Consider the following 115,343-nt stretch of genomic DNA (forward strand, 5'->3'; position numbering starts at 1 on the left):
TATTGAATAGACCTTAGATTTAAGGTCTTCCAATTGCTGTATTTTATTAGCTTGAGCTAAAGTTTTAGAGGCATAGGCATCATTGGGATTGGTTATCAAGAATTCATTTAGATCTTTAATAGCTTGTTGACGTGTTTTTGAGTTTTCAAGATCACCAGGTTTTATTGAATAGACCTTAGATTTAAGGTCTTCTAAGTGGTGTATTCTATTGTCTTCTTTTTCTTTATTTAATTGAAAAATGTCTTTTTTGTAAGGATATTTTGGTATATCAATTAAATTTGGCTCAATGTCTTTTTTTATTAAGGTTAATAGTAAATTGGAGGCTTCTTTAGTTTTTAAGCTTTCAATCAACTCATTCACTTTTTGAAATTTATTGCTTAAACCCTTTTTAATTAATTCTTTTAATCTGTTTTTTCCAAGTGTGACTCTACCAGTATTAATATCGTCTAATATTTCGTAAAGCTCTTTTTTTATTAAGTAACTATATGGCCTATGAATTTTTCCTATTATTGTTTGGCTGGGTGGAGAAAGGTCACTTTCTTCTTTAGAATTTGAAGGCATCTCTTTTAAAGATATAGCATTATTATTGTTTAAATATTTATTGTTGTCTAAGGTTTTTAAAATATGTTCTGAATTTTTTTCTTTGGGTAAATTTGTGTTTTGCGTATTATTTTCTATTTTTTGGGGGTTGTTTAAAATATTTTCATTGTTTGAGTTTTCACTTAATTTTTTTTTTAATTTTTCCAAAGAAAATAAATTTTTTTGATCATTAACATTTAATTTGGGATTTGGATGTTGTATTGTTTGATCTTCTTTTTTTGGTTGTGTATTTTGATTTATTTTTTCTGGGATTTTGCTTTTTTTAAATTCAGATATGTCTTCATCTTCAATACCAACGTCATCGTTTCTGTCAGAGTAGTTTTCTGTTATTGTGCTGTCTTTAATGTATCTATTATTAAATGCGATATCAAAATTTTCGTTTACATTTGTTTTTACATTGCCTTGACCTTTGATCTTATCTAAGATTTGATTTGCAGAATCTCTTTGTAAGTCGTTTGATTCAAAAGGGCTACTGTTGGCGATTTCTGCTAATGTATTTGTAAGCATTGCAATGTCTTCATTTTGCGGGTATTTATCTTGCAGAAGTTTTGCAACAGAATATGCTTTTTTATAGTTTCGATCTATTACACTGTTTTTAACTTCGTTTAGCATTATTTCTCGATTTTTGTCATTTAATTTGCTTTGATATATATAGTATCCAAAGCCTCCAAATGATAAGATAAGTAAGAAAATTAAAAGCAATAATACCGAAAAATTTGTACGTTTTTTATTCATCTATGTATAACTCCTCTTGCCAATTAAGTTTTTCTAGCTCAATTAAAGAATTCGTTTCTAGATTGTCTTTAAAACTATCTTTAAGTATTTGATTTTTATCTTCTTTTGCGTATACAATATGTTCGGTCCGTCCCTTTAAACTTTTGTCAAGTTTTTCAAGATTAATTTTTTCATTTCTTAAATAGCTTATTATAAGCAAAATACTGTCTTTTTTTTCTGTTTTTGATCTAAGAGTAATAAATTGTGAGTAGTCGTGAATAGCCATAGTATATGAGTCCCAAGCCTTTTGGTATTCTTTTTCTTTAGATGTTATTTTGCCCTGTTGTACATAGGCATTAGCTCTGTTTAGCAGTGCGCTGTCATAATTGGGCTTGTTTTTAATAGAATTGGAATAATATTTTATTGCTAGAGGATAGTAACCTTCTCCTCTGTTAAACATTATGTTTCCTAATTCATAATATAGTATGTAATCTATCTCACCTCCTACTGCAATTCCATCGAGCAAGGCTCCTTCTGCTTCTGTTAGTTGGTTATTTTCTCTGTATGCTATTGATAAAAAGTAATAACCGTGTTGTACTTTTGGATATTTTTTAATAGCATCGCTTAGTGTTTCGATTGCTTGAATATAATTTTTATTTTTCATTTCTTCTTTGCCGATTCTAATTAGTCTTTGAGAATATGCTAATTTTGAATTAAATATTAAAATTAAAAATAAAATAAAAATTTTACAATTTTTATTTAATAATAAATAAATCTTCATTTTTTTCCCATTATAATTAATTTAGATTAAATGCCTTTAGACTTCATAAGCTCTTTTTATAAAATTTATTTTTTGCTTCAATTTTGCTTTGAAAAAAGAAATAAATTCTAATAAACCACTTTTTTCATTAGATTTTATCTTTTTATTGTTTTTTAATTCTACCAAATTCTCACAATATATTAAATAGTATAATGCAGGTAATAATTTTTTATCATTTTCATCTTCTAGTTTTTCAATAAGATTAAATCTTATATTTTTGAGAATAATTTTTAAAATTCTTGATCTTGTTTTTAGTGATTTTATTAAAAGATATGATCTTTGATAATCTAGTTGGTTGGGACTTATTTTTTGCATTTTTATTATTTTTTTAGGTATTGTAATTTTATTTTCGTCAAGGTAAAGCAGTATATCTGATATAAACTTGAAATGTTTATTTTCAATATTGGGATAAAAAGATAGAAAATATACAAATATTTGATTTTGTATTTCAAAGGGTTTTTTTTTAAAAAATTCTTTTATGTATTGACAATAAATTTTTTTATCCTTATTGTCAGCATAAATATAGAATGCAATCCATCCATAAGTTTCTATATTCTGAGAATTTTTTTCTACATAGCTCATAATACTTTGTATAAATACATTTTTAATGTATTTATCTTTAAATAAGATTGAGCTTTCGTAAGGGTTAAAATTTGTTTTGTCAAAAGATGTAAAAAAATCTTCTGTTTGGAATTTTGCGGTTATAATTTCTTTGATTTTTTCTTTTATGTTGATTAATTTGTGTTTTTCAATGTATTCAAGTGCATATAGGAAAGATTCCCAATTATTCGATACTTTGTCTTTGAAAAACCAAGTTAAATATTTTTTTGTTATTGTTTTTTCAACTATAAATAAATAACACTTTAATGTGTCTTGAAAATCCTTTGGGGTGTATTGTGTAAAATCGCTGAAAAAATAATTAAAGTTAATATTTTTACTCGAACCTTTGTAAAAAATTTCATTAAGACTTAAAGTTTTTATTGCGCGTAAATAGTTTAAAATTTCATTGTATTTTAGCGCTAAAATTTCTTCTTCCAAGTATTTGTAATGTTTTATTAAAATTTTTATAAAAATATTTTTACTTAAACATCCAACTGGCCAATATATAAGTATTAGGATTCTTTTTAATTTTATTAGTCTACTTTCTTTATTAATTAAGCTTGATTTAAAAACTTTTTGGTTTTCTTTTTGATTTTTTAAGTTGTTATTTAAAATATTTAATATTTTAAATTTATTTTTGTTTCTTACAGCTACTAGAATATCTATTGTTTGTTCTAAGTTGTCAATGTTAATATTGCTAGAAAAATTCAATATAATTTGTTTGTAAATGTCTTTTTTTTCTTGAGAATAATAAGGGTTATTTTGTATTTCAATTAGTTTTAAAAAATTGTTAGATTTTAGTTTATATGTTATTCCTAGTTTTTTGGTGTTAAAGTTGGCTTCTTTGCTTATTTGAGTGAAGTTTTTATTTCTTACTATTTCTAATATCCATTTTTTAATTATTTCATTTTGAGTTTTTTTGTAGTAGTATTCTTCAAGCGAAGAATTTGATACATTTTTTTCCTTTTCATAATCATTGCTAATTTTTATAAGTTCAATTATTTCAGGTTTTTTTAATTTGTAAAGTTGGGAAGAAATGCTATACTTTAAAACCTTTTCTTCTATATATTTGATTATGTATTTTTTTAATGTAGCAAGGGAATTATAAAATTCTGGATCTTTTTTAATCGTTTTCATTTATTCCTTTTTTTATAATTTCCATTAAATTTTTATCTTTTTTTGCAAAATTTATTATTGCCTCTAAATAGCCCTCAAAAGTTCCTATATCAATTCTTTTTCCCTTAATATTTTTATATAATACTTTTTTTTGATCCATCAGCTTTTTTAAAGCATAAATGTGATAATATTCACCTTTTTGATGTAGTTTAAATCCTTCTTCTAAATGTTCAAAAAATTCATAGTTGTACAAAAATCTTCCAATAGATGCTTTATTGCTAGGCTCACTTCCAATTTTTGGTTTTTCAACAATGTTTTTTACATGGATTTCGTCTTTGTAGAGTTCTATTACTCCATATCTGTTTATATTTTCTGGATTTTCAATGATAGATATTATACTCTTTCCAGTTTTTTCATGAAGTTTTATCAATTGTAAGCTTAATGGTGGATTTCCGATATGCAGATCGTCAGGGTAGGCCACAATTACAGGTTCTCTATTTATCCAGGGCTTTGCATAAAGTAGTGCATTTCCCGTTCCCATCATTTCTTTTTGCCTTATGAAGCTTATGTTAATTTTTTTGTCTTTAATCTTTTCTAATTCATTTTCTTTATTTTCTTTTAAGAAAATGTTTTCAAGTTCAATTTCTCTGTCAAAATAATCTTCAAGAACTTTTTTCCGTCTTGAGCTTATTAATAAAATGTCTTTTATTCCTGAATCTATAAATTCTTGGATAATATAATCTATGGCTGGTTTGTTTAAAATTGGTAACATTTCTTTTGGAATTGTTTTTGTTATTGGTAAAAATCTTGTTCCATACCCAGCTGCCAGAATAATACCTTTCATACTTTTCTCTCTTAAAATAAGATTATAGCAAAAATTTAATTTTATATATTCAATGTTTTTTAAAATTGTTTTAAAATCTTTACTTATGTATGTAAGTTCGGGTAAATATAAAGGTAGAAAAATTTTATTTCCCAAGACCGGTGCTATTCGTCCCGTGATGTCTCTTGTCAGAGAAGCCTTTTTTTCTATTATTTTTAAAGATATTATTAACTCAAAATTTTTGGATGTTTTTGCGGGGACTGGAATAATGTCTATTGAGGCTCTTAGCAGGGGAGCAAGTCTTGCCCATCTTGTTGAATGTAATAAAAAAACCAAAAGTACATTAGTGAAAAATTTTAGCTTTGTTGAGGAATTTTATAAGTTTTTTTTTCAAAGAGCAGAGGATTTTTTGAGTAAAAAAGATCTTTTTTATGATTTTATTTATCTTGATCCTCCTTTTAATTATAAAGATAAGATTAATTTGCTTGAGATTATTTTAAAAGGTAAAATTTTAAATGATAAAGTTAATATCATTATGCATTGTCCTTTCGGTGAAGATTTAGACATAAATACATCAAAATTTTCAGTTTATAATTTTAAAAGGTATGGGGGATCAAAACTTATTTTTTTGAAAATATTGTAGGATTTCATTTTCTTTCATGATTAAAGAGAATGAGTTGAATTTCGTTTTTATTTAATTCTGGAATGTTGTTTTGTATTGCGAAATCGTCCACATTTTTTAATGGATTTTTTTTGTAATTCCCATTTGTATCTTTTATTAAAATTTCCTTCTTTTCAAGATCCATTATTATTTCTTCTATTTTGTAAGTCTGGTTTTTTTTGTTTATTATGGATAAATTTGGCATGATGCTCATTTTGTATTCAATAACAGCAGCTTGAAAAAGATTTTCATTATTATTTTTTTTGTTTATGCTTACTATTTGCCCATAATCAAAAGGTGCAAGTATTGTTAAAAAATTTTCTAACATCTTAATGTCAAATTTTTTGTTTTTTGTTTGCTCGTTTGACTCTTTTCTGCTCCAATAGTATTTCCCACTATTTTCTGTTAGGAACTTAACAGTCTCTAATGGATTGGCGCTTTCTTTTATTATTATTGGGTTTACCAATTCATCGTAAGTATCTATTATGCAGAAAATTCTAACAAGTTCATGAATAAATTTGTTGTTTTTTAGTTGTGGATATCCAGTAGCATCAAGGTAATCTTTTTGTCCATTGATTATCATTTTTGTAATAGCCGAAATATCTTCTCTTATTCTAAATAAATTCTTAGCAATGTTAATACTTTTTTCTAAGTGTTCTATTTTTAATTTGTGATGTTCTTTTAAATTTTTATCTTTAAGGCTTATTTTGTTTCCTATATTTTCTAATATTGTTATATGCATTAATCCTATTGAGTGCAATAATGATCCAAGTGCAGCTTGTAGTATCATATCTTCTGCATAAAAAAATTCTGTAAATTCGGTATATTCAGTTTTATCAAGAAAAAATTTCATAGTTGAGCGAGGCGCATTTTGTAAAGATCTTATTTTGTTCAAATTTGCAATTGTAATTAGAAAATAAATTGTTGTGTCTACTGAGTGTAGCAGTATTGAATCGCCTTCTGTTTTAATTTTTCCTTTAAAAAATTCATAATCTCTTCTAGCAGAATATAAATATAATTTTTTTAAAGTTTTTTTATCTTTAAGGTTTTCTTTTGTTCTAAGCTTTTGAGTATCAAAATAGTGATATATTTCTAATAAAATTTTTTGCAAAGATATTATCTTGTGTCTTGGAAGTATTTTAAAGCTTCCTTCCAATATTTCCTTCCAATAAATTTGATTGGGCTCAACCTCCATTAATGTATTTATTTTCATGGTCGGTTTTTTCCCTTTGGTAATAAATATTGGGTCGTCTTCTCTAAAGGGTTTGTATACGTCTTTTAGATTATCTATTAGTTTTTCTCTTAAATAGTTGAGATCATCATTAAAAATTTCTTCATTTATTTTTTTTATTAGGTCTTCATATGATACATTTTCTTCTTTTTTAAGTACAGGAATGTACGGTGTATTACCTTTATCAAGTATTTTAATAATTTTTTCATTTACTCTTGTACCAAGTTTTGATAAATTTCCTATTCTTGCAAAAATTACGTCTTGTTCATTTAGATCTTTTATTTGTTTTATTTCTTTAAGTATCACTTTGAGATCCTTTTAATCTTTAAATAAATGTCGCCGAGGAGAATCGAACTCCTGACACAAGGATTTTCAGTCCTATGCTCTACCAACTGAGCTACAGCGACAATTGCAATTTAATGAACATGCTGCCGAGGAGAATCGAACTCCTGACACAAGGATTTTCAGTCCTATGCTCTACCAACTGAGCTACAGCAGCGTTTTGATTCTAATACCTTAATTTTTTCATAAGTATATATGTTTGTCAACTCTTTTTAAATTTTAGCTTTTGAATGTAGTGCTAAAAAAATGATTTATAGCTAGATTTTGGCTTTAAAATAAGCAATTTAGAAAATTTAATTAACCTTTTAAAGGTTGTAGTAATATATTATTGCTAAATAAAGGCTTCAATTACTATTTATAATAACAGTACTTTAGGATTTCTATTTTATAGATTTTAAAGAAAAAAAACTATAAAATAGATTTTCAATCTCTTTTGTGAAGATATTTAAAGAAATCCATATCTGTTGAGAAAATTTTTCTTTTATCTTTTAATACTGCTTTATAGCTTTCTAATGCCTGCCAAAATTTGTAAAATTCAATATTTTTGCTATATGTATTTGAATAAATTCTTGCGGCTTCTTGGTCCCCTTCAGCTTTTATTTTTGCAGCAGTTGCTTTTGCTTCACTTAATAGGCTTAACTTTTCTTTTTCTATGCTTCCAAGAATTTCTGTTTTTTCAGCCAATCCTATGCTTCTTTGTTCTTCTGCGATTTGTTGTCTTTCTGAAATCATTCTATTGTTTACAGATTCAATAAGGCTTGGATCATAAGTAACTTTTCTTATTAGTACATCTACAATTTCAATTCCAATATCTTTGGTATTGTTGTTTGCTATATTAATTATTTCTTTTTCGATTATTTTTCGCCCTTTTGTTATTTTGTAAATACCATTAATTTTTGTTTCTTGCGGGGTGAGTACTCCATTAGACAAACGTTGAATTGGATCGTTTGAGCTTCTTATAATTTCAAGCAAAGGATATTTTGCGATAACTCCTCTAACAGCGGGTTCAATTGCCGCATCAATTCTAACGTAAGCTCTATTCATTGTTTTTATTGTTGTATAAAATTTATTTATGTCTGCAATTTTCCATCTAGCTGTTGTATCAATCCATATTAATTGCTTTTCTTCTCCCCCTGTTGGGATTCTTTGAGGCTCTCCATCCCATCTGAGAATAATTTTGGGAAATATTTGTACATTTTCAATTAATGGAATTTTATATTTAAGCCCAGCTAAGCTTTCGGTTCTTTGTATCTTTCCAAGTCTAGTGGTTATTGAAATTTCATTTTCTTTTAAAATATAAATTGGTTGAAAAATAGACAAAATGGTTAAGCAAACTATTATTGTAAAGGTTATGATTTTTATAGTAGATAATAAAAGATTTATTATAAATTTCATTTATTTTACCTCTTTAAATGGTAGAAAATTTTTTAAGTTTTTGTCAATTAATTCAATATTATCTTTGTTTTCAAGTATTTCTTTCATAGTTTCATTGTAAAGTCTTTCTTTTGTAATGTCGGGATTTTTTAAGTAAGCATCTAGTATGGCATTAAAAATTTCTGTGTCTGCTAATGCATTGTTTATTCTGCTTTCTTTGTATCCTCTGGCTTCTTCAATAACTTTTAATGCTTCCCCTTTAATTTTAGGAACTATTTGATTAAATTCTTTTCTCCCTTCGTTTATGTATTTATTTTTGTCTTGAATGGCAATGTTTACATCTTCAAAAGCTTCGTAAACTTTTCCTTTTGGGGGCAAGGCATTTCTAATTTGTACTTGAACCACATCAATGCCTAGATTATAATTATCTATTATTTCATTCATAGAAGATTTCACGCCTTCTGTAACTCCTACTCGGTTGTCATTTATTATTTCAAAAATGGTATTGTCTCCAATTAATCTATTCATTGATGACTTTGCAATATCTTTAATTGTTGTCTCAGGGTCTTCTACTTTGAATTTAAATGAGTAAGGATCTCTTATTTTATATTGTACTAACCATTCAATATTTATGATATTTAAATCTCCAGTGATAATCATGCTTTCATCGCTTGTATTGTTATTTTCTCTAATATCGTTTGGAGATATTATAAATCCAAATTTAATTTCCTGGACTATTTTTACAGGTACAATAAATTTTTCCTCAATTAATGGAATCTTCAAATGTATTCCTGAATCAAGAGTCCTGTTAAGCTTGCCAAGACGAAGCACAATTGCTTCTTCTGATGGCCCGACTATGAATACATTTGCAATAACTATTATTAATATTAGTATTAAAGTAATAATAATTATTAAATATTCGTAAGTTTTATTAAAAATTTGTTTTATGTTAAACATTTGATTCTCCCAATGTTTTTAATTATTTTTATTTTGTAATCCAATTTTATTGTTACTTTTTAGCCTTGATAAAAGTTATTGTTTCGATTTTATTATTCTGAATTTCCTTAATAAAATATTCTCCATCAGTTGTTTTTACGGTTTCGTCTTTTTTGGGTATTTTATCAAGTAAATCTATTAAGTATCCTCCAATTGTATTTGTATACTCTTTATGTTTGATAGATATTCCAACTATCTCTTCAATCTCGTCAAAAGTAGTTTCTCCAAGTATTGAGTAAGTATTGTCGTTGATTTGTGTAATCAGAGGCTTTTCCTCTTTAATGTCGTACTCGTCAGATATTGCTCCAAAAATTTTTTCTACTATGTCTTCTATTGTAAGTATTCCTGAAAAACCACCATACTCGTCAATTACGATTGCCATTATTTTTTGCTTTTTCCTCATAATATCTAATATGTCTTTTATTCTTTTGTTTTGTTGTACAAATACAGCCGGTTTAATAAATTGAGAAATGTTTTTATTCATATCCTTTTTATTTATCTCTATAAGGTCTTTAGCTATTAAAATTCCAATTATCTGTTCCCTGCTTTGCCTTTTGTATATAGGAATTCTAGAGTATCCTTCTTCTTTGATCAATTTGATTACATCTTTTAGCTTTGATGAGCTTGAGAGTGAAAAAACCTCTGTTCTGTGAGTCATAATCTCAGAAGCTCTTACTTGATCTATGTCTAACATTTTTTGCATAAATATTCTAGAGTCGTTTTTTAAAATTCCTAAATTTCCTGCTAAAGAAAGCATATTTTTTATGCTTTCTTTAGTCATTTTATGACTTGTTTTAATTTTAAAGATTGTTAATATTTTTTTTATTATCTTGTTTATTATGTATATTAGTGGAGTAAATATAAAAATTAATGGCTTTAAAAAAAATGAAGTAGATAAAGCAATGATTTCATTATTTAGAATTGCAATTTGTTTTGGAAGTATTTCTGCAAAAATTAGAACTATTATTGTTATTAGGCCTGTTGATATTGCAAGAGCGTTATTTCCATATTTTTCAAGTACAAATTTTGTTGTAAGTGTACTTGCTACAATATTTGATATATTGTTGCCGATAAGAATAGTAGTGATTAATTTTGAAGGAGATTGAACCAAGTTATACACCGATATTCCTGATTTTCCTTTTTTTCTTATATCTTGTATCTGAATCATGCTTAAAGAAGTGTAAGCTGTCTCAGATGCCGAGAAAATAGCAGATAATATTATAAATAGTAATATCAAGATTAATTCTAACATATATCTATTATTTTAATTTATCTTTAATAAAAATGCTTTAAATTATACTCTTAAACAATAAAAATATTTTTGATTTGACTTTAGAAGGCGCTGACCGGAATCGAACCGGCGAATCAAAGTTTTGCAGACTTCTCCCTTAGCCACTTGGGTACAGCGCCTTGTAACATTGCTTAGTTTATTAAAAAAATAGAAAATTGTAAATATATTTTCTATTGAAGCATTATTTTGAATTTCTTAGCTATTTTTATTAGTTTTATGTAAAATTTTAATGTATGAATAAAAAACTTAATGACGTTTTATTAAAATTGGATCAAGATTTAATAAAATATGTAAAAGGTTCTCTTGATTTAGAAATATCAGGAGTTACTTATAGTTCTAAATTAGTTTTGCCTGGTTTTGTGTTTTTTGCTCTCCCAGGAATTCGTTTTGATGGACATGATTTTATTGAAATGGCAATTCAAAATGGCAGCAATGTTATTGTGCATTCACGAGATATGGATTTTTACAGCCCCAATGTTACTTATATTAAAGTAGATGACTTTAGCATAAGAAAATTTATGTCTAATTTTTCAAATGTATTTTATGATGAGCCTTCAAAAAAATTAAAAGTTATTGGAGTCACTGGCACTGATGGTAAAAGTTCTGTTTGCTATTATATATACCTGCTTTTAAAAAAAAAGGGTGTTAAAGTAGGTTTTATATCGACGGTATTTTTTGATGATGGGAGTGGGAGCTTGATTAAAAATCCTTACAGACAATCAACCCCCGAGTCAACAGAAATACATGCATTTTTAAGCAATATGGTTAAAAATGGGGTTCAATATGCAATTCTTGAATCTACTTCCCATGGACTTGATCTTAAAACGGCAAGACTTATTGATGTTAATTATTTTGCAGCTGTTTTTACTAATATTGGGCATGAGCATCTTGAATTTCATGGTACAATTCAAAATTATTTGAATGTAAAGTTAGGCCTTTTCCGATCTGTTAGTGATGATGCTGGTTTTGGTGTTATTAATCTTGACGACTTTTATTCTTCTGAGTTTAAAAATGCTGTTAAAAAATCTTTTACTTATAGCTTAAAAAGTAGTCAAGCGGATTTTTTTGTCAGTTTTATTGATGAGAAAATAGATTCTACCAGGTTTGAATTTTATTACAAAGGGGTTAAATATTTTGCTAATGTTAATCTGCTGGGAAGCTTTAATGTTGAGAATGTAATGGCCGCTCTTATTTTGGTTTCTCAAATTTTAAATAGCGATATTCAAGACATTGTTGACAAGCTTGTTTGCATTAAAAGTCTTGATGGGCGTATGGATAGCATTAATTTAGGGCAAAATTTTTCTGTAATAATTGATTATGCCCATACCCCCGGTGCTTTTTCTAAACTTTTTCCCATTTTTAAAAGATTTGCCACAAATAGATTAATTTCTGTTTTTGGCTCTGCAGGAGAAAGAGATGTTGCAAAAAGATTTTTGCAAGGACAAATTTCAGATATTTATTCTGATTTAATATTACTTTGCGATGAAGATCCAAGAGGCGAGAATAGTATGTGTATAATTAAAGATATTGCAAAAGGGATTGTGAATAAAGTTGTAAATCAGGATTTATTTTTTATTCCCGATAGAAAGCAGGCTATTGAAAAAGCAATAAGCCTTGCAAGGGCAGGAGATTTGGTTGTAGTTTTAGGCAAAGGTCATGAAAGCTCAATAATTTATAAAAATAGAGAAGTTTTTTGGAATGAACAAGAGGTAGTTAAAAATGCTATTTTAAGTTTAGAAAAGGAGAAGTGATGTGAAAAAAAATCTTATGTTAATATTTGGCGGTGTTTCTTTTGAACATGAAATTTCTTGCAAATCTGCTTATAGCGTTTATTTAGCCCTTTTAGATTTAAATAAATACAATATTTATTCTGCTTATATTGATAAGTGTACAGGTATTTGGTATTTGTTAGATTCTGTTTCTGATCCCCCAAAGCCTATTGATACAGATGTTTTACCTATTGTCAGTTTATTACCAGGTTTTGGAATTTTTTCAAATAACAAAAATCTTGAGATTGATGTTGTTTTTCCTGTTGTTCATGGTAGAACCGGTGAAGATGGTGCTATTCAAGGAGTTTTAAAAGTCATGGACATTCCATGTGTTGGTGCTGGTATTATAGGGAGTGCTATTTCTAGTAATAAGTATTTTTGTAAACTTTTGCTTAAAAGTTTTAATATCCCCATAGTACCTTTTATTGGGTTTAGGCAATATGATTATTCTTTAGATAAAGAGGAAATAAAAAGAAATGTAAAGGAGGTTTTAGGCTATCCTGTTATTGTTAAGCCTGCAGTATTAGGGTCTTCGATTGGAATAAATGTAGCTTATAGTGAAAATCAGATTGAATCTTGTATTGAGGAGGCTTTAAAGTATGACCTTACTATTGTAATAGAGAAATTTATTGAGGCTAGAGAGATCGAATGTTCTATTATTGGTAATGAAAAGATGAAAATATTTTCTCCTGGGGAAGTTGTTGTACAGGATTTTATATTTTATGATTATGATGCTAAATATTCTGTTATTCCTGGAAATTCTATTATCTTTAATATCCCTGCACATCTTGAGACAAATCAGTTGTTAAGCATTAAGGAATATGCTTTTCTTGTTTATAAGAATTTAGAACTCAGGGGTATGGCAAGAGTTGATTTTTTTGTTGAAAAAAAATCAGGAACAATTTATCTTAATGAAATAAATACTATTCCAGGATTTACTGATATATCTATGTTTTCTAAAATGTGTAGCCATGATGGTCTTCAGTTTAAGGACTTGATAGATAATTTAATTGATTATGCTTTTCAAAGTTATATTAATAGGAAAAAAAGGATTAATTTTAAAGATTAATTTAGTTTTAAAGTTTTTAGATTTTCAATATCTTTATCATTTTTTAGCTTGAAGTATTCAAGATTTTTATATTTTTCTGCTTTAGGCAATATTCCTAAATATTTTATTTTGTAAGAGTAATTTATTTTTATATTTTTTTCTTCTGTATTATTGGTTTTATTGTAAATTTTAACTTGATTTTTTTTAATATGAAGATTTGCAAATGCTTCATATACTATGTCCTCTTGAGATTTAAGAGTAAATGCAATTGTTGTTTTTTTAGAGTTAATGTTTTTAAGTGAAAAGATAATTTTATTAGCCAATATTTTATAAGGAGTATTGCTTTGATAAATTATTAGTTTAGATGCGTTTTTAAAATGTAGCTCGATTTGATTTGCAATTTTTTGAGTGACCAAATCGATGCTATAAACAGCTCTTTCTGCTATATCTATTTTTTTAAAATCAATATTCATTAGCTCGTCATCGGCTTTAATGCTAGTTTTTAATGTTTTTTCGTTTGCTTGTAAAGTTAAGTTAAAGTCGTTTGAAATTATTTGGATAGGATTTTTATTGTTTTTTAGGTATTCAATTTTTATTTTGTTTATTTTTTCTGGAAAGCTAACCGTTTGTTCTATTTGTATTACATGCTCTTCTTTATCAATATTACTAGATATTATGATTGTGATTATTAAAAAAAAAGTTACAAGACCAAGTTTTTTAGCTTTTTTTAAATTTTGTTTAATTTTTGGGAGTTTAGATTTTAAATGCTCTGAGATATTAATAAATATGGTAGAAAAAAGACAAATTGAGATTAGATAGCTTAGTGTAAGTGTATTTTTAATTGATGTAGTATTTTGTATTAATGTTATTAATACAAAATTAATTATCCAAATAATTGTTACTATTATTTTTTGAATAATAGTATTTTTATTTGGTTTTATTAATAGTAGGATGTTTTTTATGATAATTATTAAGATAAATTCTATTTTAATAAACATTAATATTATTAGTTCAACAATAGAGGTTGATATTGCCAAGTATTTAAGTTGTCTGTAGTTTAAATATATTGTGAAATTATATGTAAAAAGAGATAAAAGATTATATATTAGTAAAGTTGCAAAAAAAGTTATTAAATATTTGGGATTTGTTATGCTGTAAGCCGTTGCATTTTCATAGCTTACAAATATTTTATTTGTAATTAATAAGGATAGGTACGTGCTTAAAAATAAGGTAAAAAACAATCTTACTAATTTGTAGTAATTATTTTTTACTTTTTTCATGACCAACCCAGCTTCTTTGAATTTTCTAATAAATACAATTATAATTAAGTTATAACAAATGTAAATTAATGCTATTAAAGCAATTTCATTGATTATTATTTTTTTAAAGGGTGTATCAATTACAATATAGTGTATTTCATCAGTATTTTTACTTTTATATTGGTTAGTTAATACTTCTTCGATTGATTTGTAAATTTCAAAAATAGTATTTTTATTTTGAGTTAATATAGGATTTAAATTGTTATTTATTATTAAAAAGGGTATAGATTCATCCCAATATAGATTGTATAAACTGTTTAATTTTTTTTCAGTTATTTTTGATGTATTAAAATCAAGTTTATTCTTTTCAAAGGGTTTTATAATAGCTTTTAAAAATTCCAAATTTGTTTTTGAATTTGTTATTAAAGATTCATTTTCTAAGTAAATTTTATTTTTTATTCTATTTTCGTTTAGCATTAAGTAAATCGTATTTGTATTTTTCCTCAAATACTTATTGCTAAGTAAAATTCTGCTGCTAATTATTGTATTTTGCTCAAGAGAATCATCTTCAACAAAAAAAAAATTTACATTGTTTTCAGGGTTAGTATTTTTAAGTTTTCTCAAAAGTTCAATAGCAATACCAATTGCTAAATTATTTTCAAAATTATTTTGTATTTTAATGGGAATGATTATATTGTAGATATTTGCGCTTTTCCCTTTGATTTTGGAATGTATTATTTTTTGAGAATACCCAATAAATCCAATTTCTTGTAAAGAATATTCCATATATTTGATTTCATTTGTATTAAAATATTTTTTTATATAATTAAAGGTGTTTATTATTTTTTCTTGAGGTTTTTTTGGTTGATAAATTTTTTCAATATGCGCTTTTATGTTCTTTTCGGTTTCTATGTTTGCAATTTTATTGCTTGAATTGGATACATTTTTTTCTATTTTATTTGGCACAATAGGGGCGCTTGTTGAGTTAATTAATAATAACAACAATATCTTAATTATCATAATTTTTAATATCTTCTTCTACTTGCATTATTTGCAAGATATTTGGGTTTTCTTTTAAAGCAGAAATAATTTTTGCTATATTTTTAGCATTTGATGAGACTATTATATTTGTTATTCCATGACCATTGCCACAGTCTTCTATTTTTTCGCTAATAAGTCTTACGTCATTTATTGTGAAAATGTTTTCAAGATAACTAAATATTCCTTTTAATTCTTTTAAAAGCAAAATAATGTGATGCACTTTTCTAGTTGGTGTTGCTTCCCACTCAACTTCAATTAATTGATTTTTTTTATAGTATTTGAGCTTTTGACAATTTTCATTATGCACTATTATCTCATCTTTATGTATTATCCCAACAATATCTTCGCCTGTTGTGGGATTGCATTCAGAGTCTATTGTAATTCTTTTTATTTTAGTTTTTGTATAAGCTTTGAATAAGCTGAAAAGTTTTCTTTGTTCTTTGTTTGCTCCAACAAGATACGCAATAATATTATTATCTACAAAAATTGTGTTGTCATTTTTATTAAGCCATGATCTGATTTTTGATCGGGCTTTTTTTGTTCTTACGCTGTTTAGCCATATTACATCTGGTTTTGAGTCTTTTGATGTGAATATTTCAACAATTTGTTCGTTTTTAAGTGGCTTTGTGATTGAACTTATTTTTCCATTTATTTTTGCATAAAGAGCTTGGTCTCCAATATCTGTGTGTATTATATATGCAAAATCAATTGAATTTGAACCGAAAGGAAGCTCTACAACTTCTCCTTCTGGAGTGTAAACATATATGAATGTATTTAACAACTCTTTGTGTATATCATTCATTGAATATTGACTTTTGTTAGCAGATTCTTGTTGCCATTTTTTTATTCGGTTTATAAATGAAAGATCATCAGCTTTGAGTGCGATTTGTTCTTTATATATCCAGTGGGCTGCAACTCCATAATTAGCAATTCTATCCATTTCTTCTGTTCGAATTTGTATTTCAATAAGCTGGTTATCCTCAGGTATTCTTACGGTAGTATGTAGTGATTGATATTTATTTTCTTTTGGGCTTGCAATATAGTCTTTAAGTCTTCCTGGGATTGGTTTCCACACTCTGTGAACAATTTCTAATATTTCATAGCATTCTTTTTGTTTTTTGCAAATTATTCTTATTCCTAAGGTATCAAAAATTTGAGTCAGCTTGTTTGTTCTTGTTTGCATTTTTCTAAATATTGAATAAAAGTGTTTTGATCTTACTGTAATTTCTGCTTCAATTCCGCTTTTTTGAAGTTCTTTTTCTATTGATAATTTGCCTTTGTATAATTTTTTTTCTCTTTCTATTTTTGTTTCAGATAAAAAATTTTTTATCTCTTTATAATCTTTGGGATAAAGATGCTTGAATGAAAGATCTTCAAGATATGTTTTAAGAGATGAGATTCCAAGGCGTTCTGCTATTGGAACGTAAGTTGAAAGGCAATCTTTTGCAATTCTATCTTGTCTGTTTTTAGGCAAATAGGAGAGAGTTGTCATATTATGAAGTTTGTCTGCCAGTTTTATTATTATTATTCTAATGTCGTGTGTCATTGCAAAAAACATTTTTGAAATAGTATTAGCTTCTTTTATGCTTCTTGTTTTATTATGCAAATCATGAATTTTAGTTACACCATCGATTAAGCTTAAAATTTCCTCGTCAAATTCTTTTACTATTTCTTCTTTTTCAATATTTGTATCTTCAAGTACGTCATGGAGTAGTCCGGCAATAGTTGCTTTAAAGTCTAGTTGAAATTTAGCAAGAAATAATGAAACCATTATTGGATGAATAATGTAAGGCTCTCCGCTTTCTCTGTATTGGCCATAGTGGAGCTGTTCTGCTATTTCTAGAGCTTTAAATATGTTTTTCCGTTCAAATTCATCTTTGTAAGTATTCTCAATAGTTTTTTTAAAAATACTTTTAGCTTTTTCAAGATCATTTATTTTTATTAAGTGCGCAATCTCATATGCTTGTATCATGCTCTTTGTCCTAATACCAACGCTCTTGCTCTTTTTTCAAGATCATAAATGGTTTTTAAATGTGAAAACCCTTTTTTGATTGCAAAATCTTTCAAACTTTTTATTTGCCAAGGAGCCGATTCTATTATTATGAGTCCATTTGGGTTAAGTTTTTCTTTTGCTTGGCTTAATATTTTTCTGGAAATATTAAGCCCATCTTTTCCGAATCCTAATAGAGCTTTTGCGGGTTCTTTTTTTATTTTATTTTTGATTTCTAATTCTTCTTTGTTTAAATAAGGAGGATTTGTAATGATTATATCAATCCTTCCTTTTATACATTTTAGCAAATTAGAGTGGATTATTTCTACAAATTTTTCAAGTTTGAGCTTTTTTGTATTTTTTTCAACTATTTGTAAAGCTTTTATTGAAATATCTGAGAGCATTACTTTTTTTTTCATGTAATAGGCAATGGAAATTCCTATGCATCCGCTTCCACAGCATAAGTCCAATATTTTTTTAAAGCCATTTTGTTGGATTTGAATTAATGCTTCTTCTACTAAACATTCTGTATCAAATCTTGGGATTAAGACATGCTTGTTTAGAGTAAATTCAATACCCATAAATTCCTTTTTTTTTAGTATGTAGTGAATAGGAGTTCCTTTTTCTATTTTATCTATGTGATCAAAAAAAAGGTTTTTTTCTTTTTTTGTTAAGCTTTTTTTTATATTTGCAATTATTAACTCTTTTCTGGTTTTTAAAATTAATTCAAGTATTAGAAGCGCTTCTATTGTATCTAAATTTTTACTTTTAGCATAATTTATAACTTCGTTTACATTCATTGCTATATATTGTTGCTTTTTAATGTTTGTTCTTGAAGTTCTATTGTCAAGGGGTCAAGAAGTTGATCAAGTTCTCCTTGCATAAATTCTTCTAATTTATAAAGAGTGATGTTTGCTCTGTGATCTGTTATTCTATTTTGAGGGAAATTATAGGTTCTAATTCTTTCAGATCTATCTCCTGAGCCGACTTGTTGTTTTCTATTGTTTGATCTTTGTTCTTGTTTTTTGGAATCTTCAAATTCATAAAGTCTTGCTCTTAATATTTTCATTGCTTGATCTTTGTTTTTATGTTGACTTCTTTCATTTTGACACTGTACAACAATTCCTGTTGGCAGGTGTGTTATTCTTACTGCAGAATCAGTTGTATTAACGTGTTGTCCACCAGCCCCAGATGATCTGTAAACATCAATTCTTAAATCTTTTTCATTAATATCAATTTCAGTTTCTTCAATATTAGGTAGTACTGCTACAGTAGCAGCTGAGGTTTGAAGTCTTCCGTTAGACTCTGTTATAGGAATTCTTTGCACTCTGTGAACACCACTTTCGTATTTTAATTTTTTAAATACATCTTTTCCTTTAATTTCAAAGATTATTTCTTTAAATCCCCCAAGTTCTGTTTCATTGAAGTTTATGATTTCTGTTTTCCATTTTTTTTTCTCTGAATATTTTATATACATGCTATAAAGATTATTTGCAAAAAGAGCAGCTTCTTCTCCACCTGTTCCAGCTCTAATTTCAATTATTATATTTTTACTATCATTTTCATCTTGAGGTAAAAGTAATATTTTTATTTCATGTTCAAGATTTTCCTTTTTTTTATCTAGATCAATTAGTTCTTGCTTTATTAGCTCTTTCATTTCTTGTTGCTCTTCTTTTTCCAAGATGGTTTTGTTATCATTAATTTGATTTAGTATGTTTTCGTATTCAATCTTTTTAGTATTTATTTTTTCTAAGTATGTATATTCTTTTATTATTTTTGAATATTTTTTTTGATTTTTAATTAGATTTATGTCTTGCAATTTTTCTTCTATCGACTTAATTCTGCTTGTTGCTGAATTTAATTTTTCTAAAAACATTATGATTTCTCCTGAAAGATAGTAATAGTTTATATTAATTTTAGGTTTTTTTGTTAGACTTTTTAGTAAATTTAGTGTTAAAATGCCCGTTTTTATGTTTTATTTTAATATTCTTTTTTAAAAACTGCTTTTCTAAAATAAATAGAATAAGCCTGAATAAAAAAATCAATTATATTTTTTTATGTTTTTTTATATAATGAATGTTATTAAGTTGGATATTAAAGTTAGATTAGGTTTTATTGTATTTATATATAGATTGAGCTTTGCGTATTATTTATGGTTGTGTTCAAAGTAGTTAAAGTTATGTCTTTGATAAACCGATTTAAAAGGGGTATTTATGTTAAATGAAAAAATTTTGGATGCTTTAGAGGATCTCTCAAAGATTTCTGATGATCAACTTCTTGATGTTACTGAAAAATCAAAAAGAGGATATCAGTTGATTAAAGAAGAAAGACTTTCTGAAGCAGAAAGTTTGTTTTCTAACATCCTTGAAAAGGACAATGAGAACAATTATGCTCTTGTTGGGCTTGGGGATATTGAAAGGAAAAAGAATAATTACGATAAAGCAATAGTTTATTATCAAAGATGCCTTATAAAGCATCCAAACAATAATTATGCTCTTTTTGGACTTGGAGATTGTTACAGAAATTTGGATAATTATAAAAAAGCTACAGACATATGGGAAGAGTATTTAAAATATGATCCTGAGAATATAACGGTTTTAACAAGAGTTGCGTCGTCTTACAGGAAATTAAAAAATTTTCAAAAATCCAAGCAAACGTATCTTAAAGTAATGGAATTAATGCCTGAGAATGATTATGCGCTTGTAGGGATTGGCCATTTGTATTACGACTTTAAAGAATATAAAGAGGCTTTAAAGTATTGGCTTAAAATGTATGAATTAAATCAATCCAAGGTTGATGTTAGAGTATTAACTTCAATTGGCAATTGTTATCGTAAGCTAAGGGAATTTACCAGAGGGATTTATTTTTTTAAAAAAGCCTTAGAAATTTCACCCAGCAATTTTTATGCTATTTTTGGACTTGCTGATTGTTATAGGGGAAATAAGGAGTATAAAGAGGCTTTAAAATATTGGCTTGATATTATCGAAAAAGATCCAAAAAATAATTTGGTTCTCACAAGAGTAGGAGATGCTTATCGCTATTTGAATGATTATGAAAATGCTCAAATTTATTATAAAAAGGCCCTTGATGTTGATTTTGATATGTTTGCTATACTTGGACTTGCTCTTATTCAAAAGGAGCAAGGTAAATATGAAGAAGCATTAATAGCGATTAAAAGCTTAATAAAAAACAATCCCAAAAATTCAGCATTATATGTGAGTGCTGCTGAATGTTATGAAGCATTGGGTCAGATTGGAAATGCTGTTGATATTTTATCAAGCTTTTTACATCTTGGCATGAAAAATATTATTGTTATTGACTACCTTACAGCTCTTAGGAAAAAAATGGAATGATGAACTGTGTACTTGAAACTGAAAAATCTATTTTTTTTGATAAATTAATAGATACTCATGTTCATTTTTATGAATTAAAGAAAAGATCTTTAGATGTCAATTATATTATTAATGAATGTTTTAAAAACGGCTTTTCTTATTTTCTTGACGTTGGTTTACATCCCGATGATTTTAATAGTAGAAAAGATCTTTTAAGCTCATATTCTAATGTGTTTTTAACAGCAGGTATTCATCCTTTAAATTTAGGTGATAATTTTAAAGATGATATCAAACAGCTTGAAAAGATTTTAATTAGTGAAAATGTTGTTGCCGTTGGCGAGATAGGTCTTGATTATTTTAAGGCAGATAACAAGAGATTGCAAATCAAAGTTTTTGAAGAGCAATTATATTTGGCTGGTAGATATAAAAAGCCAGTTATTTTACATATAAGAGATGCTTATGATGATGCCTATAATATTGTAAAGTCTTTAAATTTTTTAAATAGGGGTATATTACATTGTTATTCAGGAAGTTATGAGCATGCTAAAAAATTTATTGATTTGGGATTTAAAGTTTCTTTTTCAGGTAATATAACTTTTAAAAATGCAGAACCTTTAAGGATTGTTGTTGGAAAATTAAATGCTAACGATCTTTTAATAGAAACGGATAGTCCTTTTTTAGCCCCAGTGCCGTTAAGAGGTAAAATAAATTCCCCCTTGTTTTTAGGATATGTATGTCTTGAGATTGCAAGGATTAAGAATTGCTCTGCTAATGATATTGCTATTGCCGTATACAATAGCTTTAAAGATCTTTTATTGTTACATTAAATTGCTTATTTATAACTATTTGCGTGCATATTATTGGTTGCAAATTTAATCATTTTTATTGTTTATAAATATTAAATTCATATTGAAAATTTTTTTCAACTTCTTTTACTATTCTCATTAAATCAGATTCTTTAAGGGTGATTAAATATTTTAGCTTAATAATTTTTAAGTCTTTTCTTGTATTGCCAATTAATACAAATTTTATATTTTTGAAAAAAGGCGAATTTGATATCTTTTTTAAAATAATATTATTATCTCTTAAAGAGAACAATATTATTGTTTGTATTTGGGGAGTAATAAATGTTTTTATATAGGATATGTTTGCTTCGTTTATTAGGGTAATATTAATATTTTTTTCTTGGCTTTTTTTTTCCAAGTATTCAAGATCTTCGTTATTTAGAGATTTGTCTCTAAATAGTAATGTTTTTTGCAAGTCTATTGATTTTCCGTTAAGTAAGAGATCAATAGACTTTTTGAGAGAAAATTTTATTTTTGATAGATGAAAAATTTTCTCTTTTAGAATTTCGTTATTTAGTATTTCAGTGGTTGATTTGTGGGTTAATAGTATTTTTTTTGTTGTTTTAAGCTTGTCTTTTGTAATTTCTAAATTTTTATCATTTATAAATAATATTTTGTTTTTTATGAATGGAGTTTTTTGAATTTCAAAAAAATATTCGGTTGCATCCGAGAAAATTATTGCATAATCAAATTGTTTTTCAATAATGGAATATTTTTTGCATCCTTGTGTTAAAATTGCTAAGATCGCAATTACAACGAGTGTTTTTGGGCCAGTCATTTTATTTTCTAACATACTTATTATTAATTGCTATGAGTATTAAAACTAATGCAAATATTGTTAAGGCATAGATGCGCATATTAGTTAGAATTAATGTTTTTAAGGTTGTAATAAATAATCCTAAGAATAGAATAGGAGAAAGAATGATTTTGTATTCTTTTACTGAGTATTTTTGGCATTTTTTAATTTTCTTTTCAAAGATTATTGCTGAAAATATTAACTCTATTGCATTAAGTATTGGTAATTCAATATATTCATAGATTCCAAAAACTTTGCTATTTAGGATTGCTATTTCTAGGTTTTTAGAAAATATTAGTCCGAATGCGAAATATATAAGAATTGTTAAATTTACTCTAAATGAAGAATTTTCATTTAGAGTAAAAAAAAATATAAATATTAATAGTGGGAATATATAGTAGTATAAGTGTTCTTTGATAAATATGGAAATTCCTAGGCCTATTATTGATGTATAATTTAATTCAAATGGTCTGTATAAAATAAATTCTTGAGTTAAATAAAGAAAAGAAAAAAATGTTATTGCAAAAAATATTGCTAAAACATGTGCTTGGGTATTTTTTGCTTTATTTTGTTTTAACTGGATATTCATATAAATTTTTAACATTAGTGGTAGACTTGTTAATAAAAATAAATTCATTGTAAGTACAATTCTACTTTTAAACGTTTTTTAAATCAATCGATTGACTAAAAACTTGTGTGATTTGGATATTTATTTTTTATTAATGTTATTAATTTTATTACTTTTTGCAAACATTATTCTTAGAATTTACTTTTTAGTGAATGTATATTAAAATTAAGTATTAATTGATTTAGGAGTATATATTTTTTAGATGATAAATAGAAATGCCAATAGAGATAGGGATAGGTCCAGATCAAATGACAAGGAATTGAAAATTAATTACAGAATTAAGGCTCGTGAGGTAAGAGTTATTTTTGAAAATGGAACACAAGAGGTTTTGTCGATTGAAGATGCTATTAAAAAAGCAAAAGAAGCTGGGCTTGATTTGGTTGAGGTTTCTCCCAATGTGTCTCCTCCGGTTTGTAAAATTATTGATTATGGAAAATATAAATTCCATCAAGAAAAGCGTCAAAAAGAGCAAAAAAAGAATCAAAAAGTAATTAAGCTTAAGGAAGTCAGAATGCAACCCAAGATAGATACTCATGACCTTGATTTTAAATCAAAAAACATTTTGAGTTTTCTCAAAGACGGCAATAAGGTTAAAGTTACAATAAGATTTAGAGGTCGTGAACTTGCTCATACATATTTAGGATATGGTATTTTAAATAGTATCCTTGAAAAAGTAGGGGATGTGAATTATGTTTTGGAGTCTGCAGCTAAAATGGAAGGGAAGACAATGTTTTTGATTGTAGCGCCTAAGTTTAAAAAATAAGTATTAAATTAAAGGGGATGAAATGGCAAATAAGATGAAAACACGTAAAAGTGCAAAAAAAAGGTATTCTTTTACTGTAAATGGTAAGGTTAAGTATAAAAAACAAAATTTAAGGCATATTTTGACAAAAAAATCTTCTAAGCGTAAGAGAAATTTAAGAAAATCGGGCAATCTTTCTTGTTTTGAAGTTAAAAGAATTAAAACTTTATTACCTTATGATTAAAATAATTTTAGGAGATAGATATGGCTAGAGCTAAAAACGGTACAGTGCACGTTGCAAGGCGTAAGCGAATTTTAAAAAAGACAAAAGGGTTTTGGGGTACAAAAAAGAGCAATTATAAAAAAGCTAAGGATACCTTGAGAAAGGGTATGATGTATGCTACAAGGGATAGAAAAACTAGAAAAAGAGATTTTAGACGCTTATGGATTTCAAGAATTTCAGCTGCTTTAAGTGATACTGGGGTTAGCTATTCAAGATTTATTGAGGGGTTGTTGAAGTCTAATATAAAAATTAATAGGAAAATTTTGTCTAATTTGGCAATTGAAGATATTGAAGCTTTTAAAAAAATTGTTTTAGAAATAAGAAGGTAAAGAATCAAAACTCCTGGGAGGTTTAATTTTAAGAATTAGAGTTATTTTTTTGCGACATCTCATTAAATTTAGGGATTTGAGTATTTTTAGTCGATGACAGCTAAAAGCAATTCAAAGATTAAGGATAAAAATTCCGCCTTGAAAAATAGCGCTAAATAAAAACATTCTTATGTTGGCTTTTTGGGAGTTTAATTTATATTTAAGGATTATTATTGTGCAGCTTATTTCTCTTAATAATATTGAAAAGCAAGAGAGTTTTATTTATTATAGAAATGTATATTTTGCTGATGTTATTTATAAATATAACGATGTCCTAGAGATCAAAAAAGTAAAGTTTGTAATTGAGGTCACGCCCTTAGGAGAAAAGCATGTCACTATTGATTTTATAGATTTTTTAAATTATCCTGTTTTAAAGTTAATGGTTGCAATTAAAAGGCGTATAATTGATTTGGAATTTAAAGGTAAGCTTCCTTGATTTTAGAATTTAAATCAGAAAAAAAAATGATAAATTTTTCCAAATCTTTTTTTTATCCTTTACCAATTGGTAAAATATTTGTTTTAAGCGGTGATATGGGATCTGGGAAAACCAGTTTTTTAAAGGGGCTTGCTCTTAACCTTGGAATTTCTTATTTTACAAGTCCAACTTATAATATTATTAATGTTTATGATTTTATAGATTTCAAGTTTTATCATGTTGATTTATATCGGGTGTTTTCTTTGGAAGAATTTGAGCTTATTGGAGGATTGGAAATGCTTGTGGATCTTGACTCAATTATTGCTATTGAATGGCCACAAATTGCTTTAAGTATTCTTCCAAAAGACAGATTATTTTCTTTGGCTTTTAAAATAGTCGGTTCAGGTAGGGTTATAGAATTTAATGGTTAATGCGCTTGCATTTGAATATTCATATAAAGCATTGATAGTTTATTGTAGAATTAACAATAAGAATTTTTCATTAGTTGAGCTTAAATCAAATTTTAATTTCAGTATTCCAAAAATTTTCAATAATTTTGTAATTAAAAATGACATTGATCTTAATCAAATTAAATTAATTATAAATTCTTGTGGTCCTGGTTCTTTTACTGGTCTTAGAGTTAGTTTGAGTTTTGTAAAAGGCCTTGCTTTAGGTCTTTCTATTCCTTTTGTCAATATTTCTACATTGGATGTTTTTGCAAATTTATTTAAAGATAGTTCTAGTGTAATTGTATTAACTTTTACTGCTGGCAAATATTTTCTTGGGCATTATAAAAATCTCGAATTGGTAGGTAAGATTTTGTGTTTTTCTAAGGAAGATTTGTTTGAATATCTAGGGCAGATTGATTCAAATTCAGTGCTTACTGGTTACAATCTTGAGAATGTTTGTAAGGAATTTAATTATAAATTTAAAATCATTGAAAATTTGAGTTCGTTTGGAAGAATTTTAACAGAACTTGGGATAGCTAAATACTTAAAAAATCGTAAAAGTGATGATATTTTATCGGGACCTCTTTACATAAGACAAAGTGATGCAGAGATTAATTTTCATTCTTAAAATAATGATTGAATAGACTTTTAATTTTGCCTATATTGTGTTTGTCTTTTAGTATTGATTTTTTATTTTCTTCTATAATAAATTCATAAATTTCAGATCTAAATATTTTAATGTTTTCAGGAGCTTTAATTGCGATTTTAACAGTATCTTTTTTTATCTCTAATATTAAAACCTCAATATTAGAGTTTATTTTAATACTTTCATTTACTTTTCTTGACAATACTAGCATCTTTATTCCTTGAAAACTTTATGGCGTAGGGAGTATTTTTCATTTGTGCATATAGCCTGTTTTCCAAGTAATTTTTTTTTGTTTATTATGATTGGTGCTTTTAGGTTAGCTGTAATGTCTTTGTAATCATTGACATGCATATTGATTATGCATAGTATAACTTTTTCATCTTCTGCTTTTGCATCAATGTCTGACCAATCTTTTTCCTCGATATTTGGCAAGTATTCGTTTAAAAAATTAAAAGGAGATGTTACTAAAAAACTGACGTCTTTATTGATGGATTGCATAATAGAAAAAGGCTTATGCTTAGAGTCTTTTATTATAAATGTTTTAATGTTTTCAAATCCAAGTATTCCTTCAGGGAAATCGAATTCTATACCTATGCTGTTTTCATTTGTCATCCTATTTTATAAAATCCAATAAAGTTGTTTGCATTATTTTAGCAGAAATCCCTAAAGATACTTGATAAGCCAAGCTTGCCATATTTAAATTAGTTATTGCTTTTGTTACGTCAAGATCTGTATATTGAACCATATCTTCTTTCATGTCTGCAGTCTCCTTACTTATTCTTTCGTAGCTCCTATCAAGTCTATTTTCTTTTGCGCCAAGATCTGCAACGGATATAAGTAATCTTTTTAAGCTCTCATCAATTTCTGCTAGGCTTCTACTCCCAACAAGCTCTTCTTTATTATTGTAAAGTGCATCTCTGAGCTCAATAAGCGCATCAAAAATAGATCTGCTTCTAACTTCTGTATTGCTAGCAAGGTTGTAAGGAGGTAGTTTGGTATCATTGTTTTTAGTAAGTATCCCAAGTGTTTGTAAAACATTTGATTCTTCTGCTTCTGTTATCCAAATTTGGTGTGGAGTTGTAGTTTTAATAGACAATGAGTTTAAAACGGGATCAATACTTGCTTCAACAGGCGCTGAAGATTCATTTATTTTTGCAACAATGTCAAGAGCAGTATCCCCTGTTGTTAGTCCTATTTCAATATTGTCAATATAAATTTTTGTATTTTCTTTTACGGTAAATCCATTAGTGTTTATTGATGAGATAATATTTTGGTTTTGTGAGAAAAATATTTTATTCCCAGGATAATTATTTGATATATACACTTCATTGTATACTTCTGTTTTTTTTTCGGCTTGGTTGCCGTTATATTCTACTTTGATTATTTGAGGACCTTCACCTTCTTTGCTTATTTTGCTTACTTTATTCTCTCTAGTAACTTTAAATGCCTCGCTATCAATCTTGGTCCCCGAGAATATGCTGTATCCATTAGGCCCTTTAGCGTTTGCTATTGCAACAGTATCTTCGAGTAAAGCATTTACTTCTTTTGATATCATTTTTTTGTCATCTGCTTCGTAAGTTCCGCTTGCTCCTTGAATGGCAATTTCTTTAGCTCGTGTTAAAATATTTGTAAGAGATTGTAAGTACCCTTCTGCATACCGTAGGTTACTTTTAGAAGTGTTAATATTTTTTGTATATACATTTAGCTTAAATATGTCGTTATCTAGCCTTATTGTGTGAGTAACGCCTGTTGGATCGTTTCTTAGTTTTACAATCCTTTTGCCGCCTTTGTATAAGTTTTCTAAAAGTTTTGTAATTTTAGACTCTTGCTCTGCTGCAGAGGTTTTTAAATTTTCATATGTTAATGGATGGCTTACTCTATTTATCATACTTATACTCCCATTTTATTTATTACTGTGTCTATTAGCTCAGCAGAAACAGTGATAAATTTACTTGCTGCAATAAAGGCTTGTTGAAATTCGATCATGTTTGCAAGTTCTTCATCCTTGTTTACTCCAGAAATAGACATTCTTAGATCTGTCAAATCTTTTAATATTTGAGATTGGCTTTCTTTTGTGATTTCTGATATTTGTCCTTTTATCGCGATATTTGATGCTGTATTTGCAAAGTAATCATTTAATGTTAAATTTTTGCCAATCATAATCTGAGAATTTCCAAAAGAGGAGATTCTCAGTGCTGCTTGATTATCCCCAATAGATATTTCATTTGTTAGATTTTTGATTCCCGATGCTATTTTTGAAGGATCTGAGTCTATCGTGTCTGCAACTTTTATCCATGCTGCAGGATTTTTTAAAGGCGAGATTGAATAAGTGGATTTGGGCGTTAATTTGTCTGTTGTGTCAATATTTTTATAATCATAAGCCCCCTCAGGTCCAGATTCATTTAATATTCCTGTATATTTTGTTAGAAATAATCCAGAATCTTCTATATGCTTGATTCTAAATGTTATGTTCTCATTTTCTTGTTCTTTAACTGCTTTGATTTCAAGCTTGCCTTCTGAGTTAATTCTTGCTGTAACTTGTGCATCGGAATTGTTTATTCTATTTATAACATCTTGAACCGTATCTGGAGCATTGTAAGGTATTTCTACAATCTCATTGCTATTTGTAGTCTCAAATTTAAGAGTTCCATAAAATCCCAATTTCTCTTCTGGGAATATTTCGTTTGTGCTATTAATTTTGAAAATATGAACGGAATCAAATTGGCCATTTCCGTTAGTATCATATCGACCGCGATCGTCAGTTAGTTTGAGTTCTTGATAAAAAAAGCTTCTTCCGCTTTTTTTATCCATTCCATGCCCTGTCTCATGTATTTCGTTAACAAGCTCTATAATGTTGGCAGCTAGATTGTTCAGTTCATTGATTTCATTTTTAATCTCTTCATCTCTTATGTTAAGCAAAGCCCCTAGTTTTCCTGTTTTAAGGTGGACTTTGTCATTATTTGCCCATAAAATGTTCCATCTGGTTCTGGTAGGTCCGTTTGTAGCTTCTAGTTTAAATTCATTAGCAATTGAACCTTGTACAAGGTGTCTTCCTTCTGAGTGAATTAAAAATTCATTGGGATTCTGTTTGTTTTCAATTGATAGGCTTATTAAATTGCCCAATTTTTCAACCATTAAATCTCTTGCATCCATTAAGTCATTTGGATTGTCTTTCATTGCTTGAGATTTTGAAATTTGTTTATTAAGATTTGCAATGTTTCTAATGTAATTGTTTGCCTCATCTGTTGTAATTTTTATTTCATCGTTTGCCATTATGTAAATTCTTTCAAGCGAATGGAATCTGCTTCTTATTCCCTCGCAAAAAGATTTGCCTCTTTCTAAGATTATCTTTCTTTCTGCCAAACCTTGTGGTTGATTTGCTAGATCATGCCAACTTTCCCAAAAATCATTTAATCTTTTTCTTATTGACTGATCTTCAGGTTCGTTATAAACATCTTCTAACATTGATGTAAATTTGTCTTGCGAAGTCCAGTATCCTAGTCGGTGTGATTCTTCAATGATCCTTGTGTTAAGTAGTTCGTCTTTTACTCTGTCTATAGATTGAACTACGATTCCCTGACCCAATTGTCCTTGTTTTTTAGCTCTGTTTAGTTGTGGAGCATAAAGAGGAATTGCGGTTTTTATTGTTACTCTTTGCCTTGAATATCCAGGTTTTGTAGCATTGGATAAGTTGTGACCAACTGTATTCATAGCATCTTTATGTGCAAATAAACTTCTTTTGCCAATTTCTATTCCTGAGAATGTTGAATCCACTCTAAACTCCTTTAAAGTTTTTTATTTATTAAAACGGAAGCTTCATTTGAGCGTCCAATTTTTGGCCCATAAGGGTTTTTGTAAGTTACATTTTCTACACTTTCTTGGATGTCTTGAAATATTATTGCCAACATATCAAGGGATGTGTTTACATAGTTTTGTATTATACAGTTTAAACTTTTGATATTCAGTATTCCAATTTTCAATTTGTGTAGATAGTCGTATATTTCTTTTTTGTAAATTGTAGTCAACTTTTCTACAGCTTCGTAAGTTGACTTAAAGTTTTCATTTTGGGTAAATTTTTTCCAAATTTCATCTCTTTTAATTTCAATTTCTTTAAAATTTTCAAGTGATATTTTTGTTTTGTTTGCAATCTCTTTAAGCCCAATTTCATTTTTATTGTCTATATTTTCTTTTATTTTTAAGTATGATTTATATATCTCGTTTACCAAGAGAAGTTCTTTTTTTAAAACGTCTCTTAGTTCAATTTCAAGTTTTGCTTTCATTTTTATAAGACTAATTATAAGCTATTATAAATATATTTACAAATCAACTTTGTCTTTTTATTATGTTATAATACATTAAAGTATGAGTAAGCTTTTTGAGAGAGATGATGATATTGTAGCTCTTGCAACCCCTTTTTTAAGTAGCGCTTTATGTGTGATTCGTAGCAGTGGTGCTTCTTCTATTTCTAAATTTTCTAAAATCTTTTCAAATCATTCAGCTCTTAATTCAGCGGCTGGAAATACGATTCATTATGGTTATATATTAGATAATGAGAATAATTGCAAGGTAGATGAAGTTGTTGTGTGTTTGTATCGAGCACCAAAAAGCTTTACAGGGCAAGATGCTGTTGAGGTTATAGCTCATGGTTCTGTGATTGGGATTAAAAAGATTATAGATTTATTTTTAAAAAGTGGGTTTAGGATGGCTGAGCCTGGTGAATTTACTTTTCGTTCATTTCTTGCTAAAAAAATTGACCTTACAAAGGCAGAAGCAATTAATGAGATTATTTTTGCTAAGACCAACAAAGCTTATTCTCTTGCAGTTAATAAGCTTTCTGGAGCTTTATTTGTTAAAATAGATACAATAAAAAAATGTATTTTAAATTTTCTCTCAGCTGTTAGCGTTTATCTTGATTATGAGGTTGATGACCGTGAGATTGACATTCCTTTTGACTTGATTTTAAATAGCAAAGTTGAACTTAAAAAATTAATTAATTCTTATAAAGTTTATGAAAAAATCGATCATGGTATTACTTTGGTTTTAGCAGGCTCTGTTAATGCTGGAAAGTCTTCTTTATTTAATTTGTTTCTCAAAAAAGATAGATCAATTGTCTCTTCATATCCTGGTACTACAAGAGATTATATTGAAGCAAGTTTTGAGCTTGATGGTATTTTGTTTAATCTTTTTGATACAGCAGGTCTTAGAGATGCTGACAATTTTGTTGAGAGATTGGGTATTGAGAAAAGTAATTCTTTAATAAAGGAAGCTTCTTTAGTAATTTATGTGATTGATATTAGTTCAAATTTAACAAGAGATGATTTATTATTTATTGATTCGAATAAATCCAATAGTAAGATATTATTTGTTTTAAATAAGATAGATTTAAAGATAAATAAATCTACCGAAGAATTTGTTCGTTCGAGTGTTTTAAATTCTTCAAATTTAATAATGATTAGCATTAAAAATTTAGAAGGAATAGATATTCTTTATGACAAAATAAGGACTTTAATCTCTTATGAGAGGGTAGAGATTGGACTTGATGATATAATAATATCGTCAAGTCGTCAAATACAACTTTTAGAGAAAGCTTATGCTTTGATTTTAGATTTATTGAGTAAAATCGATCGTCAAGTAAGTTATGATATGTTAGCATTTGATGCTTATGAGATTATCAACTGTTTGGGTGAAATAACAGGAGAAGTTAGTAGTGAAGATGTTCTTGACAATATGTTTAAGAATTTTTGTTTGGGGAAATAAATATGGATTTTGACGCAATTGTTATTGGAGGAGGGCATGCAGGGATTGAAGCTGCGCTTGCTATTTCAAGGCTAAATTTTAAAACTTTAATGATTACTCAAAATTTAGATACAATCGGCAAGCTTTCTTGCAATCCTGCTATTGGTGGACTTGCTAAGGGCAATATGGTTAGGGAAATTGATGCTCTTGGCGGTGAAATGGGTCGCATTATTGACTTTAGCATGATTCAGTTTAGAGTTTTAAACAAAAGTCGTGGGCCTGCGGTCCAAGCTCCACGTGCTCAAGCTGATAAATTAATGTACCAAACCAAGGCGAAAGAAACTTTAGAGCGTCAAGATAATCTTGATCTTTTTCAAGATACAGTTGTTGATTTTCTTCTTAATTCTATGAGAAATGAAATTGAGGGTGTTGTTACAGAGCGAGGTAATAAGTTTAGATCAAGTGTTGTAGTACTTACAACAGGGACATTTCTTCGAGGCAAAATATTTATTGGTGAATATAGAGCTAATATGGGTAGACTTGCTGAATTTTCTGCTTATGGACTTGATAAAACTTTACTTGGTCTTGGATTTGAAATGGGTAGGCTTAAAACGGGCACTCCGGCAAGAATTCATAGAAAAAGTGTGGATTTTTCAAAGACTGAGGTTCAATTTGGAGATTCAGACATCATTCCCTTTTCTTTTTCAAATGGCAAGTTAGATAAATCTCAGCTTTCATGTTATGTGACCTACACTAATAAAAGAACTCACGAAATAATTAGTGAAAATATGCACTTGTCACCCCTTTATTCTGGTGAGATTGTGGGCAATGGTCCAAGATATTGTCCTTCTATTGAGGATAAAATAGTAAAATTTAAAGATAAAGACAGGCATCAAATTTTTATTGAGCCTGAAGGGTTTAATACGGAAGAAATGTATCTTAATGGTCTTAGCTCTTCTTTGCCTGAAAATGTTCAGCAAAAATTGATTAATAGTATTGAAGGTCTTGAGCATGCTGTTATTACAAGGCCTGGTTATGCCGTTGAGTATGATTATATAAATCCAATTGAACTTTATCCAAGTCTTGAGAGCAAAAGAGTTAAAGGGCTTTTTATAGCAGGTCAGACCAATGGCTCTTCAGGATATGAGGAGGCAGCAGCTCAAGGGCTAATGGCAGGAATTAATGCTGCTCTTAGACTTCAAAATAAAAAGCCAATGATTCTAACAAGAACTAGTTCTTATATTGGAGTTCTTATTGATGATCTTGTTACTAAAGGTACTAAAGAGCCTTACAGAATGTTTACTTCTAGGGCTGAACATAGACTTAATTTAAGGCACGATACTAGTGATAAGCGTTTGATTAAGATTGGATATGATCTTGGACTTGTTGATGAGGAGAGATATTCAAAATATCTTTTTAAGAAAAGAAGAGTTGAAGAGATAAAGGAGCTTTTAAAGCAAAGGCGTCTTAGTTTAAAAGATATTGCTGATGAACAATTTAAAAAACATGTTAACAAAGATTTTTATCATATCTTAAAAGATCCTTCTATTAGTTTAGATAATTTAATAAAGATTGATCCAAGTTTGAGCGATTCAAAAGTAATTTTAGAACAAGTTGAGTTAGATATTAAATATGAAGGCTATATTAATAGACAAAAAGATTTGATTAAAAAACTTCATAATCTAGAACTTGTCAAGCTTCCATTTGATTTTAATTATGGAATTATTGAAGGTCTCTCAAGAGAAGCTAGAGAGAAATTTTCTAAGGTTCAACCAGCTACTCTTGCTCAAGCAAGTCGAATTCCTGGAATAAGAAATACGGATATTACTGTTTTGTTTATATATTTTTCAAATCCTAAAAATAAGGTAGTTTTAAATTTTTCTGTATGATAAGTGACATTGAATTTGCTTTGGCAGAATGTAATTTTCAGTTTGCTTACAAAGATCTTCAGAAAATAAATTTATATATAAAAAGAATTTTACTTTTAAATACCAGATTTAATTTGATTTCAAATAGCAATAGCAACTTCAATTCCATTCTTAATCTACACGTTATAGATTCTCTTTTAGGATTGCCTACTATTAAAGAGGCCAATCCTTCTGAAATTCTTGATGTTGGAAGTGGTGCTGGATTTCCAGGTATTATTTTGGCTATTTTTGATTCTTCTAGAAAATATTATCTTTTAGAGAGAAGTAAAAAAAAATCTACTTTTTTGAAAATGATAAAATTAGAACTTGATTTAGAAAATGTAAAAATTTTAGAATATGAGATTGAAAGAGAAAAGAAGAAGTATGAATTTATTACAATTCGAGCCTTTAGAAGTATGAATGAATATGCGTTAGTTTTAAAGAATCTTTTAAAGAATGGGGGTTTGATTATGGCATATAAGGGTAAATTTGATAGAATTAACCTTGAAGTCAATCAAATTAAAGATTTGTTTAGTAAAATAGAAGTAAAGTCTTTAAATTCAAAATTAAGCGCAGAGAGAAATTTAGTTTTGCTTTACAAATAATATTATTATCGTTTGGGTTTAATTTATATTTTAGAGTGATTTTGACTAGGAGTATTATGAAGAGTAGTTTTCAGATAGATTCAGAAGTAGAGAATGCATTACATTTGATAAATAAATTTAGAAGAGAAGTTGCAAGCAGGGTTCTTGGTCAAAAAGAAATGATAGATGCTATTTTAATGGGACTTTTAACAGAGGGGCATGTTTTGCTTGAAGGAGTCCCAGGTCTTGCCAAAACCCTTGCAATTCAAACTGTATCTGATGTTCTTGATCTTGAGTTTAAGCGTATACAGTTTACCCCAGATCTTTTGCCGTCTGATCTTACAGGTAATATGGTTTATAAAAGTGCTACAGGGACTTTTAAGGTTAGAAAAGGTCCAGTATTTTCAAATGTTATTTTAGCAGATGAAATCAATAGGGCTCCTGCAAAAGTTCAGTCTGCTCTACTTGAGGCTATGGGAGAAAGGCAAGTAACTCTTGGAGACGAAACTCATAAGCTTCCAGATCCATTTTTTGTTCTTGCTACTCAAAATCCAATAGAGCAAGAGGGGACTTATAATTTACCAGAATCTCAGCTTGATAGATTTTTATTAAAAGTTAATGTTAATTATCCATCAGTGCAAGATGAAGTAAGGCTTTTGAAAATATTTTCAGTGGATGGACGTCTTGAAAATATTAAAGTTGCAAAGGTGATGAATGCTTATTCGTTGGTTGACATTAAGAGAACTGTTGGTAGGGTAAAAGTTGATGACAAAATAATGCTTTATATTGTTACTTTAATCTCGGCATCTCGTGAGAAAGATAAAAAAACTTATCCTTTTGCCAAATATATTGAATTTGGTGCATCTCCTAGAGCTTCTCTTAGTTTATTAAAGTGTGCGCGTGTTAATGCTCTTTATGAGGGACGAATATTTGTTCTACCAGAAGATGTTAAAGCTGTGGCTTATAACGTGTTAAGACACAGAATTACGCCATCTTATGAGGCAGAAGTAGAGGAAATGAGTATTGATGATATTATTAAGATGCTTCTTTCTGCTGTAGCACTACCCTAGGAAATAATTTTAAATGGTACAAGATAACGAGATAAATAGTAGTGCTAAAGCTAGGATAAAAGCTTTAAAATTCTTTTCAAGAAAAATGCTTTCAGAGCTTAATTTTGGTGGGTATCGTTCAATTTTTAAAGGACTTGGTCTTGAATTTCATGAATTTAGACCTTATGAGGATTCTGATGATGCTAGATTTATTGATTGGAATGTAAGCTCAAAAGCCGATAGTATTTTTTCAAAGGTTTTCAAAGAAGATAGGGGGATGAATCTGCATCTTCTTGTAGATAATTCACTTTCTATGAGCTTGGGAGACAAGGTAAATAAAAAGGATGTTCAGGATTTATTGGTTTCTATTTTTGCACATATGGCATTTTTTAATAATGATAAAATAGGTGTTACTTTTTTTTCAAGTGGAACAGACAAATTTATACCCTCTAGCAAAGGTCATTTGCATTTAGGATTGATATTAAGTGAAACGATCAATAGAAATCTTAAGCCGGGTAGTAGCTTAGCTTATATTTTTAAAAATACGGCAGAATATTATAAAAAAAGATCTTTGATTATAATTATTTCTGATTTTAAGGCGAATTCTTATTTTAAATCTTTAAATGTTTTGAGCAAGAGACATAATGTTGTTGCTATAAGAATTTCAGATTTTTTTGATGAAAATTTTCCTAAAGTTGGAACTTTGATTTGCGAAGATATTGAAACTGGGGAAAATTTTTTAGTCTCGGGGTTTAGCAAGTCGATATTAACTGGTTATAAAAATTATTGGACACTTGATAAAATAAAATGGAAAAAAGAGTGTATTAAAAAAAATATTAGTTTTATTGAGATTGATACTAAAGAAGATGTTTTTAAAAAACTTAAAATTCTTTTTAAAAAGGGTCAATAAATTTTGAAGGGAATTATTTCAAGCCTTTTTCTTTTTTTAGTTTTATTTTTACATTCTTATGAAATAAAGAATGAAATATTTATGCCGACTCGTTATTATGTAGGTGATTCTGTTGATTTTAAAGTTTCATTAATTTTAGATGATGGTGAAGAGTTTTTCCCTGTAGATTTTAAAGAGATTAAAGATGAATTTGTTGAAGTAAATTCGATTAGCTTTAATAACGCAACAAATGAAATAATAGTTAATTTTGTTTCTTTTTATATTGGAAGTAGCTCTCTTCCTTCTATTTATATTGGAGATGTAATTAGCAATGGTAAGAAAAGCAAGGTTATTCTAGAAAATGTAAAAATTAATACAGATAAACTAGTATCTAATAATTCTGATTTTAAAATTAAAAATATAGAAGGCGTTTTATTTATTCCTGGAACAAGTACCTATTTGTTTTTATTTATTCTTGTTTTGTTTTTGATTCCTTATTTGATTATTAAGCTTTTAAAGCTTTTAAATCGACTTTTAATTTGCTTGATAGTTAAGCATGGACTTAGAAAGCCTTATAAAGTATTGCAGAGGCAGTTTGTTATTTTGTCTAAATATGTTAGAGAAGGCGTAGATCAAGGTACATTTTATAATTTAATAAATTCTTCTTTAAGAGTTTATTTATCTAAAAAAACAGGTTTCAATTTTAATGCGATTACCACAACAGAAATTTCTATAATTTTGCAAGATCTTAAGGTTCCTTATGAGATTCGCTCAACTTTTATTAATACGTTAAGGCTTTCTGATTTTAGTAAATTTAGTGGTGTTGATTTAGTATTTGATAGCTTGGCGTTTGTTTTAGAGGATTTAAGAACTGCAGCATCGAGTTTTGAAGAATTTAATAGAGGTACTAATGTTAACATTTAATGAGCCTTTGTATTTGTTTTTATTAGTAATTTTCCCTATAACAATTTATTTTAATCATTTTTTTAAAAATAGAGGGGGCAAGATAAAGTTTCCAATATCGATTTATGGCAGCTTAAACTCTTTAAAACTTAAAGATTATAGATTAAATTTGATGTATTTTTTTACTTATTCTTTTTTATATTTAGCTGCAATGGTTATGGTGTTTGCTTTAGCAGGGCCTTCGGTTTCAAAAAAGAAGATGATACATCTTAGTGCTGGTGCTGACATTGTCATTGTTCTTGACATATCGCCTAGTATGGGGGCTGTTGAGTTTTCTTCTAAGAATAGACTTGAATTTTCAAAAGAATTGATTAAACGTTTTATTTCTCAACGTGAGAATGATAATATTGGTTTGGTAGCTTTTGCAAAAGATGCTTCAATAGTAGTGCCTATAACAACAGATAGGGATTTTTTTAATAAAAAGTTAGATGATATTTATATTATGGATCTTGGAAATGGATCTGCTTTAGGATTAGGTATTTCTATTGCGCTATCTCATTTAAAGCATTCTGAAGCTCTTAAAAGATCAATAGTGGTTTTAACAGATGGGGTTGTTAATTCAGATGAAATTTATAAAGATCAAGTGATTAACCTTGCTCAAGGTTTAAATGTCAGGATTTATTCTATTGGTATTGGAAGTTCTGAGGAATTTAGTGTTGAGTTTAAATTAAGATCTGGTAAGTTTTATCAAGGAAGTCTAAAAGAGGTTTATGATCCTAGTATGCTTGTTGAGATTTCAAATAAAACCGGAGGACTTTTTTATTCGGTTAATGATGATTTTTCTTTTCAATTTGCAATTCAAGATTTTTCAAAAAAGGAAAATTTGGAGAGAAAAATTAAAATAGCTGTGGACAATAAAGATATTTATAAAGAATTTTTAGTTTTAGCGTTGTGCTTATTACTTATTTATTTTATTTTTTCAAAAATTTTCTTAAAAGAGATACTATGAGTATAAATAATTATAGTGCTTTATACTTTTTTTTAATTTTAATGTGGATTTTTTTTGTATGTGTGCTTGATTTTAGGCGAAATATTCCATTTTTTAAAACCCTAAGCTTTATGTATGGAGACAATTCCTATATTCAAAATTACTACATTAAAAAAGTTCTCATGACAATGTTTTTTATTTTTAGCTTGATTTTTCTAATTTTATCTATCTTGGATATTTCTTGGGGACAAAGAGCTGTTGAGGATGAGAGAAGTAAATTGAGAATTTCTTTTATTTTTGATATTTCTCGTAGCATGTTGAGTGTAGATGAGGGTAAAATTATTAATAGGCTTGAGAGCGCTAAAAATATGATTAGTTTAATTTTAAGCAATTTTGAGAATGCTGAATATTCTCTTACTATTTTTAAAGGTAAGTCTTTATTGGTTTTACCTTTTTCTAAGGATAAAAACAGTTTAAACAAGATGTTAAATTATATAGAGCCTGATTTAATAAGCTCTCCTGGTAGTTTCTTAGGAGATGCTGTTTTTAGTGTAATCTCTAATGTACAAGATGACCCTTATTATAATTTTTTAATTATTTTAACAGATGGTGATGATTGGGGAGAAAATAATTATTATAGGTTTTCTAAATTTGTCAATAATCTCAAGTTAGAAAGTTTTGTGGTTGGGATTGGAGGGAATAATCCCGTTTTATTTGATCATAACGCAATTATTAAAGATAAAAATGATAATCCTGTTAAAACTGTGATAAATGAAGAAAATTTACTTCTTCTTGCCTCTTCTCTTAAAGGATCATATTATAATTTGTATTTAAAAGGGATTAACTTTGTTGTCAATGATATAAGAAATGGTATAATAAGAAAAACGTCAAATGATATTATACTTGTTGATGTATCAAGGTATAAAATTTTTTTGGTTATTTCGTTATTGTTTATTTTTATGTATTTATTTGTCAGGATGATAAAGTGGGACGAAACTTTTTAGCAGTTTTATATGCTTGCTTTTTGTGTTTAGGTTTTTTTTCTTGTTCAAATGTTAAGTCCATGTCTTTGATGGCTATTGGCAATTATGAATATGTTAGAGGAAATTATCAAAATGCAATTTCCAATTATTACAATCTTGTAGAGGATAAAAAATATTCTGCTTGGGGATATTATAATCTTGGCATTGTATACTATTCTTTAGGTGAGTATGAAAGTTCTCTTAGAATATTCTCTTATGCAAAGAAAACCGATGATATTTTTTTAAATTTTAATGTCAATTATAACGAGGGAATAATATACTATAACCAAGGACTTTATCATAAGGCCGAAATGGCTTTTAAGGAGGCTTTAAAAATTAATCCCAGCAGTTATAATGCTAAATATAATCTTGAACTTGCAATAATAAAAAAACGAACAGTGCGCGATAGTTTAAATTCTTTAAGTGTAGAAAAAAGTAAAAATTTTGTTGAAAATAATGAAAATTTTTTAAGGTATATTGAAAATCTTGAGAGGGTTGTATGGTTGAGAAAAATAGACGAGAGCCTAGTTGTTCCAAAAGAAGATTGGTAATATTTTTTATTTATTTTTTTTCAATCGCAAGACTTTATTCGCTTACGGGTATTGATTTTGTTAAAAATATCAAGGTTTTAAGGGGCGACAAATTTATTCAGATCGTAAAGCTTAATAATCCTTTGCAAGATATTGATATAAGTTTATTAAAAGTTGAAATAAATAAAGAAGTTCAATCCAATTCTAATGTTTTGTCAATATCTAGGATAACCGATAGTAATAACTTTTCTTTTGTTGAAATTAAAGTTGAATACCTTTTTGAAGGTCTAGGATTTATTAAAATTCCCCCATTAAAAGTAATTTATAAAGGTGATTTCTATTTATCTTCAGAGGTTGAAGTTAGTGTGCTAAGAGCTGATGAAATAAATTCTTTTGGCCTGCCAGTTGATTTATATTGGGACCTTGATAAAAGAGAGGTTTATGAATATCAAAGCATTGGCATTGTTTTGCGTTCAAATTGGCTTTCAGATAGCAATTCTAATGAAATGTCCGGATTTTTACCTGCTATTAAGGATGCAATGATTGAAAAGATGCCTATATTCGGGGACATTAAATATAGAACTTTTCATAATAAAGAAATTTTAGATGTACCTTTTTATAACTTTGTTTTAACTCCTCTTAAAGGTTCAAAAAATGTTTTGATTCCCAGTTTTTCTTTTAATATTGATTCTGGCCTTGTTAGGGAAACCCCTGAGCTTTTGTTAAAAGTTAAACCTATTCCTAAAGAGGTTAAATCTCTAGCGGTTGGAACTTTTAGAATTGATTATGAGACACCGACTTATTCGACAATTGATCAAGGTATATTTACTATTTTAATAAAAATAACAGGGCAAGGGAATTTTCCACATTTTTACTTTCCAGAGATTGAAACTTATAATTCTAAAATTCTTAATAAAAAGAAAACTTATAGTTTTAAGCCTTCTAAAAGTGGGTACAAGGGCAGTATTTCTCAAGTTTACACAGTTAAGCCGGGTACCAAAGGTAGTGTATTTTTAAATATTGGGGATTTTAATTATTTAAATCCCGATGATGGGACAGTTTATACTCTTAAAGGAAAAAAATTGAAGTACGAATATTCGGGAGAGTTTGACAGTATAAATAAAATACAAAATAATGTAGATTCTGATTTTGAGCTTTTATCTTATGCTGATATTTTGAATTACAAAAATAAAACTTTTTTATTTTTTGTTCCATACTATTATCTACTTTTGATTCCAGGATTTTTATTATCTTTAGCTATTTTAATTAACTATAAAAAATTTTTTGCAGCATCAAGTTTTGGTTTGGTTATTTTAATATTGGCTGTTGGCATTAGTTTAAATGCTGTAAATGATAGTTTATTGTCAGAAAAAAATATAAATGATTTGATTGAAAGCTATAATTCTAAAAATTATGATGCGGCGCTTATCAAGATTGATAATATTCTTAAAAAATATCCAAATTATTCAGGACTTTGGCTAAACAGAGCTCTTGTGTTAAATAAAATGGATAGGGATTTTGATGCTATTTGTTCAGCTTATAAGGCATTTTTAGCTTCTCCAAATAATGAAACCCCATATAAGGTTATTGATTTGATTGAAGCTAAAAATGGAGTTACAGACAGTATTCGTAACAATAGTTTTATCTTTTCTAATATTTTTTTTATTATTAGCTTATTTTTGATAAATTTTTTAGTCGTATCTATTTCTTATAGATTTTTGGCAAAAAATTTAAAAAAAATAATTATATTTTTACTTTTTTCTGCGGTTTGTTTTACTGTGTTTGAAACATATTATTTTTATTCTGAGCAACAATCTGAAGTGGGAATAATTAGGGGGGATTTAGTCTCTCTTTACAAAGTTCCTGATAACTTTTCAAGAAGTTGGAGATTTTTAAAAGGAAATGCAAGTGTTTATATCCTTGACAGCAAAGATGATTTTGTTCTTATTGAAACAAGTTACGGACTTCAAGGCTGGATTCACAAGAATTTTGTTGTATCCTTAAAAGATAATTTGATTTAAAAAACAAATACTTACAATACTTGAAAATATTTTAAAAGGGTTTAATTTTATTTTTCCCTGTATACTATTCTACCTTTTGTAAGATCATAAGGAGAAAGTTCAACTTTTACTTTATCACCAGGAACTATTTTTATGAAATGTTTTCGCATTTTTCCAGATAGATGGGCAAGCACAATGTGTTTGTTTTTAAGTTCTACTCTAAACATGGTATTTGGAAGGGATTCTTTTACAATTCCTTCAGTTTCAATAGCTTCTTCTTTAATGTCCAAGACAACCTCCGAATTTTTCTCTAATAGGATAAATTTTACACGATTAAACATATCATTTCAATTCTTATTTTTAATAAGAAAAGCATTATTGTTTGTTTACATTATAAGAAATTGTGTATATAATTACACGAAGTTTTTTAAAAATGTAATTTATATGGAGGTATCATGCAAAAAGCTAGTTCTGAGCATGAGTTTATTGAAGAGATAAAAAAATTTCTTTCAGCTGAAAAAAAAGAGATATTGGATTCTATCAAGTCTGTAGAAAATAGCAAAAAGGAAATAATTAATAATGATATGTATCCGAAGGATGTTGTTGATATTGCTTTTGATAATATGGATGGAAATAATCTTGAAGCATTAGGTTTTGTTGAAAAGAGAAAGTTGAATTTAATAAATCAAGCTCTTTATAGAATTTCTCAAAATTCTTATGGGAAGTGTTTGGCTTGTGAAAAAGAGATTGCTAGAGAGAGACTTTTAGCAATTCCTTATGCCTTTTTATGTATTAGCTGTCAAACAAAAAAAGAAAAAAAGAGCAAAAGATGATAATCTTAAGCTAGTTATTTAATATTGTAATTTCTACTCGTCTATTTTTAGCCTTTAATGGGGACGATTTAGGATATTTTGGTTTTTGAGATCCCCATCCTTTAAATAGTATTTGGTCTTTGTTTTTTATTTTCATTTTTATCAAATAATTTCCAATTGCACGAGCTCTTTTTTCAGAGAGCTCGTGCATCTCTTCTTCTAATCCGAATTGTTCAGTATGTCCTTCTATTAGTATGTTATTTTTTTTAAATTTTTCAAGAAGTTTAGCTATAAGGTCAAGTTTTTTGTATTCTTTTTGCAGTATTTGAAATGAGTCAGGATAAAATTCAATATCTAAGCTTAAATTAATGCCTTTAGTATTTTTTTCAACGCTAATAGCTTTTATTTTTTTTTCTTGGATATAATTTTCAACTTCAGTTTCAATAAAATTATCATTCGGAAGTTCAATTGAAACTACTTTGCCAAGAGAGTTTCCAGTCATTTTAAAATGTTGATTATTGTTCTGCTTTATTTCAAATATATATTCATCGTTGTATTTATATGTGTTTCCAATTTCATTGTCAAAATAAATTTTTTGGTTTACTTTTTGATAGAAAGAGATGTTTTTTATATTGTATTGTGATTCATAATTCGAAAGAATTATATGGTAATATTTGCCGTTGTGTTCTTCTTTGCCTTTATATTCGTAGTTAACATTAAATTTTACAATGAAATCTTTTATACTTCTATCTATTTTTGAAGCTTCTATATATTCTTCTGCAGGATATGTCCATTTTTCATTTATTTTGATAGGTGTTTTTGGAAATCTTGGAATGCCTCTAACAGAGGGTCTTTTTTGATTTGCTCCTATTATATATTCTCCTTGCTTATTTACGCTGAAGGTTTCTTCAAACTCTTCATTTAATAGGTAAGGTTCATGAATATTTTCTCTTTTTAAGATTCTAAAAAAAGCTTTAATGTTTACGAATTCTTCTTTTGTGTCTTTTATCTCACTTGAAATTTGAATATTGGTTGTAGAACTTGAATTAAAATGGTTGTTGAAATATATTTTTTGATTATCTGTACCTTCTAATCTAAATTTTGTGCCTTTAATGTATTTGAATTCAAAAATTTCAGCAGACAAAGCTAAGTTTTGAACTAAAAATAATAGCAACAATAGTATGGTTGCTTTGGTACCCATTAATAGATTTTATCATAAAAGTATTTAATTTTTAAATTTTTCTTAAAAACGCTATTTAATGTTTTGTTCTGATCTGATATTTATTATAATTTATAACACAGTGGGTAATAATTTAAATTATTAATTAATAGGGGTTTTATATGAAGTATGAAAAAATAAGAATTAATTTAAACTTAAAAAGAAAAAGTGGTATTTTACTTAACATAAGTTCTTTGCCATCTAAATACGGTATTGGAGATTTGGGCAAAGGGGCTTATAAATTTATAGATTTTTTATTTGCATCCTCGCAAAGTTATTGGCAAATGTTTGCTTATTCTCCTATTGATTTTACAAGATCTCCCCCTTATTCAATTTTTTCTGCCTTTGCCGGTAATGTTTATTATATTGATCTAGAAGCTCTTGATAAATTTATAGATTCGGATTTAAACATTTTAAAGGAAAATGAAAGCAGGCACTCTGATTTTAAAAAATTAAGTTTTAAAGATAAATTTCTTAAAGAAGCTGCTTTAAATTTTATTAATAGAGCTTCGGTTGATGAGGTTAGAAGCTTTGAAAAATTTAAAAAAAAGTCTTATTATTGGCTTTTAGATTTTGCAAGTTTTGTTGCATTTAAAGAATATTCTTTAAAAGAATCAAAGGACGCTTTTAATGTTCTTTTTGATAGAGGAATTCTTAAAAGAAATGAACAAGACTTATTTAAATTGAGAAATATTCTCTCAAAAGAGATTAAAGTGCAAGAGGTGTTGCAGTATTTCTTTTTTTCACAGTTTCAAGCTTTAAAGCGCTATGCAAATGGCAAGGGAATTGAGCTAGTTATGAATGTACCGCTTTTTATAGCGTATGATTCTGCTGATGTTTGGGCACATCAAAAATATTTTAAGTTGAGATTTGACGCAAGCAAAGATAAGGTTGCAGGAATTTCTCCAGATTATTTTTTAGAACAAGAGCAAGCTTGGGATAGTCCAGCTTATAGTTGGAATGTTTTAAAGAAAGTTAATTATGAATGGTGGGCAAAAAGGATCGAGATTTTAAAAAAGTATGTAGATGTAATTAAAATTGATCATTTTAGAGGTTTTGTTTCTACCTGGGAAGTTAGTGCTGGTGAGACCTATGCTTTTAATGGGTTGTGGGTAAAATCACCAGGACGAGATTTTTTTAATTTTATTTTAAATGAAATTAAAGATTTAAAAATTTGGGTTGAAGATTTTGAAAATGATCTTGAAGATGTTTCAAGGTTAAGAGATTTTTTTAATTTTCCAGGAATGAGAATAATGAAGCTTGCCTTTGATTTTGATTCGGGCAATCAGAATCTTCCTCATAATTATATTAAAAATTGTATAGTTTACACAGGAATTAGTGATAATGATACAATACTAGAATTTATTAACTCTTTAGATGATTTGCATAAAAAGTATATTTTTGATTATTTAAATACAAATGAAGATTTTGTTGTTTGGGACATGATAAGAAGCGCTATGAGCAGTGTTTCTGACAATGTAATAATACCAATGCAAGATTATATTAGTTTAGGAGATAAATTTAGGGCAAATGTTCCAAAAAATACTCTAGATAATTGGATTTTTAGATTATTAGAAAGTGATTTAGATACTACTTTGAGTAAAAATATAAGTTTTATTACAAGGCTTTACGGTAGGGCTTAAGATTTTTAAGAAGAAATTTGTTATAAAATTCTAATATTTTTGAATTTAAATTAGATCCAATTAATCAAATAAAAATAGTTGTTATTTAATATTTTTTGATTTGCAAGTATTATGTATTAATGTGTATGAAAATTTTTATCTATTGGATAGTTATTTTCTTCTTTTTTGTTTTTAAAATTTTCAGTATATATTCACTAACTGATGAAGAATTTTTTAAAAAATATAGTTTATTTTTTGTTCATAAAGGATTTTTGAGTAAAAATGTTAATGGAAAAATAACTAAAGTTAAAGTTAATGGGATAGATTCCAGGTGGGTTTATCCTTTTCATAAGCTTATTCCTAGTCGAATTACCTCTATTTATGAAGATGTTTATTCTTCAAATTCATTTTTAACTACAAGCAATAATCTTTACGTTTCTTATGATTATTCAAAAAATTTTAGAAAATTAGTGGGAATTAATAAATTTAACAGTAGTGCGTATATTACATCGAGTGCCTTTTCTCAAGGAGAGTATAAGCGTATTGCTATTGGAACTGCGATTCACGGCATTTATCTTAGTGATAATGGAGCTGTTAGTTTTAAAAATTTAAATCGCTTAATTCCTCAGATTTATCTGGGTGCAGGGTATTACGACATTATTAGTGCTATTGAATTTTCAAAAGGAGATTCAAATAATTTATATTTTTCTTCTGGAGTTTATGGAGATATTTTTTTAATTAGTCAGAAAAGTGGACTTATTAAAAAAATTTCTTTTCCTTTTAAAAAGCAAATAATACGTATTTTAGATTTATCTAGCAAGAATGTGGAAAAAATTTTGGTGAGAACATATGACAATCATTTTTATTCTTATTTTAATGGGCAATGGGTATTTATTGGAAAATTGTCTTTGCAGGATCAGAATTTTATTGAAAAATCCCAAAGGATGCAACTTGCTAAGAATAAAGGATCTATTTATTTAACAGCATATACATTGCGCAATAATAGGCTAGTTGATGAAAGATTTAAATTTATTAAAGATTCGGGCATGAATGCTGTTGTAATTGATTTTAAAGATGATAGTGGTAATTTAACTTATTCTAGTAAGCTTTTTTTGCCGAATAAGTTGAGTTCTGTTAAAAACCTGATTGATGTTTCTTATATTCTTAAAAAAGCTAGAGAACTTGGAATTTATGTTATTGCTAGATGTGTTGTATTTAAAGATGCAAAATTGTATTATTATAATAATTTTAAGCATGCTCTTTGGAATAAAAGAACCAATAAGCCTTGGGCTCATTTTATTAAAAAAGTTGATTCTAGTGGGCTTGTGAAATATGTGCAAGTAGAGCATTGGGTAGATATTTTTTCTCCTGCTACTTGGGACTATAATATATCTATTGCAAAAGAAATACAATCTTTTGGAGTTGATGAAATACAGTTTGACTATATTAGATTTCCATCAGATGGTCCTGTATCTCTTGCAACTTCAAGAATGAATAAGTATGAGATGCAGCCTGTTGATGCTCTTGAATCTTTTTTGATTATGGCAAGAGAACAGCTTTATATTCCTATTTCTGTTGATATTTATGGGTACAATGGTTGGTTTCCTACTAATAGTATTGGGCAAAATATTGCAATGTTATCAGATTATGTTGATGTCATATCTCCTATGTTTTATCCTTCACACTATACTAATGATTTTTTGCCAAGCAATTCTTATTATACAAAAAGAGCTTATAAGATTTATAAAGAGGGGAGTGATAGAGCACTTATGTTTTCTTTAGATCGGGTTGTCATTAGGCCTTATGTTCAGGCTTTTTTATTAGGAAAGGAAAGGTTTGTGGATGATGAGATTTATTTGAAGTATTTAAAGTTTCAGCTTAAAGGGGTCAAGGAGTCATTTGGTAGTGGTTTTAGTCTTTGGAACGCATCTAATGTTTATTATATGGTTAAGGGGAGTTTAAAAGAATATTTAGATTCTTTTTAATTATTGTTTCTTGTAAAGGAGATTTATTTGGAACATTTAATTCAATTTTTTTATGTAGGATTTGGTATTTTTTTATTGTATCTTGGTGGTAATTTGCTTTTAAAAAGTTCAGTTGGCATTGCTACCTATTTAAAAGTTCCAACACTTTTAATAGGAGTTACAATAGTATCTTTTTCAACAAGCGCTCCAGAGCTTTTTACAAGTTTAGTAGCGGCTTTTAAGGGTAAAAACGAAATTGTTGTTTCTAATGTTATTGGTAGCAATATTATTAATATGTTACTTGCTCTGCCTTTAGCAGGATTCTTTTTAAGAATTAAGGCAGATTTTAAAAGACTTAAGCTTTCTTTTATGTTTCTGTTTTTATTAATGTTTCTTCTTTTGTTGCTTTCATTTGATTTGAGATCTTTCTCTTTTTTTGCGGCACCTTATAATCGTTTAAGCTCATTTAGTATCTTAATTCTTTTTTTATTCTATCTGTTCTTCTTTTATAAAGAAGAAAAAGCAAATTTTAGCTTGGAAAATTCTTCTCAAGAAGGTGTAAGTAATTTAAATCAGAGTTTAAATTTTATATTTTTAAATACGTTAAGCTTTTTTATTAGCATGTATTTTCTTTATTTGGGATCAAAATTATTGGTGGATGGAGCTCTTTATATTGCCAATAATGTTTTTAATGTTAGTGAAAAGTTGATTGGAATTATAGTTGTAGCTTTTGGGACAAGTGTTCCCGAGCTTGTTGTATCTCTTTTTGCAATAATTAGAAAAGAATCAGACATTGCATTTGGGAACATTATCGGTAGCAATATTTTTAATATCGGGTTTATTTTAGCTAGTAGTAGTTTTTTCAGACCTATCTTGTTACAAGATATTTATATTTTAGATTTTAGTATAATGGTGTTTATAACTTTAGTTTTATTTTTAGTGGTTAAATTTAAAGGAGTTTTTGGTAGAGGTATTTCTTTAATTTTTTTGCTTTTATATATTTTGTATAATTTAATGTTATTTAATTTTTATTGATTATATGATCTTAATTTTGGCTTGTTAATATATTTTTATGTAATAAGCTTTATTATTTTAATGTAATATAAGGAACAATATGAAAAAATTACCAGAAATTTTTTATATGAGTAGCAAAGAAGTAGATATTTTGATTTCTCAACTGGGAATATCTTCTGATGCCCAAAAATCAATTTTGAAAATGATTTTGTCTTATAAAAAGGATGCCATAGATTATTCTTCTTTTATAGAAGAGCATTCTGTAAAAATACGAGGTTTAAAAGGGGAGCTTGATTTTTTATTTCGCAAACTCTATGAAGTTAAAAGGGGAATAGTTACTAATAAAATAGCAATAGATGGAGAATTGTTGCCAGATGAGATAATTTTGACCGATGAAGCCAGTTATGATTTTTATTATTATTCTATTGACGATTTATTTTTGAAAACTTATATAGGAATAGAGCTTTTTAGTTCTTTGCTTACTGTTAAGAATGTAGAATCTAGTTTGTTGGTTTTCCAGAATGAATTTATAACTATTACAGATTCAGATATTAACTACAAATTTTTTGAAACAAAATCACAACTGAAAGAAATATTGGTTTGGAAATCATTAATAATTCCATCTAGTAGGGCTTTATATTTTATTGAGTTTGTTAAAAAAATATTTTTTAATATTGCTTCTAATAATATTGTAAAAGATGTTTTCGTTAGAGTAAAAGGATTAAAGCTTAGTGATTATGAGAGAGCTTTAGAAGAGGGTAAGAATATTATTGCTGCTATTTCCAAGATTCTCTCTGGCATTATTGAAATTAAGGATGAAGTTCTTGGCAAGAAAGGAATCACTTTTTCAAAAAATTATTTTATTTTTTTGGATTTTCTTAATCTTTTTATTAAAAATGAAAAAGACTTGGAAGAGCTTAAGGCTATAGAAGCTATTAAAATCGATGAATCTTTAAAAGCAATTGAAAAGACTTTGGAATTTAAAAAAGGTGCAATTGATAGGGGAGATTTTTCTAGTATCCTAAAAGTTTATTCTGAAGGCCTAAACGATCCTGAAAATTTTTTATTAGTTGCTAATATGTATTTTTTTGAATCTAAAATTCATGATATTTTGCCAAAAATATTTCAAGTAAAAGAAAATTTTTATTTGTACAAACCTTTTGCATATGAGGTTTTTCTAGAAGAATATGAAAAGGTTTTACAATTTCTTAATAGTGAATTGAGGGCTAGTATATTTAAAATTCTTAGTTTTGGGGATGATCCCTCTTCTATTTTTACAGAAGAAGGTTTAGAAGAAGTTATCAATAGATTGGTATCTAAATATATTATGAATGAGTATTGCTTGAAAAATAAAGTCAAATTTCTTGACCTTATTGTTTCTCATTATAGAAGAATTTATAAAACACAAAGTGTTCAAGTCCATCTTAAAGATTTAATTAAAGTCGAAGCAGCTAAATATTTTAAGAGTAGTAACGAACTATTGCCTTTATATAAAATATATAAACTTGATTTGTATTCTCTTTTGAATGCTGCTTATAAAGATTTAAGTTTGTTTAAAAGAATTGTTTTGTTTTTGACAGGCAAGCATCAAAGCTATAAAGAGGCTTTGTCCAGATTGGATTTTAGAGCTGGTTTGAATAAAAGTGGAAGTGGTCTTTTTGATTCAAACGAAAGAGTTAAAAGACAATTGGAAAAAATTAGAAGGCAAAGAGAGGAAATAAAAGCGCAAGTTAGAAATTCTTTTCCCAAAAAGGGTTCAACTTCTAAGCAGGCAGTAAATAAGAACTATACAAAACAAGAACAAGACGAAGCATGGGTTAAATTTGGTGATAGGATACAAAAAAAATAAAGTTTGCAAGTTAAGCGGATTTATTTGTTAAAATAAATCCCTTGGCTTTCTTGCTGTATTTTTTGAAGTTTGGCATTCTGCATAATGCTTTATTTTTCCATTTTCAAATTTTGATTTCATTATAATTTTCCCTCCCCATCGACTTATTAATTCTTTCGAACCCGATCTTTGAGCGTTTTTAGAAATTTTTGCCATTTAAAGCTCCTATTGATAGATTTATTGTATAATAAAATTTATCAAAATAAGATTGATTTATCAAGGAATTTATTCATGTTATTTATAATATTTTTTATTAGTTCTTCTCTTTTTTCAAAAGAAGTTTATTATAGATTTGCAGATTATTCTGTTAATTACAACATAGTAGGTAAATATGAGATTACAAAAGAAGAGTCTGAGGAAGAGTATGGATATAAATTTACTTATGATCGTAATAATAATCTTATTTTAGTTGATTATATTGGTAAGCTTAGCATTTTAATGCCTTCTTTTTTTAATGCAAACCAAATTAAAATAGAAAGGTCTAAACACAGTGAAAGGCGCATATTTCTAAATAGGGGACTTGCTTTTAAGAATAATAATGGTGTTTACATTGAGCATATAGAGTATATGAGTGATGGTAGGATTAAAAATATTTTTAATTATAATAGATCTAATGAAATGGTTAGGGATAGATACGATGTTTCTTATTATCATTTTTTATACGATAATGAGAGAGAGTTTAGTGTTTACAGATTTAATGAATCGGGAATTCAAATCAAAGATTCAAATAATGTGTATTTTGCAAAGATCAGTTATGATCATGCCAAATTTGTTAAAACTGTTTTATATTACGATGAAAATGGTTATATTGTAAGATCAAAAAATGGTACTTGTGGGTTTAGATTAACTTATGATGCCAATCATAATCTTATTAAAGAAGAATATCTTGATAAATCAGCTTACACCGTTTCAAATCCATTTTCTGTAGCTACTAAAATATATCATTATGATGTTGATGGAAAAGTTATTGAGATTTTAAATTATGATATTAATAACAATTTAACTCCTGATGAAAATAATGTAGCAATTTATCGTTATGAATATTATTTTAAAGATAAAGATTGTTATTACAAAGAATATAATTATGACAATAATAATAATTTAACAATCAGTCAAAATGGTTATGCCATGAAGAAGACTATTTTTTATATCCAAAATAATGAAAAAAGGATAATAAACTATAGTAATAAAATCAATAAAAATTATAATAGGGATATTCCAACTGTTTATGAAGAAAAGTATGAAATAATGGATAATTTTAAAGGCATTGCTATTTATAGTTATAAATATGATGACAAGTTTTATCTAATAGAAAATATTTTTTTTGATAAAAATTTTAATTTAATAGCCGATGTCAAAGGTGTAATGATTTACAGATATTCTTACGACAAAGAAGGATTTTTGATTGCTCAAGAACATTTTGGTGGAGATTTTGTTAATCCAATAGATAATTTTGAAGGAGTTTCAAAGTATAAATTTAGTTACGACTCTAATGGCAATATGGTTTCAAAGAAAAATTATTCTAAGGATGGGGTTTTGGTTGCTGATTGTAATTTTGTTTTTGAATATTTATATGAATATGATAAGCAAAATAGGCTTATTTCTCAAAAAAATTTTGGCAGCTTAGGACAATTGCAGGACGATATTCATGGAGTTAGTGTTTATAAATATGAATACAATAAATTTGGGAAAATATCAAAGCAGTCAAATCATGGTCCGGATTTGAGATTAAGAGATGATGTTGGGGGATTTTCAATTTATAAGTGGATTTATGATGCTAGAGGTAATTTAATAGATTTCCAAAAATTTGATTCTTTGGGTAACTTAATCTAAATATTTTCTGTTTTCATATTTTCCTATATTACATAGTAATTCATAATGACTTCTTTTAGAAAATTTACTCATTTCATTTATGCTTAATTTTTCTGATACAATTTCCACTTTTGAACCCGTTTCAACTTTTAAGTCTTTAGGAATTTCTACTATTGTTAGATTCATGCAAACCTTTCCCCTTATTTTACATTTTTTATTGTTTATTAAAAAATAAAAATTATTGTTTATATTTTGAGGTATTCCATCAAAATATCCGATTGGAATAATTCCTATTTTCATATCCTCTTTGGCTTGAAATGTACCTGAATATGAGATTTTTTCACCTTTTTTCACATTTTTGATAAATACTACTTTTGAAAATAAATTTAATACAGGTTTAAAATTTAGAGTAGTTTTTTTGTTTTTTAGTGTTGGACAATAACCATAAAGAATAAGACCCGGTCTTACCATATTAAATTGGGGATTTAGTTTGTAGTTAATAATGTGTCCCGAATTAGAAATATGGACAAATTTTGGATTTATATTTTTTTGTTTAAGCGTTTCCAAAAAAAATAAGAATTGCTCTATTTGTTTTTGTGTGATTTTAAAGTTTTCTGTTGTTGGGAGATGCGAGCAGACCCCTTCTAGTTCTAGAAATTTTGAATTTTGAATATATGTGGCTATTTCAAGAGCGCTATCTATTTTTATTCCATATCTATTCATGCCAACATCAATTTTTAAGTGGACTTTTATTTTCTTTTTTTGCAATGCACATTCTTTTTCTATTAAAAATAGATATTCAAAATCAGCAACAAATGGTAATAATTCAAGTTTAATCAAATTTTTAATTTCTTTTTTATCTACTTTAATGTACATCAATATTTTTGTACTTTTATCAATTTTTTTAAGTGTTTTGGCATCTTCAATATTGGAAAGTCCAAAATAATTTATTTTTTTTGCTTTAAAAAATTTAAAGATATTTATAAGTCCGTGACCATATGCGTCGCCTTTTAAGGTAGCTACTATTTCTTTTTCACCAATTTTATTTTTAATTAAGTTTAAGTTATGCTCCAAATTATTTAAATTTATTATTATTGTTTTGTTACTACTCATGGTTTTATTATTATATATTTTGCTCTCTTAGAAAAGTAAAAATCTTTTCTAAGAGATTTGTGACCTATTCTATAATGGGTATTGGGAATTTTTTTACTTGGTTGCTTCTAAAATATAATCTCAATTTTTTTTGAAAATCATTATATATTTTAGGGTTAATTCTAATTTCATATCTTTTAGTTTCTTTATTTATATTATTTTCTACTGTTATTGCTGCCAAAATATAATGCCAGTTGTTGTTCTTGTAATATTCTGCAATCGTTTTTGAGAGAGATTCAGTTTTTAATGTCCCAAATGAATAAGCGTCTTTTGCAAGCTCTTTTTTTGATTGTTGCTTTCCACTGGTGAGACTGCTAAGATTATTAATAAAGCTGCCTTTATCTGGACTTAAAAATTCTAATTTTGTGATTTTATATTTTCCAGAAGCTTCATTTGATAGGTCAAACGAAATAATAGCAGAAGATCCAATTTTTGAAAATACATTTATAAATGAATAGCTAATTCCAATAAGTTCTTTTATTGGGTCTCCATTCCAATCTGCTAATTCCATGTAAGGCTGACTAACGGCAATATCAACAGATGTAAGTAAAAAACTTTGTTTTAGTTTTTTAATTCTTGTTTTTATATTTTCTTTTACAATATAATTGTTATTTTCGAAGATATTAATTTCGTTTTCAGAAAAAATATTTTTAGCTAGAAAAAGAATTATTACAGTTGAAATAAATTTTTTAAGTCGCATAAAATACTTCCTTTTGTTTATATTTATTATATATCTTCAAATAGATCTCCATTTGTCTCTTTTAAGATGGGATTTTCTTTTAATACTTCTTTTACAAAGTCAATAATTAATTTTGAATTAAGAGAAATTGTATAAATTTCAGTTTTTTGAGTAATCTTGTTTTTAACGGTTAAATTTGCAAGCATATAATTCCAATGACCATTTTGATATGTTAATTGAAAAGCTTTTCTAAGTTCTTCGTCCATCAAGATTCCAAATGGGTATGCAGTAACATATCCTTCTTCTTGTGATTTTTCAGCAATTAGAAGAGAATGTTTAAGTTCTAGGTTGGAACCAGCTGTTATAAGTTTAATATCTTCAATTTCATATTCTTTATCTCCATTTTCAGTTGTTTCAAAAAGTATTAATAGCGATGTGTAACTACTATATTCATCATTCATTTTTATAGGGGATAGTATATAAGAATATCCAAATTTGTTTTTGAATTCTGGCATTGCTTGTCCATCTTTATCTAAGATTGCCATTGCCTTTGTTTTTATCCAAGTTACGTCATGATTTTCATTTACGACTGGCAATTTTTTATTCAAAATTTTTCCTGATATTAAATGTAATTTTCCATCGTTTAAAGGCAATTCATCCCTTATTGGGTTTCCAATAGCTCCGTTTTGTTGTGCAGTTTGTGGCTTTTTAAAAAAAGCGCAACTCAACATTAACATAAGTATTGCTATTAATTTTAAATGCTTATATGTTCTAAATATCATTTTATCTTCTTCCTTTATACCATTTTATGGCTTTTATTGAGCGGCAATTAAAACCGCACTGAATCCTACTAATAATATAGAATACTTATGTCAAAGTCAAGTTGCTTTTTGGTAGTTTATTCTCTTGAAAATCGAATCTTTATTTTTAATCTTACAATAAAGGTATTTCTGCTGCTAAAAAATGAATTATTCCTATAATGATTGCTATAACCCCAATTAACTGCTGATTATTTTCAAGTATTGATTGAAATTTTCCATATTTTTTATTATTTTGAACTTCTGTTGGTAATTTTTGTTTTAAAAACAAGATAAATCCAATTAAAAATAAACTTATAGCTGGAATCAAATTCCCAATTATTGGCAATTTATAGGGCTTGATTATTTCAAGAGTACTAGTTATTAAAAATAATAATCCGAAAATGCTTTTTACCTTTTTGTTATCGTTTATTAAATTTACAAAATCTTCAAAAATTTTAAAAAATTTTATTTTTTCTATTAATATTGGGAAGGCAAGTATTATTCCCCCTAAGATGTTAAGCGAAACAGACATGAAGTATATTTGCATCATATTTTATCCTCTAGATTTTATTCTTTTACTATAAAAAACATTATTATTATCATTACTCCTTAGTATTATACTTAATAAGCTTTCATTTTTATAGATTATGTTAGCATATGTTGTAAAGTTTTTATTGCTTATATAAAGCATATTGCTTTCAATTAATTTATTGTCCAAATAAATATCCAGCTTGGCTTTTCCCAGGTTAGAGAATTTTTTTGCTTGTATGTTTATTTTTAGTGATAATCTGCTTTTGTCTTGTTTATAGCTTATTATCATTTTGATATTGTTTTTATTTTTTTCAAGATTTTGAATTCTGGGAATTAGTAAAATTTTAAAAAATAAAAGAATTATAACAAAGATTATTCCAATAATGATATGTTTTTTCATTTTTTTTTGGTATTCAATTGCTAGTTGTTGATTACAATTAATCTTTTTCATTACATTTGCAAATTTAACTTTTTTATAATTATAATTTCAATAAGACATTTAAATTCCACCAGTAAACACTAACCCCAGTTTTTCCGCCATAAAGTATGCTAAGTATTCCATCTTTAGATAAGCTTTCAGAAAGAAATGTTAAATTTGGAGGTTCAATTAAAGCTATTTGGTCTTTAATTAAGCCTTTGTTGTCTAATTTCCATATTAAATTGTTAGATAAATTTTTCATATTAGTAGAGGCTATTATTTTGTCTTTTTGTATTTTTATTATATTAATAAAGCTTTCCTGTTTATCGTCTAGCAAGTTTTTAGGAAGGGCGATTTTACTTATTACTTCGAATTCTTTTGTTTTTTTTAAACGCATCTTATAGACATATTGATCTTTAATTTTAATTCCAAGATCGTTTATATTTTCATTATCGTCAATGTTTTCATAGTAGGTGATTTTTACATAAAGAGTTTTTTTGTTAACTTCAAAAAAAACCTTGTCTATTGAAATATTGTAGTTTTTCTTTTGGTCATCTATTGTTTTTAGTAGGTTTTTATTGACGTAAATTTTATAAAGCGGAGAAAATTCTTTATCATAAGAATATATTATATAGCCTTCGCTATATATTGATATTATTGCAATGTTGCCGTTTTCATCAACGTTGACATCGTAAATTTGTGGAAATGGTGTTCCGTTTAAACCTTCTTGACCTAAAATTTCTACAGACGAGTTTTTGTTTAGTATTAGTATTCTCATAAAGTAAGCAATATTTTCTTTTTGATTGAATTTTGCTTTTTTATTATCTAATTTGTCTGCAACAATAATGAAATCTTTTAACGGATATATTGATTGAATTCCTTCAAAATCTATTTTTTTTATTTTTAAATCAGGGTTTGTTTTAAATATTCCATTTTGATAAGTTTGTATTAGTTTTCCGTATGAGTTAAAAATCATCAATTTATTTGTTTTTATTTCTGCAATGTATACTAACCCATTATACGTTTTGATATCAAATTTTGAATTTGTAAATTTGTTATCCAAGGGCATTATTGCACCAGGCAGTGTCCCGAATGGTATTTTAAATTGTTCTTCTCCTAATTCGTTTAAAGTTTTAGTATTACATGATATAATTGCAAAAAGTAAGCTTAATGTAAAAATTTTATAGTGTTTTTTCATATTTTTTATTTTATCATTTAAAATGAAAAATGACTTTAAGTCAATTATTTAGGAGAATTAATACCTACCATGTTAAAAGCAGTACTTGAGAGAACCATTGGCTCAAAAAGTAAAAGAGATTTAAAAGATTATCTTCCAACTTTAAGAAATATTAATAAGCTTGAGCGTTGGGCATTGTTATTATCAGATGAAGATTTTTCAAAAGAGACGGAAAAGCTTAAAGATGAATTAAAATCGGGCAACTCTTTAGAGAGTATTTTAGAGCGAGCTTTTACTCTGTCTAGAGAAGCTGCTAGAAGGCGTCTTAAGGAAAGGCCTTATGATGTGCAAATCATTGCGGGGCTTGCTCTTCACAAAGGCAAAATAATAGAGATGAAGACAGGAGAAGGAAAAACCCTCTCGTCAGTTCAAGCGGCTTATTTGAATAGTTTAACAGGAGATGGGGTTATTATTGTTACTGTTAATGACTATCTTGCAGAGCGTGATTCCAATTGGATGAAGCCAGTTTTTGATCTTTTGGGTGTTAGCGTGGGGGTTGTTCTATCTAATATGGATTATGAGCTAAGAAAAGCTCAATATGCCAAAGATATTACTTATGTTACAAACAATGAACTTGGATTTGATTACTTAAGAGATAATATGCGTTATGACTTGAATGAAAAATCTTTAAGAAAGTTTAATTATTGTATTATTGATGAGATCGATTCTATTTTGATTGATGAAGCAAGAACCCCTTTGATTATTTCAGGACCTACTGAAGGCAATACCAATGCTTATCTTGAAGTTAATTCTCTTGTATCTTTTTTAAAAGAGTGTTCCAAGGATTCCAAAACAGGTGATTATCCTTTAGAAATAGACGACCTTGATGGCGATTACACTGTTGATGAGAAAGCCAAAAGAATTTCTTTTACTGCTAAAGGACTTAATAATCTTGAGCAGCTTTTAGTTTCTAAAGGCATTATTAGTGGATCTATGTATACTGATTCAAATTTTAATTATGTTCATTATATGACACAAGCCTTGAAAGCGCATTTGCTTTTTTTAAAAAATAGAGAATATATTGTTGGTGATTCTGGAGTTGAGATTGTAGATGAATTTACCGGTAGAGTTTTAACAGGACGAAGATATTCTGATGGACTTCATCAAGCTATTGAGGCTAAAGAAGGAGTTAGAGTTGCTAATGAAAATAAGACCATGGCAACCATTACTTTCCAAAATTTATTTAGAATGTTTAATAAAATTTCTGGCATGACGGGTACAGCTGATACAGAAGCTAAGGAATTCCACAGAATATATAATCTTGATGTAGTTGTAGTTCCAACAAATAGATTGTTAGCGCGAATAGATGAAGATGATACTATTTATTATACGGAAGAATTTAAGTTTAATGCGATTACAGATGAGGTTTATAAAACTTATAAGAAGGGGCAACCGGTTTTAGTGGGAACTGTTTCTATTGAAAAATCTGAGATTTTATCAGCTATGTTTAAAAGTAGAGGAATTAAGCACGAAGTTCTTAATGCAAAAAATCATTCTCGAGAAGCATTTATTATTGCTGAAGCTGGAGCAAAACATGCGGTTACAATTGCAACAAATATGGCTGGTCGTGGTACTGATATTAAACTTGGAGGCAATATTGAGCACAGGGTTAGAAAAAAAATTGGAACTAATGTAAGCCTTGAAGAATTTCAAGAGGCTGTTAAAAATGAGAGAGAAGATTACCTAAAAGATTATAATGAGGTTAAAAGTCTTGGTGGGCTTTATGTTATTGGTAGTGAACGTCACGAATCAAGGCGAATAGACAATCAGCTTCGTGGGCGTAGCGGAAGACAAGGCGACCCTGGGCGTTCAAGATTTTATGTGTCGCTTGAAGATGATTTAATGCGCCTTTTTGCTGGAGACAACCTGAGGTCATTAATGGGTAAGCTTGGAATGGCAACGGGAGAGCCTATTACACATTCTCTTTTAACCAAATCTTTGATTAATGCCCAAAAAAGAGTAGAAGACAGAAATTTTGAAATTAGAAAGCATTTATTGGAGTATGACGATGTTATTACAAAGCAGAGAGATTTTATTTATGCCCAGAGAAATTCTATTCTTGAAGATACAGCTATTAAGGATCGTATTCTTATTGCTTTAGAGGAATATCTTACTTTTTTGCTTGAGGGAGCAAAAAGTAGCACAGTTTCAAATGTTTTTTTAAATGAAGTAAATTTAATTTTTGCCTACATGCTTGAAGGTCTTGGTTCTATTGAAAATATTAATTCTCTTGATTTAAAGGCCAAGTTAATGCAAATAGCAAAGGCAAATTTAGATGAGAAGGAGAATTCGATCGGCAGAGATCTTTTTAATGGATTTTTAAGATACGAATATTTGAGAAATATTGATTCTAAATTTCAAGAGCATCTTGCAAATTTAGATTCTTTAAGAGAGGCTGTTTATCTAAGGTCTTATGCTAATAAAAATCCAATTACAGAGTACAAGGAAGAGGGGTTTTTAATATTTAGCGAGCTTATTAAGGATATTAAAGTGTCTACCATAAGGCGTGTTCTTCAGTTGAAATTGGATAGCAATTCTTCCAATTTTAAGTCAGTAAAGAAATCTAAAAATGTTAATTCAATCCATAAAGAACTTTCAGGAATTGTTATTAATGAAAATAAAAGCGTTTCTAATGTTCAAGTAGTTAGAAGTTCTCCCAAAATAGGTAGAAATGAGCCTTGTTATTGTGGAAGTGGGAAGAAATATAAAAATTGTCATGGTAAAAGTTAGAACAGGAGGTTATTATGTTTAAATTGCCAGAACTTGGTTACAATTATGATGCTGTTGAGCCTTATATTGATGCCAAAACTATGGAAATTCATCATAGCAAACATCATAATGGTTTTGTAATAAATTTGAATTCTATTTTAGAAAAAATGGGCAAAAGTCATTTAGAAGACGTTTCAAACATATTAATAAATATTCATGATTTTCCAGATGAATTTCAAACCCCAATTAGAAATAATGCTGGAGGGTATTCTAACCATACTCTATATTTTAGAACTTTAAAACCAGGAAACAAGAGTAATCTTTTGGAAAAGTTTGAAAATGATATTAATGTAACTTTTGGAAGTCTAGATGTTCTTAAGGCCAGCTTGAAAGATACCGCAATGAAAATTTTTGGAAGTGGTTGGGCATGGTTAGTATTGTGTCCTGATAGTGGGCTTAAAGTGATTTCAATGCCTAATCAGGATAGTCCTTTAATGAAGTCTTATAAACCGGTTTTAGGTATTGATGTTTGGGAGCATGCTTATTATCTTAAATATCAAAATAGAAGAATTGAATATGTCGATGCATTTTTAAAGGCTTTAAATTGGGAAGAAGTTTCAAAAATTTACAATGAAGCTCACAATTAGTTTTTATTTTATAAAGATTTGTAATTTTAGAGTTAGTATTTTATTTTAAAATTTTAAGTAATTTATTTTAAGTCATTATTAAAGTTTTTTCTTTCTATGTCATTAAAGTACTCTACTGTTCCGACTTTTAATTCGTAAGTTGCATTTTTGTCAGATACTATGATTGCATTTTTATGCAATTGAAGTGCGCTAATTGTCCACATATGATTAATGCCTTTTTCAATGGCATGCTTTAATGCTCTTGCTTTGTTATGTCCGTTTACTATTATTAAAATTTCTTGCGAATCCATAATTGTTCCAATTCCAACAGTTAGAGCGCTTTTGGGAACTTTGTTCACATTTCCTTCAAAAAATCTTGAATTAGCAATGATTGTATCTTGGGTTAAAGTTTTAATTCTTGTTCTTGATGTTAAGGAGGAGCCCGGTTCGTTAAAAGCAATGTGGCCATCAGGTCCGATTCCACCTACAAAAAGCATGATTCCTCCGAAAGATTTGATTTTTTTTTCATACTCTTCACATTCTTTTTCGAGATTTAAAGCATTTCCATTTAATATATTTATGTTTTCTTTTTTAATATCAATATGAGAAAAAAAATTTTTCCACATAAATGAATGGTAACTTTCAGGATGATTTTGTTCGATTCCTATGTATTCATCCATGTTAAAAGTTATGACATTTTGAAATGAAATTTTTCCACTTTTATTTAATTCAATTAAATTCTTGTACATACCGATTGGAGAGCTTCCTGTTGGAAGTCCAAGGATAAATGGCTTTTTTTTTGTTGGAGAAAATTCTTTAATTTTTTGTGCTACGTGATTGGCTGCCCACTTTGATACGTCTTCATGCGTAGGTCTGATTATTAATCTCATTGTGATCTCCTTAAAATAGGTTAAAGTTAGAGATTGTTAAAAATTATTTTAGATTCTATCATTGTTAATTTTAGATTAAAATCTTTATCTAAGACATTGATGTTTGCATCGTATCCATGGCATATTAACCCCTTTTTGTCAATATTAAGAATTCTTGTTGGATTGTAAGAGCTTGCTTGAACAGCATCGCTCAAACTGTAGCCGAATTCTATTAAATTTTTAAGACCTTGTATCATTGTAAGTGTTGATCCAGCTATTGTGTTGCTTTTTACGCTGTGGAATAATCCATCTTCTGCAATATAAACTTCATCTCCGTTTGCAATTAGTTTTCCAGAAGTTTGAAAATTTGGAGTAAGTCCATCAGTTACAAGTACTATTTTACTTATATCTTTAAGCTTTCTAAGCATTAAAACTAATTTTGGGTGTATATGATGACCATCTGCAATAATTTCACAAGAAACGTCACCGTGTATTAATACTGCTCCTATTGCGTTTGGATTTCTGTGGTCAAGTTTTGACATTGCGTTGAAAAAATGGGTTGTGTGAAGTATTCCAACTTGAAATCCTTCGATCATATTTTCATATTTTGCGTTTGTGTGTCCTGCTTGAAGGTTTATATTATTTTCAAGGCAAAATATTGCAAGTTCTCTCATTCCTTTAAGCTCGGGAGCAACAGTCATTGTTTTTATGTGTGTTTTTCTTTTGCCGTTTGATCCTGTAAATATCCCGCCAGCAGCATCTATTAGTTTTTGCATAACTTTAATGCTAGGCTCATGAAGATAAGAAACAGGGTGCGCTCCTCTTTTTTCAGGGGAAAAAAATGGCCCTTCAAGGTGAAGTCCTAGAATTTTAGCTCCCTTTTCTTTACCAATTGCTGCTGTACAAGCTTTTATTATTTGAATCATTTCATCTATTGGTCTTGGATAAAGAGTTGGTAAAAATCCTACTACGCCATATTGTGCTAAATGCTCTGACATTTTAAGTATTGATTCTGTTGAACACTGGTCTGTTCCATAACCGTGAAATCCATGAATATGGCTGTCGTAAAGTCCGGGAGTTATATAGTTGCCTTTTGTATCAATCATTTGATATTCTCTAAGATCCATTTTTTTAAGCCTATCAGATGTTACAATATCAAAAATTTTATTATCTTTAATTAGGACCGCTGAATTATCTAGTTTGTCATTTCCAGTTAAAACGGATTTTGAGTTGAATAAACAAAAATTTAGCATTTTCATGTTCCTTTTAATTTATTTTACTATAAACATTAATCTTTTTTAAAGTTTTTGTTTTTTATATTTTTTTATTTTAAAGTATTTAGATGCTTAAGGGTTGAATTTTTTAAATTTATTAAAATTATTATATTTTATTTTCAATTTTATTAATGATATAATGTGTTTTGGAGGGCATTGTTATGGTATCAGGATTTTTTGTTCCTGGACTTGAGAGCAAATATAATACTAAAGAAATTCGTGAATCCATGCTTAAGCCCGATAAAGCCAAAATTGATTCTTCTTTTAAGAAACTTGAATCTTTAGAGCAAGAGAAAAGTGCTTGGCAGTTAATTAATAGAAAAATCTCTACTTTAAATTCTCTTGCAAAAGAATTGACCTCACTTAACAGTCCTTTTAATTTAATGTCAGGAAATTCTAGTAATAGTGAAGTTTTGACCCTGTCTACTCGATATGGATCTAAGAATGAGACTCACAAGTTAATTGTTGATCAAATAGCGTCAGCCGATGTTTTTTTGTCTTCAAACTTTGATCCTAAAAAAGTTACAATTCCAGAAGGAGAATATGTATTTTTAGTTGGCAAGAAAGAAATTAATGTAAAAAGTAATGGTAACATTGATTTACTTGTAAGGGATATTAATAACAAGGGAAAAGGCTTTTTGTCTGCAAAAATAGTAAAAAGTGATAAAAACGGGAATAGTCGTTTTATTTTGCAATCCTTAAAGGAAGGTAAAGAAAATAAACTTATTATAAAAGGGGAAGGATTAGCTTTTGCTAAGCAAATTGGCATTTTAAGCGAATTGAAAACCAATTTTAATCCCAACCTTTCAGATATTGTTGTAAATCAATCTAGTAGTAATAATAGACTTGCTTTTGAAAATAATAATCTTGTTTTAAATCCACTTTCAGAGGTGTCGATTGAAATCCCTGAAGATATTGAAATTACATCTAGGAGTAAAATTAAATTTGAAGTTAAGTATTTTGATACAGGTTTAGAAGAGTCTGATAGTAAAATTATTTTTAATCCTGGAGAAGCTACATTTAAGGATGCAAAAGTCGACAGTGAAGATAGTGTGGTTGATCTTGGATCTGATTTAAAAACTCCTTTGGAAAAAAAATATATTCAAATGAATATGGTTAAAATATCTAGCAAGGAAGGTTCCTTGGAGCTTCCTTTAATAAATATTTCAAATAATTTTGAAGAAGTTGAAGTTGATATTGGAGCTCTTTCTAATTTAGAAGAAATAAATATTGAAAATAAAGCGAATAATAAAGTAGTTGTGATTAGTAATGTCGAAGTTTTTGATCCAAAAAATAGAGATGGTTATTTGCCAATAAATGCTAAAAGTTTTGCTGAGAATGCAAAAATTAAATTTGATGGAGTAGATGTTGAGAGAGATTCAAATGTTATTAATGATTTAGTTCCAAATGTGACATTAAGTTTAAAAAAAGCTTCAAGCGATATGGTTGAGGCTAAGGTTGAGCCCGATTATGAGGGGATTAAGAGAATTCTTTTAGATTTTATTGGTGCCTATAATGAGGTTCTTGCTGAGATTAATATTGTAAGTTCCAACGAAGATCAACTTGGTAATCAAAAGTCTAGTATAGTTGAAGAATTGACTTATCTTAGTGAGTCTCAAAAAGAAGAGGCTTATAAAAATTTAGGCATTCTAAGGTCTGAATTTTTATTAAAAAATCTTAAATCTAGACTAGAATCTATAATTTTTAAGCCCTATGTTACTAGTGATCCTAATTTTTCAATAATTAATCAGATAGGAGTTTTTACTAACTCCATTTCTTCTTCTGGTGGACTTTCTAGATATTTAAGACTTGACGAGAAAAAGTTTGATGAATCAATTCGCAATAACATTGATAATGTTAGAGAACTTTTTTTATTTGACCTTAATGGTGACAGAGTATATGATAATGGGATTGCTAAAATGCTAGGAGATTGTTTGTCTCCTTTTGTGACTTCTGGGGGAGTTATTTATAATAAAATAAAAAATTACGACTTGAAGATTATTGATCAAAAAAATAAAGTTGAAGACTATAAAAAGAAGTACGATGATAGAGAAAGGAAAATAGAAGGAGAACTTAACACCTTAGATTTTACTGTTAAGCGCATGAAAGATCAAGAAAATACATTAAAGGCTTTTGATTTTAATCAGAGAAATAGATAATAATTATTTTAATGCTATTGCTATCTACGTTTCTTTTTTTTAATTTTTTGTGCTATTCTTTTTAACAGGCGAAAGGATTTGCCAAAAATAAATAATTAAACTTTATCATGGAGGAATGATATATGATTATAAATCATAATACATCAGCTATTAATGCTTCAAGAAATAATGCCATTAATGCTGCTAATCTTAGTAAAACCCAAGAGAAGCTTTCTAGTGGTTACAGAATTAATCGAGCTTCTGATGATGCTGCTGGTATGGGGGTTTCTGGCAAGATTAATGCTCAAATAAGAGGCTTATCACAAGCTTCTAGAAACACTTCAAAAGCTATCAATTTTATTCAGACAACAGAAGGAAATTTAAATGAAGTAGAAAAAGTTTTAGTAAGAATGAAAGAATTAGCAGTTCAATCAGGTAACGGAACGTATTCAGACTCAGACAGAGGTTCTATACAGATTGAAATAGAGCAACTTACAGACGAAATTAATAGAATTGCTGATCAGGCTCAATATAACCAAATGCACATGTTGTCAAACAAATCTGCTTCCCAAAATGTAAAAACAGCTGAAGAGCTTGGAATGCAGCCTGCAAAAATTAACACACCAGCATCACTTTCAGGATCTCAAGCTTCTTGGACTTTAAGAGTTCATGTGGGAGCAAATCAAGATGAAGCAATTGCTGTAAATATTTATTCAGCTAATGTTGCAAATCTTTTTGCTGGTGAGGGAGCTCAAGCTGCTCAGGCTGCACCTGTTCAAGAGGGTGCTCAAGAAGAAGGAGCTCAGCAACCAACACCTGCTACAGCACCTACTCAAGGTGGAGTTAATTCTCCTGTTAATGTTACAACCACAGTTGATGCTAATACATCACTTGCTAAAATAGAAAATGCTATTAGAATGATAAGTGATCAAAGAGCAAATTTAGGTGCTTTCCAAAATAGACTTGAATCTATAAAGAATAGCACTGAGTATGCTATTGAAAATCTAAAAGCATCTTATGCTCAAATAAAAGATGCTACAATGACAGATGAGGTTGTAGCAGCTACAACTAATAGTATTTTAACTCAATCTGCAATGGCAATGATTGCACAGGCTAATCAAGTTCCTCAATATGTTTTGTCATTGCTTAGATAAAATTTTAAATTAATTAGTACAAATTATTAACAAAAGATCCTTTAAAGGATCTTTTGTTTTTTTATTTCGTATCGGTAAAAATTTAATAATTTTTAGTATAATTTATAGTGATGTGTTATAAAGTATAATGCAGGCTTATTGAGGAGTTTGCTTTGGATAGGGTTACTGTTAAAATTAGAGATTGTTATAAAGTATTTTCTTATTATGTTGACAAAAAGCAGATAAGTCAAGTTATAAAAGACTATGAAGATGGCAAAGATAGAATGCAAATTTACAAAGAAACTTCTATTTTTATTGCAAATGCCAATATTAATCTTGATGTTTATGAAAATGAAATTCTAGTTATTATGGGCATGTCGGGCTGCGGCAAGTCCACTTTAGTCAGATGTTTAAATGGTATTTATAAAATAGATTCAGGGTCTATTTTAGTAAATAACATGGAAATGAATGCCATAAATCGCAAAGATCTTTCTAATTTAAGAAAAGATAAATTTGCAATGGTTTTTCAAAATTTTGGACTTTTCCCCCATATGAATGTATTGAGAAATGTTACTTATGGACTTGAGGTTAAGCATATCCCCAGGAAGATCAGAGAGGAGCGTGCTATTGAGGTATTAAATCTTGTAGGACTTGAAGATTCAAAATATAAGTATATTAACGAACTTTCTGGAGGGATGAAACAAAGAGTTGGAATAGCAAGAGCATTAGTGGTTAATCCAGACATTCTTTTAATGGATGAAGCTTTTTCGGCACTTGATCCTTTAATTAAAGGAGAAATGCAAGAAGAGCTTTTGAGGTTAGTAGCTAAGCTTAAAAAGACAGTTGTGTTTATCACTCATGATTTAATTGAAGCTTTTAAATTGGGACATAGAATTGCTTTTATGAGAGATGGAGAAATCATTCAAGTTGGCAAACCTTTGGAAATTTTGGCTAATCCTAGCACAGATTTTATATCTCATTTTATTAAAAATTTGCCTGTTTTAAATATTTTAAAAATAAAAGATATTTTAAAAGATGATTTTAATTTAAACTCTGATATTGATAATGGTTTAAATGTTATTATTAAATATCAAGATGAAAATTTTAGCTTATACGATAAAGCCCTTAATAAAAGATACGACAATCTTGTATCTTTAGATTTAGAACTAAATGATGAAATAAAAAAAATTGTTGAATACTTGAATAAGCAAGACTATTTAATAATAAAAGAAAGAGGAACCGTTATCGGATATATTAATTTAAATGAAATTTCCGATTTATTGTCAAGATAGGAATTTATGAGTAAAGATTTTTTTATATCAAAAATAGATAATTTTTTTGATTTTTTGGTTGATAATTTTTCAATTTCTGATGGGGTAGGTTTTTCTAAAAGTATAATTTTTTTATATGAAAAGTTAAAAAATTTATTTCTTTTTGTTAACCCTATTCTTTTGATTTTGATTGTATGCTTGTTAAGTTTTGTTTTCTTGAAAAAGAGACTTGTATTTTTAATTTTGCCCGGATTTTTTTTTATTTTGTATTTTAATCTTTGGGAAGCTTCAATGGATACAATAGCTATTATATTTGTTTCCGTATTTGTTTCTGTTATCTTAGGAATTCCCATAGGTATTTTAGGGGGATATTTCCCAAGATTTTATGTTTTTTTAAAACCCATTTTAGATCTAATGCAAGCTATGCCTCCGTTTATTTACTTAATTCCTGCTATTCCTTTTTTTGGAATGGGCACAGCTTCTGCTATTTTTGCTACAATAGTTTTTGCCATGCCTCCTGTTATTAGATATACAAGGTTAGGAATTGTTCAGGTTTCAGATGAAGTAATAGAAGCAGCCAAGTCTTTTGGTAGTAGTAATTTACGTATTCTTTTACAGGTTCAGCTTCCCCTTTCTCTTCAGAGTATAATTGAAGGTATTAATCAGTCAATAATGATGGCGATATCTATGATAGTAATTGCTGCAATGGTTGGGTCGTCTGGTTTAGGCAGGACTGTGATTTACTCTATAGAAAGATTAAATTTTGGAGAGGGTTTAATATCTGGATTAGCAGTTGTGATTATAGCTATTATTTTGGATAGGATTATGCAATCCATCTTTATTAAATTCAGTTATTTAAATACAGATCATTATGGTGGAAAGAGGGAAAATAAATTTAAAAGATTTTTAGAAATGTATAATAAATAAATGGGGGATATTTTATGAATTTTATAAATAAATTATTCATTGGATTTTGTATTTTTCTTATTTTTTTGTCTTGTGATGAAAAAAAGAGTTCAAAGAATTTGAAATCGGTAAAAATTGCATATGTGAATTGGGGAGGAGAAACAGCAGCTACAAATGTATTGAAAGTTGTTTTTGAGAAAATGGGTTACAATGCGGAAATATTTTCAGTTACCACATCTGTAATGTATCAATACTTAGCGTCCGGGAAAGTAGATGGTACAGTATCTTCTTGGGTTCCTACAGCTGATAAATTTTATTATGAAAAACTGAAAACAAAATTTGTTGATCTTGGTGCAAATTATGAAGGAACTATTCAGGGTTTTGTGGTGCCAAGTTATGTTCCAATTTCTAGTATTAGTGAGCTTAAGGGCAAAGGGGATAAGTTTAAGAATAAAATGATTGGGATAGATGCTGGTGCGGGGACTCAGATTGTTACAGAACAAGCGCTTGAATATTATGGATTAAGTAAGGAGTATGAGCTAGTTCCTTCAAGCGAGAGCGTTATGCTTGCAAGTTTAGATTCTTCAATAAAGAGAAACGAGTGGATTTTAGTTCCTTTGTGGAAGCCTCATTGGGCTTTTTCTAGGTATGATATTAAGTTTCTTGATGATCCTGATTTAATTATGGGGGGAATTGAGAGTGTGCATACTCTTGTAAGGCTTGGTCTTGAAAATGATGATCTTGATGCATATTATGTTTTTGATCATTTTTATTGGAATGATGATTTAATATTACCTTTAATGGATAGAAATGATAAAGAGCCAGGCAAAGAGTATCGTAATGCAGTTGAATTTGTTGAAAATAATAAAGAAATTGTAAAGATGTGGGTTCCAGAAAAATATAAGACTTTATTTGATTAGTCTTTTTTGAAATTCTTTTAAAGATGTTGAAATAGGATTATATTTAGGAATAAAATCATTTCCTCCTTTAAATAATGCATTACATCTTATTGTTCTTAGTGTCATTAATACTAATGCTGTTAAAAAATTATATTTTTTAAGGCATTCAATTGAATATTTTGAGCAAGTAGGTTTGTATATGCATTGTTGTCCAAATAGTTTAGAAAAAGTGTTTTGATAAATTTTTATTAAAAAAATAATAGTATAATTTAAGATAAAAAAAATTTTGAAAATGTTCATGTTTAGAATTGTATTATATTATAATGATTAATCAAATGAATTGAAAATATTAATTAAGTTTTATAACTTTAAAGCTTTAATTTTTATAATAAAGGAGGCTTAAAATTAAAAAAATTTTTTTAATTTTTATGACTGTCTCTTTTTCTTTTGCCGAAATTATTCAAATATCTCCTAAGCAAGCTGTAAATATGGCCCTAGAAAATAGTTTAGATTCGGAAAATGCTTTATACAAAGAAAATATAAAAAAACTTTATAAAAATAATGCATGGAATGTTTTTATTCCAAATGTTAACCTTAGTTCCACGGTTAGTAGAAATTCTTCTGCTTTGAGTGAGCTTGAGAGAGATTATTGGGGCTTAGGGTTTGGAGTTGCAATTGGACTTTCTTTGTCGCCTTCTGTTTTAAAGAGAATAGAACTTGTTATGTTAGAGTATGAAAATGCAAAAATAGAAAGGGAGAGTGCTGTTCGCAATATTAAGCTAAATGTTCTTAAGTCTTACAATCAATTGATAGCTTTAAAGAGTACTTTGAAAGTTTTTGAGAGTCAAATAGAAAATAGTAAACTTAAATTTGAACAAGCCAGAATTGCTTATAATAATGGACTAATATCAGAAATAGATTTCCTTGATGCACAGCTTAAGCATAAAAAATCTCAGCCAGACTTAGATGGTCAGATTATTAATTTTGAAAAATCAAAAGAAATTTTCAAATTATTAATAGGATTAGATCCGGATCAAGATTTTGAAATTATTGGAGAATTGCCAGAGGAGACAATAGATTTTTCTTTATTTAATGAAGCATTAAATTTTAATGAAGCATTAGAGATTAAGGAGTTGAATATGCGCTTAAAAATGACAGAGAAGCTTATTGGTTCGCTTTGGTTAGATACTTTTTTGCCAAGCCTTTCATTGTCATTTTCTTACTCTCCTTATAGATCATTTCATGAAAATTCCAAAGGTTTTTCAAGTGGATTTTTAGCATCCTTTAGTTTGAATTATGGTTTAACCGAAATATTTCCATTTTCAAAGAGTTATACAAAAATACAGGATAACAACTATCAACTAAAAATACTGCAAAATAATATTGAAAGTAAAATTAGAAATTTAAAATCCAGTATTGTTCAAAAAAGAAAGGATATTAGAAGATATAAAGCGATTCTTGATGCTTCTAAAATTAATGTAGAATTAGCTAATAAAAATTATCAAATGGCATTTAATGCTTTTAATTCGGGAGTAATAGATCTTTCTAAATTGAATGATATTGAGCTTGTTTATAAGCAAAGCGATTTGAAGTTTATTGAAGATAAATTAAATTATTCCAATTCCATACTTGAATATAAGGATTTAATAAATTCATTAGATTAAGAGGTATTTTTATGAATTTGATTTTTAATATTAACTTATATTTTAAAAAATATTTTTTAGTCTTAGTTTTAGTTTTGGTTGCTTGTGTTAATAAGAATAAGCTAGATGACAAAAATATCAATGAGGATGAAGAAAGTGCTTATAGATTTCCAGTAATTGCCATAAAAGTTAAAAAGGGAATCTTGAGTGATTATTTGTCTTTAAATGGAGATGTAGATACAAAAGTTAAGGCAGATATTTTCCCAGATACTGTGGGTAAAATAACCTCTTTGGGAATAAAACTTGGAGCTTATGTTCAAAAGGGACAAATAGTTGCAACTCTTGATCCCTCAAGGCCTGGTTCTGTATATTTGAAAAGTCCAGTAAGAGCGCCAATCTCAGGATATATTTTAAATATTAGAAAAAAAATTGGTGAAACAGTTAATTCTCAGTCCAGTATAGCAGTAGTAGGAAGGATAGATGCAAAGCAAATTTTGACTTATGTGTCTGAGAAATACATTGCAAATATTAAAGTTGGAAATGATGCGATTGTTGAGGTTGGAGCTTATCCTAACGAAAAGTTTAAAGCTAAAGTTTCAGAGATATCTCCTATTTTAGATTCTAAAAGTCGCACGATTGAGGTATATCTTACACCTATTGGTAGCAATTTAGATAAACTTATTATTGGTATGTTCTCTAAGATTAAACTTATTACTAAGCGTTTTAGAGATGTAATCAAGATTCCAAGAGAAGCTGTTATTGAGAGGGAAGGTAAGAAATTCGTATTTAGGCTTGATTTAGAGGGCAAAAGTGTTCAAATGTTACCCGTTACAGTACTTTTTGAAATCGATGGTGTTGTAGCTCTTTCGGGTGAGATTAAAGAGAATGATTTGATTGTAGTGGAAGGTATGTCTACTCTTTCTGATGGAACTTTAATAAATTTGGTAGATACGAAAGAGGGTCTTTCATCTGAAAGCAATATTTAATTTGTTGGGAGATGTGGTATGTTGGTAAAGAGAATAGTTGGCAAACCAATAACAATGTTGATTTTATTTTCATTGTTAATGATGATAAGTTTATATACCTTTTCAAGATTAAAAGTAGATCTTTTGCCTGGAATTGATATTCCCCAAATAAGTATTAACACTGTTTATCCTGGTGCTTCTCCTAAAGAAGTTGAAGAGAGTGTTTCTAGAGTCCTTGAGAGTGGCTTGAGTTCGTTAAAGAATTTAAAAAATATATATAGCATTTCTTCTAAAGAAAATAGCACTGTTTCACTTGAATTTTATCATGGAACCGATTTAGATTTGGTTTTAAATGAAATTCGAGATGCTCTTGAATTGGTAAAATCTTCATTGCCCAGTAGAGCACAGACTCCCAGAATTTTTAGATACAATCTTAAAAATATTCCTGTAATGGAAATTGTTATTAATTCTGTAAGGCCAGTTTCTGAGCTTAAAAGATATGCTGATGAGATTATTAAGCCTGGACTTGAAAGGCTTGATGGAGTTGCGATTGTTACAGTTAACGGCGGAAGTAAAAAACGTGTTTTAATTGAGGTTTCTCAAAACAGATTAGAGTCTTATGGGCTTTCTTTGTCAAAAGTATCTTCGATTATAGCATCTCAAAATTTAGAACTTTCAGCTGGCAATATATTAGAGAATAATTTGGAATATTTGGTTCAAGTTTCTGGAAAATTCAAATCAATTGAAGAAATAGGCAATGTGGTTATAGCTTATAAGATACCTGACAATTCTTCTGGCATAAATTTATCTCCTATTGAGATAAAACTTAAAGATATTGCTAATATTAAAACTGATTTTGAAGATTTGTCAGAATATGTTGAATATAATGGGTTGCCTTCAATTTCTTTATCGGTTCAAAAACGTAGTGATGCTAATTCTATTACAGTTTCTAATGTTGTTACGGGTGAAATAGAAAAATTGAAATTATCTATGCCTAAAGATATGAGATTAGAAATTGCTTCTGATAGCACTAATTTTATTAAAGCGTCCATTTCAACAGTTGTAAGTTCAGCCTATTTTGGGGCCATGCTTGCAATATTTGTTATTTTTTTCTTTCTCAGAAGCTTTAGGGCCACAATAATTATTGGAATTTCTATTCCAATAGCAATTGTTTTGACCTTTTGTTTAATGTATTTTGTAAATATTTCTCTTAATATTATGAGTCTTGCAGGTCTTGCTCTTGGGATTGGGATGGTTGTTGACTGTTCAATTGTTGTAATAGACAACATATATAAATATAGGCAAAAAGGAGCAAAGCTTATTTCATCTTCCATACTTGGAGCTCAAGAGATGATGATGCCTATTACATCTTCAACTTTTACTTCCATTTGTGTTTTTGGCCCATTTCTTATTTTTAAATCAGAACTTGGAGTGTATGGAGATTTTTTTAAAGACTTTTCATTTACGATCGTTATTTCTTTAGGAGTTTCTCTTTTAGTTGCGATTTTTTTGGTTCCCGTTTTATCAAGCCATTATGTTGGTTTATACACAAGTTTTCAAAAAAATATTAAGAGTACTTTTATTAGGAAAATTGACGCTTTTTTTGCTAGTATTTATTATTTTTTAGAATTTTTGTATATCAATTTATTAAATATGGTTTTAAATCACAAATTGATTTTTGGGCTGATTGTTTTTTTTAGTTTTATTGGCAGTTTGTTTTTAGGATTATTGCTAGATGTGACAACTTTTGATAGGGGAAAAGAGAATTCAATTGTTATTAATTTAAATTTTCCTCATAAAACTAGTTTGGAATATGCAAAATTTTATTCTAACAGATTTTTAGAAATTGTAAAAAGTGAGGCTAAAGGATATAAAAGCATTATTTCTACTTTGGATGCTGACAGGATAACTTTCAACGTATTGTTTCCACTTAAGGAAGAGTCAAAAGATAAGTTGATTAAAAGTATAGATTACGATGCTATTAAGTATAAAATTATGGACCGTATTGGAAATCTTTATCCCGAATTTAATATTGAGCCTTCTAGTGGTAATGCTTTAGGCGGTGGAGATTCTATTAAAATTAAAATTTCAGGGAATGATTTTGAATATATGAAAGATTATGGAAAAATTTTAGTTTCTATGTTAAAAAAGGAAATTCCTGAACTTGTAAATCCAAGACTTAGTATAAATGATGCTCAACTTCAAATTGGTGTTGAGATAGACAGAGCGTTAGTTTACAATTATGGCATTGACATGAATACCATTTTAAATGAGCTAAAGGCCAATGTTAATGGTGTTATTGCTGGGCAATATGTAGAGAATGGGCTTAATTATGATATTGTTCTTAAGCTTGATAGAATGGATGTTAAAAATTTAAAAGATTTGGAAAAAATATTTATTATAAATTCATCTGGAGTTAAAATTCCTTTTTCCTCAATAGCTACCTTTGAAAAAACCAATAAAGCCGAATCTATTTACAGAGAAAATCAAGCTTTAACTATTTATCTTAATGCAGGTATTTCTCCAAATGATAATTTAACTCAAGTAACTGCAAAAGTTGTAGATTTTATTAATAATAAGGTGCCGCATAAAGAGGGGACAGTGCTTAAGGTTGAAGGAGAATATAATGAATTTTCAAATATTATGAATCAGTTTAAAATAATCATTATGATGGCTATTGTTGTTGTGTTTGGCATTATGGCTTCTCAATTTGAATCTTTTTTAAAACCCTTTATTATTATTTTTACAATTCCTTTAACAGCAATAGGGGTTGTACTCATACATTTTCTTGCAGGAGAAAAACTTTCTATTTTTGCTGCAATTGGAATGCTTATGCTTGTTGGTGTTGTGGTAAATACAGGAATTGTTCTTGTAGACTATACCGGTTTATTAATCAAGAGAGGATTTGGCCTAAGAGAAGCAATTGTTGAATCTTGTCGTTCAAGGTTTAGGCCAATTTTAATGTCTTCTTTGACTTCAATAATAGGTCTTATTCCTATGGCATTTTCTAGTGGAAGTGGAAATGAACTTTTAAAGCCAATTGCATTCACTTTTATTGGCGGAATGACGGCTAGCACATTTCTTACTTTGTTTTTTATCCCCATGCTTTTTGAAGTTTTTTCCAATATTGTTTCAAGCTTTAAATTTAAGTTAAAAAGAGTGATGTCTAATGTAGATGTTGAAAAATCATTCAAAATTAATAATTCGACTAAAAGTAGTTATAATAATCTATTTGAAGAAGATGGGGATTGATATGACTAAATTTTATAGGTATAGGATTGAAATAATTTCCAACTTATCTTTAGAGCTTGATATTTTTGAATGTATGGAAAAAATAGAGCAAGAGTTGGGAGAGCTTATATATTATTCTAAGATAGAAAATGTTTATGGAAAAGGCAGAAAGGGGGAAAAGCACGGTAACGGTGTTTGGCCGGAAGAAAATTTTATTCTGATTATTTATACCTCTAATCAATCTATTGTTAATAGATTGAAGGATATTGTAGATGATTTGAATCGTTCTTACCCTACGGAGGGGATTAATTTTTTTGTTTTGGGTAATTGATGTTTAAGGGTAGCATTTTATATGCTGTTTTGGGTAACAAATTTTTGAATAATAGAAATTATATTTTAAGATTTGGTCGTAAAAATATAATTTCTAAAGATGATCAATATTTTCTGTTAAGTTTTTAAAATTTTTACTTAGTAGAATATTCTATTTATTCAAGAGTGTCTAATATTTTTTTGAAGTATTAATATAAGAAGTATAGGGTAATAATTTCAAAATAAACAATATTTCTTGTATTTCTAAAGAAAAATAAGGAGATTTTTCAACAAGAGTGTTTGATTATCTTAAAAGGGGATAAAATAGATCTTAATATTATTTTTATATTTGTAAAAATAATTCGATGATATTTGATTTTTTGGGTTTTTATTCTTATTGGCCTTCTGTATGTTTTTTACAGTGGGAGGAGGCTATATAAATATTTTTTTATGAATATGATATAATAAACCATATTAATGGTCTTGAAAGGAGGGTTGTATGTCAATAGCAAAGGCATTCTTTGAAGTGGCTGATCAACAAAAGGATAAAATTGCTCAAATATATAAAGTTTGCAATGGATATACCCATGTTACTTATGGCGACTTAAAAAACAATGTTTTAAAGCTTGCTTCCTTTTTAAAGTCAATCAATGTTAAGCATCAAGATAAAATATTTATTTGCTCTGAGAATAGAGCCGAATGGACTGTAATAGATCTTGCAATTTTATCTTTGGGTGCCGTTGATATTCCAAAAGGTTCTGATGTTACTCTTTTTGAAGCTGAAATTATTTTTAACTCTATTCTTCCAGGTGTAGTTATTTTAGAAAATTTAAATCTTCTTGATATGTTTGTTAGAATTCAATTTACAGTAAAGCCGATATTTATTATCATTGAAAATTTAAACAAAGAGGATAAATTAAAGTATAGTGATTTTGAAATTTATACCTATAGTGATTGTATTTTATTTGGAGACAATTTAAGAAAAGATTCAGAAATTATTAATATTGCAAGTAAAGTTGATTCTAATGATATGGCAACAATAATATATACTTCTGGGACAACAGGCCATCCAAAGGGGGTAATGCTCAGTCATGCTAACCTTCTTTATCAGGTTTCTAGTTTTAGTTTAATGGTTGATACGAAAGTTGGACAAATATTTATGTGTATTTTGCCAATTTGGCATTCCTTTCAAAGATCTTTTTCTTACAATATTTTTCTCAAGGGTATGGTTTGTTTATTTTCTACCATTGTTCCAAGGGCAATGCTTGATGATATTAGGAATATTAATCCTCACTATATTGCAGCAGTTCCTAGGCTTTGGATTGCAATAAAACAAAATATTTATAAGGAAGTTTCTAAAAAACCGTTTATTTCTAGAATAATTTTCCATTTTTTTATAAAATTGGCATTTCTTAGCGATATTTGTTATAGGGCAGTAATGGGACTTTATCCGGACAATGGATTTAGTTTATTTTTTCCTATAAAGAAAATTTTAGGAACATTTGGGTTAATCTGCTTATTTCCTTTTAAAGCTTTGGGAAATATTTTAATTTTTAATAAAATAAATAAGATTTTAGGTAATAATTTTGTTGTTGGAATTACTGGTGGTGGGAGTATGCCTGTGTCTGTTGTTAGATTTTTTAATTCAATTGGTATTGAACTTGCTAATGCTTATGGATTAACAGAAACTTCACCCGGAGTGGCTTCTAATAAGCACAAAAGAGTGATTATTGGGACTTGTGGCAAAATTTTACCTGGAACTGTTGCTGAGATTAGAGATGTTGATGGGAATAAACTTAAAAAGCCTGGAAAAGGAATTTTGTTTGTAAAAGGACCTCAAGTAATGCTTGGATATTACAAGGATAGAGAAGCAACTTGTAAAATTATTGGTTCTGACGGTTTTTTAAACACGGGTGATATTGCAAAATTATCTAAGGATAATGTTGTTCAAATTATTGGTCGAGAAAAAGATACCATTGTTTTAAATAATGGAGAGAATGTTGAGCCTGGTCCAATTGAGATTAAGCTTGAAGAATCAATATTAATAGAAAAAGCGGTTGTTGTAGGGCAAGATCAAAAATTTTTAGGCGCTCTTATTCTTCCAAATTTTGAAGAAATAAATAAATATCTAGAAAGTGTTGGTCAAAAAATTTTTGATGCTAATAATAGACGTCAAATTATTGCAAATAATATTGTTCTTAAGGCTATAAATGATGAAATAAAAAAATTAATCAATAGAACTAATGGATTTAAGCCTTTTGAGCAGATATTAAAGTTTGCTCTTTTGGAAAAACCATTTGAAGTTGGCAAAGAAATGTCAATTAAGATGGATATTAAGCGAAGCTATATTTTAAATTTTTATAAAAATGAAATTAAAAATTTATTTACCTGATTATTTTAAATACAGTTCAAGCTCTGCTATATCTTCTAATTTTGTATTGGGAGATATGTTTTGCTTGTAAACAAATCCGTCGCCATTTATTTTTATTTTTATTGTATTTTCATAGTATTTTAGTATGTCTATTGATTCTCTTTTGGAAAGATTGATAAAATTTGGCAAGTATTCTTTGTTTTTATAATTAGTGTCGGTTTTAGGAATTTTGATTTTTGATGGCATTTTAATTTTTTTATATGCGTTTGTATTTTGTTGGTATTCAATAAATTCTATTATTTCTTTTGCCATTGGAGCTGCTATTCTTGTTCCATATATTATTTTTTTTGGGTATCTGTATACAATATAAATAATATATTTTGGTTGTTCTGTGGGGTATATTGCCAAGATAGAGGCTGTATAGTCTTCTTCTGAGTATTTGCCGGTTTTTCTATCAATAGCCTGAGATGTTCCGCTTTTTGCAGAAATGTCGAGATTTTTAATTTTAAGATTTGGAATTCCACCTTTATTTACAACTTCTCTCATCATTTTTAAAACTTTTTGTGCTGAATTCTTAGATATTACCCTTTTTATTTCTTCTTTATCAAATTCTTGAATACTTTCTCCTTTGTCAGTGCTTATTTTTTTTATTATTCTAGGTTTTAACATTATTCCATTGTTGCCCAGTATGCTTGCAGCTTGTAATATTTGAACCGCTGATACCCCTATTTCTTGTCCAAATCCAATTGTAGCCTTACTTCGTCCTGACCATTTTGAATAATGATTTAACAGTCCTTTTGTTTCTCCGGGAAATGGAAATCCAACTTTTTCCCCAAATCCAAAATCTAAAAGTTTTTTGTAAAAGTATTCATTGCTAACTTTCTCAGTAATGTAAGCTATTCCTACATTTGATGAATAAATTAAAATTTCTGTAGAGTCAATGTATTTATAGGGAGGATTTAAGGTTTTGATTGTAATTTTCTCTCCTGATGGAAATTGTTTTTGATATATTCCATTGTCTAAAAATTTTTCTTTTAAATTTAATTTTCCACTTTCTAATAATATTGCAACTGTAAAAATTTTATTAATGCTTCCAGGCTCATAGGTTAACGATGAAGAAAGGTTTTTTCGGATTTCTTCAGGATATTCAGAATAAAAGTTTGCATCATATTGAGGAAATTGAACCATGGACAATATTTCTCCATTTTGGGAGTTCATTACTAAAGTAATTAAACTTTCAGGATTATTTTCTTTAAAGTATTTTTCAGCTATTTTGCTAACACCCTGTTGTATATTCATATCTATTGTTAAGTAAATATTATTTGTTTCTAATTCTTCATTTAAAAATTGTTGTCTAGTTTTATCTGTTCCTAATATACTATTTAGAGAAAATTCGATTCCCTCAAGTCCAAGATTATCTATTCCTACAAAGCCAGTAATATTGCTTGTGGTATAGCGAAAAGGATAAATTCTTGTATAATCAGGATATAAAGTAATGTTTGAGAGCCTGCCTTCAGCTTGAATTCTTTTGATTAAATCCGATTCTTCCCTTTTTATTTTTCTTTTTATGTATAAAAATCCTTTATTTGAAGAAAGCTTTTCTTTTAAAATTCTTGAATCAATTTGGAGTATTGCGCCAAGAGTTTCAGATGTGCTGACAATATTTTCTATTTTTTGAGGATTTGTTCCGATTGAGTAGGACCTTGAAGAGAATGCTATTGGTTTGCCATTTCTATCATAAATTGTTCCTCTTTTGACAATATCATTTGACTTTAAAGATATTATGTTGTCTGGACTGTTATTAAAGACCATTAGTGTGAAATATTTGTAAACAGTTAGCAAAGTTATACCTAAGAATATTGTTAATATTGTTTTTGTCCGATACTTATTATTAAGTCTTTTGGTCATGAATTTTGGACCTCTTAAATTATTTTATGACTATAGAAAATAAAAAATTGTTCATTTTTTTTTTGCATCTATATTATTATATGTTATTATATTCTGAAAAAGTAGATTGCTATATAGCGAGGGTATAATACAATGGACATTAAAACTTTAAAAGGCTTTAAAGATTATTTGCCTAAGGATTCTTTGATTCGAATTCATATTGTTAGGCAGATATTTAGCGTTCTTAATTCTTATAATTTTGACTTAATAGATACTCCAGTTCTTGAATATTCAGAGTTGCTTTTAAAAAAGAGTGGGGATGAGGCCGAAAAGCAAATTTATAGGTTTAAAGATAATGGAGGCAGAGATGTTTCCATGCGATTTGATTTAACCGTTCCTTTTGCTAGATTTATAGCTACAAATGCTTCTAACTTAAAATTTCCTTTCAGACGTTCTCAATTTGGAAAAGTTTTTAGAGGAGAAAATTCTCAAAAGGGTAGATACAGAGAATTTATGCAATTCGATTTTGATATAGTTGGAGAGGATAGTTTTAGAGGTGATGCCGAGATTCTTTCTGTTGTATATTATGGGCTTGAAGAGATTTTTTTGAATTTTATAGAAGGTATTAATAAAAAATTCATTATTCATTATTCCCATCTTGGTATATTAAATTCTTTTTTTGAAAAGTTAGGAATTAAAGAAAAATCTCTTTTTATTTTAAGAAATATTGATAAAATAGATAAAATAGGAGTTGATAAGGTTAAAGAGGCTTTGCTTCTTAAGATTGAAAAAGAAGTAGTAGATTCAATCTTAAATTTAGTGAATTTGCAAGGTACTTTTAAAGAGAAAATACAAGCTTTAAAAAGCATTTTGGGTGATAATGAGTCTGTCAAGAGAGTAGAAGATGTTTTTCAGCATCTTAGTTTATTAAAAATTCAGGATTCTTTTAACTTAAATCTTAAAATATCGCGTGGGCTTGATTATTATACAGGTATTGTTTTTGAATCTGAGGTATTTGATAGTAATATGGGTAGTGTTTGTAGTGGGGGGAGGTATGATAATTTGGTTTCTTCGTTTTCAAGCTCTATTCAAAAGATTTCAGGAGTTGGAGGATCTTTTGGTGTTGACAGAATAAAGGATATAATTGATCTTGAAAAGTTTAGTTATGTTAAAATATTTGTCACCAAGGCTAGATCTAAAGTTTTAATTGTAAACTTAGATAGTGCTTTACAAGATTATTATTATGAACTTGCTACTAGGTTTAGGAATCATGATTATTCTAAGGTTAAAAATATTTCTTGTGAAGTCTATTTTAAAAATAAAAATGGCAAAAATATTAAAGAACAAATAGAATATGCTTTAAGCAAAGAGATAAGATTTTTAGTTTTTGTTGGTCAAGAAGAATACAAAGAAAATAAAATGAAAGTAAGAGATTTGACAAAAAAAGAAGAGTTGTTACTTTCTTTTGAAGAGTCAATAAATGTTATCAAATGTAGTGAAAAGTTGCTATGCACACCTTTTTAATCTTCAATGCTAATTGTTTTGAAAAATTTTGACATATATTAAGATTAATTTGCATTTTTATCTATTTTTCTAATTGTGATTGCATTTAAGGTGAGTTTGTTCTTTTTATATTCTATTTGTCCAAGTATTTCAACACTGTCTTTAAAATCAATGTCAATATCAAAAGTTGTTTTTGTTGGGATAATTCCTGAGAGTACATTTTTATTGTATCCTACATAAAAGTCAAACTGAATTATGTTGTCTTTTTTTTCGATATTATTTACTAATCCTTCCCATTTTACATATACATTTGAATAGATTGATGGATCTTTTTTAATATCTTTTAAGTCTAGATATTCATTAAAGCTAATAAAGTCTGGCCTTGAGATAAAACTTGCAAGATTCTTAGCTTTTAATTTTATGGATTCTGATGCATTTGAATTTAATATTTTATTTATTTCTACTCTTGCAAAATTATCTTTTCCTATTTTTAAATAATTTTTGATTTTTTCGAAAGAATTTTTAATTTCTTCGCTGGTTAGTATTAATATAAATTGGCCTTCTTCATTTTTTATTTTTTCTTTGTTATTTATTTTAATGTCGTCAATGTAAGCCGCAATATTGTTTAAATTTTTGTTTATTTCTGCTTTTAGATTTGTGGATGTTGTTGTTTTTTGTTCGTAAAAAATAAAATAGATTGCTAACATTGAGATAAATACAATTCCCCCAATGGCAATTATTATGATTAGCTTTGTTAAATTTTTATTGGGTATTGTTTTAATTATTGGGAACAATTTCTCATATAGGTTGCTATTTTTAAAAAAAACATATCCTTTGACAGGATTTTTTCGAATAATTTCAAGAGACATCTCTGATCGATCCACTTCTTGATTTTCTTCTATCATTTTAAGCCATATCTGAATAGCTTTTTCTTCTTTGCCTTGGCTTACTAAAAGTATAGCAATAGCTTGTTTTATATTTGATTCGCTTGGGTTTAAAGTGTAAGCTTTTTTAAGATATGTTTGGGCATTGCCAAGGTTTCCAATACGAAGATAAGACATTCCTAAAACATAGTGATACAAATAGTAATTTTTGTAGAAAAAAATTTCTTTTTCTAGTAGCTTTATTGCTTGTGAATATTTTTTTGAATTATAGTAATAAATAGCCTTGTTAATAATTTTATTAGATTCCATATAGCTAGAATTTGACCCCACAATTTTCTTTTTAATATTATAATATAAGAGGTTCTTTTAAAAGAATAATAAATAGAATATTGCTATTTTGCCCTAATTTCTTGTTTGACTAAAAATTGATAAATGCTATAATTATATAAAGTGTATCGGGGGTTTGTATATATTTTTTTAAAATGGTGGGGATGTGTTATCAGAAAGAATCGTTGAATTGATTAAAGAGATTTATTTAGATTTTAGAAAAGGCAATTTTAAAGAAGCTTTAGTGAAATCTGAAGAAGCGCATTCTCTTGATTTTGATAATATTGAAATTTTAACAGCTTTGAAAAGCTCTGTGTATTGGAATGGGCAAGTTGAAAGTCTTGATAGAATAGGTCAGGATTATGAAAAGGCAGAATTTTTAATAAGAGAGTGGAATAATTTTGCAGGTCGATATCTGAAAAAGATGGGTTGTGATTTTTTGCAAGGTCGTAATTCTATAAAATATTTTGTGTTTCAGACTTGTCTTTACATATATAAAAATATATACAAACTGCATCCAGAAAATTTGGATCTTTTAATAAAAATTGCTAAGTCTTATAAAGGTATGGGGAATTACGAGAAAGCAATTAATGTCTTTTTGAAAATATTAGGGAATGCTAAGGAAAACTCAGATGTTGTTGCAGAGCTTGCTGATTCTTATGCGTTGGTTGATGAAATTAAAGAGGCCAAAGTCTTATTCAGAGAGGCTTTTTTTATCAATCCTCAAAAGATAGATATATATTCTCTTGAGTCCGATATGATTTTAAGATTAATAGATCTTATTAAGTCTGACAGAAACATTTCAGATGATCTTATAAAAGAATGGATTCCTGTTTATGGCTCTCTTAATGGTGTTTTTAATGTTAAAAGAGAATTAAGGCCTATAGAGCTTGGACAGCTAAAGCAGTCTGTTTACAGTTTGCGCAACGAACTTAAAGAAAAGTCTTATAGATCAATAAATGAGAGCATACTACTTCCAAGGCTTATTAATAAGTATTTTTGGCTTATTGATCATTATGTAAGGATAAAAGAGGATAGAGCACGCATTGATGAAATTTTGTTATACATAAAAGAAATAGACTTGGGGATTTATCAACAGTATGTAAATTAGTTGCTTGATGCTAAAAATTGATATTAGGAGAGTTTAATGTCTAATGTTACCATAGAAAAATTAGATAGTATTTTACAAGAAGATAAGTGGACAAGAATAGTTGTTAATAATTATTCTCTTGCTAAAATAAAAGAATTGGATGATTTGATAGATAATATAATTGATGAGGGGTTAACAGAGGATGTGCTTGATATTTGCGGCAGGCATTTAAAAGATGTTAAAAAAAGCATAGCAGGTCTTTATATTTCTGGAATGCTTATATATAGTAGGCGACCTTTAAATGACATGAATTTGCTTGCCGTTATTGATTTATTTTCTCAAAACTTAAAGTGGGCTCTTGTTGAGCATATATGCAATGAAATGCTTTCTATTTCTGAGAATAAGCATGCTCTTTATACCCTTGCAAAAATATATGCCCAAAATAATGAAAACGATAAGCTTCCAAATATTTGGACTAGAATTGTTGAAGCAGACATTGATGACACTGTATTTGTAAGGCAGCTGGCTACTTATTATGAAACTATTGATTTGCAAAAATCAATTTTTTATTTTAGAAAAGCTATTTATCGTTTTATTGATAAAAAACAGATGTCAGGAATCAGAGAAGTATGGGCAAAGCTTATTCATTATGTTTCAGATGATTTTGATTCTTTTTTGCTTATTTTGCAAAAAATTGAAAAAGATCTTGGATTTAAAAAGGCTATAGTCCTTTATGAAGATTTATTTGATCATTATTCTTTGACTGATAATATTGATGAGACAATAGAAATTTTAAAAGGTATTTTAAAGCTTGACAATAAAAATCATAAGGCAAGAGAAAATTTAGTTAAATTTTTAAGAGAAAGATATAAGGATGTGAAGAATATTGAGGATTATCTTGTAAAGTCTGATATTGAAAACTTAGATAAAAATTTTGTTGATGTATATTCAGACTTTGAAAAATATTTGTTTTTTGCAAAGGGAAATTTTGTTTATCATCAGACTTGGTCTGTTGGAATCGTAAGAGATGTAAATGATCATGGCATTACGGTTGATTTTGTTTCTAAAAGAGGTCATTTTATTGGTTTTGATATGGCAATGTCGGCTCTTTCTCCCCTTAGTAGAGAGGATATTAGGGTATTAAAAGCCATAACACCCAAAGAGGAACTTGCAGATAGAGTAAAAAAAGATATTGAGTGGGCTATAAAAGTTATAATTAAAAGTTATAAAGCTATTGATTTGAAGGGAATAAAAAAGGAGCTAGTACCAAGCTTAATGACTCAAAGTTCATGGAATTCATGGAGCTTAAAAGCAAAGCAAATCTTAAAGGATAATCCCCATTTTGTTATGGATTCTGGCAAGCTTGATTGTTATGTATATAATGAGAGATCTTCCAATTTGAATGAAAAAATGTATGATAAATTCAAGATTGAGAAAGATTTTTATAAAAGATACGAGATATTTATAAACTATTGTAATGTTAAGGGAATTGTTAAGGATTTGCATATTGAAGAAGAGATGCTTAACTATTTTTTAATTTATGTTAACAATTTTACAAAGGTTGATCATCATGTTATAAGTTCTTACGTTATTCTTAAATCTTTAGGTAATTTTTCTGAAGAATTGTCATCAAAAGTTAATATAGAAAAAGATGTTAATTTAGAATTCCTTTTAAAGGAGTATTCAAAAGGAATAGTAGATCTTTTTGATTCAATTTTGAATGCAGAAATTAAAAAAGAATTGGTCGTTTTAATTAAAAGAGAACTTAGCAATTGGATTTTGTACTATAAGGAGCTTTTTCCTCACTCTGTTAATAAGAAATTGGTTGAATCACTTTACAAAGAAGATCCTAAAGAAGTGGAAAAATTATTTAATTATGTTATAAAAAATTATAAGATTTATAAAGATGCCTATATTTGGATTTTAAAGCACTTTAAAACCTATTCTATTGATCTGAGTTATTCAGATTCAGATCTTTTAGCCAATTTGATTAAAATTTTAACAGATAGTGTTATTAAAATTAATAATAAAAATAATTCTGTTGCAAGTAAAAGAATTTATAAAATGGTAATTAATCTTTTAGTTAAAGATGGGTATCTTAAATCAGTTTTAGAGTACGTGAGGGATGAAGAGCTTGCAAAGAGAGTTTATATGACTTGTTTTTATGTAAAAGATTTTCCTCCCAAGGATCTTTTAGATATTAAATCTATAATAAGGCAATTGTTTGATTCTGTTGAGTTTGAAGATGAAAAGATGCAGCTTGCAGGGGAGAGAATGGAAATTGGATTTTTAACCATATTAAGTTCTTTGAATAAAAAGCAAAAAGAGCTTAAGCATTTAAAGGAAGTTGAAATTCCAGAAAATTCGAAAGAAATTGGGAAAGCTCGTGAACTTGGCGATTTAAAAGAAAATGCTGAATATCATTCTGCTAAGGAAAAACAACAGTTTTTAACAAAAAGATTAAACTCCTTAATGTTGGAAATAGAAAATGCAAAAGTTATAGATACTAAAGATCTTCAAAGTTCTGTTGTTGGTTTTGGGACTAAAGTTATCATTTTAAATGAAGTTACAGGCAAAGATGAATCTTATTTGATACTTGGACCTTGGGAATCAAACCCTGATGAAGGCATTATTTCATATAAATCGCCTTTTGGAGAAAATTTGCTTGATTCTAGAGAAGGAGATAGTCTCAATTTTATTATAAATAATACTAATTTTAAATATTTTGTAAAGAAAATAGAACCCATAAAATTTAGCTAGGAAAAATTTAAGGATGTCAAAGTTAAAGGAAAAAAGAGAAAAAGTTGCTGTTAGTATAGAGAGATCAAGCAAAGAGGAAGCTGTTGAGCTTGCAAGAGTTCAAATAGAAAAAACTTTTGGGAAAGGAAGTCTTATTAAGATGGGGGAATCCCCTGTTGGGAAAGGCATAAAGAGTATTTCAAGTGGATCTATTGTATTAGATGAAGCTCTTGGCATTGGTGGATATCCTAGGGGGCGCATAATAGAAATTTTTGGCCCTGAGTCGTCTGGCAAGACCACTTTAACTCTACAAGCAATTGCTGAGGTGCAAAAAGAAGGAGGCATAGCTGCTTTTATTGATGCAGAGCATGCTCTTGATCCTGTTTATGCAAAAGCTTTGGGGGTTAATGTTGCAGAACTTTGGCTTAGTCAGCCTGATACTGGAGAACAAGCTCTTGAGATTGCCGAACATTTAATTAGAAGTGGTGGTATTGATTTAATTGTAGTTGATTCTGTGGCAGCTTTGACCCCAAAATTAGAGATAGATGGGGAAATGGGGGATTCTCAGATTGGTCTTCAAGCAAGGTTAATGAGTAAGGCTCTTAGAAAGATTACAGGTATACTTTCTAAATCTAATACTTGTATTATGTTTATTAATCAAATAAGAATGAGGATTGGTATTATGTTTGGCAATCCTGAGACTACTACTGGTGGGAATGCTTTAAAATTTTATGCATCTCTTAGGCTTGAGGTTAGAAAAGTCGAACAAATAACCAGATCAGGCTCAAGCGATGATGTTATTGGCAATAAGATCAGAGTTAAGATTGTGAAGAATAAGGTTGCCCCACCTTTTCGTAAAGTAGAATTGGTAATTTATTTTGGGAAAGGTATTTCTAGGGAAGCTGGTATTTTGGATGCTGCTATTAAGCATAATTTAATACAAAAAACAGGTTCTTGGTATTCATTAGGAGATAATAAGTTGGGACAGGGAAGAGAGAGTGTTATTGAGTATCTTAGTAAAGAAGTAGAACTTACAAATGATTTGGATAAAAGACTTAGAAAAGTAATTTTTAATAATTTTGATCAAGAGGATGTTAGTTTTATTGAATATAAGGAAAATGAAAGTGAGTAGCAGGAAAAATTTAAATGTCTGAATTAAATAGTTACTCTATCAGTCTTGATAATTTTACAGGTGGAATAGAGCTTTTTTTTGAATATGTTAATATAAATAGACATGTTTTAAGAACTTTGAGTTTAAATCAAATAATTGAAGAATTTATAGTTGTTTCAAGTGACCTTAATATAAGTATTAGGGGATTGATTGATTTTTTTTATCTTGCTAATAATTTGTTTTATTGGAAAACTCAAATTTTATTCCCATTAAAGCTTGAATGTAAAGATAAAGCAGAACGTAAAGTTGTGGAAAGGTTAGTAGGTTATAGTAAGAATAGAGAAAATGAAAAATTACAATTAAATCAAATAAAGAATTTTAAATTCTATGACTTAAAAATGATTGAAGATTTTATTTTTGGCAATAGTGGCAATTTTGTTAAAAATATTAATACTATTGCTAATGATAATAAAAAGAAAAATTCGAAGAGAAAGCCTAATGTATTGAAAGAAAAAGTTATTAATAAAAATTCTTTGTATAATAAAAAATTTAAAGTTGTTTGTAATAAATATGAATTGAAAATTTTTGAGAAAAAGATGAAAATTATTTCTATTTTAAATAAAGAGAGCCGTGTAATTTTTGATTCTCTTTTAGATTTTAATGCTGATAATTATTCTTTTGAGAGATTTTCTTATTTTTTAGTATCTCTTGAGTGCAAAATGCTTAATATTGTAAATTTAGGATATCTGAATAATAAATTAGTATTGTATCGAGGTTGTAAAATTAATGATTGCACTTAAAACCCCCAGAATTCATGTGTTTTTAGCTGAAAAGGGAGTAGGGTCAAGAAGATTTTGCGAGGAACTGATAAGGAAGAAGCTTGTAAGAGTTAATGGCTCTATTGCCAAGCTTGGGGATAAGGTAGCTTTAGGAGACAGAATAATTTATAAGAAACAGATTTATGTTTTTAAAGACCTTCAAAGTAAGAGTAGAGTTTATTTGGCTCTTAACAAGCCTAGAAATTATTTATGTTCAAATTTTGATGCTAATGGAAGAAAGCTAGCAATATCTTTGGTTCAGCCTTTGTTTAAAGAGCGTGTATTTTCAATTGGTAGGCTTGATTTTAAAAGCTCTGGGCTTTTATTATTCACTAATGACGGTAAATTTGCAAATGATATTATTCATCCAAGGCAAAAAGTTGAAAGAGAATATATTATAGAATCAAAAAAAGATATTGATGAGAATTTGCTTATTTCTTTTAAGTTGGGTATAAAGATAAAAAAAGAATTTTTTAAATTAAAATCTTATGAAATTTTAAATAAAAATTCTGCCAGATTGATTTTAGATGAAGGAAAAAATAGGGAAATAAGAAAAGTGTTTTTAAGCAAAAATGTTTTTTTAAAAAAAATTCATAGAATTAGAATTGGCAATATTAATTTAGATAGCTTAAAGGAAGGTCAAGTAAAAATTGTTCCTTTGGTTAAGATAAATAGGTTGAAATCTATGTTGGAGAAGTCTAATGATAATAGCAATTGATGGGCCTTCAGCATCAGGAAAAAGTTCAATTGCAAGAGAGCTTAGTGTAAAACTAGGTTTTAAATTTATCAGTTCTGGTTATCTTTATAGAATAATAACTTTAATTGCCCAAAGATCTTTTATTAGTGGCTGCGATTTTATTAGTGAGAATAGACTTTTAAATTTGGTTCTTGAGAATGATATAAGCTTTAATGATTCTAGTTTTTTGCTTAATGGAGAGAATGTTGAAAATCAAATTTTAAACGATAAGATTGATTTTCAGGTTTCTTTTTATTCTTCTTATATTGGAATAAGAAATATTGTGAATAAAAAATTAAGAGAGGTTGTTAAATTTAGCGATGATAATTATATAATAGAAGGTAGAGATATTACTACTATTGTTTTTCCAGAATCTGAATTCAAAATATATCTGGATGCTTCTGTTAAAGTTCGAGCCTTGAGGCGATATAAGCAAAGAAATGGAAATGAGACTTTAGAAGAATTAGAGCGTACTCTTAAAAAAAGAGATGATGTTGATAAGAACAAACAATATGGTAAGTTAGAATTATCAAAAGGGGTTTTTTACCTTGATACAAGCTACAAAGGATTAGACGATGTATGTAATATTATAATAGAAAAGTTTAATTTGAAAAAAGTAAGAGAGAGGTGAGAATGGAAAATCAAAAAGATTTACAAGAAAATTATTTGAAAGTACTTGAAAGGGTAGAACTTGGAAGTCGTGTTTCTGGAACGATTGTTAACATTATGAAGGATTATGTTCTAGTCGATGTTGGCTATAAATCTGAAGGCTTTATCAAGATTGAAGAATTTGAAAATGTTCCCAAAATTGGTGATAAACTTGAAGCAATCGTTGTAAGAATAGGTGGAGAATTGGGGCTGATTTTAAGTGTTGAAAAGCTTGATTCTTTGAATTTTCAAGATAAAGTAAATGAGTATATTCAAAATAAAAAAGTAATTAAAGGTAAAGTGTTGGTTGAGCTTTCTAATGGCTATAAGATTCAAATTAATGAAAATGTTTCTGGTTTTATGCCTTTTTATTTAAGCTCTAAATCTAAGGATGAGAAATTAAAAAGAGGCTCTATTGTTGAATTTTATATTCTTGAAGCAAGCGAAACGGACGGTTTGAGGCTTATTCTTGATAGGCGCACTTTAGAAAGAGAAAGGGAGCTTGCCAAGAGAATAGAGCTAGTAAGTTCTTATAATGAAGAAGATGTGGTTGATGGTATGGTTGATCGTATTACAGAATATGGTGCGATTATAAAAATTAAAAATTTTGTTACAGGAATTTTACATAAAAGAAATATTGCTTTTAATCAAGTTGAAAATATTGAAGATTTTATTAGAGTTGGTGATAAGTTAAAGTTGAAAATTATTAAGATAAATCCACAAACAGGTAAAATGGAATTATCTCTTAAGGCCTTAAAAGCAAATCCTTGGGATTCTGTAGATGTTAAATATAAAATTGATAGCATTGTAAAAGGGAAAGTTGTAAAAATTTTGCCCTTTGGAGCTGTTATTGAGCTTGACAGCGAATTGTCAGGGTTTTTACATATAAGTAATTTTTCTTGGATAAAAGTAGTAAAGAGTCCTCAAGAATTAATAAAACTTGGTCAGATGGTAGAAGTTAAGATTTTAGAGATAGACAAAGAAAATCAAAAAATATCTCTGGGTATTAAACAAATTAATGAGAATCCTTGGGAGAGATTAACTGAGAAATATCCTATTGGAAAGGTTATTCAAGGAGTTGTTACTAATATTACAAAAACAGGCGCTTTTGTAAATATTGAAGAAGGCATAGATGCTTATGTGAGCAAGTTTGATATTTCTTGGCTTGAAGAGATTGATCCTGAGGAATATTTTAAGATAGGCGATTTAGTGAATGGGAAAGTGCTTGAGGTTGACAGGCGAAAGAGAAATGTTAGATTAGGAATTAAGCAGTTAGAAGAGAGTCCTTGGGAAGATTTTTCTAAAAGCTATAAAAAAGGTGATGCTATTGAGGTTGAGATTGTAGAGAAAAAGTCAAAAGGCTTTCAAGTAAGAGTTTATAATAAAATAATGGGATTTATTAGCAAAATCCAACTAGGAGATACAAAAGAATCCAGTTTAGAAACTTTTGAAAAATTAAGCATTGGAGATAAGCTTAAGGTGGTAATAACAAATATTGATTCTAAAGACAAATCAGTGCTGCTCTCTTATAGGGAGTATGAGAATCAAAAATCAAGAGAAGAGATTTCTTCTTATTTATTTAAGGGTAATGATGAGGAATCTTATAAGCCGTTTGAAAATTTGCTAAAGAGGGATGAATAATGGCTAAGAATAATCTTTTAGTTTTCTTTATTGCTATTATTTTTGTGTTTGTATCTATTATTGTTGTTTTTTATAATTCTTTAAGTAAAGATTATGTAAAGAGTGGTGGTGAAATAGTAGAAAATCTTGAAAAGGATTTAAATGATTATTTAAAAGAAAATGATGTCAAAGAGAGAGAAAAAATATCTCTTAGGATAAAGGAACTTATTTTAAAGGAAAAAGAAATTTCATCTTACTTTATTTCAAGATTTTATTTAGCTAAAGCTGTTTATTTGCAAAGTCAATCACAGTATGATGAGGCTATTAAGGATTTAGATATTGTTATTAAGGCAAAAGGTATTGAAAGCGAAATTGCTTTTATCAATAAAGCTACAATTTATGAAAAAATGGGATTAAAAGAAGATGCTTTATTAGTTTATGAGGATCTTATCAAGAACACTAGTTTAGGGTTTTTAAAGGTAAGAGCTCTTTTAAGTAAGGCAATATTGATTGAGGAAAAAGATAAAGACCTTGCTGTGAAAGTATATGAAGAGATTGTTAAATTCCCATATGAAAATAATTTATATATAAATATAGCAAATAATAAAATTTTAGAACTTAAACAAAATTAATTTGTATTTTTGGGGGAGGTTTTATAATTTTTTTTATCTTATATTTTATATTTTGTCTGGGGGTTATCGGATGTGGTCTTGACAATATTTTAATACTTCCATCGCCAGAAAAGATTGATAATCGAATTTCAAGGGATTCTGTGGCCTTTTTTTTGCCAGCAGATTATTTTTCTAATCAAGCAGCTGAAAAATTAAGGGGTTTTGATATATACTATAAGTTTTATCCAGAAGGCGCCAATTATCATGTAAGTAGTTTTCGAAAAAGTGTGGAAAAAGATTTCGAAGCTTTAAGGGGTGTTTTTGACAATGTTAGTGAATTTAATAATAGAGGGTTTTATAAAATAAATTTGAGTGCTACTATGTATTCTGGTAAACCTGTTTTTAAATTAAATAAAGAATGGGTCGATAGCAAATTGCCTTTGTATTTTGAAATAAATTTTGGAGAATTAAGAAAAGATGTTCCCGGTGAGGCTTTCATTATTGTAAGAAATGGAAATACTTCTTCGTCCCCTATTCTTCTTGAGAAAAAAAACATATATAGGTCTTACATTGACAAAGGGAAATATATAGGTTTTTCAAAATCTATTAAAAAGTCTGATCTTTTAGACAAAGAGAAAAGGCCAATTGATCTAAAGCATATAAATGACGATTTTTTTACAAAAGACATTGCTCCTAAATATAATTTGGCAATTTTTGTTATGGGCGTAGGCAGCATTGTTGACGATGCTTATAGTGTTCTTATTGATCTTGGAGATTTGTCGGGATTTAGTTTGTCTAATTAATTAGTTTTATGGAGGAGTATGATAGTATTTTTTTCTCATTTGATTTTAACAAACATTATTATTTCTTTTTTGATAAGCTTTTTTGTTATGTTTTTAAACATATTGAATTTCAAGTTTTTAGTAATTTATTTAATAAGTTTTTTAGGTGGCATTGTATTTTTATTTTTTATTCCTTTTTTCTATTCTGATTATTATGAAAGGCGAATAGATCCTATTCTTTATTTATTTCCTATTTTAGGATCGGTGATTTTAATAGGTTTGATTAAATTTTCTGAAAGAAATAAGAACGACTTATAAAAGAATGATTTTTAAAAGAGTTGAGAATCAACTTAGTTTTTAATATTTTTTATTAATATAATTTGTTAATAATTTTATTCAAGAGTGAAATGTTTGTTTTTAATAGGTGGACTTATTGGTTGGATTGTTTTATTATATTCTTATAAAAGAGGGGATAATTTCCGCTATGTGGTGTCATAGTGAGTAAAAGAGAAGGATAATAGGAGGTTGATTTGGCAATTATTACGATGAAGAGCTTGTTGGAGGCCGGAGTTCATTTTGGTCATCAGGTAAAAAGGCTTGATCCTAGAATGAAAAGATTTATTTTTTCCGAGAGAAATGAAATACATATTTTAGATCTTCAAAAGACTTTACAAGGTATTAAAGATTCTTATGAGCTTGTTCAAAGAGTGATAAAAGATGGCAAAAAGGTGCTTTTTATTGGAACCAAAAAGCAAGCTAGTGAAATAATCGAACAAGAAGCAAGAAGAAGTGATATGCCATATGTTAATAATAGATGGCTTGGGGGCATGCTTTCTAATTTTAATACGATTAGAAAATCTGTTCAAAAATTAAAAAAGCTAGAAAAGATGGAAGTTGATGGAACTTTTGATATGATAAGTAAAAAAGAGATTTCACAGCTCAATCGTGAAAAATTAAAATTAGCTAAAAATTTATCAGGTATTAAAGACATGGAAACGCTTCCTGGTGCTGTTTTTATCATTGATCCTAAGAGGGAGCAAATAGCTATTAATGAGGCTAGAAAATTAAAAATCCCCATTATTTCTGTGGTTGATACAAATTGTAATCCGGATGTTATTGATTGCCCAATTCCTGGGAATGATGATGCTATTCGTTCTGTTGCTTTGTTTACCAAAATAATATCTGATGCTATTTTAGAAAGTGATAAAGAGGTTGGTATTCAAATAATTGAAAATTTGAACGAAGAAGATTTGATGAAAGAAATTGAAATTAAAAATGATAAAAGTGATTCTATTGAAGAAGGGGGGGAATAATTTATGAGCATTATTAGTCCTCAAGATGTAAAAAAACTTCGAGAAGAAACCAATGCTGGTTTTGGGGATTGTAAAAAAGCTTTGTCTGCTGCTGGTGGAGATTTTGAATTAGCTAAAAAAAAACTTAGAGAAATGGGAATTGCGTCTGCTGAGAAAAGACTTGACCGAGATGCAAAAGAAGGTAGAGTATTCTCATATTCAAATAATATTCATGCAGGTCTTTTGCTTGTTTCTTGTGAAACAGACTTTGTTGCTTTAAATCACAATTTTGTTAATTTCGGTAATTCTTTAATTAAGGAATTGGTAGAGAGTGGAAGAAATTCTTTAACTGCTTCTCAAGAGTTAGAACTTAAAAATTTAGCAGCTACAATAAAAGAAAATATTCAGGTTAAAAAAATTTTTATTACTGAAATTCAATCTAATGAATTTGTAAAAATTTATTTGCATGGCGAACAATCTAAAATAGGTGTTTTGGTTAAATTAAAAGTAGATGATTTTTCTAAAACTGAAGATAAAATGTTGCAAGATTTTGCTATGGATTTAGCTTTACATGTGGCTGCTCTTGCTCCTATTTATTTGAGAAATGATGATGTTTGTCCAAATTATATTAAAGAGCAAGAAGAGATATTTGCTAAACAATTAGAACTTAGTGGGAAGTCAGAAAGCATAGTTAAAGGCATAGTTGCTGGAAAAATAAAAAAACATCTTGCTGAAATTTCTCTTCTTGAACAAGGTTTTGTAAAAAATGATAAACTCACTGTTAGGGAGATGTTGGAAGAGGTTTCAAAAGCAATTTCAAGCAAGATAGAAATAGTTGAGTTTAAGTATTTAAGAATAGGATAGACAATGTACTGCTTTTTGTCAGTAAGGAGGAGTTTATATGGAAGATTATAAGGCTTTTCTGGATGAAAAGATGAGCAAGGTTCTTTTATCACTTGACAATGAATATAAAACGTTAAGAACAGGTAGAATTAGTAGTAATATTTTTGATAAAATTTTTGTTCAATACCATGGCCAAAGGACACCCATAACTCAAGTGTCAAGTATTAGAATTCCTGAAGCAAGACTTGTTGTTATTCAACCTTGGGATAAAACTATCTTGAATAAGATAGAACAAGCTATACTTAATTCTGATCTTTCTATGAACCCTTCAAGCGATGGTTCTGTTATTAGAATTAAAGTTCCAGCTTTAACTAGTGAAAGGCGGCAAGATATTGTAAAGCATGCTAAAAAAATAGCAGAAGAACATAAAATTTCAACTAGAAATATACGGCAGGATTTAAATAATAAGGTTAAAAAGCAAGAAAAAGAATCGGAAATCACAGAAGACAGTTTGAAAAGAATTTTAGATGATATTCAGAAATCCACAGATATTTATATTAAAAAGATAGATGCGATTTTAGAATCTAAAATTCAAGAAATAATGGAAGTTTAAAGCCCATGAATAAAAGTTCTCTTCCAAGTCATGTTGGAATCATCATGGATGGCAATAGAAGGTGGGCTTTAGGTAAGGGATTGTCTTTTTCAGAAGGTTATAAAGAAGGTCTTAAAAGAGCAAAAGAAATAGTTAAGCATTCTTTAAAGATAGGTATCAAATATTTATCCTTTTATGTGTTTTCTACTGAAAATTGGAAAAGGGATGATTGTGAGATAGAAGAGTTAATGTTTTTGATTGCTAGCTATTTGAGGGCTGAATTTAATTTTTACAAAAAAAATGGAATAAAAATAATAGTTTCAGGAGATGTTGACTCCTTAGGTGAAGAAGTAAAAAGTTCGATAAAAGATTCTGTCAGCTTTTCTAAAAATTTTAACAATCTTGTTTTAAATTTGGCAATCAATTATGGAGGGCGCAATGAAATACTTCGAGCTGTTAGAAAATTTGTTTCAAATAATTTTGATTTAAAGTCTTTAGATGAGAATACTTTTTCCAATTTTTTGGACAATCCAGAACTTCCTGATCTTGATCTTTTAATACGTACAGGCGGAAATATTAGAATAAGTAATTTTTTCTTATGGAGGATTGCTTATTCTGAATTAATTTTTTCAAATGTTTTGTGGCCTGAATATTATGAGAATAGGTATAGTAAGGATTTAGAATGTTTTCAGCTTAGAAGAAGAAATTTTGGGAGATGATTTGTTGAGTAAGGTTAAGAGATTTGCTTTTTTTGCAAGGTTGGGAACATTTCTATTTTTTGTTCCTTTGATTTTATTTTTAATATTTTTAGATTTTAAAAATTATTTATTTCTTAATATTTTGATTTTTATATTTAGTGGTTTTGCCGCAAAAGAAGTTAATGATTTATTAAAATTTAAATCGTCAGGACTTTCGAGTATATTATCTTTTTTTTTAGGGTTTACTCCCCCCATTTTAACGTATATTCATTTTAATGTTTTTTATTTAGGCATGAATGTTGTATATTATTTGGTTATAGCGTTAGTGTTTAGTAATTGGATTGTTAATTTAGTATTTATTAAAGAACATGAGATTGGAAACTTTTTGTCTCAAGCAACGTCAATACTTTTTATACTTATATATCCCGGGGTATTAATGTCTTTTATAGTTTCTATTACAACTTTTCCTAAGGCCCCATTTTTAATGTTAATACTTTTTGCTATGGTAAGTGGAAACGATACTTTTGCATATCTTTTTGGCTATTTTTTAGGGAAAAATAGTTATCGTCCTACTATTATTAGTCCAAATAAAACATTAATGGGGTTTTTTGGGGGCATTTTATTTTCTATATTTACTGCTATATTTGCGGTAGTTTTTAGATTAATAAATTTAAGCTATGGAGAATCTATTATTTTTGGCATTTTAATTGGAGTTTTTACCATTATTGGTGATTTGTTTGAATCTGGATTGAAACGAAGTGCTGGAGTAAAGGATTCTGGGAAAATCATTCCTGGTAGAGGTGGGGCTCTTGATTCGATTGATTCTTTTCTTTTGACAGGCCCAATATTTTATTTATACTTATCTTAGTGATTTTTGGAGGAAATTTTTATGTATATTCTTTTTAGTGTGCTGGCTCTTAGTTTTATAATATTTATTCATGAGCTGGGGCACTTTTTATTTGCCAAGCTTTTTAAAGTTAAGGTTGAAGTTTTTTCTGTGGGTATAGGTCCTAGTATATTAAAGTTTAAAATTAATAGTACTGAGTATAGACTTTCTCCAATTATTCTAGGAGGATATTGCAAGCTTAAAGGATTTGATCACCTAGAAAAGGAACTTAAGGCAAATAAAGAATTAGAAGCAGATAAAGATTCTTTGTTTGGAATTTCACATTTTAAAAGAATTTTAATATATTTTGCAGGTCCTTTATTTAATTTGATTTTTTCATTTATTGTTTTCATTTTTATAAGTATGATGGGTATTATATATTTTGACCATTCTTCAAAGGTTAGTATTTTAAATAAAAATTCTTTTTTAAAAGATAAATTTAGAGATGGTGATATTATATTAAAGGTTAATAATAAAAAAATTGAATATTTCTCTGATTTGAGAAATATTATTCCGGAAAAAAAATCTACAGTTACATTTGATGTTTTAAGGGGAAAGGAAAATATTACTTTTGAAGAGACCGTTAGTTTGCAAGATTTTTTAAAAGAAATTGGCCCTTGGATTGATCTTGTGGTAGCAGATGTAGTTTTAGATTCGCCTGCTAAAATTGCGGGAATGAAATCGGGTGACGAAATAATTAGCATTGATAATATTCTTTTGAAAAATAAAAGAGATTTAGATGATTTGCTTAAGAATTTAAATTCAGATGTTGTGGAGATTAAGTTTTCTAGGAATGGAGAAATTTTTTCTTCAAAATTAGTATTTCAGGATAAAAGTAAAATGATTGGCATATATTTTTCACCGCCTTTAAAAAGGCTAATTAAAGTAGAAAATGTTTCAAGTGCTATTAAGAATTCTTTTTTTAAGGTTGTAAATGCTTTGCAAGACATTTTGTATTCTATTTTTTTATTGATAACAAATTTTTTAAATACCTCCAAGAGTGTATCAGGCCCTGTTGGAATTATAGGAATTCTCTCTTCATCTTATTCTTTAGGACTATTGTATTGGATTAATAACATTTCTGTCTTGAGTTTAATTCTTGCCGGCATGAATTTGTTTTTTATTGTAATACCTGTTTTTGACGGGGGACAAATTTTTATCAGCTTTATTGAACTTTTACGTGGAAAAAGATTTAAGGCCAAAACCATTTATTCTTTTTATAGCTTTGGTATTTTTTTTGCACTGTTTCTTTTTGGCTTAGGCCTTTTTAACGATTTGAAGGGTCTTTTACATATATTAAATTAAAAATTAGAAATGTATTTTAGCATAAGCCAAAAGTGAGATGCCGATGCAATTATTATTAATATGTGAAATACATCATGCATTTTCATGTTAATTGTTGGATTGAATTTTTTACTTAATATATATATTATTCCGCCTATTGTATATACGATTCCACCAAAAACTAGCCAAAAAAATCCTTTTCCACTAAGAGCTTCGTAAATAGGCTTAATTTTAAAAAGGATAAGCCACCCCATGATTATAAATATAGATCCATTAAACCACCCGGGGCTATTTGTAAATATTGCCTTGAAAATGATTCCGATTATAGCTAGACTCCATACTATAGATAAGATTATTATCCCTGATTTATTTGGCACAAGGATTGCACATGCAGGAGTATATGTTCCTGCTATTAGAATAAATATTGAAATATGATCAAATTTTCTAAATATTTTTTTTATCCTACTTCCTTTTGGAAATATATGGTAAAGAGTGCTCATTACATATAATAGAGTCGTTGAAAATCCATAAATAAAGAATACAAGTATATGTAAATCTTTTTTCTTAAGAGCAGATATTGTAATAAGAATTGTTGTTCCAATTATAGACAAAATAATTCCAAAAAGATGCGATATAGAACTAAAAAGTTCATTCTTTGGTATTTTACTTGTATTAATATTGCTTAATGAGCAATTTTTAAGTTTGTTTTCTGTAAGCACAACTTTACCTCCGTTTGATCATGTATTTATAAAAAACTTATAATACATTACTTTAATTGTAAGATTTTCTCAAGATTAAATTAAATCTTACTTGATTTATCTAGTCTAAATATTTAGCTTGTTTTATAAATAAGTTTTTTTTTATAAAAAAAGCTTTATAATAAATAGTGTTTGCTGAAATTAGCATTGGAGAGGCTTAGCATGATTAATTTTATTAAAATAATTAACTTTTCAAGTTTGCAAAAATTTTCTAAAGCACTACGAGTGCCTATTTCTATTTTACCGGTTTCATGTTTGTTGATTGGTATTGGATCTGTATTTTCAAATCCTTCCAATATTGTTTATTTTGATAAATTTTTTTTTCAAGATGTTTTAGGTTTAATGAAGGCTATAGGCAATGCTATTCTTTTTAATATGCCTTTAATTTTTTCTATTGGGATTGCTGTTGGAGTTGCAAGAATAGGACAGGGAACAGCTGCTTTAGGAGGCCTTATTGGTTATTTAACATTTAATATTACTGAAAATTATTTTATTGAGACTTTTTCAGGCCTTGTTGAAGCAGAGGCAATGTCTTCTGTGGGGCGTATAAATTTTCTTGGCGTTCAAACTTTAAATACGGGAATTGCAGGTTCGTTAGCGGTAGGGCTTTTGGTTGGTTATTTGCATAACAAATTTTATAATATGAAGCTACCAAAGCCTTTTATTTTTTTTTCAGAGTGCCATTTTGTGCCCGTAGTAATAATTTTGCCTTTTTGTGTTATTTTGGCTATATTTTTTTGTTTGATTTGGTCAAGTTTTGACAAATTAATTGCATCTTTGGGCTTGTTTGTTTTTAGATTTGAATATTTTGGCAGTTTTCTTTATGGATTTTTAAATAGGTTGTTATTGCCTTTAGGATTACATTCTATTTTATCTTTTCCTTTTGAGTTTACTTCTTTAGGGGGAGTAGAGATAATTAATGGTAATGCTGTTAGGGGTCTTAAGAATATATTTTATGCCCAGTTATTAGATCCATCACTTGTTAAATTTTCATCAGGCTTTGCTAAGATTGGTAGTGGATTTTATCTATCTATTATGTTTGGATTGCCTGGAGCAGCGTTGGGGGTTTATAAGGGCATTGTTCATGAGAATAAAAGTAAGGTTGCAGCTCTTCTTTTTTCTGGTGCTTTGACGGCTTTTTTGACTGGAATAACTGAACCTTTAGAATTTTTATTTATTTTTACAGCACCTTTGCTTTATTTTGTTCATGCCATTTATTCGGGATTTGCATTGTTGTTTGCTAATTTTTTTGATATTACGATTGGCAATACCTTTTCTAATGGGTTTTTGGATTTTTTTATGTTTGGAATACTTCAAGGGAATTCTAAGACAAATTGGATCAGTGCAATGCCTTTAGGGGCGATCTTTTTTGTTCTTTATTATTTTACTTTTAGTTGTCTTTATAGATATTTTGATTTTCAGATATTTATTGCAGATGATCCATTTTTTGAAGGTCAAGAAGGTAAGCTAGAGAGCCTGGGGATTGCTCATCTTTTAATTCAAGGTCTTGGTGGATTTGATAATATTATAAAGCTTGATGTTTGTTCTACAAGATTGCATGTAGATGTTGTGAATACTGAGCTTATTGATAATGATTTGCTTAAAGAGGCTGGAGTTCTTAAGATAGGACTTATTAATGGCAAGGTGCAGTTATTTTATGGATCTAATGTGTTTTATATTAAAAAGGCTATTGATACCTATTCCCCAAAAAGTCTTTTTGAAGCTAGTGTTGTGGTTGCAGTTGACAATGTTAAAAAAGGCTTTAAGACTTATATTGAAATGAAAGAAGACAAAAAACTTGAAAAGCAAGGTAAATCAGGAAAAGCTTATAAGCTTAGTGAATTAGAAGAAGATTAAGAGTTTAGATTATTTTTAGTTTTATTTTGTTTTATAAATAAAGTTTTTATTGTTGAAAAAAATTAGTCTCTCTTATATACTAACAAAGTAACCTTTGTTGCATATTTTGCAATGCGTTAGACCATAAGGAGTTTTATAGTGATTAAAAGATATGAGGCGTGTTTTTTGTTTAAAAGTGAAGAAATTGAGTATAAAGGTTCTTTAGAAGAAGTTAAAAAATCTTTAGAATTGTATGGTGCAACTGATATTATTAGCAATTTTATTGGTGAGAGGGCCTTAGAATATCCTATCAAAAAGCAAGCTAGAGGTCGTTATGAAATAATAGAATTTAGTATGGAAGGTAATAATTTAAAAGAATTTGAATCAAAGCTTAAGTTAATTAAAAGCTTGCTTAGGTATATGATTTTGGTCAAAATAGTTAGAAAGATCAATACTAAAAAAATTAAAAGAAGAAACTTTAGGGAATTTAAAGACAATATTGACAAAGAAAATCTAAAAAGTGGCTCTAAAATCGAAGTGCCAACAAGTTCTGAAAGCGCAGATATTCAGGAAAAATAAGAGGGTTTTGAATGGCTGATATCAATTCATTAGTATTATCTGGCAGACTTACAAGAGATTCTGAGCTTTCTTATACAGAAAGTGGTATGGCTGTTCTTAGGTTTTCTTTAGCCAATAATAGAAGAATGAAAAAAAACGATGAATGGATTGATTATCCACAATATTTTGATTGTGTTATTTTTTCAAAACGAGCCGAAAGTCTTAATGAATATTTGAAAAAGGGCAAACAAGTTGTGGTAAGTGGATCTCTTAAATATGAAAGCTGGCAAGATAGGAATACTGGTGATAAGAGGAGTAAGGTGAATATATTTGTAGATAATTTGCAAATGTTTAGTTCAGGTTCTAATACTTTTCAAATGCAAGATTCAGATGTTAATAGTTTGACAAACTATAAAAAAGAAGATGCAATTAAGGATATTGATATTGTTGATGATAAATTTAATGAAGATATACCTTTTTAATGGAGTTTAAGTTTATGTATAAAGATAGAGATGTAAATCAAAGAGATTCAAGATTTGAAAATCAGCAGGATGGTTTTAAAAAAAATTCAAATTTTAGATTTTTTAAGAGAAAGTCATGTAAATTTTGTGATTCTGGCAAACATCCTGATTATAAAGAGTTTGATTTTCTTAAAAAGTTTATTACCGAGCAAGGTAAAATCTTACCTAAAAGAATTACTGGAACTTCTGCTAAACATCAAAGGCGTTTGGCATTAGAAATTAAACGAGCAAGATATATGGCTTTGTTGCCTTTTGTAAAAAAATAGTTATTTAGGGGTAATTATGAAAGTGATTTTAAAGGAAGATTTTATTAATCTTGGAAGAGAAGGAGATACTGTAGAGGTAAGAGATGGATTTGCAAGAAATTATTTGTTACCCAAAGGTTTTGCAGTTTTTTCAAATAAACATAATGTTGAGATTTTCAATCAAAAAAGAAGATCAATATTAAAAAAGCAAGAAACAAAAAAACAAATTGCCAACGATCTGAAATCTAAGCTTGATCTGGTTAAATTAGAATTTTTTATGAAATCCAATGATTCTGGCAAATTGTTTCATAGCATTAACAGTTTGAATATTGCTGAGGAACTTTTTAAACTTGGTTTTGATATAGAGAGAAAAAAAATAGATATACATCATGGAACTTTAAAGACTTTTGGAACTTATGATGTAACAATTAAGCTTTATGAAGGCATTAGCTCTATTATTAAAGTAGAGATAAAAAAAGAAGAAAAGCAAGAGGATAAAAAGCCTTTAAATAAAAAGTTAAATAAAGTAGATGAGCAAGCTGAAAGAGAAAGGGTATAGTTTGTGGCTTTAGCAGCTTTTTCAAATTCTGCACTTCTTTTTAATGATGGTGCAGAAAAAGCGGTAATTTCTAGTATATTTTATAATTCAGATAAGTTAGAGCAAATTGCTTTTCATGTAAGAGCTGATGATTTTTACAATGAAACTCACAAGTTGATTTTCAAAGCAATGGTTTCGCTTTATGAAAAAAGGGAAAATATTGATCCCATTACTGTTTTTGAAGAAGTATCTAAGCATGTTTCAAAAACACAACTTTTGCTTAAAAAAGATTTAATTAATTTACCAGATTATTTAGATTCACTTTCAGTTTATTTGCCAACAGATAGAACTATTAATGTTTATGCAAAAATTGTAAAAGAGCAAAGTGTTCGTAGAAGTATTTTAAATGTTTCTAAAGAACTTAATGACTATATAAGTGATTCTACAAAAACTATTAATGAGATTGTTGAAGAATCTCAGCAAAAGATTCTTTCAATTGAGTTAGATTATTCTAGTAAAAATCTCTATCATGCTAAAGTTATTGCAGAACGTGTTCATAATGAGATATATGAACGCAGTATGAAGAAAAAGGAAGCAAATTTTGGTATTCCAAGTGGCTTTAGAAAGGTCGACTCTCTTATTGGGGGATTTAGAAATAGTGATTTTATTATAGTTGGTGCTCGTCCTAGTATTGGTAAAACGGCATTTGCTTTAAATATTGCATCTGCTATAGCATTGAGAAAAGAAGGAAAGAAAAAAGTAGGATTTTTTTCTCTTGAAATGACAGCAGATGCTTTAATAAAAAGAATAATATCGTCTCAATCTTGTATTGATAGCTTTAAAGTTCAAAATAGCATTTTATCTGGACAAGAGATAAAATCATTAAATGATGTTGTAAATGAGATTAGTGATGCTGAGCTTTATATTGAAGATACTCCCAATATTAGTTTACTAACTTTAGCAACTCAAGCTAGAAAACTTAAGCGATTTTATAGTATAGATATAATATTTGTTGATTATATTAGTCTTATTTCTTTTGAAACAAAAAATCTTCCAAGACATGAACAAGTTGCTTCGATTAGCAAATCTCTTAAAGAGCTTGCCAGAGAGCTTGAAATTCCTATTATTGCATTGTCTCAACTTACAAGAGATACAGAAGGGCGAGAACCTAATCTTGCTAGTCTAAGGGAATCAGGTGCATTAGAGCAAGACGCTGATATTGTAATTTTACTTCACAGAGATAAAGATTTTAAATTTGAGTCTTCTGCTGAGATAGAACCAATAGAAACTAAGGTTATTGTGGCAAAGCATAGAAATGGTCCTACGGGGAGAGCAGATATATTATTTTTGCCACACATTACCAAGTTTGTTAACAAAGACCATCAGTATTAATTTAATTTTAATATTGTTATTTAATGACTATCCCAACTCCCAAATAATTAAAGTTAATAGAATGTTTTTCTAATTTTTTTTCATCTAGGTTATAAGCTAAAGGAACATAACTGACTTTTGAATATATTTTGAAAATATACTCTGTGTTATGGTATTTTAGCATTTTGAATAAAAATCCCAATTCATTTTCAATTCCAGCTTGAAAAACGTTTTTTATTCTTATTGGCCTAAAGATGCTTTTAATATCTTGGTTATTTTGATTGTAGGCAAAAAATAATCCCGCAATGAGGTAAGGATTGAATGTTTTTTGGGGTAGAAATTCATACATGATGCCCGATGATAATCTATTTGTAAAGCTATTAGTTTCATTGTAATTAGTGTAATAATTTGTTGAGATTGAAAAGTAATGGCTGATGTTTTCGTTTATTTTATAAAATATTAAATTTCTTATTTTAAATGGGATCATAATATCAAATCCAAAGTAAAAATTATTACTTAAAATATTAAATTCATTTTTCGATTCTGATATTGTTGTGTATTCTTCAGGTGTAATGATTATTCCAAATCCCCCAACACTTAAGAAATTTTCTTTAGTTGAAAAATTTTTAATGTTTAAATTATTTGTTATGAAAAAATTTTTAGAGTAAAGTTGATAATTTATTCCAATTCCGGTTTCTGCTTCTTGTATTTTTGAATATGTTTTAAGGCTTTTAATTCGATTTTGAATTTGGGAATAAAGTTTTATATCAAATCCAATATTTTCATTTTTTAAAGTAATTCCAATACTGTTTTTGATAAAATAATCTGCAAAATAAGATAAATCCATATAATTTTCTAAATTTAAAAAATTCATGTAAGAGTAATTTAGAGCAAAGCTTAAAAAGCCTCTGTAATTGTAGCTATCGTAGCTTTTTATGCTTGGAATTGGACGATGTTGATTTAAAATGAGGTGAATTATACTTTGCATTAAGCGTCCTCCCCAGTTTCCAAATAATAAGTTTTTAATTCCAATTCCCAAGTCTATTTCTCCAAAATTTTTTCCATTAATTAGCAATAAGATTGGAAAGTAATACATGAAACCTATTTCAATTAAGTCTGTTCTACTAATTAAAGATTTTGGCGAGTCTTTATAGCCTCTAAAAGTTAACATGTGTGCTTCTAAATTTATTATAAAATTGTATTTTGAAATATAGGTGAAAATTAGAGAACCACTTCTCAAATCATCAAAAAAATCGCTTAATGAAAATCCAAACCCATCATTTAGTATTTCAAAAGAATATTTGTCAATACCTTCATTTTTGTATTGGATTGCATGATTATAAGAATAAGCTTTCAAAGCAGAAATTATAAATATTATGAAAAGTATTTTTTTAAAACGCACTTAAAAATTATAACACTTTAGTTTATTTTTTTTTATTAATTAAGTGTAGTTTTTATAGTGAGCTATTGTATTGTATAATTCAATAGAGTTTGCTAAGACTTTAGGAGTATTTGCGATGAAAAAAGTAGCTATTATTGATGGACTTAGAACGCCTAATACCAAGTTTGGAGGTTCGTTTAGAGGTTTAGATATTATTGATGAATCTTCAAAAGTTGTTAAAGCTTTGCTTGGAAGAAATAAGTTATGTGAAGTAGATGAGGTCATTATTGGAAATGTAATATCTGCGGGACTTGGTCAAAATATTGCAAGGCAAATTGCTTTAAAGTCTAATTTGGGCGATACCGTGCCTGCATTTAGTGTTAATAAGGTTTGTGGTTCTGGTCTTAAGGCTTTGGAACTTGCATTTAACTCTATTGTTCTTGGAAACAATGATATTGTTTTGGCTGGGGGAGTGGAAGATCTAACCAATTCTCCTTATTTATTGCCCAGAAAGATTAGATTTGACGGTCTTAAATTTGGTAATTTTGAACTTGAAGATTCAATTCAAAAAGATGCCTTAATAGATTCTCTAAATTTTATTTCTATGGGACTTACGGCAGAAAATCTTTCAGAAAAATATAAAATAACAAGAGAGATGCAAGATGAATTTGCATATAATTCTCATGTAAAGGCATTGAAGGCAAGAGAACTTGGATATTTTGAAGATGAAATTTATCCTTTGACTGTTTTTGATAAGAAGACTAATTCTAGCAGGGTTGTCTCAAGCGATGAGGAAATAAGAGATAATGTAACTCTGAATAAACTGGCATCTCTTAATCCTGTTTTTAAAGAATTAGGCACAGTAACCGCTGGAAATTCTTCTAGTTTAAATGATGGGGCTTGTTTTTTAATTTTAGCAAGTGAGGAAAAAGCAAAAAGCTTAGGAATAAGTCCATTAGCTTATATTGGAGGATTTAAAAGTGTAGGGCTTGATCCGCTTTATATGGGTTTTGGAGCTTATGCAGCTATTGAAGGCATTATTAGTAAATTAAGTTTAAACCCTAGCGAAATAGATTTGATTGAAGTAAATGAAGCATTTGCGGCTCAAGCATTAAGTATTGAAAAGGCCTTGTTTAAAAAATACAATATAACTAGCGATATTATTAATATAAATGGCGGTGCTATTGCTTTAGGGCATCCATTTGCAGTTAGCGGTTCAAGAATTTTATTAACACTTTCTCGTTCTATGAAAATGAAGAATAAAGCAAAAGGAATAGCATCTGTTTGTGTTGGTGGCGGACAAGGAATTTCTAGTTTTTTGTATAGATGAAAATGTTTTGTTAACTAGATTTAAATGTAAATTTTTGTTAAATTAGTGGGTAAGTGATTCTTTTAAGAGGTTATGTTATGAAGAGTTTTTTATTTTTGGTAATATTGGGAACTGTGGGGATTAACTCTTTTGCTCAAAATACTCCTGTTGCTATTATTAATTTATATAAAAATGAAATTATTACTAAAACCAGTTTTGACTCCAAGGTTGATATATTTAAAAAGACTCAAGGTCGAGATTTAACTGCTGCTGAGAAAAAGCAAGTTTTGCAAGTTTTAATAGCAGATGTTCTTTTTAGTCAAGAGGCTTCAAAGCAAGGAATTAAAATTTCAGATGATGAGGTTATGCAAACGATTAGAACTCAATTTGGACTTGTAAATTTTACTGATGAGCAAATCAAGCAGATGATAGAAAAACAAGGTACAAATTGGGGTGAGCTTTTATCTTCAATGAAAAGATCTTTGTCTTCCCAAAAACTTGTTTTAAAGCAGGCTCAGCCCAGGTTTTCTGAAGTTAAAACTCCTAGTGAGAAAGAAATTATTGAGTATTATGAGGCTAATAAAACTAGATTTGTAAATCCCGATATTTCAAGAGTTAGTCATGTATTTTTTTCTACTAAGGATAAAAAAAGATCAGATGTTTTAGATCAAGCAAAAAATATTTTAAGCCAAATAAGATCAAAAAAAATTACTTTTGAAGAAGCTGTAAGAAAATATTCAAATGATGAGTCTTCCAAAGCTAAAAACGGAGATCTTGGGTTTTTGTCAAGGGATGATCAAAATGCTCAAAATCTTCTTGGACCTGATTTTATAAAAGAGGTTTTTAATTTTAATAAGGGTGATATATCTTCGCCTATTGCTTCAAAGGAAGGGTTTCATATTGTTAAAGTTACAGAAAAATATGCGCAGAGATTTTTAGGCTTGAATGATAAAGTATCGCCTGCTACAGATTTGATTGTCAAAGATGCAATAAGAAATAACATGGTTAATATTCAGCAACAGCAAATTGTTGTTCAAGTGCAGCAAGATGTGTATGGTAAGCTTAACAAGTCTGCAAGTATACAAATTTTGGATTCTAGTCTAAAATAAAAATATTTTTATTTATATAATTTTGGTATGGATTTAATGCATGAAGTTAGAGTTTTGGCTTTTCAAAAGATTTATAGTATTGATATTAATCAAAGCGCAATGGATGATATTTTTGATATTTTCAATATTGAGGATAAAGGATTGGATATAGAAAATGAATCTATTAAGTCGTTTTATTCTTCTTTAGTAAATGGTACTTTTAATAATTTAGAGCATATTGATAGCTTGATTAGGGATATTTCTTGGAATTGGTCCTTAGATCGAATGGATAAGGTTGATCTTGCAATACTTAGAATGGGTGTATATTCTTTGAAGTTCCAAAATTTTGAAAATTCAAAGCGTGCTGTAATTGATGATGCAATTTTGATTGCCAAGAAATATGGGAGTAAGAACTCCTGCAAGTTTATAAATGGCATACTTGATGCTTTATTAAAAAATATGGAGAATTGAGTTGAAAAAAAATAAAACTTTAGTGTTTATTTTATTATTTTTATTATCGGTTTTTTTAGGTGGTTTTTATTTCTATTTCAATCCCAATGTTTTATATTTTTTGAAAGGTGAGAAAGATTTTAGCAAGCTTATTATAGGAATTGATTTTTATATCGATAGAAAAAAATTTGATGATGCTAAAAAAGCAATACGATTTTCATCATATTATGCTAATACCGAATTTAAGTGGCTAGCTCTTATTAAAAGAGCTAAGATTTGGGCTTTAAATACAGGTGACTACCATCTTATGGGGGATATAGTAAATCTTAGTGTTAAAGTTTTGCCAGGTAATTTAAAGCTAAGGGCTTTAGAAGTTTATTCTAAGCTTAAAATTGGAGTTTTAAAAGACGCTTATAAAATTGCAAATCAATATCTTTTAAATAGTGAAGAGTATCGGGGTCTTTACGATGAAGTTTTTATGAAAAATTTAAGTGCAGATAATAAGGTTTTAGATTTTAATAAATTTATTGATAAAATTTATAGAGAAAAGGATGCTCGTGTTTTTGAAGAGATGGGTTTAAATCTTAAAAATAATGCATTTTTAGTAAATGCAATGCTTTTGTATATAGAGAAAAAAAACATAGATGCTGCTAAGCGTATACTTTTTAAAATTAAAGAAGACAAAAACTTTTTCAAAGAGCTTGCATATATTTCATACAATCTTAATGATTTGGATTTTACAATTTCCAATCTTAAGTTTTTTAAAAATGGAGATGATCCTGCTTTGCTTTTTTTGCTTGCTGATGCTTATTTTAAAAAAGGCGATATTAAGAATGCCAAGAATGAATATTTAAAGCTTTATACAAAATTTCCTGATTACAGTGTTCTTGTTTATTTAAATCTTGCACTTATAGCTAATAACGAGAATGACTTTAAAAGAGCAATTTCTTATTTGAATAAGGCTAATGAGGTATTTAAAGGCAATAAGATAATAAGTTATTATTTAGCAAGCATATATTTAAAAATTAAGAATTATTTTAAAGCTAATGAAATTGTAGCTAATTACAAGGAAGATCCTTTATTTTTTAAAATTTATTTTGCATTAAATTATGCAAATTCTGAGTATGAGGCAAAAAAATCTTATTTATGGCGACTGTTTTACAAGACAGACTACAATTCTAGTATTGCACAATTTCTGGCTTGGAATTTGTTGCTTTATTCAGATTTAAAGGACTTGGATTTATTTTTTAAAATATATAGTTTTTCTGGAAATAAACAAGATTGGTATGATTTTTATAAATTTTATTATTATTTCCTTAAAAGAGATTTTATTAGTTCAAAAAGGATAATTTTTGATAGTAAATCTCCAACATATATGTTTGGAATTTACTATAATCTTGGGGTTTTGAGTTTTTCTGAGAAGGATTATAAAGAAGCAGAAAGATATTTTAATAAAGGAATATCTTTATTGCCTAGTAGTTTTTATGATAAAGATGTTAATACCCATTATGAGCGTGAGCTTGTATCAAAAATTTACTTAAAACAAGGAATTAATTATCTTTATTTGGGAAAAATGGAAAAAGGCAAAGAATCTATTTTAACTTCTTATTCTTTTTACAAAACCGATGAAGGAAGGCTTTATAAAAATATGATAGATACACTTAGAGAAAGGAAGTTGAATTTTGACTAAACTAAGATTGAAATCTAAAGATGAGATTAAAAAAATAAAAGCTTCAGCAAGCTTATTAGCGCTTACTTTGTTAGAAATAGAGAGAAATATTGTTCCTGGTATTAGCACCAAGGAACTTGATTTGATAGCCTATGATTTTATTATTAAAAATAAAGCTAAACCCGCTTTTAAAGGATATCATGGGTTTAAGGGTACCATTTGTGCATCTGTTAATGAAGAGGTTATTCACGGTATTCCTGGAAAAAGAAAACTAGCTGATGGGGATATTATTAGTATTGATTGTGGGGTTATTCTTGATGGGTTTTATAGCGATATGGCAAAAACTTTTAAAGTGGGGAATGTGGATCCTAGTATCGATAAACTTTTAGAAGTTACAAATGCTTCTCTTTACAAGGGTATTGCTGAGATGAAAGTGGGAAATAGAATTTTAAATATATCAAAAGCAATAGAAGAATATATAAAACCATTTGGTTTTGGAATAGTTAGAGAATATACTGGCCATGGTGTTGGATTTCAGCTTCACGAAGAACCAAGTGTTCCAAATTATTATGCTCCTTTTTTTAAAAATATTAGAATTCAAGAGGGTATGGTTTTGGCTATTGAGCCTATGGTAAACTTAAAGGGGCATGAGGTTTCAATAAAGAGTGATGGTTGGACCGTTTTTGCATCTGATCTTAGTTATTCTGCACATTTTGAACACACTGTTGCTGTTGTTGATGGATTGCCTTTAATTTTAAGTGAAGTTTAAAGTTCAAATTAATCAAATATTAAAATATTGTTTATAAAATTAATTAATTATGTGGAGGTTATGAAAGTGGAAAAAAAGTTTTTTTCTGGATTTATTCTTAGCTTTTTAGCTTTGGGTATTGGGTTTTTTATTGGGATGCATTATTTAGATTCTAATAGAAGTAACATTGTTTTTGCAGAAGAAAAGGGTAATACAGTACAAACCTTGCAAGACTCTTTTAGAGAAGTTTCCAAGAAAATTTTACCATCATCTGTAGAAGTTCATGCAACAGGGGTAATTAAGCAGAGTTTTCCTATTCCATTTTTCTTTTTTGATATGCCAGAATTTGATTCTGAGAGAAAAAGCAATTGGGCAGGGTCTGGAGTAATAATTGGTAGAGATTCCAAAAATAAATCATTATTTTATGTAGTTACCAATAGTCATGTAGTAGATAAGGCAACTGAACTTGAAGTTGTATCTTATGATAAGAAAAAGCATAAGGCTAAGTTAATTGGCAAAGATGAAAAAAAGGATATTGCGCTTATTAGCTTTGAAAGTGATGATGCAACTATTAAAGTGGCTGATCTTGGGGATAGTGATAAGCTTGAAATAGGTGATTGGGTTATGGCGGTAGGTAGCCCTTTTCAATTTAGTTTTACAGTTACAGCAGGTATTGTAAGTGGATTGCAACGTTCTGCAAATCCTAATTTACAATCAAGAAATTTATTTATTCAAACTGATGCTGCAATCAATAGAGGTAATTCAGGTGGACCTCTTGTAAATACAAAAGGTGAAGTTATTGGGATTAATGCTTGGATAGCTTCAAATTCTGGTGGAAATATTGGGTTAGGTTTTGCAATTCCTGTTAACAATATTAAAAGTACCGTAGATTTTTTCCTTAAAGGTAAAAAAATTGAATCAGCATGGCTTGGAATTTCTTTTTACCCATTAAAGACAAGAGATCCTGAAGTGTTAAAAAGCTTGGGGGTTGAAGGTGATGATGTTCCAGCTGCAATTATTGCTTCTCTTTATCCAGGTTCACCTGCTATTAAGTCAGGGCTTAGAGCGGGAGACATTATTGTGAAGGTTAATGGAGTTCCCATGAGTGTTTTTCAAGACGTTACATCATATATTAGCGATTTTTATGCTGGTGAGAAAATCAATGTAGAAATTTTAAGAGGTAATGTTAAAAAGAATATTGAGATTATTCTTGCTGTTAGACCCAAGGACAAAGAGCTTTCTTCTTCAAAAATGTTTCCAGGTTTTGTTGTGTATCCATTAGTTGAAGATATTAAAGCTCAGCTTAATTTAAGAAATTGGACTAAAGGCGTTGTTGTTGATTATATTGATAAAAATTTAGCATCAAATATTAAGATGAAATCAGGAGATGTAATTCTTTCTGTAAATTCAAAAAGTGTTTCTAATTTAAGAGAATTTTATGATGCTCTTGAGATTGGAAAAAATACTTATAACATTTTAAGAGGAAACGATTCTTTTAAAATTTCGTTTTAGTAAGTTTTAGTTTTGGGTTAAGAGTTGATCTTAGCCCTTTTTTTGTTTTATGTATTTATGTGTTACTTTGCAAATAAATATTTTGATTAAATAAAATTTATTGTTATTGGGAAGGAAATAAGTTTAAATTATGAAAAAATATATTTCTTATGAAGAGATAAGAGTTAATGGGTTTAAGCTTGCTTATAAAATTTATAAAGATGGATTTATTCCAGATATTATGTATGTCTCTTTGAGGGGAGGAGCCTATCTTGGCAATATTATTAGCGAATTTTTTAAATTTGTAAAAGTAGATAAACCCCTTTTATATGCTGCTGTTGTTGCTAGATCTTATGATATTTTTAATGAGCAAAAAAAGATAATGATAGATGGTTGGACTTATGACCCAAAATATTTAAGGGCAGGCGATAAGGTTTTATTTGTCGATGACATTTTTGATACGGGTCGTACTATTGTTTATTTGAGAGGTGAGGTTTTAAAAAAGGGCATAGAAAATAAAAATGTTAAAATAGCAGTTTACGATTATAAGGATCATGGATTTGTGGATTATATTCCTGATTATTATGTTAATAAATATTCTAACCGAGAAGAATTAAATACTTGGATTCATTATGGGAATCATGAGCTGACAGGTTTGAATGAAAGTGAATATAAGAATAGTTTTGAATATATAGATGATGAGCTTAATGAGATTTTAAAATTTTTGGCAAAAAATAAATCTTAATTATTGTCCTCTATGTATTCTATTAAACTGTATCCTTTTGTTTTTAATATTTTAATTATTATTCCCAGATTATCTTTTAATATTGGGCCGATTAGCGCATGAGTTTTTTCGGCTTTAACTGGGAATTTATTTATATTTTTAATTGCTTCAAAGTTATCATTTTTATAGCTAGGATAAACTTTAACATAATGATTTGTTGTATAATTCCCATTATTTGCAGTTTTTTGATTAGTGTTATTGCTTAAATTCTTGTTGGGGTAATTAATTTTTTTAGACTTTTGTATGTATATATTGGAATTTACATTTTTTTCACCGTTTGTATTTTTTTTTAAAATCGATTCTTTTTTGGTCTTTTTGAAGTTCGAGTTTGAATCGTGAATCTTAGAATTTTTTTTTATTTTTGTTTCTACGTTTGAAAATAATTCTAATTTATTGTTTAATTTTCCGTCTTTTACTGGAAATAATCTTATTACAAAAAGAAAGAGTAGTATTAATTTGTATAGTTTTGTTAATCTCATTTCTTTGTTTCCTTTCGTTCGGTTAAAAATAAAGATTTTTAGGAGTTCTTGGAAATGGTATTGAATCTCTTATATTAGATATTCCTGTTGAGTATTGCACAAATCTTTCAAGTCCAAGTCCAAAACCGGAATGAGGAGTGGAACCAAATCTTCTTAGATCAAGATACCAGTTTAGATGCTCAATGTTTAAATTTAATTCTTTTATTCTATTTTCTAATTTTTGTAAGTTATCCTCTCTTTCGCTTCCCCCTATAATCTCTCCAATTTTGGGAACAAGTACATCCATTCCTTTGACAGTTTTATTGTCTTTATTTATTTTCATGTAAAATGCTTTGAAATTTTTTGGATAATCAATGACCACTACTGGTTTTTTAAAAGTCTCTTCTGTTAAAAATCTCTCGTGCTCTGTTTGCAAATCTATTCCCCAGTAAGGTTTTATTTCAAAATTTTTTTTTGAGCTTTCAAGAATTTCAATTGCTTTAGTATAGGTAATAACCTCAAAATTTGAATTTATTACGTTTTCTAGTTTTTTAATTAGTCCTTTTTCAATGTAATTTTCTAAAAAATCCATATCTTGTGAGCATTCGTTTAAAATTGAACTTAAAAGATATTTTAAGAGATCTTCTGCTAGGGTAATATTGTCGTTAAGCTTGTAAAAAGCCATTTCTGGTTCTATCATCCAAAACTCTGAAGCGTGGCGTGTGGTGTTAGAATTTTCTGCTCGAAATGTTGGGCCGAATGTATATATTTTAGATAAAGCCATTGCATATGCTTCTCCATGCAATTGACCAGTGACAGAAAGAAAAGCTTCTTTGCCAAAAAAATCATCTTTAAAATCAATATTACCAAGGTCATTGTTTGGTTTATTAAATTTCAGTGTGGAAACCCTAAACATTTCTCCAGCACCTTCCCCATCATTTGATGTAATTATTGGTGTATTAATATAAAAAAAACCATTTTTTTGGAAATATTCATGAATTTTGTATGAAATTTTACTTCTTACCCTGGCTACAGCTCCAAATGTATTAGTTCGTATTCTTAAATGGGGGATTTCTCTTAAAAATTCAAAAGTATGTCTTTTTTTTTGCAATGGGTAAGTTTTTGGATCTGCTTCTCCGATTACATTAAAACCACATGTTTTTATTTCATAATTTTGCCCTTTTGCAGGACTTTCCACTAATAGGCCCGTTAACGATATGCTTGCTCCTGTTGTTAGGTTTTTTAGATCTTTCTCGTCAAATTGATTTTCTTCTTCATTTATTACGGCTTGAATTCCTTTAAGCGTTGAGCCATCATTAATTTCTATAAATCCAATCTTACCATTACTCCTTTTAGTTCTAATCCAGCCATTTATTGTAACATTGCTGTTTAAAATTGGATTTTCTAAAATATCTTTAATGCTTGCAAACATTTTATTTATCACCCCAAATACTTATTAATATTGCTAAATTAATTTTAATATAGTTTAAAACTTTTTTTAAAAAACATTCAATAATTTTTATTATTTTAATTCTTGAAATTAACTTTGTTAATATTTATACTTTATTTTTTAGGGGTGATTATTATTTTGTAATGAAAAATTTCAAAGAAGTAATAATTGTTTTTGATTCAGGGATAGGGGGACTTTCTTATTTTAAATATATTAAAAGTAAAGTAGAGGGGGGGTATCAATATGTTTATGTTGCTGATAATAAAAATTTTCCTTATGGGGAGAAGAGTTCAGAATATCTTTTAGAAGCAGTTCTGTTTTTAATTGAGAAACTTAAAAAAATCTATAACATTAGTGCATTAATTTTGGCTTGTAATACAATTTCTGTTAGTGTATACAATAAATTAAATTTTGTTTTTCCAGTGGTCTATACTTTGCCGGAGGTAAGTTCAATTTCAGATCTTGCTTTAAAAAGAGTGCTTTTGATTGCAACAAACACTACCCTTGAAAGCAAATTTGTTAAGGATCAAGTAAATATGCACGAGGATTTGATTGTAAAAGCTGCTGGAGAGCTTGTCAATTTTGTTGAATATGGGAAGAAGTATAAAAAAGATGCTCTGAGATGTTTGGAAGCTTTAAAATCCGAAGTTGTAAATACCGGTAGAGAAATTGTTTTTCTTGGATGTACACATTATTTACATCTTAAGACAATGATAGAAGATTTTTTAAAAATTCCTGTTTATGAGAATCGTGAATTAGTGGTACAAAGTCTTATTAGATCAATGAATTTTCCTCAATACAAAAGTGACTATTATGAAAATAATATCGACTTTGTAGACGAGTTTTATTTAACTAAGAATGAAAATTTGACTTTTTATCAAAATTTTTGCAAAAAATATAATCTCCACTTTAAAGGAATGATAGTTTGAATTATCTTGAATTTGAAGTTATTTGGGGAGTTAATAATATATATTCTATTTTAGAACTTAAAAGTAAATTAATTTATGAAGGAATTTTCAAGGGGAAGGTATTAGAAACAGGTTGTAAGGAGTATAGTC

General features: G+C 28.3%; 106 protein-coding genes, 3 tRNA genes and 2 pseudogenes (1 of these 111 running past the window's edge). 71 read left to right on the top strand and 40 right to left on the bottom strand.

The features are described from left to right. From HNP63_RS06790 to HNP63_RS03250, 4 genes and pseudogenes are all read right to left on the bottom strand, one after another. A pseudogene (locus HNP63_RS06790) lies at positions 1-1,335 on the bottom strand (hypothetical protein); the annotation flags it as partial. Beyond that, entirely contained in the window at positions 1,328-2,095 is a 768-nt protein-coding gene (locus HNP63_RS03240) for a tetratricopeptide repeat protein (RefSeq protein ID WP_011600893.1), read from the bottom strand. The gene HNP63_RS03240 and the pseudogene HNP63_RS06790, both read right to left, overlap by 8 nt. A gap of 26 nt (positions 2,096-2,121) precedes the next feature. After that, a pseudogene (locus tag HNP63_RS03245) lies at positions 2,122-3,871 on the bottom strand (BB_0208 family protein). Continuing rightward, a complete protein-coding gene (locus HNP63_RS03250) occupies positions 3,858-4,694 on the bottom strand; it encodes a UTP--glucose-1-phosphate uridylyltransferase (protein WP_004790472.1) in 837 nt (278 codons plus the stop codon). Before HNP63_RS03250 ends, HNP63_RS03245 begins: the two are co-directional and overlap by 14 nt. A gap of 52 nt (positions 4,695-4,746) precedes the next feature. Between HNP63_RS03250 and rsmD the strand changes: the two genes are divergently transcribed. Further along, positions 4,747-5,316 (top strand): 16S rRNA (guanine(966)-N(2))-methyltransferase RsmD, encoded by a 570-nt coding sequence (gene rsmD / locus HNP63_RS03255; RefSeq protein ID WP_183227198.1) that lies wholly within the window; start codon positions 4,747-4,749, stop codon positions 5,314-5,316. A gap of 4 nt (positions 5,317-5,320) precedes the next feature. On the opposite strand, the gene HNP63_RS03260 is transcribed toward rsmD, so the two are convergent. The 7 genes from HNP63_RS03260 to HNP63_RS03290 form a co-directional block, all read right to left on the bottom strand. Next, positions 5,321-6,871: an HD domain-containing phosphohydrolase gene (locus HNP63_RS03260; protein ID WP_073999186.1), complete on the bottom strand. Its 1,551-nt coding sequence runs from the start codon at positions 6,869-6,871 to the stop codon at positions 5,321-5,323. A 28-nt stretch (positions 6,872-6,899) separates the two neighbouring features. Beyond that, positions 6,900-6,972 (bottom strand) — tRNA-Phe (locus tag HNP63_RS03265). A gap of 19 nt (positions 6,973-6,991) precedes the next feature. After that, a tRNA-Phe gene (locus tag HNP63_RS03270) sits at positions 6,992-7,064 on the bottom strand. A gap of 266 nt (positions 7,065-7,330) precedes the next feature. Then, complete coding sequence (gene hflC / locus HNP63_RS03275; RefSeq protein ID WP_004790440.1) at positions 7,331-8,302, bottom strand: protease modulator HflC; 972 nt, start codon at positions 8,300-8,302, stop codon at positions 7,331-7,333. Further along, on the bottom strand, positions 8,303-9,238 hold the full coding sequence (hflK, locus tag HNP63_RS03280; protein WP_004790256.1) for an FtsH protease activity modulator HflK: 936 nt from the start codon (positions 9,236-9,238) through the stop codon (positions 8,303-8,305). 52 nt (positions 9,239-9,290) lie between these two features. Continuing rightward, entirely contained in the window at positions 9,291-10,529 is a 1,239-nt protein-coding gene (locus tag HNP63_RS03285) for a hemolysin family protein (RefSeq protein ID WP_044051961.1), read from the bottom strand. Between the two features lie 85 nt (positions 10,530-10,614). Then, positions 10,615-10,687 (bottom strand) — tRNA-Cys (locus HNP63_RS03290). A 114-nt stretch (positions 10,688-10,801) separates the two neighbouring features. Between HNP63_RS03290 and HNP63_RS03295 the strand changes: the two genes are divergently transcribed. Both HNP63_RS03295 and HNP63_RS03300 read left to right on the top strand, forming a co-directional pair. Continuing rightward, a complete protein-coding gene (locus HNP63_RS03295) occupies positions 10,802-12,319 on the top strand; it encodes a UDP-N-acetylmuramoyl-L-alanyl-D-glutamate--2,6-diaminopimelate ligase (RefSeq protein ID WP_011600887.1) in 1,518 nt (505 codons plus the stop codon). A 1-nt stretch (position 12,320) separates the two neighbouring features. Next, positions 12,321-13,406, top strand: a complete 1,086-nt coding sequence (locus HNP63_RS03300) for a D-alanine--D-alanine ligase (protein ID WP_004790448.1) — start codon at positions 12,321-12,323, stop codon at positions 13,404-13,406. Here HNP63_RS03300 and HNP63_RS03305 read toward each other — a convergent pair. From HNP63_RS03305 to prfA, 4 genes are read right to left on the bottom strand one after another with little or no spacing between them, the layout of a single operon-like run. Next, complete coding sequence (locus HNP63_RS03305) at positions 13,403-15,664, bottom strand: hypothetical protein (RefSeq protein ID WP_183227200.1); 2,262 nt, start codon at positions 15,662-15,664, stop codon at positions 13,403-13,405. The genes HNP63_RS03300 and HNP63_RS03305 overlap by 4 nt on opposite strands. Beyond that, entirely contained in the window at positions 15,654-17,657 is a 2,004-nt protein-coding gene (gene spoT / locus HNP63_RS03310) for a guanosine-3',5'-bis(diphosphate) 3'-pyrophosphohydrolase (RefSeq protein ID WP_004790365.1), read from the bottom strand. Before spoT ends, HNP63_RS03305 begins: the two co-directional genes overlap by 11 nt. Continuing rightward, the gene (prmC, locus tag HNP63_RS03315) at positions 17,654-18,475 is read right to left on the bottom strand and encodes a peptide chain release factor N(5)-glutamine methyltransferase (RefSeq protein ID WP_015055379.1); all 822 of its coding nucleotides are present in this window, start codon (positions 18,473-18,475) and stop codon (positions 17,654-17,656) included. The genes spoT and prmC overlap by 4 nt, the downstream gene beginning before the upstream one ends. Positions 18,476-18,477: 2 nt before the next feature. After that, entirely contained in the window at positions 18,478-19,551 is a 1,074-nt protein-coding gene (prfA, locus tag HNP63_RS03320; protein ID WP_011600883.1) for a peptide chain release factor 1, read from the bottom strand. A gap of 337 nt (positions 19,552-19,888) precedes the next feature. On the opposite strand from prfA, the gene HNP63_RS03325 reads away from it, so the two are divergent. Further along, positions 19,889-21,028: a tetratricopeptide repeat protein gene (locus tag HNP63_RS03325; RefSeq protein WP_073999189.1), complete on the top strand. Its 1,140-nt coding sequence runs from the start codon at positions 19,889-19,891 to the stop codon at positions 21,026-21,028. Beyond that, a complete protein-coding gene (locus tag HNP63_RS03330) occupies positions 21,025-21,834 on the top strand; it encodes a TatD family hydrolase (protein ID WP_183227202.1) in 810 nt (269 codons plus the stop codon). Before HNP63_RS03325 ends, HNP63_RS03330 begins: the two co-directional genes overlap by 4 nt. A gap of 55 nt (positions 21,835-21,889) precedes the next feature. On the opposite strand, the gene HNP63_RS03335 is transcribed toward HNP63_RS03330, so the two are convergent. Together HNP63_RS03335 and HNP63_RS03340 are read right to left on the bottom strand one after the other, a co-directional pair. Continuing rightward, on the bottom strand, positions 21,890-22,630 hold the full coding sequence (locus HNP63_RS03335; protein ID WP_183227296.1) for a hypothetical protein: 741 nt from the start codon (positions 22,628-22,630) through the stop codon (positions 21,890-21,892). 1 nt (position 22,631) lies between these two features. Further along, positions 22,632-23,285 carry a hypothetical protein gene (locus HNP63_RS03340; RefSeq protein ID WP_183227204.1) on the bottom strand — a complete coding sequence of 218 codons (654 nt, stop codon included), beginning with the start codon at positions 23,283-23,285 and terminating at the stop codon, positions 22,632-22,634. Between the two features lie 193 nt (positions 23,286-23,478). Here HNP63_RS03340 and infC point away from each other — a divergent pair, with 193 nt between their 5' ends. The 6 genes from infC (at position 23,479) to tsaB (ending at position 26,161) form a co-directional block, all read left to right on the top strand. Continuing rightward, the gene (gene infC, locus HNP63_RS03345; RefSeq protein ID WP_004790224.1) at positions 23,479-24,039 is read left to right on the top strand and encodes a translation initiation factor IF-3; all 561 of its coding nucleotides are present in this window, start codon (positions 23,479-23,481) and stop codon (positions 24,037-24,039) included. A gap of 22 nt (positions 24,040-24,061) precedes the next feature. Beyond that, positions 24,062-24,262 (top strand): 50S ribosomal protein L35, encoded by a 201-nt coding sequence (gene rpmI, locus HNP63_RS03350; protein WP_004790647.1) that lies wholly within the window; start codon positions 24,062-24,064, stop codon positions 24,260-24,262. Between the two features lie 20 nt (positions 24,263-24,282). Beyond that, positions 24,283-24,630, top strand: coding sequence for a 50S ribosomal protein L20 (gene rplT, locus HNP63_RS03355; protein WP_004790477.1), 348 nt, complete (start codon positions 24,283-24,285; stop codon positions 24,628-24,630). Between the two features lie 214 nt (positions 24,631-24,844). After that, positions 24,845-25,105, top strand: coding sequence for a hypothetical protein (locus HNP63_RS03360; RefSeq protein ID WP_011600877.1), 261 nt, complete (start codon positions 24,845-24,847; stop codon positions 25,103-25,105). Continuing rightward, complete coding sequence (gene tsaE, locus HNP63_RS03365; protein WP_004790148.1) at positions 25,102-25,515, top strand: tRNA (adenosine(37)-N6)-threonylcarbamoyltransferase complex ATPase subunit type 1 TsaE; 414 nt, start codon at positions 25,102-25,104, stop codon at positions 25,513-25,515. The genes HNP63_RS03360 and tsaE overlap by 4 nt, the downstream gene beginning before the upstream one ends. After that, entirely contained in the window at positions 25,508-26,161 is a 654-nt protein-coding gene (gene tsaB, locus HNP63_RS03370) for a tRNA (adenosine(37)-N6)-threonylcarbamoyltransferase complex dimerization subunit type 1 TsaB (protein WP_183227206.1), read from the top strand. Before tsaE ends, tsaB begins: the two co-directional genes overlap by 8 nt. On the opposite strand, the gene csrA is transcribed toward tsaB, so the two are convergent. Genes csrA through HNP63_RS03395 form a run of 5 tightly spaced genes read right to left on the bottom strand, consistent with a single transcriptional unit; the run spans position 26,145 to position 30,459 of the window. Continuing rightward, a complete protein-coding gene (gene csrA, locus HNP63_RS03375; RefSeq protein WP_004790391.1) occupies positions 26,145-26,390 on the bottom strand; it encodes a carbon storage regulator CsrA in 246 nt (81 codons plus the stop codon). The genes tsaB and csrA overlap by 17 nt on opposite strands. A gap of 2 nt (positions 26,391-26,392) precedes the next feature. Beyond that, positions 26,393-26,791, bottom strand: coding sequence for a flagellar assembly protein FliW (gene fliW, locus HNP63_RS03380; protein WP_011600875.1), 399 nt, complete (start codon positions 26,789-26,791; stop codon positions 26,393-26,395). 1 nt (position 26,792) lies between these two features. Beyond that, positions 26,793-28,067, bottom strand: coding sequence for a flagellar hook-associated protein 3 (locus tag HNP63_RS03385; RefSeq protein ID WP_183227208.1), 1,275 nt, complete (start codon positions 28,065-28,067; stop codon positions 26,793-26,795). A gap of 2 nt (positions 28,068-28,069) precedes the next feature. After that, on the bottom strand, positions 28,070-29,953 hold the full coding sequence (gene flgK, locus HNP63_RS03390) for a flagellar hook-associated protein FlgK (RefSeq protein WP_183227210.1): 1,884 nt from the start codon (positions 29,951-29,953) through the stop codon (positions 28,070-28,072). An 11-nt stretch (positions 29,954-29,964) separates the two neighbouring features. Continuing rightward, the gene (locus HNP63_RS03395) at positions 29,965-30,459 is read right to left on the bottom strand and encodes a hypothetical protein (protein ID WP_004790428.1); all 495 of its coding nucleotides are present in this window, start codon (positions 30,457-30,459) and stop codon (positions 29,965-29,967) included. Between the two features lie 82 nt (positions 30,460-30,541). On the opposite strand from HNP63_RS03395, the gene mnmE reads away from it, so the two are divergent. From mnmE to HNP63_RS03445, 10 genes are read left to right on the top strand one after another with little or no spacing between them, the layout of a single operon-like run. Further along, on the top strand, positions 30,542-31,936 hold the full coding sequence (mnmE, locus tag HNP63_RS03400) for a tRNA uridine-5-carboxymethylaminomethyl(34) synthesis GTPase MnmE (RefSeq protein ID WP_044052143.1): 1,395 nt from the start codon (positions 30,542-30,544) through the stop codon (positions 31,934-31,936). 2 nt (positions 31,937-31,938) lie between these two features. Continuing rightward, the gene (mnmG, locus tag HNP63_RS03405) at positions 31,939-33,804 is read left to right on the top strand and encodes a tRNA uridine-5-carboxymethylaminomethyl(34) synthesis enzyme MnmG (RefSeq protein WP_183227212.1); all 1,866 of its coding nucleotides are present in this window, start codon (positions 31,939-31,941) and stop codon (positions 33,802-33,804) included. Then, positions 33,801-34,427, top strand: coding sequence for a 16S rRNA (guanine(527)-N(7))-methyltransferase RsmG (rsmG, locus tag HNP63_RS03410; RefSeq protein WP_183227214.1), 627 nt, complete (start codon positions 33,801-33,803; stop codon positions 34,425-34,427). Before mnmG ends, rsmG begins: the two co-directional genes overlap by 4 nt. A gap of 56 nt (positions 34,428-34,483) precedes the next feature. After that, positions 34,484-35,476: an AAA family ATPase gene (locus HNP63_RS03415; RefSeq protein WP_183227216.1), complete on the top strand. Its 993-nt coding sequence runs from the start codon at positions 34,484-34,486 to the stop codon at positions 35,474-35,476. Positions 35,477-35,489: 13 nt separating this feature from the next. Continuing rightward, entirely contained in the window at positions 35,490-36,365 is an 876-nt protein-coding gene (locus tag HNP63_RS03420; RefSeq protein WP_183227218.1) for a DUF58 domain-containing protein, read from the top strand. A 3-nt stretch (positions 36,366-36,368) separates the two neighbouring features. After that, the gene (locus HNP63_RS03425) at positions 36,369-37,268 is read left to right on the top strand and encodes a hypothetical protein (RefSeq protein WP_011600869.1); all 900 of its coding nucleotides are present in this window, start codon (positions 36,369-36,371) and stop codon (positions 37,266-37,268) included. Continuing rightward, the gene (locus HNP63_RS03430; protein ID WP_004790277.1) at positions 37,255-38,256 is read left to right on the top strand and encodes a vWA domain-containing protein; all 1,002 of its coding nucleotides are present in this window, start codon (positions 37,255-37,257) and stop codon (positions 38,254-38,256) included. Before HNP63_RS03425 ends, HNP63_RS03430 begins: the two co-directional genes overlap by 14 nt. Then, positions 38,253-39,239 carry a vWA domain-containing protein gene (locus HNP63_RS03435; protein WP_014486347.1) on the top strand — a complete coding sequence of 329 codons (987 nt, stop codon included), beginning with the start codon at positions 38,253-38,255 and terminating at the stop codon, positions 39,237-39,239. The genes HNP63_RS03430 and HNP63_RS03435 overlap by 4 nt, the downstream gene beginning before the upstream one ends. Next, on the top strand, positions 39,221-39,808 hold the full coding sequence (locus HNP63_RS03440) for a tetratricopeptide repeat protein (RefSeq protein WP_011600867.1): 588 nt from the start codon (positions 39,221-39,223) through the stop codon (positions 39,806-39,808). The genes HNP63_RS03435 and HNP63_RS03440 overlap by 19 nt, the downstream gene beginning before the upstream one ends. Continuing rightward, positions 39,802-41,808, top strand: a complete 2,007-nt coding sequence (locus tag HNP63_RS03445; RefSeq protein WP_183227298.1) for an SH3 domain-containing protein — start codon at positions 39,802-39,804, stop codon at positions 41,806-41,808. The genes HNP63_RS03440 and HNP63_RS03445 overlap by 7 nt, the downstream gene beginning before the upstream one ends. 47 nt (positions 41,809-41,855) lie before the next feature. Here HNP63_RS03445 and infA read toward each other — a convergent pair whose 3' ends face one another. Next, positions 41,856-42,077 (bottom strand): translation initiation factor IF-1, encoded by a 222-nt coding sequence (gene infA, locus HNP63_RS03450; protein ID WP_004790430.1) that lies wholly within the window; start codon positions 42,075-42,077, stop codon positions 41,856-41,858. Between the two features lie 165 nt (positions 42,078-42,242). Here infA and HNP63_RS03455 point away from each other — a divergent pair, with 165 nt between their 5' ends. After that, a complete protein-coding gene (locus tag HNP63_RS03455) occupies positions 42,243-42,620 on the top strand; it encodes a TraR/DksA family transcriptional regulator (protein WP_183227220.1) in 378 nt (125 codons plus the stop codon). Positions 42,621-42,630: 10 nt separating this feature from the next. Here HNP63_RS03455 and HNP63_RS03460 read toward each other — a convergent pair whose 3' ends face one another. Then, positions 42,631-43,800: an OmpA family protein gene (locus tag HNP63_RS03460; protein WP_011600865.1), complete on the bottom strand. Its 1,170-nt coding sequence runs from the start codon at positions 43,798-43,800 to the stop codon at positions 42,631-42,633. Positions 43,801-43,940: 140 nt separating this feature from the next. Between HNP63_RS03460 and malQ the strand changes: the two genes are divergently transcribed. From malQ to HNP63_RS03480, 4 genes are all read left to right on the top strand, one after another. Then, positions 43,941-45,461: a 4-alpha-glucanotransferase gene (malQ, locus tag HNP63_RS03465; protein WP_004790168.1), complete on the top strand. Its 1,521-nt coding sequence runs from the start codon at positions 43,941-43,943 to the stop codon at positions 45,459-45,461. Positions 45,462-45,580: 119 nt separating this feature from the next. Next, entirely contained in the window at positions 45,581-47,425 is a 1,845-nt protein-coding gene (locus HNP63_RS03470; protein ID WP_014486345.1) for a putative glycoside hydrolase, read from the top strand. A gap of 27 nt (positions 47,426-47,452) precedes the next feature. Next, complete coding sequence (locus tag HNP63_RS03475) at positions 47,453-48,439, top strand: calcium/sodium antiporter (protein ID WP_004790304.1); 987 nt, start codon at positions 47,453-47,455, stop codon at positions 48,437-48,439. A gap of 79 nt (positions 48,440-48,518) precedes the next feature. Beyond that, positions 48,519-50,267 carry a hypothetical protein gene (locus tag HNP63_RS03480; protein WP_011600861.1) on the top strand — a complete coding sequence of 583 codons (1,749 nt, stop codon included), beginning with the start codon at positions 48,519-48,521 and terminating at the stop codon, positions 50,265-50,267. A 27-nt stretch (positions 50,268-50,294) separates the two neighbouring features. Here the strand turns inward: HNP63_RS03480 and HNP63_RS03485 are convergent, their stop codons facing one another. Then, the gene (locus tag HNP63_RS03485; RefSeq protein WP_004790670.1) at positions 50,295-50,462 is read right to left on the bottom strand and encodes a hypothetical protein; all 168 of its coding nucleotides are present in this window, start codon (positions 50,460-50,462) and stop codon (positions 50,295-50,297) included. Positions 50,463-50,537: 75 nt separating this feature from the next. Between HNP63_RS03485 and HNP63_RS03490 the strand changes: the two genes are divergently transcribed. Continuing rightward, positions 50,538-52,139 (top strand): RHS repeat domain-containing protein, encoded by a 1,602-nt coding sequence (locus HNP63_RS03490; RefSeq protein ID WP_011600860.1) that lies wholly within the window; start codon positions 50,538-50,540, stop codon positions 52,137-52,139. Here HNP63_RS03490 and alr read toward each other — a convergent pair. The 6 genes from alr to HNP63_RS03520 form a co-directional block, all read right to left on the bottom strand. Continuing rightward, complete coding sequence (gene alr / locus HNP63_RS03495) at positions 52,131-53,249, bottom strand: alanine racemase (protein ID WP_110482913.1); 1,119 nt, start codon at positions 53,247-53,249, stop codon at positions 52,131-52,133. The genes HNP63_RS03490 and alr overlap by 9 nt on opposite strands. A gap of 46 nt (positions 53,250-53,295) precedes the next feature. Then, positions 53,296-53,970, bottom strand: a complete 675-nt coding sequence (locus HNP63_RS03500; RefSeq protein WP_011600859.1) for a S2/P23 family protein — start codon at positions 53,968-53,970, stop codon at positions 53,296-53,298. Positions 53,971-53,996: 26 nt separating this feature from the next. Further along, on the bottom strand, positions 53,997-54,731 hold the full coding sequence (locus tag HNP63_RS03505) for a S2/P23 family protein (protein ID WP_004790286.1): 735 nt from the start codon (positions 54,729-54,731) through the stop codon (positions 53,997-53,999). A 151-nt stretch (positions 54,732-54,882) separates the two neighbouring features. Continuing rightward, the gene (locus tag HNP63_RS03510; protein ID WP_038850763.1) at positions 54,883-55,299 is read right to left on the bottom strand and encodes a hypothetical protein; all 417 of its coding nucleotides are present in this window, start codon (positions 55,297-55,299) and stop codon (positions 54,883-54,885) included. Between the two features lie 3 nt (positions 55,300-55,302). After that, positions 55,303-55,731, bottom strand: a complete 429-nt coding sequence (locus tag HNP63_RS03515; RefSeq protein ID WP_004790606.1) for a hypothetical protein — start codon at positions 55,729-55,731, stop codon at positions 55,303-55,305. 28 nt (positions 55,732-55,759) lie between these two features. Then, positions 55,760-56,896, bottom strand: coding sequence for an LIC_12708 family protein (locus HNP63_RS03520; protein WP_044052138.1), 1,137 nt, complete (start codon positions 56,894-56,896; stop codon positions 55,760-55,762). A gap of 69 nt (positions 56,897-56,965) precedes the next feature. Here HNP63_RS03520 and secA point away from each other — a divergent pair, with 69 nt between their 5' ends. After that, entirely contained in the window at positions 56,966-59,665 is a 2,700-nt protein-coding gene (gene secA, locus HNP63_RS03525) for a preprotein translocase subunit SecA (protein ID WP_004790288.1), read from the top strand. 14 nt (positions 59,666-59,679) lie between these two features. After that, the gene (locus HNP63_RS03530) at positions 59,680-60,291 is read left to right on the top strand and encodes a superoxide dismutase (protein ID WP_004790438.1); all 612 of its coding nucleotides are present in this window, start codon (positions 59,680-59,682) and stop codon (positions 60,289-60,291) included. Between the two features lie 62 nt (positions 60,292-60,353). On the opposite strand, the gene nagB is transcribed toward HNP63_RS03530, so the two are convergent. Both nagB and nagA read right to left on the bottom strand, forming a co-directional pair. After that, on the bottom strand, positions 60,354-61,160 hold the full coding sequence (nagB, locus tag HNP63_RS03535; protein WP_183227222.1) for a glucosamine-6-phosphate deaminase: 807 nt from the start codon (positions 61,158-61,160) through the stop codon (positions 60,354-60,356). 26 nt (positions 61,161-61,186) lie between these two features. Further along, positions 61,187-62,392 (bottom strand): N-acetylglucosamine-6-phosphate deacetylase, encoded by a 1,206-nt coding sequence (gene nagA / locus HNP63_RS03540; RefSeq protein ID WP_004790199.1) that lies wholly within the window; start codon positions 62,390-62,392, stop codon positions 61,187-61,189. Positions 62,393-62,574: 182 nt separating this feature from the next. Between nagA and fliD the strand changes: the two genes are divergently transcribed. From fliD to HNP63_RS03565, 5 genes are all read left to right on the top strand, one after another. Then, entirely contained in the window at positions 62,575-64,572 is a 1,998-nt protein-coding gene (gene fliD, locus HNP63_RS03545; RefSeq protein WP_183227224.1) for a flagellar filament capping protein FliD, read from the top strand. A 122-nt stretch (positions 64,573-64,694) separates the two neighbouring features. Beyond that, on the top strand, positions 64,695-65,705 hold the full coding sequence (gene flaB, locus HNP63_RS03550) for a flagellin FlaB (protein ID WP_004790292.1): 1,011 nt from the start codon (positions 64,695-64,697) through the stop codon (positions 65,703-65,705). Positions 65,706-65,857: 152 nt separating this feature from the next. Next, positions 65,858-66,976, top strand: coding sequence for an ATP-binding cassette domain-containing protein (locus HNP63_RS03555; RefSeq protein ID WP_004790686.1), 1,119 nt, complete (start codon positions 65,858-65,860; stop codon positions 66,974-66,976). Between the two features lie 6 nt (positions 66,977-66,982). Continuing rightward, positions 66,983-67,882, top strand: coding sequence for an ABC transporter permease (locus tag HNP63_RS03560; RefSeq protein ID WP_044052135.1), 900 nt, complete (start codon positions 66,983-66,985; stop codon positions 67,880-67,882). A 14-nt stretch (positions 67,883-67,896) separates the two neighbouring features. Further along, positions 67,897-68,781: a glycine betaine ABC transporter substrate-binding protein gene (locus HNP63_RS03565; protein WP_044052134.1), complete on the top strand. Its 885-nt coding sequence runs from the start codon at positions 67,897-67,899 to the stop codon at positions 68,779-68,781. Here HNP63_RS03565 and yidD read toward each other — a convergent pair. Further along, a complete protein-coding gene (gene yidD, locus HNP63_RS03570) occupies positions 68,770-69,060 on the bottom strand; it encodes a membrane protein insertion efficiency factor YidD (RefSeq protein WP_011600854.1) in 291 nt (96 codons plus the stop codon). The genes HNP63_RS03565 and yidD overlap by 12 nt on opposite strands. 128 nt (positions 69,061-69,188) lie before the next feature. Between yidD and HNP63_RS03575 the strand changes: the two genes are divergently transcribed. From HNP63_RS03575 to HNP63_RS03595, 5 genes are all read left to right on the top strand, one after another. Then, the gene (locus HNP63_RS03575; RefSeq protein WP_038850757.1) at positions 69,189-70,424 is read left to right on the top strand and encodes a TolC family protein; all 1,236 of its coding nucleotides are present in this window, start codon (positions 69,189-69,191) and stop codon (positions 70,422-70,424) included. An 11-nt stretch (positions 70,425-70,435) separates the two neighbouring features. Continuing rightward, positions 70,436-71,389, top strand: a complete 954-nt coding sequence (locus HNP63_RS03580; protein WP_183227226.1) for an efflux RND transporter periplasmic adaptor subunit — start codon at positions 70,436-70,438, stop codon at positions 71,387-71,389. Between the two features lie 18 nt (positions 71,390-71,407). Then, on the top strand, positions 71,408-74,620 hold the full coding sequence (locus tag HNP63_RS03585; RefSeq protein WP_183227228.1) for an efflux RND transporter permease subunit: 3,213 nt from the start codon (positions 71,408-71,410) through the stop codon (positions 74,618-74,620). A 1-nt stretch (position 74,621) separates the two neighbouring features. Further along, the gene (locus HNP63_RS03590; protein WP_004790494.1) at positions 74,622-74,930 is read left to right on the top strand and encodes a PG0541 family transporter-associated protein; all 309 of its coding nucleotides are present in this window, start codon (positions 74,622-74,624) and stop codon (positions 74,928-74,930) included. Positions 74,931-75,407: 477 nt separating this feature from the next. Continuing rightward, complete coding sequence (locus HNP63_RS03595; RefSeq protein WP_004790274.1) at positions 75,408-77,300, top strand: AMP-binding protein; 1,893 nt, start codon at positions 75,408-75,410, stop codon at positions 77,298-77,300. Here the strand turns inward: HNP63_RS03595 and HNP63_RS03600 are convergent, their stop codons facing one another. After that, on the bottom strand, positions 77,301-79,187 hold the full coding sequence (locus HNP63_RS03600; protein ID WP_183227230.1) for a PASTA domain-containing penicillin-binding protein: 1,887 nt from the start codon (positions 79,185-79,187) through the stop codon (positions 77,301-77,303). 132 nt (positions 79,188-79,319) lie between these two features. Here HNP63_RS03600 and hisS point away from each other — a divergent pair, with 132 nt between their 5' ends. Beyond that, entirely contained in the window at positions 79,320-80,690 is a 1,371-nt protein-coding gene (hisS, locus tag HNP63_RS03605) for a histidine--tRNA ligase (RefSeq protein ID WP_004790371.1), read from the top strand. Positions 80,691-80,734: 44 nt separating this feature from the next. Here hisS and HNP63_RS03610 read toward each other — a convergent pair whose 3' ends face one another. Further along, a complete protein-coding gene (locus HNP63_RS03610) occupies positions 80,735-81,862 on the bottom strand; it encodes a tetratricopeptide repeat protein (protein ID WP_011600848.1) in 1,128 nt (375 codons plus the stop codon). Positions 81,863-82,046: 184 nt separating this feature from the next. Between HNP63_RS03610 and HNP63_RS03615 the strand changes: the two genes are divergently transcribed. The 16 genes from HNP63_RS03615 (at position 82,047) to rseP (ending at position 97,651) form a co-directional block, all read left to right on the top strand. After that, the gene (locus HNP63_RS03615; protein ID WP_011600847.1) at positions 82,047-82,991 is read left to right on the top strand and encodes a tetratricopeptide repeat protein; all 945 of its coding nucleotides are present in this window, start codon (positions 82,047-82,049) and stop codon (positions 82,989-82,991) included. Between the two features lie 36 nt (positions 82,992-83,027). Continuing rightward, positions 83,028-85,730 carry a transcription elongation factor GreA gene (greA, locus tag HNP63_RS03620; RefSeq protein ID WP_183227232.1) on the top strand — a complete coding sequence of 901 codons (2,703 nt, stop codon included), beginning with the start codon at positions 83,028-83,030 and terminating at the stop codon, positions 85,728-85,730. Between the two features lie 13 nt (positions 85,731-85,743). Beyond that, complete coding sequence (gene recA / locus HNP63_RS03625; RefSeq protein WP_011600846.1) at positions 85,744-86,841, top strand: recombinase RecA; 1,098 nt, start codon at positions 85,744-85,746, stop codon at positions 86,839-86,841. Positions 86,842-86,855: 14 nt separating this feature from the next. Further along, the gene (locus HNP63_RS03630; RefSeq protein ID WP_183227233.1) at positions 86,856-87,620 is read left to right on the top strand and encodes a hypothetical protein; all 765 of its coding nucleotides are present in this window, start codon (positions 86,856-86,858) and stop codon (positions 87,618-87,620) included. After that, a complete protein-coding gene (locus HNP63_RS03635; RefSeq protein ID WP_004790599.1) occupies positions 87,607-88,356 on the top strand; it encodes a pseudouridine synthase in 750 nt (249 codons plus the stop codon). Before HNP63_RS03630 ends, HNP63_RS03635 begins: the two co-directional genes overlap by 14 nt. Beyond that, positions 88,340-89,005: a (d)CMP kinase gene (gene cmk / locus HNP63_RS03640; RefSeq protein ID WP_183227235.1), complete on the top strand. Its 666-nt coding sequence runs from the start codon at positions 88,340-88,342 to the stop codon at positions 89,003-89,005. Before HNP63_RS03635 ends, cmk begins: the two co-directional genes overlap by 17 nt. A gap of 2 nt (positions 89,006-89,007) precedes the next feature. Next, on the top strand, positions 89,008-90,663 hold the full coding sequence (locus tag HNP63_RS03645) for a 30S ribosomal protein S1 (protein ID WP_004790684.1): 1,656 nt from the start codon (positions 89,008-89,010) through the stop codon (positions 90,661-90,663). Further along, a complete protein-coding gene (locus tag HNP63_RS03650) occupies positions 90,663-91,274 on the top strand; it encodes a tetratricopeptide repeat protein (RefSeq protein ID WP_073999209.1) in 612 nt (203 codons plus the stop codon). The genes HNP63_RS03645 and HNP63_RS03650 overlap by 1 nt, the downstream gene beginning before the upstream one ends. Positions 91,275-91,330: 56 nt before the next feature. Further along, positions 91,331-92,056: a hypothetical protein gene (locus HNP63_RS03655; protein ID WP_183227300.1), complete on the top strand. Its 726-nt coding sequence runs from the start codon at positions 91,331-91,333 to the stop codon at positions 92,054-92,056. Positions 92,057-92,074: 18 nt separating this feature from the next. Further along, the gene (locus HNP63_RS03660; RefSeq protein ID WP_004790313.1) at positions 92,075-92,353 is read left to right on the top strand and encodes a hypothetical protein; all 279 of its coding nucleotides are present in this window, start codon (positions 92,075-92,077) and stop codon (positions 92,351-92,353) included. Positions 92,354-92,565: 212 nt separating this feature from the next. After that, on the top strand, positions 92,566-93,348 hold the full coding sequence (gene rpsB / locus HNP63_RS03665) for a 30S ribosomal protein S2 (protein ID WP_004790672.1): 783 nt from the start codon (positions 92,566-92,568) through the stop codon (positions 93,346-93,348). A gap of 3 nt (positions 93,349-93,351) precedes the next feature. Then, positions 93,352-94,191, top strand: a complete 840-nt coding sequence (gene tsf / locus HNP63_RS03670) for a translation elongation factor Ts (RefSeq protein ID WP_044052128.1) — start codon at positions 93,352-93,354, stop codon at positions 94,189-94,191. Positions 94,192-94,228: 37 nt separating this feature from the next. Beyond that, on the top strand, positions 94,229-94,783 hold the full coding sequence (frr, locus tag HNP63_RS03675; protein WP_073999212.1) for a ribosome recycling factor: 555 nt from the start codon (positions 94,229-94,231) through the stop codon (positions 94,781-94,783). A gap of 5 nt (positions 94,784-94,788) precedes the next feature. Next, positions 94,789-95,481, top strand: coding sequence for a polyprenyl diphosphate synthase (uppS, locus tag HNP63_RS03680; RefSeq protein ID WP_004790688.1), 693 nt, complete (start codon positions 94,789-94,791; stop codon positions 95,479-95,481). A 1-nt stretch (position 95,482) separates the two neighbouring features. Continuing rightward, positions 95,483-96,328 (top strand): phosphatidate cytidylyltransferase, encoded by an 846-nt coding sequence (locus HNP63_RS03685; protein ID WP_235189319.1) that lies wholly within the window; start codon positions 95,483-95,485, stop codon positions 96,326-96,328. A 21-nt stretch (positions 96,329-96,349) separates the two neighbouring features. Then, positions 96,350-97,651, top strand: a complete 1,302-nt coding sequence (gene rseP, locus HNP63_RS03690; protein WP_004790194.1) for an RIP metalloprotease RseP — start codon at positions 96,350-96,352, stop codon at positions 97,649-97,651. Here rseP and trhA read toward each other — a convergent pair. Beyond that, positions 97,648-98,349: a PAQR family membrane homeostasis protein TrhA gene (gene trhA / locus HNP63_RS03695; RefSeq protein WP_015055321.1), complete on the bottom strand. Its 702-nt coding sequence runs from the start codon at positions 98,347-98,349 to the stop codon at positions 97,648-97,650. The genes rseP and trhA overlap by 4 nt on opposite strands. A 201-nt stretch (positions 98,350-98,550) precedes the next feature. On the opposite strand from trhA, the gene HNP63_RS03700 reads away from it, so the two are divergent. The 6 genes from HNP63_RS03700 to dnaB all read left to right on the top strand — a co-directional run bounded on the left by HNP63_RS03700 (position 98,551) and on the right by dnaB (position 103,478). Then, positions 98,551-100,245: a PTS transporter subunit EIIC gene (locus HNP63_RS03700; protein WP_183227240.1), complete on the top strand. Its 1,695-nt coding sequence runs from the start codon at positions 98,551-98,553 to the stop codon at positions 100,243-100,245. A 138-nt stretch (positions 100,246-100,383) separates the two neighbouring features. Continuing rightward, on the top strand, positions 100,384-100,803 hold the full coding sequence (gene rpsF, locus HNP63_RS03705) for a 30S ribosomal protein S6 (protein ID WP_004790432.1): 420 nt from the start codon (positions 100,384-100,386) through the stop codon (positions 100,801-100,803). Between the two features lie 11 nt (positions 100,804-100,814). Continuing rightward, entirely contained in the window at positions 100,815-101,264 is a 450-nt protein-coding gene (locus HNP63_RS03710; RefSeq protein WP_015055319.1) for a single-stranded DNA-binding protein, read from the top strand. Between the two features lie 14 nt (positions 101,265-101,278). Then, a complete protein-coding gene (gene rpsR / locus HNP63_RS03715; protein ID WP_004790283.1) occupies positions 101,279-101,569 on the top strand; it encodes a 30S ribosomal protein S18 in 291 nt (96 codons plus the stop codon). A 16-nt stretch (positions 101,570-101,585) separates the two neighbouring features. Beyond that, on the top strand, positions 101,586-102,107 hold the full coding sequence (gene rplI, locus HNP63_RS03720; RefSeq protein WP_004790335.1) for a 50S ribosomal protein L9: 522 nt from the start codon (positions 101,586-101,588) through the stop codon (positions 102,105-102,107). 3 nt (positions 102,108-102,110) lie between these two features. Then, entirely contained in the window at positions 102,111-103,478 is a 1,368-nt protein-coding gene (gene dnaB / locus HNP63_RS03725) for a replicative DNA helicase (protein ID WP_004790447.1), read from the top strand. 16 nt (positions 103,479-103,494) lie between these two features. On the opposite strand, the gene HNP63_RS03730 is transcribed toward dnaB, so the two are convergent. Then, positions 103,495-104,859 (bottom strand): hypothetical protein, encoded by a 1,365-nt coding sequence (locus HNP63_RS03730; protein ID WP_183227242.1) that lies wholly within the window; start codon positions 104,857-104,859, stop codon positions 103,495-103,497. A 115-nt stretch (positions 104,860-104,974) separates the two neighbouring features. Here HNP63_RS03730 and HNP63_RS03735 point away from each other — a divergent pair, with 115 nt between their 5' ends. The 7 genes from HNP63_RS03735 to HNP63_RS03765 all read left to right on the top strand — a co-directional run bounded on the left by HNP63_RS03735 (position 104,975) and on the right by HNP63_RS03765 (position 112,338). Continuing rightward, positions 104,975-106,168 (top strand): acetyl-CoA C-acyltransferase, encoded by a 1,194-nt coding sequence (locus tag HNP63_RS03735; RefSeq protein ID WP_004790730.1) that lies wholly within the window; start codon positions 104,975-104,977, stop codon positions 106,166-106,168. Positions 106,169-106,245: 77 nt separating this feature from the next. Beyond that, entirely contained in the window at positions 106,246-107,256 is a 1,011-nt protein-coding gene (locus tag HNP63_RS03740; protein ID WP_004790326.1) for a peptidylprolyl isomerase, read from the top strand. Between the two features lie 36 nt (positions 107,257-107,292). After that, positions 107,293-107,706, top strand: coding sequence for a transcription antitermination factor NusB (gene nusB / locus HNP63_RS03745; RefSeq protein WP_011600838.1), 414 nt, complete (start codon positions 107,293-107,295; stop codon positions 107,704-107,706). Between the two features lies 1 nt (position 107,707). Continuing rightward, entirely contained in the window at positions 107,708-109,375 is a 1,668-nt protein-coding gene (locus tag HNP63_RS03750; RefSeq protein WP_004790627.1) for a tetratricopeptide repeat protein, read from the top strand. After that, on the top strand, positions 109,368-110,123 hold the full coding sequence (map, locus tag HNP63_RS03755) for a type I methionyl aminopeptidase (RefSeq protein WP_011600837.1): 756 nt from the start codon (positions 109,368-109,370) through the stop codon (positions 110,121-110,123). The genes HNP63_RS03750 and map overlap by 8 nt, the downstream gene beginning before the upstream one ends. Before the next feature lie 66 nt (positions 110,124-110,189). Continuing rightward, positions 110,190-111,614, top strand: a complete 1,425-nt coding sequence (htrA, locus tag HNP63_RS03760) for a DegQ family serine endoprotease HtrA (RefSeq protein ID WP_004790474.1) — start codon at positions 110,190-110,192, stop codon at positions 111,612-111,614. A gap of 130 nt (positions 111,615-111,744) precedes the next feature. Beyond that, a complete protein-coding gene (locus tag HNP63_RS03765) occupies positions 111,745-112,338 on the top strand; it encodes a phosphoribosyltransferase (RefSeq protein WP_004790170.1) in 594 nt (197 codons plus the stop codon). Here the strand turns inward: HNP63_RS03765 and HNP63_RS03770 are convergent. Next, positions 112,335-112,856, bottom strand: coding sequence for a hypothetical protein (locus HNP63_RS03770; RefSeq protein WP_004790646.1), 522 nt, complete (start codon positions 112,854-112,856; stop codon positions 112,335-112,337). The genes HNP63_RS03765 and HNP63_RS03770 overlap by 4 nt on opposite strands. 22 nt (positions 112,857-112,878) lie before the next feature. Next, positions 112,879-114,267, bottom strand: a complete 1,389-nt coding sequence (asnS, locus tag HNP63_RS03775; RefSeq protein ID WP_048830501.1) for an asparagine--tRNA ligase — start codon at positions 114,265-114,267, stop codon at positions 112,879-112,881. Between the two features lie 161 nt (positions 114,268-114,428). On the opposite strand from asnS, the gene murI reads away from it, so the two are divergent. Next, positions 114,429-115,214: a glutamate racemase gene (gene murI, locus HNP63_RS03780; RefSeq protein ID WP_004790410.1), complete on the top strand. Its 786-nt coding sequence runs from the start codon at positions 114,429-114,431 to the stop codon at positions 115,212-115,214. After that, positions 115,211-115,343, top strand: the 5' portion of a protein-coding gene (gene rsgA / locus HNP63_RS03785) for a ribosome small subunit-dependent GTPase A (protein WP_011600833.1). 791 nt of this gene lie beyond the right edge of the window; only the first 133 of its 924 coding nucleotides appear in the window; the start codon lies at positions 115,211-115,213; the stop codon falls past the right edge of the window. Before murI ends, rsgA begins: the two co-directional genes overlap by 4 nt.

The organism is Borreliella afzelii (assembly GCF_014202295.1).
Lineage (GTDB): Bacteria > Spirochaetota > Spirochaetia > Borreliales > Borreliaceae > Borreliella > Borreliella afzelii.

Bases quoted from the DNA above. Each gene is read 5' to 3' on its own strand.
- HNP63_RS03240 (WP_011600893.1), bottom strand. From the start codon at position 2,095: ATGAAGATTTATTTATTATTAAATAAAAATTGTAAAATTTTTATTTTA.
- HNP63_RS03250 (WP_004790472.1), bottom strand. From the start codon at position 4,694: ATGAAAGGTATTATTCTGGCAGCTGGGTATGGAACAAGATTTTTACCA.
- rsmD (WP_183227198.1), top strand. From the start codon at position 4,747: ATGTTTTTTAAAATTGTTTTAAAATCTTTACTTATGTATGTAAGTTCG.
- hflC (WP_004790440.1), bottom strand. From the start codon at position 8,302: ATGAAATTTATAATAAATCTTTTATTATCTACTATAAAAATCATAACC.
- hflK (WP_004790256.1), bottom strand. From the start codon at position 9,238: ATGTTTAACATAAAACAAATTTTTAATAAAACTTACGAATATTTAATA.
- HNP63_RS03285 (WP_044051961.1), bottom strand. From the start codon at position 10,529: ATGTTAGAATTAATCTTGATATTACTATTTATAATATTATCTGCTATT.
- HNP63_RS03295 (WP_011600887.1), top strand. From the start codon at position 10,802: ATGAATAAAAAACTTAATGACGTTTTATTAAAATTGGATCAAGATTTA.
- HNP63_RS03305 (WP_183227200.1), bottom strand. From the start codon at position 15,664: ATGATAATTAAGATATTGTTGTTATTATTAATTAACTCAACAAGCGCC.
- spoT (WP_004790365.1), bottom strand. From the start codon at position 17,657: ATGATACAAGCATATGAGATTGCGCACTTAATAAAAATAAATGATCTT.
- prmC (WP_015055379.1), bottom strand. From the start codon at position 18,475: ATGAATGTAAACGAAGTTATAAATTATGCTAAAAGTAAAAATTTAGAT.
- prfA (WP_011600883.1), bottom strand. From the start codon at position 19,551: ATGTTTTTAGAAAAATTAAATTCAGCAACAAGCAGAATTAAGTCGATA.
- HNP63_RS03325 (WP_073999189.1), top strand. From the start codon at position 19,889: ATGTTAAATGAAAAAATTTTGGATGCTTTAGAGGATCTCTCAAAGATT.
- HNP63_RS03330 (WP_183227202.1), top strand. From the start codon at position 21,025: ATGATGAACTGTGTACTTGAAACTGAAAAATCTATTTTTTTTGATAAA.
- HNP63_RS03335 (WP_183227296.1), bottom strand. From the start codon at position 22,630: ATGACTGGCCCAAAAACACTCGTTGTAATTGCGATCTTAGCAATTTTA.
- HNP63_RS03340 (WP_183227204.1), bottom strand. From the start codon at position 23,285: ATGAATTTATTTTTATTAACAAGTCTACCACTAATGTTAAAAATTTAT.
- infC (WP_004790224.1), top strand. From the start codon at position 23,479: ATGATAAATAGAAATGCCAATAGAGATAGGGATAGGTCCAGATCAAAT.
- rpmI (WP_004790647.1), top strand. From the start codon at position 24,062: ATGGCAAATAAGATGAAAACACGTAAAAGTGCAAAAAAAAGGTATTCT.
- rplT (WP_004790477.1), top strand. From the start codon at position 24,283: ATGGCTAGAGCTAAAAACGGTACAGTGCACGTTGCAAGGCGTAAGCGA.
- tsaB (WP_183227206.1), top strand. From the start codon at position 25,508: ATGGTTAATGCGCTTGCATTTGAATATTCATATAAAGCATTGATAGTT.
- csrA (WP_004790391.1), bottom strand. From the start codon at position 26,390: ATGCTAGTATTGTCAAGAAAAGTAAATGAAAGTATTAAAATAAACTCT.
- fliW (WP_011600875.1), bottom strand. From the start codon at position 26,791: ATGACAAATGAAAACAGCATAGGTATAGAATTCGATTTCCCTGAAGGA.
- HNP63_RS03385 (WP_183227208.1), bottom strand. From the start codon at position 28,067: ATGATAAATAGAGTAAGCCATCCATTAACATATGAAAATTTAAAAACC.
- HNP63_RS03395 (WP_004790428.1), bottom strand. From the start codon at position 30,459: ATGAAAGCAAAACTTGAAATTGAACTAAGAGACGTTTTAAAAAAAGAA.
- mnmE (WP_044052143.1), top strand. From the start codon at position 30,542: ATGAGTAAGCTTTTTGAGAGAGATGATGATATTGTAGCTCTTGCAACC.
- mnmG (WP_183227212.1), top strand. From the start codon at position 31,939: ATGGATTTTGACGCAATTGTTATTGGAGGAGGGCATGCAGGGATTGAA.
- rsmG (WP_183227214.1), top strand. From the start codon at position 33,801: ATGATAAGTGACATTGAATTTGCTTTGGCAGAATGTAATTTTCAGTTT.
- HNP63_RS03415 (WP_183227216.1), top strand. From the start codon at position 34,484: ATGAAGAGTAGTTTTCAGATAGATTCAGAAGTAGAGAATGCATTACAT.
- HNP63_RS03420 (WP_183227218.1), top strand. From the start codon at position 35,490: ATGGTACAAGATAACGAGATAAATAGTAGTGCTAAAGCTAGGATAAAA.
- HNP63_RS03430 (WP_004790277.1), top strand. From the start codon at position 37,255: ATGTTAACATTTAATGAGCCTTTGTATTTGTTTTTATTAGTAATTTTC.
- HNP63_RS03435 (WP_014486347.1), top strand. From the start codon at position 38,253: ATGAGTATAAATAATTATAGTGCTTTATACTTTTTTTTAATTTTAATG.
- HNP63_RS03455 (WP_183227220.1), top strand. From the start codon at position 42,243: ATGCAAAAAGCTAGTTCTGAGCATGAGTTTATTGAAGAGATAAAAAAA.
- HNP63_RS03460 (WP_011600865.1), bottom strand. From the start codon at position 43,800: ATGGGTACCAAAGCAACCATACTATTGTTGCTATTATTTTTAGTTCAA.
- malQ (WP_004790168.1), top strand. From the start codon at position 43,941: ATGAAGTATGAAAAAATAAGAATTAATTTAAACTTAAAAAGAAAAAGT.
- HNP63_RS03470 (WP_014486345.1), top strand. From the start codon at position 45,581: ATGTGTATGAAAATTTTTATCTATTGGATAGTTATTTTCTTCTTTTTT.
- HNP63_RS03480 (WP_011600861.1), top strand. From the start codon at position 48,519: ATGAAAAAATTACCAGAAATTTTTTATATGAGTAGCAAAGAAGTAGAT.
- HNP63_RS03485 (WP_004790670.1), bottom strand. From the start codon at position 50,462: ATGGCAAAAATTTCTAAAAACGCTCAAAGATCGGGTTCGAAAGAATTA.
- HNP63_RS03490 (WP_011600860.1), top strand. From the start codon at position 50,538: ATGTTATTTATAATATTTTTTATTAGTTCTTCTCTTTTTTCAAAAGAA.
- HNP63_RS03500 (WP_011600859.1), bottom strand. From the start codon at position 53,970: ATGCGACTTAAAAAATTTATTTCAACTGTAATAATTCTTTTTCTAGCT.
- HNP63_RS03505 (WP_004790286.1), bottom strand. From the start codon at position 54,731: ATGATATTTAGAACATATAAGCATTTAAAATTAATAGCAATACTTATG.
- HNP63_RS03510 (WP_038850763.1), bottom strand. From the start codon at position 55,299: ATGATGCAAATATACTTCATGTCTGTTTCGCTTAACATCTTAGGGGGA.
- HNP63_RS03515 (WP_004790606.1), bottom strand. From the start codon at position 55,731: ATGAAAAAGATTAATTGTAATCAACAACTAGCAATTGAATACCAAAAA.
- HNP63_RS03520 (WP_044052138.1), bottom strand. From the start codon at position 56,896: ATGAAAAAACACTATAAAATTTTTACATTAAGCTTACTTTTTGCAATT.
- secA (WP_004790288.1), top strand. From the start codon at position 56,966: ATGTTAAAAGCAGTACTTGAGAGAACCATTGGCTCAAAAAGTAAAAGA.
- HNP63_RS03530 (WP_004790438.1), top strand. From the start codon at position 59,680: ATGTTTAAATTGCCAGAACTTGGTTACAATTATGATGCTGTTGAGCCT.
- nagB (WP_183227222.1), bottom strand. From the start codon at position 61,160: ATGAGATTAATAATCAGACCTACGCATGAAGACGTATCAAAGTGGGCA.
- nagA (WP_004790199.1), bottom strand. From the start codon at position 62,392: ATGCTAAATTTTTGTTTATTCAACTCAAAATCCGTTTTAACTGGAAAT.
- fliD (WP_183227224.1), top strand. From the start codon at position 62,575: ATGGTATCAGGATTTTTTGTTCCTGGACTTGAGAGCAAATATAATACT.
- flaB (WP_004790292.1), top strand. From the start codon at position 64,695: ATGATTATAAATCATAATACATCAGCTATTAATGCTTCAAGAAATAAT.
- HNP63_RS03560 (WP_044052135.1), top strand. From the start codon at position 66,983: ATGAGTAAAGATTTTTTTATATCAAAAATAGATAATTTTTTTGATTTT.
- HNP63_RS03565 (WP_044052134.1), top strand. From the start codon at position 67,897: ATGAATTTTATAAATAAATTATTCATTGGATTTTGTATTTTTCTTATT.
- yidD (WP_011600854.1), bottom strand. From the start codon at position 69,060: ATGAACATTTTCAAAATTTTTTTTATCTTAAATTATACTATTATTTTT.
- HNP63_RS03575 (WP_038850757.1), top strand. From the start codon at position 69,189: ATGACTGTCTCTTTTTCTTTTGCCGAAATTATTCAAATATCTCCTAAG.
- HNP63_RS03580 (WP_183227226.1), top strand. From the start codon at position 70,436: ATGAATTTGATTTTTAATATTAACTTATATTTTAAAAAATATTTTTTA.
- HNP63_RS03585 (WP_183227228.1), top strand. From the start codon at position 71,408: ATGTTGGTAAAGAGAATAGTTGGCAAACCAATAACAATGTTGATTTTA.
- HNP63_RS03590 (WP_004790494.1), top strand. From the start codon at position 74,622: ATGACTAAATTTTATAGGTATAGGATTGAAATAATTTCCAACTTATCT.
- HNP63_RS03595 (WP_004790274.1), top strand. From the start codon at position 75,408: ATGTCAATAGCAAAGGCATTCTTTGAAGTGGCTGATCAACAAAAGGAT.
- HNP63_RS03600 (WP_183227230.1), bottom strand. From the start codon at position 79,187: ATGACCAAAAGACTTAATAATAAGTATCGGACAAAAACAATATTAACA.
- hisS (WP_004790371.1), top strand. From the start codon at position 79,320: ATGGACATTAAAACTTTAAAAGGCTTTAAAGATTATTTGCCTAAGGAT.
- HNP63_RS03610 (WP_011600848.1), bottom strand. From the start codon at position 81,862: ATGGAATCTAATAAAATTATTAACAAGGCTATTTATTACTATAATTCA.
- greA (WP_183227232.1), top strand. From the start codon at position 83,028: ATGTCTAATGTTACCATAGAAAAATTAGATAGTATTTTACAAGAAGAT.
- recA (WP_011600846.1), top strand. From the start codon at position 85,744: ATGTCAAAGTTAAAGGAAAAAAGAGAAAAAGTTGCTGTTAGTATAGAG.
- HNP63_RS03630 (WP_183227233.1), top strand. From the start codon at position 86,856: ATGTCTGAATTAAATAGTTACTCTATCAGTCTTGATAATTTTACAGGT.
- HNP63_RS03635 (WP_004790599.1), top strand. From the start codon at position 87,607: ATGATTGCACTTAAAACCCCCAGAATTCATGTGTTTTTAGCTGAAAAG.
- cmk (WP_183227235.1), top strand. From the start codon at position 88,340: ATGATAATAGCAATTGATGGGCCTTCAGCATCAGGAAAAAGTTCAATT.
- HNP63_RS03645 (WP_004790684.1), top strand. From the start codon at position 89,008: ATGGAAAATCAAAAAGATTTACAAGAAAATTATTTGAAAGTACTTGAA.
- HNP63_RS03650 (WP_073999209.1), top strand. From the start codon at position 90,663: ATGGCTAAGAATAATCTTTTAGTTTTCTTTATTGCTATTATTTTTGTG.
- HNP63_RS03660 (WP_004790313.1), top strand. From the start codon at position 92,075: ATGATAGTATTTTTTTCTCATTTGATTTTAACAAACATTATTATTTCT.
- tsf (WP_044052128.1), top strand. From the start codon at position 93,352: ATGAGCATTATTAGTCCTCAAGATGTAAAAAAACTTCGAGAAGAAACC.
- frr (WP_073999212.1), top strand. From the start codon at position 94,229: ATGGAAGATTATAAGGCTTTTCTGGATGAAAAGATGAGCAAGGTTCTT.
- uppS (WP_004790688.1), top strand. From the start codon at position 94,789: ATGAATAAAAGTTCTCTTCCAAGTCATGTTGGAATCATCATGGATGGC.
- rseP (WP_004790194.1), top strand. From the start codon at position 96,350: ATGTATATTCTTTTTAGTGTGCTGGCTCTTAGTTTTATAATATTTATT.
- HNP63_RS03700 (WP_183227240.1), top strand. From the start codon at position 98,551: ATGATTAATTTTATTAAAATAATTAACTTTTCAAGTTTGCAAAAATTT.
- HNP63_RS03710 (WP_015055319.1), top strand. From the start codon at position 100,815: ATGGCTGATATCAATTCATTAGTATTATCTGGCAGACTTACAAGAGAT.
- rpsR (WP_004790283.1), top strand. From the start codon at position 101,279: ATGTATAAAGATAGAGATGTAAATCAAAGAGATTCAAGATTTGAAAAT.
- rplI (WP_004790335.1), top strand. From the start codon at position 101,586: ATGAAAGTGATTTTAAAGGAAGATTTTATTAATCTTGGAAGAGAAGGA.
- HNP63_RS03735 (WP_004790730.1), top strand. From the start codon at position 104,975: ATGAAAAAAGTAGCTATTATTGATGGACTTAGAACGCCTAATACCAAG.
- HNP63_RS03740 (WP_004790326.1), top strand. From the start codon at position 106,246: ATGAAGAGTTTTTTATTTTTGGTAATATTGGGAACTGTGGGGATTAAC.
- nusB (WP_011600838.1), top strand. From the start codon at position 107,293: ATGCATGAAGTTAGAGTTTTGGCTTTTCAAAAGATTTATAGTATTGAT.
- HNP63_RS03765 (WP_004790170.1), top strand. From the start codon at position 111,745: ATGAAAAAATATATTTCTTATGAAGAGATAAGAGTTAATGGGTTTAAG.
- HNP63_RS03770 (WP_004790646.1), bottom strand. From the start codon at position 112,856: ATGAGATTAACAAAACTATACAAATTAATACTACTCTTTCTTTTTGTA.
- asnS (WP_048830501.1), bottom strand. From the start codon at position 114,267: ATGTTTGCAAGCATTAAAGATATTTTAGAAAATCCAATTTTAAACAGC.
- murI (WP_004790410.1), top strand. From the start codon at position 114,429: ATGAAAAATTTCAAAGAAGTAATAATTGTTTTTGATTCAGGGATAGGG.